The organism is Blautia argi (assembly GCF_003287895.1).
GTDB lineage: Bacteria > Bacillota > Clostridia > Lachnospirales > Lachnospiraceae > Blautia > Blautia argi.
Genome location: NZ_CP030280.1, coordinates 1,492,572 through 1,607,914, shown reverse-complemented (window position 1 = coordinate 1,607,914; position 115,343 = coordinate 1,492,572). Strand labels below are relative to the sequence as shown.

The window sequence follows — 115,343 nt, the reverse complement described above, 5'->3', positions numbered from 1 at the left end:
CGCATCTTCCTCCTTCTGTTCTTTCCCCATTGGAAGAAAACGTTTATCCTCTTCTTTTTCAAATCTCCACGCCTTATCATTCTTTGTTGATGTAAGAAAAATGATATGCTTCATAGTCTGAAAACTGTTTGCATCTATTTTTTCTTTTAAGATATCCATTTGTTCTCCTTTCTGGAAAGGGCTGCTAACACAGCCCTTTATTTCTCTCTTTTATCGTTCATCTGTCGTATAATTACAGTCTCGGATAATTGGAATTTTACCCTTACGAATTTCATCAAAAGCTGTCCGATACCCGCTCTTTTCAGGTTCTGTAAAATTTACTTCCCATTCTGCAATCACCTCTTCTAATGCGAGTTTTTTCGGGTTTAAAATCACAAGACCATGCAAAATGCCAGATACGATCCTTTGGTATTCTTCTGCATATTCCCGACAATCCAAATCGGTATCTGCATACCAGCAATCCAACTGTCGAATCATTTGTAGGCTTCTCCATGGCGACAGCTGCACAGGATAATAAAATCTTGATGTTTTGGAATTGTTTTCATGTTCTTCCGAAAGCCAGATAACTGTTTCCTTTGAAAAGCTGGGTACCAAATAACCGTTTTGGGAATATTCCTCCAATATTCCAAGAATATCCTCCCGAGTAACCTGTCGGAAGGAATAAGGTTGCTTCGTCTCTGCCAAATAATAATCGTCATCTAGCAAAGAAATTCCTCCTCTTTTTACTTCAGAAACACTTCCTTCTCCATCTTTTAAAATCTCCTTTACAACATCATTTGGATAGAAGGAATCCATGCATCTGGCAATCTTTTCTGCATCTTCTCTCCTTCCCTTTTCTACCAATCTGCTTTCATATTCTTTAATTCCTTCTATAAGCCTCCACCATTCCTCTTTGGAATTTGGGGAACCATTTTCTTTGCCACTATCTTCTGATATTTCTTCCACAATAGTATCCTCTATTTCACAATTTTCCTCATCGAGTACATCACTGTTTTCTATATAATTCATTTCACCTAATGGAATTTCATCCAAATGTTCTTTCGCATATTCCAGTGCCTCTGAGAATGTTTTTATGGTTTCTGGCAGCAAGAGTTCTCCATGATAATAGGCATTACAGAGAATAGAACAGGAAAGCTTTTGTCGGATATTGCTTCCATCCTCACAAAATTCAATCGACCAGATTAGATTGTCAGGTATATGCTCCATTTCTGGAAAATACATGCTACATTTTCCATCTTGAAATTCCCATTGAGTTGCTTTTCCAAAATCAATCCAGCTTCCTTTTCCCCTGTTAGCACAACTGACTTCATGCTCCGGCTGTCTAGATATAACCGAATAAAATCCATTACTTTGTACCACGTTGGGTATTCTCCTCTGTCCTAAAAATTTATTCAATCGATGTGCTCTGATAATAAATTCTCTCTTCTCTTGTATTACTCGTTTTAATTGTGCTAAGTTTTTAATTTCCATCCTGTTTCCTCCTTACGCAGCATTTTTCATCTGTTTTTTCCATACCGGCAATAATTCCGGATAAGTCTCTCTCGATAATCCCAAACGTTTTGCATAAATCTGCATTTCCCGGGAACTGGAAAAAAGTTTTGCCTTTTCAACTTCCGGAACAAACTGCTTTCCATTCCAAAACAATTCCTGTTCTTCTTCACTTTCGACAGATACCAGTATCCACCCACGATAACAAATCTGCGGGTCCATACCGGCATACCAAAGATACCTTTGGGCAAACATTTCCGCTTCCTTTAAGCTTTGGAAGAAAGCTGCTTTCCAAATTTTCGCCGTCACAATACGTTTATCTTTAATTTTCTGAAAATACTGGTCTTTTCCCAGGCGGATGACATATCCTGTACTCCAAAAGTTTTCAACCCATTCTTTGTTCTGTTCCATAAATCCTCCCATCAAAAAAAGGAACCTAAAAAAGTCCCTTCTGCCGTTTTTATCCCATATAATCTAAAAGTTTCTTTACAATCTGCTGCGGAAGCCTTTCCAGATCCTCTGCATTGATACAGGCATTTCCATAAATTTTTCGGATATCTTCCTGATCCGTTCCAATCGCTGCTACAAGCAGTGTAATCTGTTTCTGTTTCAACCGCTTCTGTACGTTCTGCAAATCTTCTCTTGCCACTTTTCCGCCATATCCTTGTGCATTCGGAAGCCCATCACAGAAAAAAATCAAAATTTTCATCTTCTCCGTTCTTTTTGCCATTTTTTCTGCCATGTAAAGAAGCGCTGCTCCGTCCCTATTAGCTCCACTGGTTTCCATATCTAAAATCCGATACTTTCCTTCTTTCTTTTCTTCAAACTCCAAATAAGAATGCAAACACACGATTTCCTCCTGCCTTCTACCTGTCTGTTCCGTCCCTGTACAATGTCCATTTACACAGATGGGTATACCAAGTATTTGTGCAAACTCCACGACACAAAGGGAAGTCAAAACCGAAGTTTCCCACCGCTTGTTATCTATGGAGCCAGACTGATCCAATAAAAATCCAATCGCTGTATCCATATTTCTGGAAGGAATTTTGGTCTTAAAAATTCTTTTTTCAGGATTCCACAGATGTGCCATGTCCAATCCTTTTCCCATATGCTGTTCTCGCAGAATATAGGTTTTCTTCCTTTTTAGAACTGGCAGCAGATCCTGCTTCATTTTCGTTTGGATATGTTTTATTTGCGGTTTAAGATTTCTGTATTTTTGATATGCCGCTTGCGAAATGATTTCTTTTCGGAAAATATGCTTTTTGATTTCCTGGTTCACAGGTGTAAACTCCGTATTTTCTAAAATCTCTTTCAAACGCTCCCGCATCCATTCCTCATATCTCTTTTCCCGCGCTTCTCTTTTTAATTCCAGACAGATGTTTTGAAGTTCTCTTCCAATATCAATTGTCTTTACCGTTTCTTGCTGCAATTCAGAAAGTAAGGGCTCTGTTTTTTCTTCTGTCAGGCTTTCCTGCTCTTTTGTTGCACTTTCTCCTTCCATTTGAACGGATTGTATTTCTTCTGAAACAGTATGTTTCAGTTCTCCTCCATTCCAAAGAACATCCGAAGCTTCCTTTCGCTCCATGTGGATTTCCCTGCAGGAAGGTTCTTCCGAGTATTGCGGCAGATCTTCTTTCCACTCATCAAAAGTCTGTTTTAATACGTTTTCTTTGTTTTCTCCTGCCGATTTTATTTTTCTTTCCATGCCCTCCGCTTCTTCTAAAAACAAAGGCCACAACTTCAATAAAATCTGATTTGTTGCAAGATACCTTGTGCTTTCCCCCATATCAGCAATTGCTTTCGAAAGAACCGGAATACAGTTTCTAAGCAGTTCCATATATTCTGTAACTTCTCCGTCCCACACGTTGACCTTGTGGGTAAACATATATTGCACCAACAAAAGTAACATAATCTTTAGTTTTGATTTCTCCTGTACTATCTGGCTTTTCAGACTGGAAATCTGCTCCATATTCCTCTTACGATTTTGCAAAATTCCCTGCCTGATACTGCCCGGGAATCTTCTGCACATCTGTTCTTCAATAAAGGCATCTTCTAGATATCCATGCAGCCTTCCGGCTGTTTGCAGATAAAGTCCTAAAAGAACCGCATCTTTCTTTTGGAAACCCTCTTTCATACTTTGTAAAAATTGGGTTTCCTGCTCCGTTTCCGGTATAGGCCAGGCTGGATATAAAATCCCATTTGCAATTCCATCTATATATTTCCGTCTCAGATAGATACTGCTGTAATTCTGATGTCCGCATTCATGTCCTTCTACACCTATCAGACTTTTACTTCTCAAATCCAAAGTCGGAAAACTTTGTGTAAGCATATTCATAGTATTGATATATATATAGCGCCCTTCAAAATAACCGGCTCTGTGATCCGTTGCATCGGAATAAAATCGGATCTGTGCATCATGCTTATCTGTAATCTCTTTTCCAATCCGTTGCACTAACCTTAAAAATTGAGGAGAAAAAAATACTTCCATGTCCCGTAGCAAACGCTTCTCTGTCTGCCTGCTATTTCTTATTCTTTCGCTTCTCATACAGATTCCTTTCCTCACTCTACATAAATCTCCATACATACCTGCCGGAGCAGATTCCTGTCTTCTTCATCAGAAGCAAGCTTGGATAATACCGTATCTTCTGCAGCCTTTACAAGATTTTGGGTGCGCATATATTCATATACCCAGTTTTCATATTCCCTGTAGCCACAAAGTCCGGCTTTTCCAAATTCTTCTTTTACGACTGCATCCAGTCGTTTCATTACCTTTGCCATCTGTTTTAAAACTTCCATATCTTTGCAGCCTGTCCGAAACATGGCACGTTCTGCCAACTGCTGCTCTGTTAAGTCTTTGCGATGCTGTACCTTATTCATTCTGGATACTACGGAAAAATCAAATTCCCTATTTGCAACATAATTTAGATTGGTCGTGATGATGATAATTGCATTTGGGTGTCGTTCTACGACTTCCCCGTACAGAAGGTCCAATTTCCTGGAGTCATCTAATAACCGGTTAAGTTTTCCAAGTGTCCCCGGCTCTACAATAAGAGAAGCCTCCATAATTTCAATCACCGAAGGCATTCGGCAGCCTTTTATGATTTCCGATTCTTGCATTACAAAATCCCCTTCGTTTTTTGCTTTCTGGTAACCGGACTGGTACACTGCATCTAACAGTTCTCGAAAGGCTTCGCTTTTGCTAATCCCTTCTTTTCTTGTATAGGCTACATCTTCCAATACCTGCATCGGATCTGCAACAAATTCCTGTAAAGAAGGAAACTTCATATGGTCTTCGGTCTTTTTCCTGGAATTAGGATAAATCCCTGCCACCAGTGTACTTTCATCGGTTTCCGGTCCACAGTTTAAAGCAAAATAAGGCACTCCTAAAATCTGGGCAATCATCTGTGCGTCTGTTGTCTTTCCTGTTCCTGCATTTCCGGTGATCATAAATTTCCGGAAAGGTGACTCTACAATTGCAGAAAGAATATCCTGCGCATATTCCCCGACTTTCATATCCTCTGGAAACTGTGGAATACGATCCTCATAATCCTTTGGAAACGACCAGTGCTGACCGTAAATCTTCTTTAATTCTTTTAACGTCCATTCTCTTGCTTTCTTCGTTTCTCCCAAAATCTGAAATATACCTTTGATCGCATCGTTTGGTGCGTATAGTTCGCTTTCGATTGCAAGTTTCGAAAGTTGTTCCATACCATTCTTTCCAAGCTGACTTTTCTCCAACGGAATTCCTTCATTGTTGAAATCCTGTACATTTTCTACTCTCCGGTACAGGTTATCACAACAAAGAAAAGCCGCTTTTAATGCAAGTTTTCCATTTTTCCAGCCTTCTTTCATTTGCTGCATGAATATAATAAAATTCTGAGCAAATTCCAGGTTATATAATGCTTCTTTCTTTTCCAGACTGACATAAATAAGCATTGCCAGAACTTCCTCTCCGTCACTGACGTTTCTTTCAACAAAATCCAGAGCTTTATATGTTTGTTTTTCTGTTTTACAGACACCGCGTATTTTTGCACTGATCGGATTATAAACCAATGCGTGGCGTCGATTTCCCTTTACATATTCCATACAATAGAAGTTCAACAAATCATAATTTCCTTTTTGAAATCCAAGGGCTCCTTCTGTTTGCTTCAAATAAATCCCTGCAATATTGAGCATTGCCCTCAATGTAGGGGGATGCAGTGTTGCCTGTCTTCCCTGATTATACTGGGAAAGCCATTCCACCATAGTAGTAGTTTTTCGTAATCCTTCTTTTTGTAAAAACTGGCTGAATGGTTCCGGCATTTGTTCCTGAAATGTCCAGGTATCAAATAATTTTATCTCTGCCATTTTCTCTCCTTTCTGTCTGCAAATTATAGGTATGTTCCTCCTTTCTACACACAAAAAAAGACAAGGTATTTGTCTTTCTATACCTTGTCTTAAACTTATTCCTATATTTTATTGCAGACTATGCCAAAATAAATCTTCTGCTACCATGCAGAATAAAAATTAATTGCACAAATTTGCTTGTGCATAAATGAATACAACTTTATCCTAGCATTAGATAGAGAAACTGTCAACAACAGTTTTAGGATCATAAGAAATTTATTGTTTTTTGAAATTATTGTTCTTCATATGAAGCGATTCCTTACACAAAATATAAGAAACCGAAAGTAAATAGATCCTTTCAATGCAAAAAATTTCTCTAATATAGATAGTATTCTTATTTCTCCGTATTCCTAATATATTGAATTTTAGGACGTTTTAACTGGATAAATCTGGCATTTGGTGTTTCTAATGGATCGCATTCTTTTCCATTTTTATCTACGTATGCCTGTGTTTTTATAATAACTGAAACGCCATTTCCACGGCTACTTTCCATTTCTTTAAAAGCTTTTTTTTAAATTCTTCTTCGCGATACGTTTATTCATGGAATTCCTCCTTTTTTGCTTCCGTCTTTAATAACTGATATTATACTAAATTTTACAACTATATGCAATCTTGTACACAATTTTTTAACGTAAAATCGGACTATTTTCTACTGGATAAGCCTTCTCTTTCAACAGTAAAGAAGATTTGTTTCTTCCCACAACTCTAGCTTGTGATTTTACTTTATTTTCGTCTATATCTTTTCTAGTACTAAACAGCTTTAGAATTTTATTCAAAGAGTATGCGTAGTTATCCATACCATACAATAAGGGAACAGCCAGAGCACAGCTCACCTTACTATTTTCAAAATTCATATATTTTGTACTTTAATGCTTTCTTATTCATCTAAATATTTGCTATTTTCTTTTTCAGGAATTTTTAGCCCTTCCATTGCATGTTCTACTGATCATCCCCTCTTTTCCATAAGGTTTCAATTGAACGTAAAATCAAATCTTCTCATATGAAAATAGTACTTCTCATTCTTAGTTTTATGAATGTTAAAGGATATTTAGGAGTTATCCGGTATCGGAATGATATTAGATAATACCTTATTATCCCATATCGAAGTACAAAGAGAATAATGTAGGAGAATATATTTTGAATGCAATAATTTTAGCTGCTGGACATAGTTCCCGTATGATTGAGGAAAAACAATATACCCATAAGCCTTTATTACCAATTCTTGGACTTCCCAATATTGAGAGAACAATTCTAATTTTAAATGACTTTGGAATAAATGATATTGTTATAATTGCAGGAATATATGCAGATCAATATACATTTTTACAAGAAAAATATGGTTGTACCATCGTATCTGATCCCAATTGTTCAGTATCTACGCTCTATGGGATATACAGTATTGTTAATATTATAGGTGATACTTTCATCATTGAAGGTGATGTTGTTTTGGCAGAGAATATTTTTATTAACAAACCTTATAGCTATTATTATGTAATGAAATATTTAAATCCGGAATTTGACGCTTGGAAACCTATTCTTGATAAAAATGGGCGAATAATTTCCTTTGAAATTGGTTGCTTTTCAGAACCATGCATTTTTTGGAGTATCTTTTTGGAGTAAATCTGATGCAGAAATTTTCAAAAAAATTATTGCTGATATCAGTACTCCTGAAAATTTATCTAATAGCGAAAACTTCTGGGATGACTATTTTAATGATTTTTTGGACGAAATCCAAATTCACACTTTAGAAATACCCAATTATGTTGCATCAGAAATGAACAATATAATCGAATATGATATGGCTATAACAATGTGCCAAAAGTATTATTCTAATCCAAAACAATATTTTATAAACTGGCATAATAATAAAAATGAGTATTCGTATATAATGAATACATCTCAAGCACTAAGTTATACCCAAAAACTTTTGGAAGAGTATATCTATAAGCATCCTGACGAAAACTTTAGTTTAACTAAACCATCATACTTTGAAAATAATGAATATCCTTATATCATACAAAAAGAAAAGAAAAGCATTGGGTTTATAGATATAGCTATTGAAAAAAATTTTTTTCTGCTGAGAAGAATTTATCTTGATAAATCTTATCGAAGACAACGATTAGGAACTCAAATTTTAGAAAATATAATTACATTTTCTAAACTCACAAACAAGGAATTACGGGTAAACGTTTATGATGAAGAGGCAGAAAAATTTTATAAACGTCTTGGATTTAGAAAAAATTTTACAAATTACGTAATAAGGAGACAATGAGTATGGATATAATTCAAGAGTGTTTAGCTTATTTTAAGAATATAGATATAAATTTCGATTTGCTAATAATAGCTGACACACAAAATAAAACTACAAAGAACAATAACTATATTGTTCATACTGATGAAAGTGAGTTTTTTTCTAGAAGAGAATTTGCTGAAATTGCTTCGACATTATTTTATATTTTTGGTTATGCCAAAGTTTTTTACTCAGAATTGGATTTCATAAAATTTGTGATGGATGAGCATCCCTCATCCACAGAATGTTACATATATAATTTTAGCAGAGACGGAATTGCTGAGGGAAAAAAATCATTAATCCCTGCTTTTTGCGATTTATGCGGTCTTAAATATACTGGATCAAATGCTTTTACCATATCCTTATTGAGAAATAAATGGATTTTTACACAGGTACTTTCTAATATGGGGATATTAACACCAAAGTCTGTTCTTTATACATTTAATAATCATAATATATTAGAACCTTTTTTGGATACGACAATACTTTTAAAGAATATTCATGAATCAGCAAGTATAGGCTTGCTTACAGACAATAAAATATATTTAACAAAAGAAAATTTGAAAACAGTTGATATGACACTACAACGGATGAACACTAAACAACTACTCATACAAGAATATATTAGCGGCCTAGAATGTGAAGTTTTAGTAATACAGTTTAAGGGAAAGTATTATGCACTTGAGCCAGTGGAAATTGTTATAAATGGTAATGATTTTTTAGATTCCTTAACATCAAACCTATATAACTATTCGTTTAGAAAACTATCCGATAGATTGAGTCCAACAGTAATAGAACAAATTAAAAAGCAAGCAGTTAAAGCTGCACAAATTTTAAGCATTAAAGACTATGCGAGATTTGATTTCCGTATAGAAAAAGACCAGCCATATCTTATCGATATAGCTGGAACACCATATACTATAAAACATAGCTCGGTAGCGTTTCTGTTTGAGAATATAATGCATTTAGATTATAAAGATATTTATAAGACAATAATGGCGTGTTCTTTTTCAAATTATGATATACTTCAATCATAAGATGTATATTGCAAATCAGATAGCATAAGCCCCCGGCAGAAAAAAGAAGCCAATTCGCTAGATCGTCGTTTCAAAGGTACTAGATTATTACAAAAATCATATCCATCTAATATTTGACGATTCAAAATAATCTCTTTCAAAGCAAGAAGTTTCTTATCCCAAAAAACTTCTTGCTTTTGAAATAATGATGGAACAAAATCACCTAATAAATTAGTAATTTCTGTTGCACTCTCCCATTTTTCATCTAATATATATCTATATACTTCGAACCAAGCAAAATAATAACGATAAAAGTCATCCACATCATCATCTTCAATATTTGACACATCATCGCAATCCATTAGATGCTCCAAATATTTTTTGAATTTGAGATATTCTGAAATATTACCGTAATAAAGACTTAGCGAACATATATTAGTGAGAATAACAAATTCTGTTGCACATGAGATACGTTGTAATTGTTTCCTTAATTTTTTGACGGTTTTCTTTGCATATCTAAAGCAATATTTTTTTGTATGGGATTGTTCATACCTAAGAAAATCTGCTATTATCATGTTATTTAGTATTTTCTGTGGGTATGGTATTGATATTTCATTTTCTATAGAAACTTGCATAGCTTTTCTGCATGCCTGTATAGCTTCATTATATTTTTGTATAACTATGTCTGTTCCTGCTTCACAGATTAATGTGATACAATATTCATCCCAGATCTGATTGTCATAAAAATACTTTTTTGCTTTGTCATAATAAATATTACATTGCGTCTGGTTTACAAACAGAAACGCTTTCCGATTAAATACATTCTCCATATATTTAGCAATGCTTTTACTAGATTGAGAAGTTTGTATATTCCTGCTAAGTGAAAGGCTAAGATCATAGATCCGTTTAAATAACTCTGTGTTGTTCAAAACATCTAAGATATAGGGTGCAATATCATAGATAATCCTAAGTTTCAAAACAGTTTCATCAACGATAGGCATCTCTATAGGATATTGTAATAGGACTAAATATATAGGTTCTTCAGCATACTGAACGAGCTGACTTAATATTTGTTTCAATTGTAAATACCAAGGTTTATAATTCCTATACATAAAATGGAAATAAGCTCTTGCCAGTTCTGCCTTTAAGGGAATCTCGAAATAATCTTTTTGTAAATTATGGTACATCCCATTAAGTTTATCATAATCCGATCCCCCTTCACGTAGGGTATTGTAAAATGATTTTATTGCTTCAAAATCATCATAGTAATAGGAATCTTTTTCTTTTCCAATCAACCTTTCAATTTTTTTAATTTGTTCCAAATTATTAAAACTAAGTGCTTCTGAATAGGAAAGTATAAGAAGGGCAAAAATGTCATCTTTCAAATATCCATTGTATGCCCATAAATAGTATGCTCTTAAAAAATATTGATCTTGTTCCTTGTTACTATAATAATTGTAATAATCTAAATATCTTTCTTTATTCTTATCATTTAGTTCTTTCTTCAGAATTTTTTGTATTTCATCACAAGCGAAAGAATAAAAGTTCAACGAGTTTTTTTTCAGCAACGCTTGCTTTTGAGCTAGATATAGACTCTCTCGAACAGTGTTTGTTTCTTTATGTGTTATGCTTGCAATTTCTTGACTACCAAAGTTTTTTAGGCTAATTGAGGAAGACAAAATGATGTCTTCCATATCATATTCATTTACATTTCTGGTTAGACCTTTCTTTTTAAGTTCACCCAATCTGTATGTAACCACTGAATCTAAGGCTCTAAAAAAATCAACATTTTGCTCTACTAAATCTATATACAGAAAATCGACTAATTTTAAATTAGACGCACAAATTTTTTTGATTTGTTTAATCTTTTCCTCTATGTCCTTTTTCTTTACAATTATTTTATGTTTTTCAGTTAGATATTGTAAAATATCATTTTCATCATAGTCTTCCAATACATTTTTTTCGATTGTAGAACAAGATAGAAAATCCTTTATGCATGAATCATCAACATCACTTATGAGAAAATATAGATGATGTCTAAAGGTACTTTCAAGAGTGGTTATATTCTTCATTAGTATTTCAATCAGATATTTTACTTTATTATCTAATTTAGAGTAATCGGGTAGGCAAATTAATAAATCAGAAGAAAATCTTTTTTTAAGAAGATTAGATATTTGATTAAATTGGCTATCATTTTTTTTAGTTGATACCGATGCCGCTATATCAACTCCAATCCCCCAGCGTATTGGTAATGAAATAGTAGTTTCAATATTATCTACGGAACTCTTAGAAGAATTTTCGTATAAAGATAATTTGTCTCCTTCAGCAATATATACTTGCAATTTGTTATTTTGTCTATTTTTGCTATGTATTCTATTGATAACTTCAAATACTACATGTGATTTTCCTGATCCATGATTACCTAAAATAATGGTAGCCTCTGAGGCTGATGCAGTAATATATTCTTGAGTCAATTTCTCTATTAACTTATTTCTACCTTCTAAATTTTTATACTTATTTTCTTTCATATCTTTATTACAAATAGACCTTCAATAAAATAATATAGGATAATAAGGTATTATCTAATATCATTCCGATACCGGATAACTCCTAATTATCATTTTAATTATAACAAATACTTACTTTTTTTTCCATATTTTTCTTCATAATCTCCAGATTAGCTTTTTAAATAATACAGATAAATCCCTATTTTACCTGTACAATAAATATAACCATTACCCAATCTGCTTTTTGTGCACACAAAAAAGACCACCTTAAATCAAGCTGATCGTAATCTATAGCTGTAATGAATTAAAAGAAATATTTTTATGCTACTCTAAGTATATTCATGTATTTTCTGGGATGCATCTCTCTTAAAATCTCAGCCTGCTTTTTTGCTGCAATATGAATATATATCTGAGTAGTTTTTATTGAACTATGTCCTAGAATTTGTTGTACACAACTAACATCAACGCCTTCTTCTATGAGATATGTAGCAAATGAATGACGGAACATATGGGGAGTTATGTTTCTTTCAATACCTGCTAATTTTGTATACTTTTTGAGCATTAACCTAATGGAATACTCCGTATATCTATTCCCCCGGCTGTTTACAAAGAAAAATCCACTTTTCTTAATTGCTTCTGAATTATGTTTGTAATATTTTTTTAGAATATTCAAAATCTCAGCGGAAGCAATCTGAATATATCTTTCCTTACCGCCTTTTCCCATGATCTTGATTAGACCTGTATTCAAATTTATACAGTCTATTTTTATATTTGATACTTCATACACTCTGGCTCCTGTGGCAAACAAAGTTTCTATTACAGATATATCTCTCAGCCAGTATTTGTACATCTTTTCATTACTATTTCTATGCTCATGCGAATACATATAGTTCAAGAGAGATTCAATTTCTTCACGCGGGATTATTTTAGGTAAAATTGTCGTTTCCTTGAATTTTACTTTGATTTTTCTAAACGGATTATCATCGATAATTTCGCACTCTTCCAAATAATTATAATATGCTTTGATGGATGCAATTTTACGTTTTATTGTTTTCTGCTTGTATTTTTTATGTAATTCCACTATATAGCCTTCTATTTTGCTTTTTTCTGGGACATCTTCCTGTGCAAACTCAAAAAACTGTCTTAAATCAATTCTGTATGCCTTCAGCGTATTCCAATCCAATTCTTTCCTATATTCGCAATATTCAAGATACTTCTTTACTTGATCTTTATAATTCATTCTACTGTCCTCCATGCCTTTTTCGGTAGTGTAGCATATTTCTTCACAAGATACATTCGATATTCCCTATGTTTCTCATTGGAACTAAGGAATTTTCTCTTCATTTCAGTGCACAAAAAACGCATGCGTAGAACCTATTCTGCATCTCCTTCATGCTTTACTTTTTATTGAAATAGCACAACGTATCTTTATGACATCTAAAAAGCAACTCACCATTTTGCAAGCAAAACACTTATGGTATGTAAGATACTGTGATATCTCCTATTATTTGTATCATATTTTTTGTAACTGTTATATATAAAAGACGGGCAGAAAGCTGATTTTACTCAAGCTTTCTGCCCACACTCATCATAAAAAAACCTATATTAATTCATCTGAATATTTCGTTTTTTCTTCTTCAGGAATCTTCAGGCTTTCCATTGCCTGTTCTACTGACCACCCCATTGTTTCCATAAGGTTTCTAATTGAAAGAAGAATTCCCTTCTCAATTCCCTGTCAATTCCCTTCTGAATTCCTTTTTCAATTCCCTTCTGAATTCCTTTTTCTTCAACGCCTTTACTCAGATTACACATAATAGGCACCTCTTTCTAATGTCTTTGCGTTTCAGACAAACTATGCGATAAGGTGAACAACAATAATACTGCTCACCTCTATTTTCAAAATTTATATATTTTGTACTTTTACATTTTTTTCAATTCATCTAAATACTTGCTCTTTTCTTCTTCAGGAATTTTCAGGCCTTCCATTGCCTGTTCTACCGACCACCCCATTGTTTCCATAAGGTTTCTAATTGAAAGAAGAATTCCTTTCTCAATTCCTTGTTCAATTCCTTGTTCAATTCCCTTCTGAATTCCTTTTTCAATTCCCTTCTGAATTCCTTTTTCTTCAACGCCTTTACTCAGATTACACATAGTAGACACCTCTCTTTCTAATGTCTTTGTCATTTCAATTGAAAAATCATTCTGTAATATCTCTTTCTTTTCCTTTACTTCACGATCCGAAGAAAGCAAAACTTCCAGTAACTTTAAGATACCTGAAGCATTTTCATCATCAGAGTCCCCTAAACATATCATAATTGCCGTTAGTAAATCATAATTTTCTTTTCTTTCCGAACAACTACCAATTAACTGTTCTTCTGTAATAGAATATCTGTTTATACTATTTTCCCGATATTTCGGTGGATTCATACAAATCCAAATGCTATAGACTTTCTTTATCTTCTCATAATGTGCATCTGAAAATTCAACACCATACTGCGAAGATATCAATCTGCTGCAATAATAAATTCCTCTGCTTATAATCGGGTAGCCTGGATAAAAATCATTTTGCGCTTCAATATTTATGATCAATCGAATTTTTTCTTTCGACACCGGAGCCTTCGCACAAAAGCGAATATCGTATGTAACCACCCCTTCATAAATAGAAGCATCTTCGGTTGCTCCATTTTGTATTTGTTCTTCTGATACCTGTTCATCTATATTTACGGGTACGTCTGCAACATCTGCCTCTCCTTCTATATAGTTCTCTACAATTTCCTGAATCTCACAATCTCTATATTCCTCTATACAACTTTTCATAATCCATGCCAAGATCACCTTATTTGCCAGAAGGCGTTTGCATGCTGCATCATAGGAGGCTTTCTCTCCTGCAGAACTAATATTCTTTGCCAGTATATTTTCAACTTTCAACCTATATTCACCTGCCTATTCCTCTTTTTCTTATTTTATCACACACGAAAAAAAGATGCCACTTATTTTTCTCACCAGATCATCCTCCTTCCGTATGATAAGGAAGAATTGTTTATGTTCTTTTCGCATTAAAACTCTTTCTGCTTTTATAAGCAGTTTACCACTATTTTCTTATGCCGCTTCATTCTTATCCGAAACCTCCGTAAATGCTTTTTTTAACCGATAAGATAACAACGTATTTCTTTTTTTGGATCTTCCCGCCCGTATTGCCTGGGAAAATGCCTGTTTGCTTCCCACAAGAATGACTTTTCTTTTTGCCCTTGTAATTGCGGTGTAATATAGATTTCGCTTTAAGGTATGCCGCCGAAAACATGACAAAATCGGAATGATGACTACCGGATACTCGGAGCCTTGTCCCTTATGTGCAGTAATTGCATACGCATGAACAAGGTTCCAAGATTCTCCTTCCTGATATCGCATAACCCGCTCTTCTCCAAAATCTACTTCCATATATTTCTTACCGCTCATCTTTCCTATTTTTCGTACAATCCCGATATCTCCGTTGGAAATTTCATCTTCATTTTTCGTCTGCATCACTTTATCCTGTATACGAAAAATTTTGTTTCCATTTTTGATTTCCTGTTGTCCTCTCTGGTAAGGATTGATTCTGTCTTTGATTTTTAGATTCAAAGCATTTGCGCTTACCTTCGTATCCTCCCTTAAAGGTGTTAATACCTGCACTGCATTTACATTTTTCCCTTGCAACTTCCACTCCACATCAAAAAGTTTCATAATCTTTTTTGCGGCTTCTTCATCATCATGTGCTGCTACAAAGGAAAAACTGTTATCATATACCAAATTTTGTTTACCACAGTTGATTTTTATCGCATTCTCCAAAATAGTAGGGTTTTCCTGCCGGAAACATTGATCTAAAACAGTAACTGGAATGACTCTGGAGTCAATGAGTTCTTTAAATACATTTCCAGGCCCTACTGATTCCAGCTGGTCTTTGTCTCCCACAAAAACAATCCGACTTCCGGTCTTTATTTTCATCATCAGACTTGTAAACAGATGCATATCTACCATGCTGCACTCATCAATGATGATCAAATCATCGCAAAGCATTTCTCCAGCATTCCATGCTCCTTCACCTTCTGCTCCTGTAAGTCCGATACTTTTATGTATCGTCAGTGCCGGATACCCCGTTGCTTCATACATTCTCTGTCGCGCTCTTCCGGTAGGTGCTGCCAATAAAATCATACTATCCATATTCAATTTTTCCTGGATCATAACAATAAAACGCAGCAGGGTTGTTTTCCCACTTCCAGGTCCTCCTGTTATAATGGAAATTGAATTTTGAAAAACCATTTCAATCCCTTTTCTTTGCTTTTCCGCTAATTTTATGTGTTCTTTGGCTTCCAAATTGGAAATCCATTTCTCTACATCATACCTTTTTATCGGATACTTGCTTAGCGTGGCAAGTTGTATAACAGCCTTTTGTTCTGACTCATAATTTTTCTTAGAATAAATCTTTGTATAACTACAGATTAGTTCTTTATCATCTTTGATCAGAGAATTGCCAGCATCACGAATTTTCCGTTCTGTTACACTGCCTTTTTTATCTCCACGCACCAACAGCGGCTTGGCTCTTGTTAAAATGTCAGACACCTCTAAATAGAGATGCCCTTCCCCTTCTGCTTCTTTTAAAACATATAATATAGCTGCTTTTATTCGTAAAGGATTATCTGCCTGAAAATGTTTTACTTTCCTTGCTATCGGGTCCACTGTTTTAAATCCAAACCCTTCTATCTCACACAACCGGAATGGATCCCTTTTAATAATGCTGACTGCCTTGTGTCCAAAATGTTCCTGGATTTTTTCTATCTTCTTTGGTGTTACTCCCGCAGAAGACAGAAAAATTGAAAGCTGACGGATATTTTCACTTTGATAATAGCCATCTAAAATCTGCTCCAGTTTTTTTTGTGTAATTCCAGGAATTTCAAGCAATCGTTCCGGGCATTCTTCAAAAACATAGAAGGTATTTTTCCCAAATCGTTCTACAACCCTTTCTGCGATAACAGGCCCAATTCCTTTCACCAATCCTGAAGAAAGGTACGCTTTTACCCCCTCTTCTGTTGTCGGCATTTGAATTTGGAAAGATGTCACATGATACTGTTTTCCATATTTCTCTGATTCTTTCCACTGTCCTTTTAAAGAGACACCAATCCCTTCGTTTCTGGGCAATTCACAGCCAACTGCCACAAACTGCCTTTTTCCAATTCCATTCTTCCCTTCAGGAATGTTCTCCTCTGTTTCATATACTGCCACAGTATATCCGTTTTCCTGATTATAATAAATGGAAGAAGCATATCTGCACTCTAACAAGTCACTACCTCCTTGTAATCCACATATAACGACCAGAAATTTTTACAGAGTAACCGCCTTCTTTTTCCAACTCCTTTTTGATGAGTATTCTTTTATCTGCCGGGAAATCCCGAATTGCAGCAACTCTGCGAAATCCTTTCTCTGTTCGGATAGTACATAATCCGTCTTTCCCAATAGAAAACGAATAGATACCTTTTGCCTCCAGTTTCTTCGAAATATGAAAAAATTTTTCTCTTCCTTCTCCAAGATACCATTTTTTTGCTGCTATGTCTGCTTCATTCCACTGTTCTTGGCGAACATCAGGAATTGTTTCTGGATTCTTTTCAGTTTCTATCGCCTTTTCTATTTGCTGTTTTGCTTTCTGATAAATGGGTGCTTCCTTCTTTTCTGGCACCTCTTCCGTCACTGTTACTTTCGGTTTATCTCTTTCCTTATGCTCCGTGAAGGTTTCTCCCTTCACTTCTTTGGGCTTCTTTTTCAAATGACAGACCAACAGATACACCAACAAAACCGGCACTGTAAGGGATAATGTATTGACTAGAATTGCAAGAAAAAAGGGCCATAAGAACGGAGCTAACAAAAATCCTGCAATGCCCGACACAATGCAAAAGTTTTGATACTTTTTCACAAAATATTTCCACTTACCACTCATAACAGTACCATTTCCTTTCTCTTCGAGGATTTTTAGTCAAATCCATAATTGTTATATTCTGATTCTTGTACACGCTCAAATTCTTCGTCCACCAGGTTTCTTTTTTTATTTTCATTCCTTCTTCTTTCCGGAACACTTTTTCTCGACTGCCGATTTCTCCTTTCCGGCTGTTCTCTTTTCCTTTGCTCTGACTTTTTCCTGGAACTAGGTTTCTTTATCCTGCTATTTCTTCTACGGGGATCAGAGATTCCTTTTTTCTGACTGCTTTTCCTTATACTTCGATGATATCCATCTTCTTCCTCATCTTCGTCGTCCGCCTCTTCTTCGTCATCCTCTTCTAGATATTCCTCCTCATAGTCGTCATCTTCGTCGTCCTCATAATCATCCTCATCATAAAAATCGTCATCGTAATCCTCTTCTTCCTCATCTTCGTAATCGTTCTCATCTTCGTCTTTTCGCTTGCGGAGTAATTCGATTTTATCAAGATTTATCTTATCTCTATACATCGTCATTCCATCCTCATTTTCATAATTATCATTTAAAAGGATTCCCTCTATTCCAACGCAATCTCCTTTTTCAATATACTCCTCTATAAATTCTGCACTCTTATCAAATGCAGAGCAGGAAAAATAATCATATTTTGTTCCATCTTTTGTTTTAAAAGGACGCTTTACAGACAATCGAAAACTTGCAACTAATCCGTATTTCGATGCCCTTTTGTTTCTGCGCCTCTTCCTTTTAAATTCATTTACTTCCGGATCTTTTACAACGTATCCGGTCATTATTACTTTATTCATGCTCTTTCTCTCCTTTTTAAAGTAGGCAGGAAATTATTTCCTGCCTGATAGGTATAAAAAAAGACACTTAGAATTTCCATTCAAAATGTCTTATTCTATATACGCATTGTTTCTAAATCATACTGAAAATCAGATCCAATACATCTTACAATCTTTTTTAAAATCTCATAAAAATTCAGGCTGTCTTCCTGTATCGGTCTTATACCTTTTACATAATTTGGCCAAAAACAATATTCGTAAAATCGTTTCACCTGCATAGAAGGTGAAATAAAAATCCCCTGAAATTCATTTTTCATTTTCTTTGTAGTTCCTTCTTCGGAAAATAATTTTAGATGTAGTGCCTCACTTTTGCCTTTCTTGTCCATCTGAAGCCAGACTGTATGATCGGCAAGACGAATACTGCTGTGCAGCATATAGATGTCTTCTCCGTTCCGGCACCAGATAATTTCTCCGCAAAGTCCGTTTTCAAACTGCGACGTAATACACACTCCATTTTCCGGAATATCCGAAAAGCAAATCTCATCATCAACCACCGGAATTGCCCTTTTTACACCCTTGGAAACGCCCACATCTTTTCGACATTCTTCAAACATCTGCTTTGTACTTTCATAATTTTTGTTCTGTTCAAACTCATAGTTTTTCATCCTGCTTCCTCCTGTTCTTTAATTATTTCTTTTCAGTGATGTTTTGTGTATTTCTTCATATTTTGCTTCATATCTGCGATACCCTTCCAGATCATAATACTTTAATCGTTCCGGATAGAAACGAACTTTCTCATAAGTACAATATCCATTTCTGCTGATTTCTCCTGTCACTTCTCCTAATCCGCTTTCTGAAATCCAGGACAAAATTTTTCTTCCATGATGGTTCGTATCTACATAGGTACAGTCCTTTTCGCACACCTCATGCAAATCAACGGTCAGGGTTGCCCATGGTGAAGGATATCGGTATTTCCAGTTCACCATTTCAATTTCTAAATTTCCGGTGTAGGAATATCCTTTTACTATTAGCTGTATCGGAAATTTTTCTCCAAAAGCTTCATAGAAAACCGTTTTGGGTTCTTCCTGTTTTCTGAAGTTGTCATAATCTTCATCACTATAACCTGACCAGAAAAAATAGTTCCAGTCTGGCATTGGCGGACAATATCCTTCTAACTGTTCTGCACCTATTTGTTTTAATGGTATCAGATTTTTTTTACCTTCCTTCACAGCCAGAAGCAATGGTTTTAACTTCTCTTCCAGGTACATTCGATCTGGGCAAATATCAATCCACTTCCCTTTTATTGTTGTAAGAAAGCGTTTCCCATCCAATGTTCTGATTTCTGAACGTTCTGCAGATAGACTATTCTTTAAGAAGCTGATTATATTATTTTCTGTTGCCTGAAAAATAATTGCATCTTTTCCACACGTCTCACTGTGAATTCCTTTTAAGTACTCTTGGTTCATGATTTTCCTCCTATTTTTCTTTCTTTTGTGGCTTAACTCTATCCTCCTTTTTCGTTGATTGAAATAAAAAAAAGGCACCTAGAATATTTTTCATTCTAAATGCCTAATAATTCTTTATTTCTTATTGAAACAGCCACCTGTTTCCAAAATCTGTTTCCGATTCTTTATCGGAAAAAATTTTTGTACTCATCTTTGATTTTTATGAGTATAAATGTTAATTCATTTTCACTCTAACATAAGATATTGTATGTGTCAATATCTAAGTAATTTAACAATTTACTACGTTATGTTTATTACTCTGATACAACTTTTGAAAAGATTTCCCAACGTCCTTTTACATTTTCACCTTTGTCCGTACTTCTTCCACAATATTCCAGATATTTTGTCTGATTATCATAATTTTCAAAAAAGTCTTTCAGCCATAACAGATAACTGTTTTCTTTTTCTTCATCTCCGTACACTACATCCATTGCTGCAACTACCATTGGAATGGATAACTTTTTCATCTTATCCATTTTATCCACAATCTTTTCATCTAACTTGTCAAGAACCTCCAAGGCATGTCCAATCAAACGGATACTTTCCTCAGAATCACTATTCAATATTTCAACATACTTTTCAATATTCTTTTGATCAAAAGCAGTATATTCGTATCCAGAAATAAGCATTAGTATTTGGCAGGCTACTTTACGCATATTATCTGATCTGATATCACCTTTTGTAATTCCAGTCTTTGCCCAAAATGGATGCTCCATAATTTTATAAAGTTCTGTACTAATGTCAAGATTTAAAAGGCCTGTCAGCATCTGTGCTCCGTTCAATCGCTTTCCACTATTCAAACGCACAAACATATCCCGTACTTCTTTTTCTGTGCAGTCCCACATTTCAAAAATCAAGACTTCTGCATTCAATAGTTTGTCTTGTACAATCTCATCTAATTGAGAAAACCTTTTACCTGCAATTTCATAAGTTTCCCCATCAATCATAACCGAATCAAGTTTCTTAGAAAGTGGAAATTTGTCCCCTTTATATTTCTGTAGGGTAGTAATCCTCTGCTTTCCTTCTATCACATAGTTTTTATTGTCTTTTTTCCAAATATAAACTAAATTGATAGAATATCCTCTTAGCAGCGAATCCACTTCCAACGATTCCATATACCGAGTCCACTGTCCCTCCTTTCTCTGAAAAGGATGAGAAAAATCAAGCTTTCCTTTTCCGGACTCCCGCAACAATGATGATACAATTTTAGTCTTACATGTAGATTCCATTTTCCAACACCACTCCTTAACTTTTTTATCATTCTATCACGATATACCGTACATTGCAAACGCCTCAAAAATTAAAATATCTGCTTAACTTCCTATTTTTACCACAGATACAATAGTTATCTATTATCTATCCACTGTGTAGTTCTTTCAACAATTGCCTTCTTCTGTTCAAAATGTAAATAGTGAGAACCTTCTAGCAAAATTACTTTTCCATTTTCTTTATCTGCTATAATATCCCTATGTAGTTGTTCCCACTGTGGCATAGTCTTGCAATTCTCTTTTGAAACAAATTCCAATATTGGTATTTCTCTTGGAATCTTCATATCCTCCACTACATCCATATTTTTTTCAAGATTTTTCATTTCTGTCATAACCGTTGCGTTATATCCTTTATCCAGCGTTAATATGCGGAAAACTTCCCATTCCTTCTCTGAATATAGGTACTGCGGATCTGCATACACAACTTTCTTTGGATTGTTTATAGAAAGTAACCTTGTAATTCCCGTTATATTGACTATCTTCTGAGTATACGCAGATATTTGATTGAGCAACTGTACACTGACTGGAAAAGGATTATTTTCTTTACTTGTCATTTTCGGAACTGATGGATCAATCCCTATAATTCCTTTAATTTCATTTGGATATATCTGGCTCCAATACAAACTATATATCCCTGATATGGAATGCCCCATTAGATAGTATTCCTCTTCTCCTAAGTTTTTTACACATTCATGAAGTTCTTCTACGATATTTTCAATCGTCCGGTCACGCTTTGTTCCATCAGATAATCCATATCCAAATGGCTCAATCGTAATCACCTTGTATTTTTTAGCTAATTCACTTGCTAAAGGTTTAAATTCTAAAATAGGCGACGGTTCACCCAAACCAGGAAGCAAGATAATCGGAGGACCGTCATGTTCCGCTCCGGCAATCTCCACAACCATACTTTTTCCATCTATTTGCACACTGTTTCCATACGCCTCTTTTATTTTGTATTCATCTATTTTCTTACATATAGTGTTCCATATAATTCCCAATAAAATGAATATAATGGTAATACCTATAATCCATTTTATAATGATCCATATTTTTTTCTTTCGCTTCATTTAAAAATTCAAACTCCCTCCTGTAATACTAATTGTACTAGAAGATTTATTTGTTATATAGAATTTATAATATCCTGTACTTCTAATTGTAAATGTGGTACTGTGACTTTTTCCTGTTCCACTATACTTTTTTGTTCTGACACCATTTGAATTTTTATATCCCATTTCAACACTTCCTGATGCTTTCAAACTAATAGAAAAACTTATCTTAGTCCCACCCGGAACGTAAAATGCCATCCCATCATTATCAATAATATTAATGGTTTCTCCTGCACTCAACGCTGTACTTGAAATTCCCATCCTCTCACTTTGCTGATGCATAGTATTTGATTGAGGTTCCGCTGCCTGTACAGAAGTACTATTTGTTGTCATAACCAAAAGAGCCATTATTGCTATTACTTTTTTTACTTTCTTCATTTCTCCATACTCTCCTTTACTATATGATAATTTAGAATAATTCGATCGCTTGATATATTTTTGAAATATGGAAAATATTCTCTCTGCGTTCCCCCTTTCAGCCAAACTTCATACTGTTCGACCTCAACAGTATCTACTTTAAATGGCTTTCCATTTTCAATATATCCTATTTCAAACGTATGTCCAGGCTGTTTATTCATGTTCTCCTGCTTGACACTTATTTTGACCTTTTCATTCTCTTCTAGAAAAATCCCCTTTCCTTGATCCTGTAAAATCAGCATTGTACCATTTTCTACATATATTTGTTGATCAGCTGTATAAAAATCTGTCTGTATTTCTAAAATATGTTTTGCAATAGGAATACCATTTTGATATAAACAGTCTTTATTAAGCAATTCTGTTTGAATATCAATCACTATCTTCTCTTCTTCTGTATCTGATTCGTAGAGCGTATGCTCTTCTTCCAGGTTTTCTATTTTTTCTACTTTCCCACCTGGATCCAAAAGCGTTTTCGCCAAAACAATGCTGCCGGTCACCAAACATATTGTGCCAACTGCAGCTACTGCTTTTAAAAAATAGGACTGTTTTTTTCGACGAATAATCTTTTTATATACCATGTCCTGAATATCTGTGAGATTGTCTATGTCAGTTCTTTCCTTTGTTAATATCTCAACCGAATTATCCAACATCTCACTAATCTTGATTTTCATAAACCGTATACCCCTCCTCACGCAAAGCATGACGCAAAGTTTCCCTGCCTCTTCGAAGTCTGGTTTTTATGGTCTGCGGATTCATATTAAGTTGTAATGCGATTTCTTCTATTTTAAAATATCTATAATAATATAAAAGAAAGATTTCCTGATCCATCGGCTTTAATTTCTGAAGAAGTTTCTGAATAATCCTCTGTTGTTCCTTTTGCTCCATGAGTTTTTCGGCCTGGTTATCAATTAAAATCACATCATCATAAAGTTCCAGATTCCAATTTTTAATTGCACGTATTTTATCTTTTGCCTTATTCCTTGCAATCATACCTATATATGCTTTAATACTGGTGTATTTTTCATAATCAATTCTTTCAGCCGTATTCCATAAAGAGATAAATACATCTGATACTACTTCTTCCACATCTTCGTTTGTACCTTTCCCCGCAAGTATTTCTTTTGAAATCGTAGTGACATATGCACCATATTTCTGCATAATCTCTTCTAAAGCCTTTTCGTTCTTTCTCTGTAGTTGTTTTAATAACTTTCTTTCCTTCATTCGTAAGAATCCTAATTTTTTCTTTTTGTATCAATACGTAGGATTCATAAATTAAGTTTCAAAAAATAGGCGTTTTTTCTAACATTTCTAATATTTCAACATAAGCGCAAAATAATTCGACGGATTACGTTGCCCTAAAACTCAGTCCATAATGATTAATAGAGAATGCAAGCATTTTACTTTATTTTCTATTGTTAAAAATGATAGATGCGAACATTTTACTCCATTCGATTTATGGAGTAGTGCTCATGAGAAGCAAAAGAACCTGCCGAAGAACAATACCGTCTTACAATGGAATGCCGTCAAAGTGGATTGACAGATCATCAATGATGTGAGGAACACGACATCAAACCAAGCACTTTTTACAACTGAGTAAAAAAAGCTACGTCAGAAAGGCTATGTGGATTTACCGGTGTCAACCGGACGCAACTATCGTGCTCCGGAAAATCAGGAAGTTGTCCGAATAGATTTTCAGGATACTGATATACCATCGTATGAACATTCATTGGATACGCTTCCAACACCTGCGGAAAAAAACAGCATTTCCGTGGCAGGGCCAATGAAGCTGTCTGTTGGAAGTTTTCTTCTAACTATCCCAAATGGAACAGATTGGAAAAGAATTCGTCCGCCATGAATTCCGCTTTACCCCCGCCAAAGGGAAAGTGGTAAATATCTATCGCGAAACGTATAAATGTCCGGAGTGTGTCACATCAGAGGAACACCTTGATGATTTGATGTTTGTCAAAGCACCAGTTCAGGAACCATTGTTCCCGGAAAGTTATGCATCCGAATCTGTTGTTGGATGGGCAATGCACCAGAAGTACCAGAATGGTCTGCCGTTAAACCGGCAGGAAACGGGCTGAAAACAGCAGGGAGTTCCATTAAGTCGGGCTACACTAGCTAACTGGATTATTTATTGTGCCGAGAATTATCTCTGTCATGTGTATGACTATTTTCACCGTCAGTTACTGGAGCGAAAATATCTGATGGCAGATGAAACAAGGGTTCAGGTACTGAATGAGCCTGAACGTAATCCTGAAACAGATTCCTGGATGTGGGTTTTCTGCAGTGGAGAAGACGGCCTTCCGCCAATCCTGCTCTATCATTACACAAAGACCAGGGCAAAGTTTCATGCAGCATCTTTCCTACAAGGGTTCAGCGGATATCTGGAGACAGATGGATACCAAGGTTATAACAATCTGCCAGATATCAAACGCTGCTCTTGCTGGACACATGTGAGAAGTTACTTCATGGTGCCATACCGAAAGGGAAAGAGTATGATTACGCCTTCCGGCAGTGCAGGGTGTACAGTTCTGTTCTAAGCCGTTTGATTATGAACGGTACTCATAAGTAAAAAATCATACTGCAGAGCAGAGAAAAGCGTTCCGTCTTGAAAAAGAGAAGCCGATACTGGATGCATTCTAGAATTGGCTGGATCAACAGCGTCCAAACAAGGGAACTCGTTTGGCCAAAACGGTGAACTATGCCCAAAATTGGAAAGACACGCTGATGGCCTATCTGGAAGGCAGTCATTGCAGTTTATCTAACAATCTCAGTGAGAATGCAATCAGACCATTTACTTTCTGTTGGTCGGAAGAACTGGCTGTTCAGTACCAGTGAGTATTCTTGAGGCTTGAAATCACAAATCCGGGAATTTGGAAATCACCTTTTTTCTGCTTGATTGTGGTTCCGTTTCTATGGGAATATTGGTCAAGGTCTTGCCGCATTTGCGGTGCGGAGCAGCTTTTACAAATATTCCTGCAGAAATTATGATTCTACATGCACAAAAGTGATTTCCATGTGCCGGACAGGTGATGGATTTCACTCCGGATTATTCAACCAGTCCTAAGGAGCCACCGCCAGCGTAATTGTGTATACAATGGTTGAGATGGTAAAATCGAATGATTTGAATACCTATAAATATCTGACATATCTCTTATAACAACGATCAAACGATAACATGTCAGATAAACAGCTTTCACAGCTTCTCCATGAAGCGAAACTGTGAAAGCTACCTGCCAAAACTAAAACAGAGTAAAATGCTTGCATCTATCATTTTGGTGCAAGTATAATTTGCGAGTAACGTAGCAATATTTTGCGCTTACATTTCAACTTAAAATGATATATTTTTTGATAAAAAAAAAGAGACTAACAAGCCTCTATAGTGCTATTGTATATTTTTTAATTACTTTTTATACACCTACTCTTATTTTTGCTTATTATATCTCGTATTTCTCCATTATTTATTTCGCACAATTTATACGTATAAAGTAAGGAAAATACCCTGAATTTTCAGAATACTTTCCTTACATATTTTTACGAACAATTCATAGTATTATTCATGTAACCAAATAAATCTCGATGTGTTTGAATATATGTTACCATATATTATATCAGCTAATTCATTCTCCGTTATACTTCCACTGTTTTTACCAATCTCACGCCCAATACCATTATTGTGTAAATCCATATTTCTGTGCTCTGTTTTTAAAAATCCATCTGACTCATATCCTTCTGTATTAATATCTTCATGTGCCGTGGCAAATAGTTCTGCTTTATTTTCACCTATCAAAATAGTCATTTCTGCATTCCATATACCATGTCTAAATGCATCGCTTCTATCACCTAATCCACTGTATCCAAATTTAATCTCAGTCTGTGTTGTGGCAATATTTTTAGCTGTATTTACTTTTAATGCATCAAATGGATACTTAATTAAAAGTTTTTTTTCTGTTTCGGTAAGTGCATTCCATATATCTCCTATACTACTACGAAGAATATTATTTTCTGCTTTTTCTTCTAATATAGTAAATACCATTTCCTCATCTTTGATATCTAACTTCAAATCAACTACTATATTTACTAACTCCTGAAAACGTTCCTCATTATATCCGTCTATTTCTGATACACCCGTGCTAGCATTACACACAATCGTCGGTGCAGTGCCTATTAACATAACACTACATAACATAATAGCTATTCTTTTTATTTTTCTCATTTTATTTTTCTCCCTCCGTTAAAAACCATTTTTTTGACATGCTAAATTTACAGTTGTTTTAAATGTCTTCTCCTTTGCATCATACGAACATCGTAAAGTTCCCTCATATTTATGTGCTGTATTTTCTACGCTAATTAGCCCCCACCCATGTTCATATTTATTTTTCTTATTTGTCATAAACTTTTCATCAATTATTTTAGGTGTTTGAAAACATGGATTTTCAACCTTAATCACAAGCATCTCATTAACACGCCTGATAATTAAATGGATACTTTTATTAATTGGAACTGGAATTTGATTGCATGCTTCTATCGCATTATCAAGCAAATTCGCCAAAATAACCACCATATCATTAGTTTTTATATTAGAATCAATTGGGAAATCAATATTAGCCTTAATCTCAATTCCCTCTTTCTTACATTCACTTATTTTATTATTGATGATAAAATTAACTGTTGCATCACTCGTCCATCTTTTGTCATTCATATTGAAATGTACCATTTCTAAATTACTAATATATTCTTTCAAACCTTCAATATTTTCTTCGTAAATTAGACTTTGAATTGCACTGATATGATGTTTATAATCATGATACATTTTTGCATTTAATTCATATGCCTGTTTTAAATTTGTATAATTATTTTCTAACAGTTCACTCCTAGTTTTTGCAAATTCGTAATTTTGCTTTTCTACTTTTCTCACCATGTAACTTCCTAAAATAATTATCAGCAAAATAATAATAACTATTAAGAATACCCATGAAATGGCTATATGTAAATCAAACTGATCCAAAGTTTTTTCTGCCAAAAATATACCACCACTAAATCCACAAATCGTAATTAAAATCCAAAATTTATATCCTTCAAAATATAAATTGATTTTTTTATGGGTTCTATACAGTTCATAGTAAAGTAACAATAATATGATTTTACAAACAGAAATATATACCAATCTATCTACACTTTTACTATACAAGACTGACTGTGCAAAATCAGGATTTCTATATACTATACTAAGTAGTGTTACGCTAAAAAAGTCAATAACATAAATAATAAGTGAGTAAAATAATGCAATAGAAATAGTATATCTATATTTTTCTTTATATAAAGTAGCGGCTGTAATACCCACGTATGTCGGAAACACTAAAAATGGCATCCATGAATATAATACAAAACTATTCAAATATAAAACGATGCATAATAACACCATACTCTGTAATATAATTTTAATTTTAGGGGGATTTACCTCTTTTGGAAAAAGCAAACCAATTATGGCATAAAACAAATATATTTCTATAAAACTTGAAATAATTTCAAAAATAGCATTTATCATACATGTTGACTCCAATATTCGTTAATAATATCTTTCAGAATACCTAATCTTTTTTTGCTTATAGGCAAAGATACCCCATTTCTCATGATTGCATCCATTTTTTCAATTCGCATCAAATGAATAAGATTTACAATGCAACTACGGTCTATATATACAAACTCATCTGAATTAATTTCATCATATACTTCAGCTAACGGCTTGCGAATCTGAGTTTCTCCATTTATAGTAGTTAAAACCACGTATTTTCCATCTTTCTTTATATATAAAATTTTCCTATATGGTATCCTCTCATATCTCGTAGGTGTTGTAATTGTGTACATTTCATCTTTTTGAATTTCAATATAATTTAAACCATCTATCAATGCATATGAAAGTTTTTCTTTTATAGTCGGTCCTTTTTCTATGTATCTAAATACAGATAACTCAAATGAATCAATAGCATACTCACTATGTGATGTGATAAAAATCACAAGTGTTTCTGGACATAATTTTTTCACATCCTTTGCAATTTGCATTCCATTAATTTTCGGCATCTCTATGTCTAATAATAGCAAATCAAAATAATTATTTTCCTGTATATCATATAAAAGGAAATCGCTTGAGCGATACGTTCTTATATCTGCAACTATTTTGGTTTCCGAAAGACACTCTTTCAATATTTCTTTATTTTTTATTAGTGCTTTTTCATCGTCATCACATAATGCTATCCTCATAACACACCTCACTTAACACAAAAATAATCCTTTTTAGTATAAACAATTATGAAATAATTGTAAAATATTTTCTTCGTTTAATATCATGAAAATATGTTTCTTTTTCACTTACTACCAATTCATATAAATCTCCATCCATATTATTACCTTTATCAGGGGCAGGATTACTATTATAGTAGTAAATACCTACTTTTTTATTCACCACTTTATCCAATATATCTTGAATTAATTCATTTATATTCATTCGAAACTTTGAAGCTGGCCATTTTACAATCATTGTCCTGATTTGAGTTTTATTAGCTTTAATTTTTTTTGAATAATAATATGCTTTTGGGAATTCCAGATTTCTAGAAGTTCCCAATTCTTCTAATATAGGATCAAAAAGTTCAGCTTTATCCTCGTAGTCAAATCCCATCTCCACATATGCTCGTATATGTAACAAAGCTGTTTCAGCATAGCACTTATCCTTTGTTTCTTGATAGTAAGAATATAGTCTTTCAATAGTAGCCTCAAACACTGAATCAATAGATAACCCTAAATATGATGTTGTTCCCACCGCAAGTTTAATTGCTTCAACCATTAATTGCTGATTACTTTTTTTTTGTTTCAATATTTTACCTCCCAAAATAATTTTCAAGCAGTTGGTTTACTTCAAGAATTATCCCGACAATAACCTAGTCTTCAATCAAACTATCAGGTACTTGTGGTTCATAACTCCCAAATAAAGATGCTACTCCCGCACCCCACACTGCAAAAAATTCAACTAATTGTGTTATTTTACTTAACATGCCTTTATCTCCTTTCCTTTTGAAAATAGCATCATTCCCACCACAAGCAAAAGAGTGTATACTGACACTGTACACAGTCTTGTATTCAAGAAAAATAAAATAATGCTCATCATTGATTCGATTATTATACAAACCCTCGCTCGTATTTTATTCTCTCTATATTTTCGCTCAGAAAGCGGATGATGTACATTTACACAAGGAGCTTTTTCAAAAATGTATGCAATACATACTATCAAGCTTAGTACTACTGTATATATGTTTAATATAGGAAATAAATACGCAATCAATATTACGATACTAAAAAGCATCATTGTACACACATAACATTTTTTGTAGGTAGGTGCATGATACCCACCACTAAAAAGCCTCACTGGCATAAAAAATAGCAAAAAAATAATCCCATCTGACAACCTGAACATAATAATCGCACATAATGGAATTGATAATAAAATAAATAATGACGATATCATTATTTCAAACCCATATCGGATTATTACTATTTTATCTTCTGCTATTTCTCCTTTTATATATAACTGATTTGCTAAATACATAGACATTTTTTCTAACATTTCAATCACCTTTCAATTTTATGAATTAAATATACCACATTATGGATAAGCCAATTTATTTTGTCCCTAAAGTAGCACATTTTTGTCCTTAAACTACATTAATCAAATGTTAGAAGTAAGCGCTTAAATTTCGTAAGCGCATAGTTTCGGGGTGTCCCCAAAACATACTTCCAGAATCCCATTGCTAGGATTCTGGAAGGCTAACATTTTACTCTATTTAATGCTACATTGTTCCTGCACATCTATGCTCCAAGGAGCTAGATAATCCAGTTCTTCATCTGTCATGTTCTCATTAGGACGATGCTCTAGCAGGAACTTTAAATATTCATACAGATTTAAATCGTATGCTTTTGCCATCTCAACAATTGTAAGATACATTGCATTTGCAGTTGCTCCATCTGAACTATCTGAAAACAACCAGTTTTTTCGATTATGTTCTTAAGCGCATAACCGGAAGAACTGGCTGTTCAGTGCCAGTCCGAAGGGAGCTACATCTAGCGCTATTGTGTATACAATGGTTGAGATGGCAAAAGCGAATGACCTGAACACCTACAAATATCTGACATACCTCTTATCACAGCGGCCAGACGCTAAAATGTCAGATGAACAGCTGGAACAGCTTGCCCCATGGAGCGAGACTGCGAAAGAGAACTGTCAAAACTAAACTAGAGTAAAACGCTTGCATCTATCATTTTGGTGCAAGCGTGATTCATGGGCAGCGTAGCAATATTTTGCGCTTACGTTGATAGAAAAAATATCCGGCTACTTTTCAATAACCGGAATACCTTGACAATTAAGATATGATTTATGGAACGTATGTCGCAGGATCACCAGAAATATCTGGAATGACACGGTGACCGTTTCCGCAGATGGGCAGATTCTATCGGAATTAACATCCGTAAGGTTGTTAATAGAATTCTTACCTCTAGGCACAGGTGAACAACAGTCCTACAGAAGTTGTATGGGACTGCTAAGGCTGGCTGAAAACATTCTCCAGCGAAATTGGAATAGGCTTATATAAAGAAAGTATCCTATTATGGAAAACCTATCTATAAAAGTATCAATAATCTACTCGCTGCTATGACGAGTGAACCTGATTATACATCGGATGATCTCTCTACATCAGAGACAGCAAAAAAAGTACAAGGCATTATCAAAGGTAGTAGATACTATGAAAGTAAATAATCATGTCAAATCAGCGTACACTCGATAAAACACTTGAAATGCGTCTTACAGTAATGGTAGAGGGATTCCGTATCCAGATGGATGACAACAACATGAAGAAAGTTCTTTTTGAAGACCGTTTCAGTATGCTGGTAGATATCGAATATAGTAACCGCAAAACAACCGTTTAAAAAGACTCCTCCGTTTTGCAGAACTGGAAGAGCCGGATGCCAGTATTACAGCAATTGATTACGAATACGACAGAAAGCTGAACAAAGCTCTTATTAGTAGATCTGTAGCGGTGAAAGTACACTTGCAGATGCCATTATGGATCGTATTTCTTATTATCCATACAAAATCGATATCGAAAGTATTGCTCCAACCAAAGAGTTCTCAATGCGGAAGTATATGGTCTGGATCCGATACAAGCCAAGTAAGAAACGAGGTGGGTTAGGAGTTCGGATAGATGTCTCTGCCGCACTGTAATATTCAGCGCTTATCCTAAAAATTATTTACCACTCATAATGAACCTACAAATGTAATAAATGTTTACTTTCTATCAAAATGATGAAGTAAAAGCCGGCTCAAGTAAAAAACTATTTTCCTATCATTATGAGTGATAAAATGATAAATCTACAGTTACCCTAATTTAGAGTTTACTGTTAAAATGTATTATTTCTTTTTTAAATACTTTATTTTCAATCTTTCTAACCCACGTTCATCTGTAACCCATTCATCTACATGTCCGCAAACTTCACAAACAGTTCTTCTGATTTTTACTTTCTTTCCAATGCCCATAGAAATATGCGGACTATAATATGCATTATAAGTTTGTTTTACTAATATTAATTTGTTGGATTTGCAATTTCCACAAGTTTTTTCTGTCATATCTTACCTCCTTCTATTACTCCCACATATTATTGCAGATACAATATTGATGGGATTTCATTACTACTATGCTGTACAAGTGAATAAACATATCCACTTAATCCTAGCATCAGTCCAAGAACTTCTGTTCCTCTAAAACATTTCCCTCCATATCTCTCTTGCATTACATTTTCATAAAGCCAATGAAAACTAAGTTTCTCTCTTTCTAAAACTTTTTTGTCATACAATACTTTTCCCGCAAGTTTCATTATTTCAAGACTACTAAAATCGCCGTGACAAAGCGAAGTATTATTTCCAAAAGATCGTGTAGAAGAAATCTCCATTGCGCACTTAATATCATCGTCTATATTTTCATAGCCGTATTTTTTGAGTAATACTCTACTCAACAATATTCCTGATGTCCCATGACACCAACCGTATCCTATCAGTTCCTTTTCATTCGTTCGATACCAACCTTTATTTTCATATGAAAATAGTGATTTATGCTTTCTAATTACTTCATTAATAATTTCCCTATTATTAGTACTCCCTAATAAGTGATCACACCTTGCAAGAGCTGTTATTATACCCGAATCCCCATGACCAAATCCAGTATATATTTTTTCCTTACCCTCTAGTGTTAACTTCCACCCACCATTATTAGCACTATAACGCTTAACTAATATCTTTTCAACAGCTTTCATTTGCTCTTTTACTACCACCAATAACTGGGGTTCTTCTATATTTTCAAAAATTGAACATAATACAAGCAAATAGCCTGCTGCTCCTCCAATGATATCTGTCATCTTATCATAAACTAAAATTTTATCTATTTTACTAATCAGTTGCAAGCAATGTTTTTTGTAAATTTCCTTTTTAGTATACTTAAACAACTTAGAATTCAAATATAAATTTCCAGCAAGTCCAGTGAATGCCCCTATCAGTGAATGCCGATTTTCATTATAAAATTTGATTTCACTATTTCCATAAGCTGCAATGTTCTCTGCAATTTCAATATAATATGACTTTCCACTGACTACCCCATAATATAAATATGCAAGAGCTATCCCAGCTTCACCATTATAAAGATCCCCTCCAACATAACTATAGTTAACTAGTTTATCGTTTCTATCGTCATATAAGCAATCCATCCAACTCCTATAACTATCCCCAAATGTAAAACTCTTATCTAGCATAACATCTAATATTTTTTCAGCAAGTTGTAAATATTCATTTTTATCAATAGAATAATCTTCAAACATAAGTCCTGTAATATCTTTTGAATATTCTGCTTTTTCTCCAAAATATGATTGATGCAGTATTCTCTCTTGAAAATGCAAATCATCTTCAGATAAATTTTTTATCTTATCAAGTATTTGTTTCACTGGAGGTACAGAATAAAAATCTGCTACTTTACCTCCTTCAGCAAAGATACCTTTCTCGTTCGTATATGTATAAAAATAAGGTATATCCCCCCTCAATAATGCTTGATTTTCTAATATATATATATCTGTCTCAAATTTCCTATAATGTTCCACATAATCCTTACAAAGGATTATCCTCTGGCTCAGATTATCCATCAATATATCCGGATGGTAAGTTAATCCAAGTAAGGTTGAATATACTGCAGTACTTTTTAAAATAACCCTAATCTGCACATCTGCAAATAATGCTTCTACTATTTTAGCATACTCACCTTTGTGCCTCATTAGAATCATGTATGCATAGTGAAAACCATTTTCAATATCCGCTATATTCTTCTTATTCAACTCACTTCCAAAGATATTCTGTTCTTTTTTCACTTCTTGATAATCAAAAACTAAATTGATATCACTTTTACCTTGATTTTTCACGGCATATGTTTTGTACGGTGTTCGATGATTCCTAGTAGTGCCAATCCCCCCAATTTCTACTTTTTCTGGATTACTACCGATATATAAGGGCAATAGACCTGTTCGCTTTAAAGATTCCGTTTTTTCTAACAATTGTAAATCAGCCTTATCTTTAGTTGCAAATGGAGAAACAACTGTTTCACAGTCAATAATTACTGGATATTCACCACTTGCAATAAGATTTTCACAGTGCATATCTGAAGCGTTCAGAGAATATAAAATAGCCAACAATTCACCACATCTGAAATAATATTTTTTCTTTTTTTCATCATCTACCTGATTATTGTAAAGGATCAACTCAACAATTCCAAAATTTTTTCTATTAATCACAGAAAACGTTTTTAAATCTTGACCTTCTCCAACCCATGTATTATATTTTTTTAACAATTTATTGAATGCGACATCAACAGTCAACTCTCTTGGCTTGTAAATATAAATACTTTGATTGGAAAACAATAGTTTTGCAACGCTCTTACCATAATTGTGAGTATCACCTTGACCTAAAACAATTCTATCCAGTGTAATGCCGTCACTAATCTGTAATTCCTCCCAAACTGACAACACATTTTCGATAATATCTTTATAAAACTCTAAAAACATCTTTGTTTTTAGAGCAAGTTTTTCGAAAAGCACAGGATATAATTGAAACATTTCTTGTCGATATAACTTATCATTAAGAACTTTTTCTTCGTACATTTTAAACTGTTCTGAACTTTCTCCATCACCTAGTTCAGATTTCGCATGTAATCGTTTAACTTCTTGTACCAACACTTTTGCTGATACTGGTACAAGAGTCGAAACTAGTCCTTGCATAGATGTCTGTAAAATCCCTTTTGAATCTATCCTCTGATCTCTTAGTTCAGACCAATTCATTAGCTCTGATGACACGTAATATAAATATGGTAAATAAAATGTTCCAAAATGAAACTTGCATTCTATTTTTTTCTTGTTATCAATTTCTTGTGCCTTTTTCATCCAAGTTTCATACTCTTCTCTGTATATGTCATTTTGAACAGCAAGATTGTTTTTATACAATTCATCTTCTAAATTCTTATCAAATAACACAGTAAATGCATTATTAATGTCTTCATAATTAGTTTTGCTTTCAAACAATGACAGCCAAAATTGTTTATAACTTTCTTTCTTATCCATATAATCACCTCTTCTTTTAATCCTGTTTTAATACAATATCTATATACTGTTTTGTCGTAAGACCATAAATCCCTCCATATACTGCAATAAATATGATTGCAGTGACTAAAGCGCAGAGAGCAAATAATGAAGTATTTCTCAAATTTAAAAGCATCAAAAATTTTACAATAGTTTTGTACGCAAAACACATATTAATTATGGAAAATACTAAAGGCACAAAAAATGCAAAAAGTACCTGTTGTCTTGTTATTTTTTTTATGACATTCTCTGTAACTCCAATATTTTTCATAACTTTAAATTTATTCTGATCTTCGTACCCCTCCGATATCTGCTTATAGTAAATCACAAATGCCATCATAACTATAAACAATATGCTAAACGCAATTCCAACAAATAAAAATGCAGAATACATTGCTAATTGCCATTCATATGTTTTTTCTCTATAACTAGCATCACCTCTTATCTGCTGTTCATTCATATACGAATTGATGATTTCAACAAATTTCCCTTTATCAAAAGACTCATCTACTTCAATTCCACATACGTAAGAAAGTTCGCTATAACTTTTATCCTCTTTTTCATTTAGATGATTTGGCTCAGCTATTAATGGATTACTACATATGATATAGTAACTTTGGGCAATCTGAAAATCTTCTGTATCATATATTGGCATATCCGACAAATAATCTATAACTGCATAGTCTACTCCATTAATTGATACATTTTTATAATCAAAACTAGTATCATTGGTAAAAATCATAATCTGATTTTCTTCTAATGTAATTTTTTTATCAACCAAAGAATTATAAGATTCAACATCAACAAAATGCACCACCCCATAATCACGATCTACAAAAGAAATACTAGAATTATTTTCTATAGTATTGTCTGCAATTTTGCAATCAACTTTATATGTTACTAAGCCCAATTTTTTCTGTATTCCGCTATTTTCTTTAGAATAGTCTCCAATTATTTCATTTATTTCCAATATATCCTGCATACTTACTTTACTCATAGATAACATTATTTCTGTTACATATTGCTTGTTTACTTGATCCTTTAAACCTGCATATAAAGAAATTGTAGCAGATGTTATTGTTATTACCGCAGTTCCTAGCAAACAAATACAAGCCATTCCAACCGCATTCTTTTTCATACGATGTAATAGATTGGAAATAGAAATAAAGCTAGAAATTCTAAGAAAAACCTGTTCAAATTGTTTCATTTTTTTCAAAATCATAATACTGGAATACACGAAAACCATATATATTCCACCAATTATCAACAGTACTGCAAAAAAGATTCTATTTGCTGCCTGAATAGGAGATACTGTTGTCGCCGCCATATAATAACCACCGGCTAATAATACAACACCTATAGTAGCTTTAATTTTAAAACTCGACGGTTCAACCTCTCCTAATTGTTCCCCCTTTAGTAAATTAACAGATTTTGTTTTTAAAAGTACATATGAATTAAAAAGCCAAACTAATACATATAAAATTACGAATAACAAAATTACTTTTAAATTCACTTCAGAGCTAAAACGCCATACCAATATTTCTTCACTTTTTAAAACTTTAGCTATAATTATGAACATAACACTCGACAACGAATTCCCAAGTAATAGCCCTGCGATAATTACCCCCATTGCAATAAAAAACATTTCCCAGAATGTTAGTATAATTAAGTGCTTTTTGGACATCCCTAAAGTATTATACACTCCTAATATCTTTTTTTTCGTTCTAAACAGATAGCCATTCGCTAAGAATAAAAAGATTGCTACAATTATTCCTGATATCACTATAGCCATTTTTAGTATCCGAGTAAATAACTCAGATGATACCATCGAAACAATTGAATCATTTTTCCCAATTGTATAGATTAAAAAGTAGATAACAAAAGAGATGACTCCTGCACAAAAAAATGGTGTGTATATCTTTCGATTTTCCTTTAAATTTCTAAATGCAAGTTTTACATAGAACATAATAATCACCTACCGTATCATTTCATTATTTGTTAAGTAAAAAACAATTTCTTCATTCATTTTAGTGTTTGACATTCCCGGATACTTTTTTATCTGATAGTTTAATTCACCATCTTTAATAAAAAGCACTCTATCCGCTCTACTTGCTGCCTTAACACTATGCGTTACCATTAAAATAGTTTGACCTTCTTGGTTTAACATTTCAAACAAATCTAAAATATTATTAGCTGCCTTAGAATCCAATGCGCCTGTTGGTTCATCGGCTAATAATATCTCTGGTTCTATAGCCATTGCTCTTGCTATTGCTGTTCTTTGTTTCTGTCCACCCGATATTTCATAAGGATATTTATCAACAATTTCTTTAATTCCTAACTTAACTGTCAATTCCTCCATCTTTTTTTTCATTACAGAGCTCTGCGCTTTATTCAAAATAAGTGGAAGATAAATATTCTCTTTAACAGTCAAAATATCCAATAAATTGAAATCTTGAAAAACAAAACCTAGTCTCCGGCTTCTGTATTTGGCAAGTTCAAAATCTCTCATTTTTGATATTTCCTTACCATCAATGATAACACTTCCTGAAGTACTGTTATCCAATCCCGCTAAAATATTTAGTAATGTTGTTTTTCCTGATCCTGACTCTCCCATAATTGCTACAAATTCACCGCAATTAATACTAAACGATACATCCTTTAATGCTACATATTGGTTTCTTCCTCTATTAGTTTCGTATATTTTCCTTAAATTTTTAACTTCAACACTTTTCATTTTCGTTTTTCTCCTTTCGTTTTGCACTAAATAATATTTGAAAATCTGAAGCAGATAGCATTCCCTCCTTTTTCCATATTTGGTACAATCTTGATTCTTTCTCTATATTATTAAGCATCCTTTTCATTTGCTCATAGTATTCCAATTGATATTCTGAAACAAAAAATTCTCGTTGTCCACTCTCATATTCCTTTATATACTTGCATAATAATTCAATCGCTTCATCTTTTTCTTTCTTTGACATCAAATTATTTTTAATTGACAATGTTCCTAAAACACCTGCCCCGAAAATACTCAGTATCTTTGACAAATAGATATCAACCTGATAATTTCCATTTGTGTTTGATACAGTTACAGGAAGTGCTATTTTCCCCAATAATGGCATCGTATAACACCACGGATTTAATCTATCTAAAAAATTTTTCATAGGACCATTTACATTATGCAAATAGACGGGTGATGCTAGAATAATCAAATCAGAAGCCATCATTTCTTCTTTTAATGTCTCCATATGATCTAACTTATCCTTTACACACTTTCCTGTATTTAAACAACTCATACAACCACTACAAGGCTCTATCAAATCTTTTTCAGGTGTAGATATATAACATCCTTCTACTGAACACAATCCTTCCAATCTAACAATAAGATCCTTGATAATTTTTAATGATTTTGAATATTCTCCCCTCATGCTACTTGCATAAACAAATATTCTCATTTTATCCCTTCTTTGCTTTTATAAATTACCGTGGCAGCAGATACTGCCACGGTATGCATGTTAAAATTGATTACCAATTACAGATAATCATACACTCCACTGTTACAGAACACAGGTAACCATCATTACCCCAGTCCTTGCTTTTTCCTGCTCCGTTTTCATCTTCTAGAGTTGCACTGTGATTTTTAATCTCTTCTGCAAGGCTACAAACTTCTTCTATATCTGTCACATTCTTTGGATTCTTCATTTTCAGTTCTCCTCTCATATTTCTATTTAAGTTATTGTTTTACTTCAGTTACCAATTACAGATAACCATACATTCTACTGTTACAGAACACAGGTAACCATCATTACCCCAATCCTTACTTTTTCCTGCTCCGTTTTCATCTTCCAGAGTTGCACTGTGATTTTCAATCTCTTCTGCAAGGCTACAAACTTCTTCTATATCTGTCACATTCTTTGGATTCTTCATTTTCAGTTCTCCTCTCATATTTCTATTTAAGTTATTGTTTTACTTCGGTTACCAATTACAGATAACCATACATTCTACTGTTACAGAACACAGGTAGCCATCATTACCCCAATCCTTACTTTTTCCTGCTCCGTTTTCATCTTCCAGAGTTGCACTGTGATTTTCAATCTCTTCTGCAAGACTACAAACTTCTTCTATATCTGTCACATTCTTTGGATTCTTCATAATTCTACACCTCCCTTCTATTGAAGCTATACACTCTAATACTGTGAATTCTGATATAGCCTACTATACTCACCATTCATTTTAAACAGCTCTTCGTGAGTCCCTTGCTCAACAATTTCTCCATCTTTAAGAACATATATATAATCTGCATCTGCAATGGTTGTTAATCTGTGCGCAATAATAATTCTAGTACAATTTTTACTATAAATATTATTGTATATTTTTCGTTCATTAACAGAATCTAAAGAACTGGTTGCCTCATCGAAAATAAGTAAACTAGGCTGATTGACAATTGCCCTAGCCAATACAATTCTCTGTCTTTGTCCACCAGAAATATTCATTCCCATATCTGATATGATTGTGTTAAATCCCATAGGCATATCATTTATCTCAGCTAATATCTCAGCTATTTTGCAAGATTCTATTACCTGTTCCATTGTTATATCTTCTCTCCCCATAGATATATTTTCTATAATCGATTTGTTAAATAGGGTATTATCCTGGGGAACCATCCCACATTGTTTACGTATACTTTCCTGAGCAATATCAGAAATATTAACATCATTGTAATATATATTTCCCGACGTTGGCTTATAAAGTCCCAAGATTAATTTCATCAATGTAGACTTCCCAGATCCAGATTGTCCCACAAAAGCAATCTTCTGTCCCTGAGTTATCTCTAAAGAAATATTTTTTAATACACGGGGAGCGTTAGGGTTATACTTGAAAGATACATTATCCAATTTAATTGAATCAATCTTACCAATATTTTTGGTCCCGTTTTCTTCTATATTCTGGTTTGCAATATCTGAAACTCGTTCTAAATACTGTTCAGATAAAGCAAAATAATTCATAGTAGTATAAATATTTACCATGTATGAAGAAATCAATGTAACAACCGAATATGTTGCAACTACTTGTCCTATTGTTAGTTCTAATTGTTTCATATTTATAATAGAAATAAACAGTACGAATAGTGGCAGTATTGTTTGAATTAACGTAGCTGCTGTATTGTAGTAACTTTGATAGATGTCTCGTCGTTTTGTTTTTTCGTTCGTATAATCAAATTGCTTCTCCCATTGTTTATATACTTTATCTTCAATTCCCGCAATCTTAATATTCAATATCGAATAAATAAATTCTGTCTGTATTTCCTGTAATTTAGTAAGACCTGCTATCTCTAATTGGTTTAGGGTCAGTACTTTACTACTTAATGCTTTCAAAAGAATGCCTATACCTATTAACAATATAGAAATTATTCCCATAATAGTTACAGAATATCTACATAAATATCCCATGAGAATTATTACGGCCCCTGCTGAAACAACAAAATTTACCATTTTTTCAGCATAAAGATTTTTCACCATCCCTATGCACTCAAGGCTAAATGCCAGATTCCCAAATGATCTATTTTCAAAAAAGGTATAATCAACACCAATCAAATGTTTATAAATTGCCTTTGAAAAATCACTAAATAATCTTGTGTTAAAAAATACTTTCATTAATGCATTCAATAACACTACCAAGATATACCCTAGTATTGTCCCCAATGCAATCCATGTCAGTTTATAGTTAAACTGTCCGATACTATCTATCATATTTTGAATAAACATATTAAATATTATTGTAAAGAAATATGTTAGAACACTCAGTACCAATATGCCTACTAATGCTTTTTTACATGTTTTGATATATTGCATATAGCGAAGCCAAATAGACTGTTTTTTAGTAACTTTTTCAAAATCTTCTCCTGGTATTGCATATATAAAACGTTCTGAGTATCCTTTTATAAACTCGTCTTTAGTATATTTTACATATCCTAGAGCTGGATCTACGACATAATAGATCCCACCTCTAACTTTTTCCAAAATTACAAAATGACATTTTTCCCAATAAATTATTAAAGGTTTCTTAATCGTTTCCAGCACCTCTACGGTTCCTTTATACGCTTTACATTCATATTTCTGCCATTTAAGAATATCGCATAATGCTGAAATTCCCACACCATCTCTTCCTGGTTTAACATAATCTCTTAAATCATTTAAATCTATATTATTTCCATAGTAACGGTTCAACATAACAATGCAACATAATCCACATTCCGTCTGAATCAACTGAGGTATATGCTTAACCTTTGCCATCTTCTCCCCTCCTTTCTGCTATACTAATTATCTATCCTTAAAATGTTTCTAATAATAATATACAAGGCATCTTTTCATTATGCTCTCTTATTTTATGGTAACAATAGCCAGTTAAACCTTCCATAAAATCAATATTATAAACACCTGGTATATTCCTTCCCTTTAAACCATATGTCTCTATTTTTTTGTCGACTTCATAACTAATTTTCTTATAAACATTCGTTTGTTCAAATTTAGTATGATACTGCCTTATTACATCAAGATTTCCAAGCGTTCCATGACATAAGATATCATCATACTCCGACCAGCTATCATAATTCATGATTTCTTTAAAACATCTTTCGATATCTTTACGCAATTCTCTTTTATGCTGAACTCTTGTATGACTAAAAGCCTCAATTCGAGAAAGCAATATTCCTGCTATGCCATAACACCAAGCATTTATTGATTCCTTACCACTTCGCAAATCAATCCAATTATTGGATTCTTTCAAATAATATCTATTTTCTCTCTTGATTAAGTCAATTCCCGCATTGTAAGATGATAAGCTCTCTAAATTAGTCGCTGCCTTCAGTAGTGCTAAACTCATTCCAGCAAAGCCATGAGCAAAGCCTGTCTGATTTGGCAATTTTTCTTCCTTATATGCCTTTATCAAACGCTCATTAAACTTTTCTAGTACCCGTAAAACCTTTGGATCTCCACAATCATCATAAACATTACTTAAAAATAACACGATACCTGCACATCCACTAATAATGTCCATTTCGGTATACTGGTTAATATCTACATTCCAAAAAAAATCTAAATACTCACTAAATTTTTTATTATAATAGAAATCCTCTGTAACTTTAGCCGCATTATAAGAAAGGTACAGTAAAGATCCACAACCGTCATACATTCCCAAACTCTTATTGTATTTATATATTTCTTCCAAAGGAATGTCAGAAATGTACCTCAAACGCTTGAACACCTCCAAACAAATCACATTTCGGGTTTCCTTATATAATCCTAAAAGAATAAACGCCATTCCTCCCCCGTTATAAAGATTAAATGGAAGTATCCCAATACAACATCTTTCTTCTTCCTCTACTATATTGAAGTAATCGTTCCTCCCATCTATACTTTTAAGTTCATGCGTATTAAATATGTAAGAAAGAATAGTATGTATACCCTTACTCTTTAGATTAAAATATCCTGTTCTATTATATTTCGCTTTTCCATAAACAGATACACGAATAAAATATTCTTGAATGCTCATATCTTTTTGAGAAAGCAATTGTATTCTTTCCTTGAATATTTCTTCTATAGTTTTTTCAAAAAAATCCTCTGCAACCTTTCCATTAACAGAATATAAACTTTTAGTTTTATATCCTGTATAGAAATATGGAATATCTTCTTCCAATAATTGTTCTTGTTCTGCTGAAACTACCAGCAAGTGCTCTTTTGATACAATTCCAGAACCGCTTAATCCATTAAAGACAATGTCTCGTCCTCCTTCAGAATTCATATAATAAGGATGGTATGAAGCTTCAAGATATTTATAGTATAATTTTGTATTACGTAAAACCTGTCGAAATTTACCCATTTGAAGTTCTTGAATTCTTAGAATCCTATCAGTTGCATCAGTAGACAAAAAAAGACTATAGCATTCTCGAAAACCTTCAATTAAACTTTCTATGTACAGTTCCGGCAAAATCGGCTTTCCAGCTAGCGTTACTGCATTATTCAAATTAAGTGTATCATCAATTCTTATATCCATTGTTTCATAGCAGATGTCACTTCTACCAGCATTGACTATAACATCAGATTTAATATTTATTTCTTCAAGGCCTCCTTCAAGGCCACTAATATCCAAACGACTTTCTGCCTTCATTCCCGCAATATTCATTGGTAATAGAACCGAAGCAAATACGGAGTTACACAACTGCTGTTCAAAATCACTGGCCTTTTTCCATCTAGTTCCTCTAAATACGTACTGATTTGTAAATAATGTTTCTATATCAATCAAATACGGATAATCTTTCGCCGCTATGATGTTTTCCAAATGCATATCTGTACAATTAAGCAAATAACATAAAAAAACATAGCACCCAAATCTATACATATAATCCTCAATTTCTCTTTCATTAGAACACGTTTCTCTTTTCACAAATACTTGCCAACCATGATCTCCAACATTGGCAAATTTAACATGTTGCAATTTTAGACGTAATCTATTTTGATTGTTCAGAATATCCAATACTTTACTAAAAATTTCATCATTTATAAGTGAATGTGGTTTATAAACCACTTTAATTTCATCATTCAAAGTAATCACATAAACACTTTTACCACCATTATGAGTGTCTCCGTCTCCAATTGATATCTCATTTATCCTCTCAATATGTTGATCCAATAAATTTTCAATAATATCAATATCTTTATACAAATTTTCAAAGAAAATTTGTATAGAGTTACACAATGCACTTTCTTTCGTCTTAATAATATGCATCAAAGGTGAATCTTGAGCAAAAATCCTTTCAAAATTTTCCTCCATAAAAGTATTCACAAAAAAATTATATTTTTCTTCTTCACTTTCTCCCCAAAGGAAATTTGCTTGATTGCTAATCTCTACAATCAATGTTTTTTGGCATATATGAATCAAAATCTGTTTATATGCCTTTGCCAGTTCGGTTAAAATTCTCTTCTTTTGCAAACTAATATTCAAAGTTTCTTCCGCAAAATTATTAATTATATCATTTACTTTTAACAGAAATTGGATAATAAATCTCCTATAAACTTCATCAAAGACTCCTGTTTTTTCATTTATACAATTTTCTGTTATTTGTTGAATAAAAGAATTATTATCCAATTGTTTCTCTCCCTTCAAAGTGATTTACTATTGTACATCTTTATAATTTAACATTTAGAACTACATGCTCCTGTTGGTGCTACCATTCCTGTAAAAATCCCTGTGATGAATGATACAATTCCTGCTCCATTACTTCCATCTTCATTTCCATGAATCTCATCCGCTTCTAATGCCAGTTCCTCCACTTTTACAAATCCTGTTTTCTTTTCAAAATCTTTCATTTTTTCTTCCTCCTTTTAACATTTAGAACTGCATGCTCCTGTTGGTGCTACCATTCCTGTAAAAATTCCTGTGATGAATGATACAATTCCTGCTCCATTACTTCCATCTTCACTTCCATGAATTTCATCCGCTTCTAATGCCAATTCTTCCACTTTTACAAATCCTGTTTTCTTTTCAAAATCTTTCATTTTCTTCTTTCTCCTTTCTCATGCATAGAACTATATTTTTGAATAATAGTACTTTTCTTTCAATGTACCAATTTCATATTTCGTAGTTCTCATCTACGTTTCCCACTAATTTTATCCTACTCGTGCTTTTTTTCTTTTTTTAAAATCTACCATTTTTTCTTCCTCCTTTGATTTGATAACATCATTATAATATTTCTATTTTAAATTTTATTGCTTTGTCCTCCTTTAATATCTTTTTTGTCCCTTAGAAAATAAATGTATTTCCATTGAATAAATATTCTTAAAAATTACATCTCTACTCTTTCAATGAAATATCTCTTCCTCTAAATCTGCTATTGTAATAATATGAATTATTCTTTTTGACTACAAGTAGGCAATATGATTTCGTTTTCCTATTATCTCCAGTGTGTCCTTTTTCTATCTAATGAGCTTCACTCTCTTTCTGCACTTGCTCACCGGCAGTAATCTTATAATTTAAAATTCTTCCATCTTTCATACTATGACCATAGATAATATTCTAATTATCTAAAAAGTCCCGTTCATTCTGGTAATCTAAAAAAATGCTGCCAGCAATATTGTAAGTTTTTTCACGGTATGGTTTAAAGAATAGAAATTATTTCTCCTTCTTACAACAGGGTATTCCAGTACCTATAGAATTTTTATCCATGCTATAACATCTAGATTGGTTTCCTATAAAGATGCAAAATCGACCATCACGGTTTCTTCCGGCTTTGCTTTTTCCTTATCATCTTTTGTTGTTTCCGGCTTCATATCTTCTGATTCTTTTATATTCTTCTCTACTTTTACATATTCTTACAACTGCTCATATTCCTGTTCTGCTTTTTGATATTCGCTGACATCTGATAAGTCTAGAATTCTGTTGCCAGCAGGAACACGATTAATTCCATAAGTAAAAAATATTTTTTCATCTGCTTACATCCAACGCAAAAAAGCGGTAGTATACCAAAACTGATATACTACCACTTAAACGTTCCTATTTACTTAAATCCCAGCAATCCTATAACTCTACATTTATATGCTGTTTTCAAAAGACATAATATCTTGTAACGTCTCCAAAAGTATTCAATAACACACGCCTTTTTTATTACTCAATAGACTTCATACTCTTGGTATCACTTTCATTTCATTCGTGTTTGCTTTTGGCCATGTTATTTCTTGTTCCTTTGGAAGAAATTGCTTCATTATCTTTTCTATTTTAGACTCTTCTGCATAAAAACAAATAGTTTTATTCTTTTCAGCAGAACCCCCCTTCAATGTTGGAAAAATCTTAAAAATTTCTGCATCAGAAGAAATATCCGCCAAGTGCATTTGCATTGCGTAAATATTGAAATCGTGATAATATACAACCTTCATAGAAGGAAGATCATTTGCTGCCAGAAATTCTTCTGTAATGGATTCTGTTTCTTCATTTTTATATAGTAAATGATTTTTTTCAAAATTCATTTCTGAAACTTCACCTATAATTTTTTCAGTATCTACATCAATTATAATTCCGATTTTTGGCAAAGGATCTCCAGAACTTTTCCGATACCCGATTTTTTCTAAAATGACGCAGACACAGTTATTTTGCTGATATAAACATGGTATTATCTGTTCTTCTGCAATCTGGTAATCCTGGAGATATTCTTCCAAAATTCTTTTACAGTCCACTTTCTTTTGAACAGTTCCTCTATCTATATCATAAAACAAAAGTTTACAGGTTTCTAATTCTGTATATCGTTCAATGTAGGTTTTGAATTCATTTTGAGTTTCGATTTCAGTATCTACAACATACTTTCCTGGAAATACAAAGGGAACCACATCTCTATCTACATCCATAGGCATAAAATAGGACCATTCGCTATTTTCATTGTAACTATTCCATTCTTGTCCAGTCTTCTTTGTAGAGCAGCCCGACAGCAGAAAAGCAAACACAAGAGTCAATGCTATAAATTTTATTCTATTTTTTAACATTTTTTCTTATCTTTTCTCTGTAACTCAATCTGATGTTTCATCAGTTCTAAAGTCTGTTCCACTAATTTTTCAGAAGGTTTATTCTTATCCATTCTTTCTTTATATTTTTCTACCCAGTTCTCTGTATTCTCCATCACTATCACCTTCCCATCTAATTAACATCATAGTACACATATCCGTTTTCATCTTTTGCATTTTTCAAAACTCTTGCCATTTCAAACAAAAGTCCAAACGTATATGTGAATGGTTCTGAATTATTTTTTAAATTCTCAATATTTACTATTTTATTCGTTTCTACACTCACATATTTTTTTCCATCAAATCTATATCTTTCAAGAACTTCAGATATATCAATAACCGTATTTACAATTATTTCTCCTTCATCATAGACAATAGCCGCATTCACAGAATGATTTCCATTATCAACGACTACCAGACCTAATGGTTCTATTAAAACTGCATGAATATTATATGCAAACGCTATCCCATTAAAGGGATTTTTATTTATCTCCCCCAGTCCTATCAATCCGTTAATCATACGCGAATGATTCCAAACAGATGATATAATGGGAGTATTTTGAACCTTTAAACGTATGTTACATTTTCGCCAAAAATCAAACGACAAGTCCAGTAAAAAACTATTCAAAATAGCCCACATATAATCTATTTCTGGATAATTTCTATCATTATACTTACATTTTGTAAGTAATTCACTTTGTATAGAATTTGCCATAAATTTAATTACCGAACGCACAGATTCCTTTTTACCTTCATTTACCAATTTTTTAAAATCTTCGATGAATATCTGTGTATTCTCCTCAATCGTAACCTCTTGTTGTTTTTTCTTCTGTTTTTTTAAAAACATACTACCTCCTGTTACATTGTTTATTACTTTTTTTATATTATATCGGAAAATTTTACTGTTTACACATATCATTTATAAGTTGTATTTTTTCGATAGGAATATTGTATATCCTAGAAAATTCATTAATGGTCCAATTATTATAGACTAGAAAACTTCTAGTTACATATACATCGGAATTTGATTCCTTAATTAAGTGATAAATACTCAATTTGTCATGACAATTAAAACTATAAGAAGGCGTGCTCTTCAAATTTCCATTTGTTATTTTCTTATCATATTGTTCTTTTATATTCTTCACTTCGTTTATATAAACTGTTATATTGCTTATATATTCCTTTCTTCCTTTTTTCTTTGTATAAAAATATGGTTCAGTTAAACCAATATTATAGATTCCTCTTGGTGTAGTTGAAAGTGTAAAAATCAGCGTATTAATATCTTTATATAGTATGTTTTTTTTCTAACACCATAAACCAATTTTTGTTCTAATAATCTATATCGCCGTTGACTAAGAAAGCAATAAAAAATAAAAAGAAGTACAATTAGACTGCCTATAAAAAATATTATTTTTTTAGGATATATTTTAAAATCAAATGAAAAAATAAGTTCACTTAAACAAAAGAAAATAATATACATATAATTATTCCTGATATAAAATCAAACAAATTGGAAAATTTACTACCTCCCATGATATAATCATAACTTTTATTCATTATAGCACCCTCCCATCGTTATATCTAAAAGGAAATTGTCTAATATTCCAAAAAAATTATTCAACTGGTCACCAAATCTTTTCGTGTAGTTTACCATTAACTCTTCAAGAATATTTTCATTCAATGTGCCAGCCTGTATCAATCCTCCTGGAAGACTGCATACCATTCCTAGTAATGCTGATTTTATACTATCTTCTCCAATCTGACCTAAATTTTTATAGTTATATCCATCTATCCTATCTAAGCCTTCTGTAACAAAAGTCCCCAATCCATTAGCCATACCACCAACAATATTTCCAACAGGCCCCAGTTTACTACTCAAACCACCCTGAATGGCACCACTTATAGCCCCTCCTATAAATCCGTTCGCAAAATTTCCGCCATTTTTAATATTAATAACACCATTTACTGTTCCTCCTATTGCTGCTCCAGAAGCAACCCCCATTAAAACTATTCCCGCAACACCACTCGTAGAGATTGCTGCAACTGCAATTCCAGCAATTACCAAACTTGTCCCAACAACCTTAATAATATCCTCTTTATGTTCTACTATCCATTTTCCAACTGCCTTTCCTGTGTTCCAAACTTTTTGAATCCCTTTATTGATTGCATTTCCTACATCTTTAATTCCATTCTTAATCCCCTTTCCGATATCACTTAAACTTGGCCATGCACCATCCAAGTCTACCAATATCATTGGTGTATTAAAGCAGTAACTGTAACGGTTCATGCTGAACGGCAGATCCATAAAACCGGCAATCAAATCCTGCCCTGCAAACCTTCCGTTTTCTGCCAGATATTCCCTCGCTTGGGCATAATACGTCTCTGTTATTTCATCCTTCTGATATCCCGTATAGCCAAACGGCTGTATCTTTCCTTGGTTCTGATACAAATCTTCCCCAAAGGCTCCATATCCATAGCTTTCCCTGAGGTTTCCAGCACTGTCCTCAATCCGAAGCGGGCTTCCCAGTTCATCCTGAAGGTAATAGTTCCGTTCCCCATTTTTCTTCATACACTGCCACGTTCCCATCCCAGAAGTATCTCTGACATTGGCTTTTCTCTGTCCGCTCCAGAAGGTTATAATACTGTCTGGTTAAATCCAGGGTATAAGTAATCTGGCGGCTGTTTCCGATTTCCATGCCAATCCTACTTTGCGGATCCAGTTTCTCCCGTTTTTCTTTTGGAAGGACACCTTCCTGCTTTCCTACCCGGTGTCCCAGTCCGTTATACTGGTACCTTGCCTGTTTTCCTGCCGCATCCACCGCTTCTTCCAGGCGGTTCATTGCACCGTAGATATACTGCTTCTTCCATGCCCCGTTTTCCTGGATGCCCGTTAAGTTTCCTCTCTTATCATAACTGTATGCTCTTAGGATCTCTCCATGTTTTTCGCTTACCATCTGGTTCAGGGCATTGTACTGGTAGAAGGTTCTTTCTCCTTTCTCCTCTTTCCATGTCCGGTTTCCAAAGGCATCATACCCATACCGGATCTGCATCTGCCCATCCTTTTGGATTTCTGAAAGTCTGCCCAGGACGTCATAGCCATAACGGTAACTGCCACTTTCTTCGGTTAAGCCACGCCACTCTTTTGTAATGCTGGTCTTGTTTCCCAGCCAGTCTTATATCTCTGTCAATTGTCTAAGCGAGTTCTAAATAAGTCATTTTACAAACCTCCCAGCAAATACTCCCACTATCATAAATTGGTTAATAATAAGATCAGCTGGTTTTTTTGATAAAATAATACCTATTTCTAATGTAAATGCAATAATTAAAATGAAACTATACACTATTTTTCTTACTTTTTCTAATTTTTTATATCCTAAAATTTTCAGCAATACTTTAAAAAATATCAAGAATACACTAAAACTCAAAAAGGCTAAAATGATTCCAAAAATCACGTTCTCTAAAAAAATTTTTTTGTTAACTTCTTTACAATAATATATTATTACAGAAATTAAAAGCAAAAAAAAGACTTTACTTTTTGACATTGATCCATAGTTCTCATTCATAGTTTTTGTTTTTTGATAATTATAAAGAAGACATTATCAAAAATTTCCTCCTTACCAATATTTAATATTCATAAAATCACCCTGCTGTAACTGGACCTCTTCCTTCGCGCGAAAATACAGCCATGTCCATATGCATAATAGGGAAAATAACTAGTTCAATTTCTAATTCCGGATCCAACTTTTCAATTCTATATATAGATTTATTAGAAGTTTTCTCAATCTTCACTACAACTTGATGTTCCATATTCTCAATCGTCCATTCATATTTTTTAAAAGGACGAATAAAATCCGTATTCCCTTGACAGCAAAAATATTTTTTCCCATTCACAACAAAAAAATCACGTTCGTTTTTATTTTTTGAAAATCCGTAAAAAAAAGCTTCTCCGATTTTTTCTCCATCCTTACAAATTTTATATTTTAATTCTAGACAGAATGCTTTAACTGTGTTGATAATAGGAATATAATCCAACATCCTGTAATTTCTGTTTATTTGTTTCCATTCCCATAAATGTTCACCAGCAACTTTCCATTCATATTTTTCTGTCGTATCTCGATAATTAGTATATCCTAATATTTGGGGGTTCTCTTCCAAATAAAATATATGCTCATATCTTTTATTTATTTTTTCTTCTTTTCTTATCAATGTATACATATTTCTCCCTATAATTTAATAATTCCAAAATATTTCATTAATCACTACATTCTTCATCTTCCCACCGTATGGTTACACCTGCACCTACGCCTAAAGAAAGACCTAACTCTAGTTTCTTTTTTTCCACGTCCCAACCAGCTTTTGCTCCAAGAGAAAAAATATCCAAACTGCCCCCTATATATATTTTTTTACCAAAAATTTCTAAAATCCTCACTTCACCCGCTATTGTTACACATGTTCCTTGAGCTTTTGCTCCAACATAGTCATTTGAAGCTCCTAATTTTATATCCCCATGAACACATTCCATTCCATATTTTCCTTGCCAAAAACCTTTCGAATCCTTGTATCCAAATTTCCCCATACCTCCAGCTATATCTACTAGTTCAACACCGATATCTTTTTTACCTTTATTCTCAATTTCCCCATTAATGTAATCTGCTCCATAAAAATAATCCATTAACTGCAAATTAATATGAGGTCCTTCAATATTGCCATAAAAGGCCTCTGAATAATAACCATGATTGCATTCTTCTTCTACGGGAGTGTTAACAGATACAGGTTTTTTTCCATCAAGATCTTTGCATGAAAATGGTGAGTGATAACAGTATACATATCTATTAAACAACTCGGGTGCATTTATCCTTCCAGCAATCAAATCCTGCCCTGCAAACCTGCCTTTTCCAGACAGATATTCCCTCGCCTGGGCATAATACGTCCCGGCGATCTCATCCCTTTGGTATCCTGTATAGCCAAACGGCTGTTTCTCCCCCTGGTTCTGATATAAGTCTTCCCCAAAGGCTCCGTATCCATAGCTCTCTTTGAGGTTTCCAGCACTGTCTTCAATCCGAAGCGGACTTCCCAGTTCATCCTGAAGGTAATAGTTCCTTTCCCCGTTTTCTTCATACGCTGCCACGTTCCCATCCCAGAAGTATCTCTGGCTTCGGCTTTCCTCTGTCTTCTCCAGAAGGTTATGATACTGTCTGGTCAGGTCCAGGGTATAAGTAATCTGGCGACTGTTTCCAATCTCCATGCCGATCCTGCTTTGCGGATCCAGTTTCTCCAGTTTTTCTTTTGGTATAATGCCTTCCTGCTTTCCTACCCGGTGTCCCAGTCCGTTGTACTGGTATCTTGCCTGTTTGCCTGCCGCATCCACCGCTTCTTCCATGCGGTTCATCGCACCATAGACATACTGCTTCTTCCATGCCCCGTTTTCAAGGATGCTGGTTAAATTTCCTCTCTTATCATACCCATACTCTCTTCGGGTTTTCCCCTGTCTTTCGCTTACCATCTGGTTCAGGGCATTGTACTGATAGGAGGTTCTTTCTCCTTTCTCCTCTTTCCAAGTACGGTTTCCAAAGGCATCATAATCATACCGGGTCTGCATCTGCCCGTCCTTTTGGATCTCTGACAGCCTGCCCAGTGCGTCATAGCCATAGGTATAACTGCCACTCTCACGCTCCAGCCCTCTTCTTTCTTTTATAATTCCGATCTTGTTTCCTAAAAGGTCATACAGATAAGTATAACGGTCAAGGATACCCTCTTGGTCTTGATGTACCAGTTCTGTCAGCTGGTCTTTTCTATCATAACGGTATGTAGTCTTTGTTCCATTCGGGAACTGCTTTTCACACAGCCTTCCCACCGGATCATACCCATAGGTGATGATGCTGTCCCCTTCTTTTAATTCCGAAAGACGGAGCTGCTCGTCATAACCATAGAAGACCGTCTTTCCATCCGGACAGGTGATGCTTTTTCTTTCCCCTGCTTTTCCATAGGTATAGGATACTTCCCTTCCATCTGGATACTGCACCTTTTTCGCCCTTCCCAGTGCATCCGGGGTAATCTTTGTGCTGCCTAACCAGTCCTGTATTTCCAAAAGCTGCCGGAGCGGATTATAGGACAGTTTTACTTCCTTTCCGTCTGCATACTGGATACCGGATAAGTCTCCCTGTTTTGTATAAGCATATTTGGTCAGATACCCTTCCTTATCCAGCTTGCTAAGAAGCTGTCCCTTTTTATCATAGGTGTAAGTTTCCTTCTGTCCCAGTGCATCCTGGGTTTCTGTGACCTGTCCCCGCAGATCCCTGGTATAACGGGTGATCTGGCACAGCCGGTTCCTTCCATTCTGTCTCTCTGCTTCCAAAAATTCTGCATCCATACCGGATCTTTCTACTTCTTCCTTTAGGCTTCCCTCTGCGCCATACTGACGGATCTCAATAAGACGGTCACAGGCATCGTACTGGTATTCTGTTTCATTTCCCAGGGCATCCGTCACTTTTGCAAGCTGCCCGCTTAAGGTATAGGCATACCGGGTGGTGTTCCCTTCCCCGTCTGTCATGGAAGTCACGTTTCCAAGAGCATCGTAGGTATAAGATTTCTTTTCTCCTTCACTTCCCATGATTTCTACGATACGATCCATGCTGTCATATCCATAGGTCAGCACAAACCCGGTGGCAAGGGTATGGGTTTCCAGGTTTCCATTGGCATCATAGGTAAAGGCTTCCTCTGTCCCATCCGGGTGCTGGTTCCCTGCAAGCTGTCCTCCCGGAAAGTAACGGTAAACCGTCTTTCTTCCTGCCTCATCGGTGATACTCTCCACATCACCTAACGGGGTATAAGCATAACATCTCCTCTCTCCAAGAGCGTTGGTTTCTTTCACCAGATTTCCGTTTCCGTCGTATTCCATGGATACGGTATTCCCAAGGGCGTCTTCCGCCTCGATCAGGTTTTCCTTCCCCGTCATACCGATAAGCATAGTGGAGTCCTTCTTCCCCGTTTACTTCCACCACTCTTCCAAGGGCATCATAAACAAACGTGGTCTTTGCCCCGTTCTCATCCTCTTCCCCGATCCTGTTTCCATTGGCATCGTAAGTATAGCGTATTACGGCACCGTCTGCATATTTGATCCGGGATAACAGGTTTTCTTCGTTATAGAGATACGTGGTCCTTGCCCCGTCCGGTGTTGTCACCCTTGCAAGGTTCCACATACTGTCATAGGAAAGGAGGGTTTCCCTTCCCTCTTTATCCACGATCTTACTTGGGCGGTTTAAGACATTATATTCCCTTTGGATGCTTTCCCCGTCAAAGTCTGTTATCTTTGTTACTTTTCCACTTGCATTGTATTCATAGCTTTGGCAGTTTCCCTCCGCATTTTCCACACAGGTCACATTTCCCATCGCATCATACGCATACTTTGTGACATTCCCTTTTCCATCGGTACTTTCCACCATCCGGTTCAGGGTATCATACCCATACCGGGTCATATTTCCCTGTGCATCTTCGATCGCTGTGATGTTTCCCTTTGCATCATAGGAAAGTGTGATCCGGCTTTTGTCTGCCTGCAGGATGGTCTGCGGCCACCCTGCTTCCGTATAGGTGATCTCCACTTCATTTCCAAGGGCATCCCTGGTTTTTACAAGCCTTCCCTGTGCGTCGTATTCCCCGCACAGTTTATCTTTTCCATTTATCTTGATCCCGGTTGGCTGGTTCTTTTCCCCATACCGGATCTCTGTCTTATTCCCAAGGGCATCGATCACACGCACCAGGTTTCCTGCCGGGTCATAGGCATACTGGGTCTTATTTCCCAGGCGGTCCACATATAAGGTCTTCTGGTTGTTCCGGTTATAGGCAAAGCGTTCCTCCCCGTTGCTGTGGATATGCTTCACATCCCGGTACTTGTCATCATGGACATAGGTCACCCGGCTGCCATTCCGTTCCGTAAGTTCTACGGTTCTCTTTTCTTCGTCATATACATAGGACACATCTGTGTCCCGTCCGGGAACTTCTGTAAGGTGGTACGGTGTTCCTCATCAAAGAAGTTTTCTACCGTCACGATCCCCCTCGGGTTCTCCACCTGCTCCAGTTTTCCCTGCGGGGTATAACCGTAACGGAAAGTGTTCTCATCCGGCAGTGTCACCTCTTTCAAAAGTTCTCCCTGATATCGATATGCCACGCTTCTTCCCGTATGGTCTTCCACACGCTCCAGCTTTCCTTCTGCATCATAAGAAAAGGAAAAGAATTCCCCGGTGTCCTTTTCGGCTTTTACCAGACGGAAAGGGGATCCTTCTTCATAAGTAAATGTTATCAGGCTGCCCAAAAGGGTCTCCGTTTCCAGACACATTCCTTCCCTGTCAAAGCGGTAGACTTTTTGTTCCCTGGTACGGTATGCATATCCTTCCTCTGCTTTTTCTAAAACACCTTCACTGGCAAACAAAGAAAGATAGCGGTCCTTCTCCCAGAAAAAACGTTCCTCTTTCCCGTCTTCCCTGAGAAGCACCGCTTCCCCGTCTGTAAACTCCAGATGTACTTCATAATTATGGTTCCAGTCCCTTCCAAGCACACCCTCCCGGCCGTTGATGGCATTGTAAAAGCGGCGGAACACAAACGGCTCCCTTCCGCCAACCTCCAGATCAGTCCGGTCATAGATAAAGTTTCCGGTGCTTAGGTTTACCGGGTCTTTGGAAAAGGCATGGCAGATGGCTTCCGCTCCTTTAATGTTCGCCATCAGTTTCTCCACTACCTTTTCTGCATTTTCCGTTACCTTGTTCCATCTTGCCTGTACTTCCTCAAAGGCTTTTTTGAAGGCGGAATAATCGGTTGTAAGCGGAGTATGGATCAAAAACTGCTCCATTTCCTCCAAAAGTGTCTGCAGGTTTTTCGTGACCCCCATAAGCTCCCTGGTCTGGGCAGCATAGTCCGTATCGGCTGCCGGGATCAGCTCACAGGCTCTTTGTCTGCAGTTTTCCAGTTTGGTCAGTGCCTCTTCAATCTTTTCTGTTTTTAAGGCACTGCGAAGTTCGGAAACACTGTAAACTGCCCCATAATGACGCACTTCGCCAGGCACTTCTGCAAGTGCCTCATCTGCCTGCTCTGCATAAGTTTTCATGTTTGAAATATGGGTTTTGCACCCATTTAACAATGTTTTCAGTTCATTGCACAGCGTTGTGATCTCGCTTACCTGGAACACTCGTTTCATTCTATTCCCACCTTTCTTTCATAATGAATAACTTCTCCTTTGTTGATGATTTCTCCATATATTTACTTTTAAAGAGTTTTTTACTTTTCGTGATTTTTTCTTCATTTTACATGATTTTGCCCTAATTTTCAATATTTATAAAAGTTTTTTTGTGCATCATAACCTATCACTTCTCGATTTGAAAGCATCTAAGTTTTCGGGATAACATTTTCTCTGATAACAAAAAACTCCCTTGCATTCTGCTATACCAAAGATTGTCTTTCCTTCTATATAACAAAAACCACAAGAGAGTTTTAGCCACTTTTTTAGTTTTTTAAATTTTCCAAAAATTTAATTGCTTCTTGTACCGTTGTAAATGTACGTGATGATTGATATAACCATCGATTTCTTACATCAGAGTCTTCTAACGTAGGTAAACCTTCTATTTGCCCTAATACCCAATCTCCATTTATAGAAGCTTGTTTAAAATGATTCGCTATTTTCCTCGTTGTGTTAGAATCTCCTTTTACATAACCAGGACATTCATTCTGTAACAATCTTAGAACATTCTCTTTTTCCGCAACCGTTTGAATAGATGGAACCACTTTTTTATAGTGTAATAAAAACCAAAATTCAACGCAGCCTGTTGTCATTAACAATCTTACACGTATGTTCGGTTTCTTACGTAACTTTTTTAATGTAGAAACAATTTTCTGAATCCTATCCCAGCTTCCCGTCTGTCCGTCATCGACATCAAAGAAAAACCATATTTCATCTGTCACCTCTGCATTATTCCGATACTTCGCATCTTTTTTAAATTTTTTATCGGCTACTTCAAACAGACCTTTTACTGGTTTTTGAATCACTGCAACATCTTCAAATTTTTCTTTCAAATATTTAGTGTACTCGATTTCGCTTTCGCCTTCGCAAAAGACGTAAATAAGAGGTTTTATCTTTCGTGCCATTATTCAACCTCCATGGTATCTACATCTGGAACCGCACCATATTTTCCTACAAGATATGCTTTCCTGATATTATCATTTGTTCTTACTGGAAGTTCCGTTAAATTGAACAATTCCGAAACACCGTTTCTTTTGTTCTTATCAACAAAATATACCTGATCTTTTCTTAATATCTCCATATTCAATAATTCGGTATCATGTGTTGTAAAAATAATCTGTGCATGGCCTGGATTGGTTTCTGGACTTTGAAATTTAGAAATGATAAATTCGACTAATAATGGGTGCAATTCCCGATCAATCTCATCTACCATCAATATCCCACCTTTTTGTAACACACGTTCAATTCCTGGGGCAAGTGACATGAGTCTTCTTGTTCCATCAGATTCATCCGAAAGTTCCAATGTAAATAGTTCTTCCTCTCCTGCTTGATTTAATCCACGATGCATGGAGGAGGTTTTCACTTCTCCTATTTTTAAGTTCATTTCAGCAGCTTCTGAAGAATCCTTTAATGCCAGAGTAAATTGTTTTAACGCAGCAACAATTCCCTCCGGAAGATTATTAGGAAGCGAATCATTTGCAGATAATTCTTCATTTCTAATTTCAAAAGACATATCCTCTATCCCAACATCTGCCTGCTTTGCATAAGACACAATTGCTTTTAGCATATTCATATCTTCCACATGTTCCAATAATTGACTTGGTATATCTGTATAATCTTTTGAAAAATAAATACTTTCCCGAAACCATCTCATGGCATCAATACATGGCTGGTAATTCATTACACATGCAATGGAAAAAAATAATTGATTTGATGCAACTGCTTCTGCTATCATTTCCTTTTTCCTTTTTTCGCCATTTGAAGGGAATGAAAACTCCTGATAATTTCTTGAAAATATTTCTGCTTTTTGTCCTTTTGGTGCCGAATACAAATATTCTTTTACAATTTCTTTTTTTTGTGGCTGAAAATCCATAAATGTATTTGACACCATCCTGAATGTATTCATATTCAAATCCTGTTGGACACTGTTCCGAATAATCATTTAATGCAAAGGCACGCACTGGAATTTCTGCTTTTTCATGCTGCGTTTTTTGTGCATTTCTTATAAATTGCACACCCAACCAGAAAGCACGAATTACATTACTTTTTCCACCACCGTTTTTCCCAAAAATAGCTACAGCTGGAAGAACTCCTTTCTTTTTATACGGTAAAAGACAACTTTTATATTCTGCATTTCCTTTTGCTTCCATAGACAGAATGCTTTTGTCCCTAAATGAACGATAATTTTCAAATTCAAATTTAATCAGCATGTTATATCCCTCCTTGTATGATATAGTATATCCATAATCTGATAGAAATACAAGAAAAATAATTGCTATTTTAAATTATTTTCCTTGTATTTCTTTGTTTTATATCATACCATTTGTTTTTATATATACAAAACAGGATACTGCAACTTCATATCTGTATGCAATATCCTGTTTCTTTCTTACCCTTATGATATTCCTTTGTGCAGGATTAATTTCACTTTCCGATTAACTCCCGCATTGTGGTAATAACCAAATTCCACTTTCCGATTTTCTTCCCGGACTCCCGTATAACTAAACAGTAACTGGTCTTTAATATTTCCAAGAATTAAAACCTCTCTGCTTGCCAGAAGCATTTCTATGAACTTACTTCTTGTCATCTTCTTCACTTTAAATTCTGAAGTTACAAGGACATAAATACCATAACGGACAGCCTCTTCCAAAATATCAATCATGCTGTTATCTTCTTCTACATTCTCGTACAATTCCTGAAGCATATCTACCATGACATAAATTGGTGGAAGTGTTTTTGCAAAGTTTTCGATGCTTAAAGAAACATCATCCAATTTGGCTTCTTCATACGCTTCTTTTCTTTCAAAAATATCTTCCTCAATCTGCTTTAAGGCATCTGCAACCGTACTCTTATCACTTGCATAAACTACATTCTCTCTTGACTGGTAAGCAGCAAGTTCATGACTCTTATTATCAAAGAGATATACCTTTTCACCCGAAACCATAGAAAGCATATTTTTGATTACATTTGTTTTGCCTGTTTTTGCATTTCCAATTACAAAGGCTGGTGTCTGTTCCATGGAAAGATAGTACATCTGTAAAGTATCCGTATCCAATCCAATTGGTACTTTCCGGTTTGTCTTTTCATATCCTGGGTAGGATGGAAGCATTGACACCGTAAGTTCTTCCGGCATAACTGGAATTTCTTTTGCCTTTTCTTCCGAAGACTTCTGATCCAGTTCAAAAATAAGTGCTTTCAGTTTTTCATTGTATTCTTTTTCTGTTTCAAACACAACCGGGGTATATAGCTGCATCACATGGATGCTGTCTGTTTTTACAAGCGCCCTTCCTTTATGCTCTTCCGGCAGCTTATAGGAACTCCGTCCAACAAAAGAAGAAAGTTCACTTTCATCAAAATTGAAACCACCGATTCTCATTTTGAAATTGTTTCTGGCTGCACTTCTCATAGCCCCATCTCTGGAAGTCGTTACTGCCAAATAAATACCAAGCCCTGCCCCGTCTCTAGATACTTTTTGTATGAAAGATTCAACAGCTTCTCCCAGTTCTTTTACCACTTCATACTGGTCTATGACAATCACAATGGCTTTTAATGGTTCCGCCTGTGTTTCGTTGTAAACCGAAAAGTTCTGTACCATAGCACGTGCCAGTTTCTTCTTTCTCTCTTTGATTTCCTCTAAAATCAATTTTTGGAATTTTCCGATTTTTTTCTTCATGGTCTATATTCATATAGTCCGCAACATGGGGAAGCTGTTTTAATGGGATCATTCCACTGTTACCGAGATCCAAAATATAGAAATTCAGATTTTTCACTGCATTCTTTGCAGATAATCCTAAAATAATCTGCGTCAGCAGCATCGTTTTTCCATATCCGCTGGAAGACAGATATAAAAGATGTCCATTGTTTTCAAAGTCAAGAACATATTCCGTCTGTGCCTGTTCTTCAGGGATATCCATCATACCAATCCCTAATTTCAAATCAACCTTCTTGAAACCGGCACTGTCCTGAATTTCCATCAAATATGGAGATGCAATTTGAAATGCCAGAGATGGAAGCCAGGTCTTTTTCACTTTGACACAATGCTCTTCTTCGTAAGTTGCTGAAGGTGTTCTACTACAACATCCAACTGACTTTTCTTGAGCTGCTGGCTTTCCTTTCTGCCACTGAAATCCTTATTTAAGGCTTCTCCCTGTCCAAGCATATTCAGCAGATATACCCTGTCGTCTTCCTCTTTTTGTTCCTCTTTTGTTCCGTAGGAAGCGCCACTCCATGCGGACTGGAACAATTCATAAATCTCATTATTACCAACCTGTAAGTATCCACGTCCGGCCTGTGTGATGTTTGCAGCATCTGCCGTATGAAGCATTTCTTTACTGTCCGCTGCATTCTGTACTTTTAAGCACAAACGGAATGTTGAGTTACTCCAAATCTGATCATCTACTACTCCTGATGGTTTTTGTGTTGCCAGAATCAAATGCACTCCAAGGCTTCGTCCGATACGTGAAGTGGAATCCAGTTCTGCCATGAATTCCGGCTGTTCTTTCTTTAACTCTGCAAACTCATCACTGATGATAAACAGATGCGGAAGAGGTTCTTCTGCTTTTCCCATGCGGAATAATTTCTGATAATCATTAATATGGTTTACCCCATACTCCGCAAAAATACGCTGTCTGCGTGCCAGTTCACTCTTAATGGATGCCATTGCCCGCATACTCTCTGCTTTATCTAAGTTTGTAATTGTTCCCAAAAGATGCGGAAGATCTGCAAACAGGTTTGCCATTCCTCCACCTTTATAGTCAATCAAAAGAAAACCGACTTCATGGGGATGAAAATTCACAGCAAGAGAAAGTATATACGTCTGAATGGTTTCTGATTTACCGGAACCTGTTGTACCTGCCACAAGACCATGCGGTCCATGTGCCTTTTCATGCAGGTTCAGTTCGGTGAAATCATTCTCCGCTTTTGCACCAATCGGAACTGCCAGGCTTTTATAAGCACTATGAGACTCCCACCGTTTTTCTACTTCCAGTTGAGTCGGCGTATCGACACCATACATTTCAAAAAATGTCAGTTTATCAGGCACCTGAGAAGTAATCCCCTGCTCATGGATCAAAGGACTTAATGCCCTTGCCATTCTTTCTAGAGAAATTCCTTTTGTGTGTTGTACTTCAAACCGGAGGTTCTTCCTTTCCCCTTCCTCTAATAAAAGATGGGCTTCCTCTGAGTTGTCTAAAATACAGATTGTTCTGATGTTTTCAGGGAGATTTGATTTCTGATCGGTAGTATAAATCATACTAAATCCTAATTCCATTTCTCTGCTTTGCAGGTATTCCATAATCGCATGATTTAAAATCAGTTTTGGTTCATCAATGATAAACAGCAGATGTGGAAGGAAAATGTGTGCTTTTTTCTCTTCTTCCTGTTTTAGTTTTCTCTCTTTTAAAATCTGCTGGATACTTCCCAATATCTGATCCCTAATCTGCTCTGAATAAATTTCTCCGATTACATTGATAAATTCTAACCGCAGATGTGGATACCAGCGCATATACTGGAAATCTTCGGTATATGCTCCGCTATGGATAAAAACAATCTGTAACTCCCGGTAACTTTGGAAAAAAGTTAATTGGGCAAGCATATATTTTAACTGTTCATGGATATTCCGTTTATTTCCAACCAGACCTAAATGTGCTTTTTTCAGATCAATCTCTACGGGAATCTGTTCTACTTTTTTAAATTCTTTTGGAATTTTCTTGGCTCGCTCAATCAGTTCATCCTTTGTCATATCCAGTTCTTTATCTTCGTAAGAAACTTCTATCTGGGACTCGCCTTTCCGGTATCCTAAATTTACTTTTAAAAAGTCATCATCTAAGATGGAACGTTCATAAATACGGCTACTATATTCCAATACCATATCTTGCAGCATAGAAAGTGTCGGTGTCTGATAATCAATCGCTTCCCGTTCTTCTTCCCTCAACTTTTTGATTTCTTTTCGTTTCCGAAGAAGATATTCATCATACATCACTTCCCGATCTTTATTTTCCTGCTTGATATTCCGTTTTTCACTTACATATCTCTGAATAGAAAAAATTAGGGTAATAGCGGTCATTCCTGCCGTCATATACATATAAGGACCACGTTTCATCAATACGCCCATGGCAATCGTAAGTGCCATCATGCAAAGGGGCGGGATGATCAACTGTGCCAGACTCCCTTTTGACATCTCTTTTTTTCTTGGAGGAGCTTTAATTTCTACCTTCTCCTCTTTTCTCTGATATACAACTCTTGGAGAACGTTTATAAAAAGGGAATCCCTCAAAATATTCTTCTTCCTGGCGTTCCGGAAGTAGGGTTGTTTCAAAACATGTTGTATCTGCTAGAACTTCCAGTTTTTCTTTAAAAAACGTAATCATAAAATCTTCAATATGTATCTGATCCCCATTTTTGATGATTATCTGATTGCCATTTACAATCTGATTATTTAGAAATACTTTGATAGTTCCCTCTCTTTTTAAGTTCAAGGTTTCTCCATCCAAACACATCTGCAATGGAAGATGCCATACAAAGTCGTAAGAAAATGAATCCGCTTCTGTCCCAAACCAGATTTGCGGCTTTCTTTTGTATGTTCTGATGGATGTAGCTTTCCTTTCCATGTTTTCTCATCTCCTTTCGTATGGTGTCTTCCAATATCGTTTATAGAAATTAACTTTTACACTTATTACTAATATTTTTGATAACGATTTGTGGAAATTTTTCTAACTGACTTTTCATACATATTTTTCTAGTTAAATTTAAATTCTGTACTCCTAATTTTTACATTTTTCCAACCAATCTAATAACTTATCATAATTAACATACCATCGATTAATAATAATTTTTTTATGTATGTTTCTAAATATTAATTTCACTTTATTCTCAGAAATAATACTATACTCGACATCTCTTCTTTCAAAAAAATGTTCTTTATACCAAATCCCTTCTGATGTCACCCTAATCATTTTCTTTCTTAAACGCATCCAAAGAACAAACAAAAATATTGAACATCCTAATATAAAAGTAGTATACATCAAATTTTCAATATCTTTATCTGCCATAAAAATAGGAATACCAAGAGCAGCCAATATGCCCATAGGTATAAGAAAAAAATTAGCAATTCTTATCATTTTCATATAAGAATCATTCACAAAAATATTAATCTCTTGTGAATTTAATATGTTTTTTTTATTACTTTTCATAACTTTTTATCACAACTCCTGTCTTAGAATGTGGTAAGAATTTTACTTTTATAAAATCATCTTTACAAATACCATTTTCCCAATATAATTCTAGCTCATGTAAATGATTACTCTTTTTTTCTTGTACAACAACACTATAACATTCCAATTTATTTGAAGATTTTACATTATCCCCTTTTATGACAATACCTTCAAGTACTTCCACTTTTCCTGTTACCACAAGTGGTATATCTATTAATGCACTTAGACCAAAGCTACAACTTACAAAAACCATACTCACTATTACTATTAAATTGATTAAAAAATTAACGGTTTTTTTTCGTTTCCTAAGTACTTCTTTTAAACGACATTGTATCATTATTTCTGGATTAAATCGAATCCACCCTTTTCTTATATATCGCACTAATAGATATCCTACAAATATATAAATAAGCAAAACCTTTCCATAAAATATTAGTAGAAACAAATTCCAGTTCATCTTAATCTCCCTCCATGCACTGTTCTGTATAGTCATTGATTATATCGCCAATTTCTTGTGTAAGCATACTATATATCGCTTGTGGTGTTTTATATGCCATATATGACAAAATTATTCTTCGTAATGCCTGTTCTCCTCTAGCACCTAATTTTCCTAAATTATCAAATCCATTTTTATTTAGATTACGAAGTAATTTAGCCAAAGATGTCCCTTTTAATTTACTTCCTATTTTCCCACCTACACTTCCAAAAAACCAGCCAGATGCTATGCCTACTGTTGTATTTGCTAGAATTTCTTCCCTAGGTTTCCCTTTGAGTATAGATGATGTCATAGAAGCAGTTCCGCCTGCAAGCATTCCTGTGCCTGCTACACTAAGACCTTTACCTGGAATTAAGACATTAGTAACTCCTGCCAAGGCACCACCCACTCCATCTCCTACATAATCCTGCCACGATGAATCTTGACCCAATATAATATCAGTAGTTGCCCTTATTGACACGCCTGCCGCTGCCCCCGTTGTTGCACTCATAACAAGTGTTGCTCCCAATGTACCTACCCCACCAGTCGCAATAGTGACAGCTGCTACAGCTGCTGCAGATCCTGCAAGAATAGCCACTTGTTTCCAAGGAACTGCTTTTACACATTCAACAACTGTTTTCGTTGTTTTTTCAATTGCCGTTCCAATGCCGTTTACTACTTTATTAATACCTCTTCCAATATCACTCCAGCTCGGCAATGCACCATCTAAGTCTACCAATACCATTGGTGCATTATAACAGTAACTGTAACGGTTCATACTAAATGGCATATCCATAAAACCGGCAATCAAATCCTGTCCTGCGAACCTTCCGTTTTCCGCCAGATATTCCCTTGCCTGGGCATAATAGGTTCCCGCTGTCTCATCTCTCTGGTATCCCGTATAGCCAAACGGCTGTATCTTCCCCTGGTTCTGATACAGGTCTTCCCCGAAGGCTCCGTATCCATAACTCTCTTTGAGAATTCCGGCACTGTCTTCAATCCGAAGCGGACTTCCCAGTTCGTCCTGAAGGTAATAGTTCCGTTCCCCATTTTCTTCATACGCTGCCACGTTCCCGTCCCAGAAGTATCTCTGGTTTCGGTTTTCCTCTGTCCGCTCCAGGAGGTTATAATACTGTCTGGTCAGGTCCAGGGTATAGGTGATCTGCTGGCTGTTTCCGATTTCCATGCCAATCCTGCTTTGCGGATCCAGTTTCTCCAGCTTCTCTTTTGGAAGGACACCTTCCTGCTTTCCTACCCGGTGTCCCAGTCCGTTGTACTGATACCTTGCCTGTTTTCCTGCCGCATCCACCGCTTCTTCCAGACGGTTGATTGCACCATAGACATACTGTTTTTTCCATGCCCCATTTTCTTGGATGCCGGTTAGGTTTCCTCTCTTATCGTAGCTATATGCTTTTAAGAGCTCTCCATGTTTTTCGCTTACCATCTGGTTGATGACATTGTACTGGTAGGAAGTCCTTTCCCCGCTTTCTTCTTTCCATGTCCGGTTTCCAAAGGCATCATACCCATACCGGGTCTGCATCTGCCCGTCCTTTTGGATTTCTGCCAGCCTGCCCAGTGCATCATAACCATAGCGGTAGTGTCCGCTCTCACGCTCCAGCCCTCTTCTCTCTTTTGTAATGCCACTCTTGTTTCCCAAAAGGTCATACAGATAAGTATAACGGTCAATGACTCCTTCTTGGTCTTGATGTACCAGTTCTGTCAGCTGGTCTTTTCTGTCATAAGCATAGGTGGTCTTTGTTCCATTCGGGAACTGTTTTTCACACAGCCTTCCCAGAGGGTCATAGCCATAGTTGATGATGCTGTCCCCTTCTTTTAATTCTGAAAGACGGAGCTTGTTCATCATAACCATAGAAGACCGTCTTGCCATCCGGATAGGTCATGCTTCTTCTTTCTCCTGCTTTTCCATAGGTATAGGATACTTCCCTTCCGTCTGGGTACTGCACCTTTTGTGCTCTTCCCAGTGCATCCGGAGTGATCTTTGTATTTCCTAACCAGTCCTGTACCTCCATGAGCTGACGGAGTGGGTTGTAGGACAGTTTTACTTCCCTTCCGTCAGCATATTGGATACCGGATAAGTCTCCCTGCTTTGTATAAGCATACTTTGTCAGGTAGCCTTCTTTATCCAGCTTGCTAAGGAGCTGTCCTTTCTTATCATAAGTATAAACTTCCCTCTGCTTCAAGGCATCCATGGTTTCTGTGACCTGTCCCCGCAGATCCCTGGTATAACGGGTGACCTGGCACAGCCGGTTTCTTCCATTCTGTTTCTCTGCTTCCAGAAAGTCTGTATCCATACCGGATCCTTCTGTATCTTCCTTCAGGCTTCCCTCTGCACCATACTGGCGGATCTCGATGAGCCGGTCACAGGCATCATACTGGTATTCCGTTTCATTTCCAAGGGCATCCGTTACTTTTGCAAGCTGCCCGCTTAAGGTATAGGCATACCGGGTGGTGTTTCCCTCCCCGTCTGTCATGGAAGTCACATTTCCAAGGGCATCATAAGTATAGGATTTCTTCTCCCCTTCACTTCCTGTGATCTCCGTGATCCGGTCCATGCTGTCATATCCATAACGCAGCACAAACCCGGTGGCAAGGGTATGGGTTTCCAGGTTTCCGTTGGCATCATAGGTAAAGGCTTCTTCTGTACCATCTGAGTATTGGATTTTTTCTAATAGTCCGCCTTTTTGATACTGGTAACAAGTAGTACGCCCTGCCTCATCGGTGATGCTCTCCACATCGCCTAACGGGGTATAAGTATAATGTCTGCTCTCCCCAAGGGCGTTGGTTTCTTTCACCAGGTTCCCGTTTCCATCGTATTCCATGGATACGGTATTCCCCAGGGCATCTTCTGCCTCTATGAGATTTCCTTCCCCATCATACCGGTAGGCATAATGGAGTCCTTCTTCCCCGTTTACTTCCACCACTCTTCCAAGGGCATCATAAACAAACGTGGTCTTCGCCCCGTTTTCATCTTCTTCCCCGGTCCGGTTCCCGTTTGCATCGTAGGTATAGCGTACCACTGCCCCGTCTGCATATTTGATCCGGGATAACAGGTTTTCTTCATTATAAAGATAGGTAGTCCTTGCACCGTCCGGTGCTGTCACCCTTGCAAGGTTCCACATGCTGTCATAAGTCAGGAGGGTTTCCCTTCCTTCTTTATCAATGATCTTGCTTGGGCGGTTTAAGACATTGTATTCCCTTTGGATGCTCGCCCCGTCAAAGTCTGTCACCTTCGTTACTTTTCCACTTGCATTGTATTCATAGCTTTGGCAGTTTCCCTCCGCATTTTCCACACAGGTCACATTTCCCATCGCATCATACGCATACTTGTGACATTCCCTTTTCCATCGGTACTTTCCACCATCCGGTTCAGGGTATCATACCCATACCGGGTCATATTTCCCTGTGCATCTTCGATCGCTGTGATGTTTCCCTTTGCATCATAGGAAAGTGTGATCCGGCTTTTGTCTGCCTGCAGGATGGTCTGCGGCCACCCTGCTTCCGTATAGGTGATCTCCACTTCATTTCCAAGGGCATCCCTGGTTTTTACAAGCCTTCCCTGTGCGTCGTATTCCCCGCACAGTTTATCTTTTCCATTTATCTTGATCCCGGTTGGCTGGTTCTTTTCCCCATACCGGATCTCTGTCTTATTCCCAAGGGCATCGATCACACGCACCAGATTTCCAGCCGGGTCATAGGCGTACTGGGTCTTATTTCCAAGCCGGTCCACATACAGAGTTTTCTGGTTATTCTGGTTATAGGCAAAACGTTCCTCCCCGTTGCTGTGGATATGCTTCACATCCCGGTACTTGTCATCATGCACATAGATCACCCGGCTGCCATTCCGTTCCGTAAGTTCTACACTCTTCTTCTCTTCATCATATACATAAGACATCTGTGTCCCATCCGGGAACTTCTGTAAGGTGGTACGGTATTCCTCGTCAAAGAAGTTTTCCACCGTCACGATCCCCCTTGGGTTCTCCACATGCTCCAGTTTCCCCTGCGGGGTATAGCCGTAGCGGAAGGTGTTCCCATCCGGAAGCGTTACCTCTTTCAACAGTCCGCCCTGGTACTTGTAGGACAGGCTCCTTCCCGTATGGTCTTCCACACGCTCCAGCTTTCCTTCTGCATCATAAGAAAAAGGAAAAGAATTCCCCCGTATCCTTTTGTACTTTTACCAGACGGAAAGGTGCTTCCGTTTCATAAGTAAATGTTACCCGGCTGCCCAAAAGGGTCTCCGTTTCCAGACACATTCCTTCCCTGTCAAAGCGGTAGACTTTTTGTTCCCTGGTACGGTATGCATATCCTTCCTCTGCTTTTTCTAAAACACCTTCACTGGCAAACAAAGAAAGATAGCGGTCCTTCTCCCAGAAAAAACGTTCCTCTTTCCCGTCTTCCCTGAGAAGCACCGCTTCCCCGTCTGTAAACTCCAGATGTACTTCATAATTATGGTTCCAGTCCCTTCCAAGCACACCCTCCCGGCCGTTGATGGCATTGTAAAAGCGGCGGAACACAAACGGCTCCCTTCCGCCAACCTCCAGATCAGTCCGGTCATAGATAAAGTTTCCGGTGCTTAGGTTTACCGGGTCTTTGGAAAAAGCATGGCAGATGGCTTCCGCTCCTTTAATGTTCGCCATCAGTTTCTCCACTACCTTTTCTGCATTTTCCGTTACCTTGTTCCATCTTGCCTGTACTTCCTCAAAGGCTTTTTTGAAGGCGGAATAATCGGTTGTAAGCGGAGTATGGATCAAAAACTGCTCCATTTCCTCCAAAAGTGTCTGCAGGTTTTTCGTGACCCCCCATAAGCTCCCTGGTCTGGGCAGCATAGTCCGTATCGGCTGCCGGGATCAGCTCACAGGCTCTTACGCGGCAGTTTTCCAGCTTGGTCAGTGCGTCCTCGATTTTCTCTGTTTTTAAGGCACTGCGAAGTTCAGAAACACTGTAAACCGCCCCATAATGACGTACTTCGCCAGGCACTTCTGCAAGTGCCTCATCTGCCTGCTCTGCATAAGTTTTCATGTTTGAAATATGGGTTTTGCACCCGTTTAACAATGTTTTCAGTTCATTGCACAGCGTTGTGATCTCGCTTACCTGGAACACTCGTTTCATTCTATTCCACCTCTCTTTTTATTTATTTCCCATCTGACTAGCTCCTGTGGAATCCAGTTCTGTAAATTCAGAAGCAGCAAAACGGATACTGTTCGAAAATTTTGTCAAAGTATTACACAGCGCAATCGCTAAGTTATTTTCTGTTTCTAATTGTTCACGCAATGCATCCACTTCTTCGCCAGATGCATCGGATAATAAATCTATAAGTGATGAATATGCATCATTTACGTCCTCTTGTATATTTTCAATACCTTTTATTGTTGCACCCACAATGGATATAACACTATCCGAATTTACATGAATGTTGTTTGTCATTGTTTTCCCTCCTAACAACATGTATCCAAATCTGCAACCGCGGATTTAAAACTGGAAATAATGTCTGTATGTGCAGAATAGATTTCTTCCATAGATGATTTGGCATCATTTAATTCATCACACAAAAGTTGTACTTTAGGAGAGATAGAGTCCGTATAAAATTCGCCATCTCTTCTACTCAAATCTTGGAGTTGTTTTACAACATTTCCGACTAATTCAATTATACTTTTATGCTTTGCTATTAAATTCTCTTCTAATGAAGTAAAGTCCTCATCATTTATTGCAATTTTATTAGCCATCTCTCTACCTCCTTATATCAAACTTCTTTTATAGTCAATACTATTATTAAGGAAAGAAATTTTTTCATTTATTTTATCAATTTGTGTACCTAATTCTGTTACCAACTCCGCTGCTTTCTCAATGCCCTTATCATTTTCCTCTTTCGCATCGTCTATGTATGTTTCTAATTTGTTCGCCATCTCGCCTTCAAAAACATCCGGCTGCTTTATTTCTTTTTGCGCAAATTTTCCAACGGTTTCCTGCCAACTGGTAACCTCTGTATTACAATTAGCTTTTGCATTCTGTACTTTTTCTTTTGCGACCTCATATTCTTTTAGTTCTACTTCTAAATCTTGAATCTCTTTTTTGAGTCCGGCAATTCTGCGTTCTTCATCTCTTTTTTTCCTATCATCTGAAAGACTTCCCATACTTTTTCCTCCTGTAACATCTAGAACACACTACTGTGCAGTATCTGTGGTATCCTGTGTCTGCTGTTCTTCTATGGAAGTATCCTCCTGCACATTTTTATTAATATTCTCTACATTTTCTTCCTCTTGAGGCTCATATTTATCGCCAAGTTTTTCTATCTGCCCCTCTAATTCATCCAACCTCTGTTTCTTCTCTGAACCATCTATCTGTGTATTATTCTCTAAATCGTCTGCCTCTTTCATATATGCATAAATTAGTAATTTATCATCAGACAGCGATAGGGCAATTTCTTCCGCTTTTTTTGTTTCCAGCCTTCCTATCCGTATCCAATACTCTAAAATCTTCGAATTGCTACTTATCGACAGGTTATCAATAATATTTCTCATTTCATCCTGACGAAAGCTTTCCATATTGGCGTAAGAATATGCTAAAATATAAAGTGTATTCTTTTCCATTTCAGATGGTTCCACATTTCGTAAGCTATCCACGCAAGTTCTGTAATCTTTTTGAATAAAAGCCTCATTTGCTGCAAGCAATTGTTTCTGCTCGGGAACAGTTTTAATAGAAAGATATGTTGCATATCCACCACCAAGCAAGGTTCCGATCAATGTAATAATGGCTACAATTCTCCATATTGAATACGTAGATTTCTTTACATTCTGCATCTCCCGCTTTTGTTCTAAAAAATAATCTTCTCTCACTTTTCGCAAGATATCTGCAATCTCTTCTGATGTTTCACAACGATAGATGGGTTCAAACCACTTTTCTTCTCTGCAGATTTCAATCCCACTTTCCTGGATTTGTGTGACAGAATATTTACTTCCCAAAACACCTGCAACAAAGCTTTTATAGGCATTAACAAATTGTAGATCACTTGGTTTTTCGCCACGTCCATAAATGTCTCGTTCTTTCAGATATAATAATCCATTTTCATCATAATACAGATTATCTACAGTCAGTTTCAAAACAAAATCTGTCTGTAGCTCTTTCAGCAAGCAAAAGTTAATCAATACTTGATATTTTTTCTCTCGTGATTCTACTTTTACATCTTGAAAAGGACTCATTCTTTCTATATCATAATAAAAATATAAATCTTCTCTGTCCTCTTCATATTTACAAGGCAGAAGCCCCCTTCGATCCACACAAAGTTTTTTATAATCATAACTATCTTTTGCATGCATCGAAGACTTTTTAATTTCTTCCTTCAAATAGGTAGCCTTCTGCTGCGTCTCTTCACCTTTGGTCCCTGTTTTTTCATCCTTCTTTTTTCCCATCTTCATCAGTCCCTCTCTATTCTTTTTCTCTTTGTGAAATCACCACTATATCGCCTGTATAAATATGAGATTCTTCATAGGTGGATTCTAACTTCAAGTGCCGACTTGTCCGTTCAGACTGTACCGCCGGATTGGTTCCGATTCCATTCATGAACTCCGGGAGATTTTCGCTCATTACTTTCAATGTGGTTGCAATTTTTTGCCGATTATCCAGAGAAACATCATAAGATTTTCCATCTTGTTCATTTTTGATAGTTATGGTAATTTTCATTCCGTTTTCTCCTATATCTTTCTATTAAAAAGAGAACTGTTCCTGCCAGTATCGCTCCTAAGATTCCATAGGCTATATTTATATATGGATTACTGGTTGCCTTATTCTCATTATATTCTGCTTTAATTACTGCGGTTGTTTCAGCCTGTATGACTCTTTTGAATGCAGTATCTGTCATTTCCTTTTCTGGATTATTTAAAACATTGGAAAAAATCTCATCTTCTTTTTCTTGCTGTTTTTCTTGGTATCTTTTCTCATGTTCCATAAATTCCAATGTGTACATATGAATGCCAAAACGGTCACATAACGATGTGCTTATGTTTTCGTTTTTTTGCAATATTTCTGTATCTAAATTTAACCCTGGTTGGGACTGCATATTTTCCTGTCCTTCCATATGCATTTTCCTCCCTTCCTTTTAGAAAAGCCGCCATTTTTGGCGGCTTCCTCTTTTACTCTATTACTGATGTTACATTTGTCCAGCCATATCACTATCTGCCTGTGCAAAATTATCAGAAATTTTCTGCATCTGAATGGCCATATCTTCAATCATCTGTCTAACATTTCTAAGTCCCGGTTCTGCTTCTTGGAACTGTTCCACATAACGTTTACTTGTATCTGCTTCCCAAACATCTGGAAGTCCTTCGATCACTTGACGCATTCTGTCAATACATTCTTCAAAAATTGCTCCCTGATCCTGCAAAGTTTTTGAGCCAGCTGCTAATGCTTCATAATCCACACGTAACATATTTTTTTCCTCCTTTGAAAGTAATGAAAAACTATAAAGTTCAAAGAACTTTATGCCTTCAGGTCTAATGCGATTTTCGCAAGTATTTTTTTCTATATTTTACACTTTTTTCCTCTATTTGACAATATATTTTTAAAGATTTTTTGTGCAAATCAACTATTTTTTTGATATATTCAGCTCTTATTTCGTATCTTTTTCTTATGATTCCAAAAAACAACAGAATTTTACGTTCTTTTCCAATATATATAAAGGGCGCTACAAAATAGATAAACGAATCAAACATATTGGAAATGCCGAACAGTTCCGATACATCTCCAAACTTGAATATAGCTTATTCGTATCATAGCTTTCTCTAATGTACTGTAAATAGATATTTCCCCTTTGTTTATATATGTTGCGGAAACATTTTCGTCTTTATAACGTGTGATGAAACTAATTGATCATGTTTCAAAAATCCAGCTAGAACATACTGATTTACTGGAAAAAGTGGGTTCCCTGCAAATCAGAAAAGTATTAACCGATATCGCCTAACAAAAGAAAAGCAAGGAAAATGGCTCTATATATAAAGTAACCATCTTCCTTGCCTTTCCTGTTTGTACACTGCATAGCCAGGATCTGTTCTTGTGGCTGTTTCCTATTGCGTACTACAATCAACCTGTTTTTACATATTTATAAATGATCCTCTTGGGAATCACTATGTTTTTTTCTTAAAACTATATAGACTCCCACGCAAAGCAAAATAAGTACAATTGGAATCGCAATTACCATTACAGAAATATTTTTTTGTTCTGGTTTTTCCTTCTCCATCTTGCTCTCTGGTATATTATTGTTTACCTCTTCTGTTTCAATAGGATCATTTTTGACAACCGTTAAATCATTTACAGCCAACGGCTCTGACATAAACCGGTATGCCAAAATATTTTCCTGTGTTCCAAGTCTAGAATATGGCAGTATACCACCAATATCGTTTAGCATTCTTTTATTATCTTCATAACTTGTCTGTATTGAATTTTTTGCATTTGCAAGATTAGTCTCCAATTTTTCATTAGATGCTTTTTCCCCAGCTTCAATACTTTCTGCTTGTTTCTTTGTGTTTTCTTCAGATGTTGTGTAAACTTTTTCTACATAATCTTCATACTGTTTATTCTGAGTTTCTATTTTCTCTTGAATAGTATTTTGATTTTTACCTAAAGATTGTTGCAACCCCTGAATTATCTCGTTTTCTAAGTATTGACTTGGTGAATAATCATTAATTGATTTTTCCAAAGCACCTTGTGCAATAAGCATACTGCTATAGGCATTATCAAATGTACTTAATGATTCACGAACAGACGCATCCTTTTCGACCAACCGGTCTCTAGAGTTATTTATCTCTTGCATTCTTTTGTCTGTATATTTTTTAGAAGTACTTAATATACCATTAACATCATCCATGATTGTAGTCTGCTCTAAGTTTGGAAATTGAAGTGTGTCCCAATCAGGTTTTTCAATTCCTGCAGTATATCCAATTGCACGGAATGTAATTGGATTTAACGATACTGTTTCAGCAGGTGGAATCGGCTCTTCTTCTGGTAAATTAATCGAACTATCTACCATCACGTTCAATTCTTCGTCGCTTTTTGCAGGATATGTATCAGGGTCCAAAGCACTCAATTTTTTATACATATCAATCCAGGAGCCCTTATAATCAAGAAAACTTTCACTTAGCAGAAGACTATCATAATATTCTCGTAGCTTCTGGTTTGCATATGCAATTTTTGCCGCTTCTTGTCCCTGTAAAAAAGCATCCACATTTTGTTTGCTATAAACCTGGTATTCCGTCCAAGCAACTTTTCCTTCTTCTTCAGTCCATTCACGTACAATGGACTCTCTTAACTTCTCTTTTATCTCGTCATAAGAAGTTTGAATTTTGCCATTTTTCTCATCTGCCACAGACTGTTTTCCCTTTAGTTCATCGAAATCTTTCTTTAGTGCACTTATCTTTTCGATTTCATTCAAATTCTTTTGAATACTGTCAACATGACCTGAAACTTCAGTTTTTTCGGCTTCCGTATCATCCTCATATTTCGGGATTTCCATTTCCTGTCCATGCATTGTTAACATTTTTTCGTATTCTGCATTCACACCATCATCATTCTTTAGACTTGCTGTTAAACCATTAGACTGTGTCTTGATGGTATTGTTAAATTGTTCTTCTCCCTTTGACCAAGAATCTTGATAGGTTTTATCAATTTCAGCAAGAAGTTTATCTTCTTCCTCATAATGTGGAATAAGATCTAAGATTTCAATTTTTTTATCTACAGATGCTAGTTCTGGTAATTGAATTGCTTCTGTCAAATCATCTCCACTTACCTCCCCTAGAGCTTTTAAATCTCGAATATCATTCTCTTTAATTATGCCTGCAGCATCTTGTACTTTGTGCACTTCACTTAAAACGGAAGAAAGATATAATTCACTAATACCATTATTTAAGGTTGTAAAAGTATTTCCAACTGAATAAATAGCTTTTGCCTGAGCCTCTTGCGTGAGATTTTGAGCAATTGCATATTCTAAAACTGCTTTTTGTGGTGTTGTATTGATAGACTCAACAGATGCTGAAAATGTTCCAGGTAAAATCATGTATGCACTATATTTTCCATTTTCTAATCCTTGTTTTGCATCTTCAATACCTGTTATTTCATATGGGAGAGTTAATGTCCCTAGCAAAGACTGACTGTAACTTACCACTTTGTCCTCTTTTTGAATTCCTTCGTCAGCATTAACAATCGCAATTAAATTTGTATCGTATAATTTTTCTTTTACAGGTTTATCTTCTTTTACCACAGCAACAGGTTTTATATCATCAGAATTTGTTTGACTCCCTGCATAATAGCCTCCGCCCAAACAACATCCAAGAATCAGTATTCCTATTCCTGCTTTAACAATCTTATTTTTCACATGGGCTCCTCCTTCATTTGTTTTTCCAAGAAAAAATTTGTTCTATTTTTCTTAACTTATATACACCCTTACTCAATCAGAGCGCTAAAGTATCTTTCGTTATATTGTACACCGTCAATATGATATATGCAATATTTTTTGTGAAAAATCCCTTTTTTTCATCCACTTTTTTACTCAAGATATTATAGAATACAGATCACTTTTTGATAACTTTTATAGCAGGAAAAAATATCCTTAATTTTTCCAATAAAAAAGCACTACCGACTCAGCGATAATGCCTTCTTATAAGTTCATCAAATTTTCTACTATTATGTTATCATAATTCCGTATTAGGTATTTAGATTACACAACCACATTCAATTAATCTTTGCTGTCTGCCTGTTAAGCCTGTAAAATGAAGAAGTTCTATATCTTTACGCAAAAACTCACAAGCGTACTCTCTTAATTTACTCTTCTTTTCAATAAACAGTAAATTTGAATTTTCCATTTTCAAAAGAATTCCCATTAAAAAAGCCCTGAATAAACCGTTCTTCCGTATTCCCACTGTGTAATAGTTCATCAATCGTAACATACCCCAAATACTGTATATTACGAAGTGCTTCCTCCATTTCACTAAGAAAGTCAAAAGGAGGCTCGCTAGTTTTCATAACAATAAGTATATTATCTTCTACATTATTTAATTTAATAATCTCAAAGTTATTCATCTAACTTTCTCCTTTCTCTTTTTTACACTACTCATAATATTCATCAATAATTGCCAGTGCTCTTTTGATTTTATCATGTGCATCTTCGACACTTAATAATTTTGTAGTATCTAAAGGTCCTGTCGGATCATCCCAATGGAACAATACATGCCGGTTATTATGATAAAACGTATAAAGATTACCAATATACTTTGCTTTATCTTCAGTAGCCGTTCCATGTTGATCCATCTTTAGTTTGTATTTTGCTCCAAGCTTATCAAACATATTAAAGCCATTATCTTTAATATATTTTGCATCCGGAATAATTTCGTACTTCACCAATAAAATCTTCAAATGTGCTTCTACGACTCTCATTGCCGGATGCGCAAGGAATGTTCCATCAAACATCTTGCCATTTAATTTTAAGTTATACACTGCCTGGAGAAGCGCTTTTTCCATTTTAGATGAAAATTTGTCGAAAGAATTTGGCATATAGAATTGAAATTCTGAACAAACCTCATCTTTATCAATACTAACATTGTATGTATTATTGAATATTTTAGGAATTTCTTCGATATCTACCAACTCTGTAATATAACTTATGATTGTTGAAAAAGCAGTTGCGGTTTTCCCTGCATAACCACTGTATTGCTTTTGCTATAATGAGATACCACAACTCTATCTTTATTGCTGATCTTAAGAGATATGGATTTACCATGGGCTATGCTTTTTTCCTCTTCTGCTATCTTATCAGAACCTATCTCTTCTTTTACTAATCCAAGAACGGCAATCAAATCATCTTCTGTAATCCCTTCAACCGTAAACCAAAAATCACCACGTTTAATTTTAGGAATTCCTTTTCCTTCTGTCAATGCTGCTTTTGCCAGCTTATCAACTTCTTCATTATAAAAATCACCCGTATGAGCTTTTATTTTTGTAAATTTAATATTCAAATGTTTCTGATGTTCTTTCATAAACTCTGCATATTTTTGAGTTAATGTATTTTTTGCCTTCCATTCACCAGTTGCCCATTTCTCAATGCCTTCATAGTCATACCGTAAATCCAGACTGATATATCCATTTTTTATAGCCCATTTCACAGCATACATAGCACCAAGCATTTCGCCGGCAACATTTCGGATTGCTAATGATTCTGGATTATCACCATTTCCGGATTCTTTAATAGTCTCCCCATTTGGAGTAAGAATAATACATCCAAACGAATATTTTCCTATTTTTTCATCAAAACTGCCATCTACATATACAATTAATCCCTCTTCCAAAGTTTCATGAGTATTTGACGCAATCTTTGGCTGTTTCTTTACCCTCCAAATATGCTTTGGCCTCTTCTTCTGCAGAAAAGCCTTTGAATTCTGCCCCAGGATATCCATTGACCGACTCTTGGCATTCAGCCCAAGAATAAAACAAACCTGTTGTTTTTCCCCTTTTTACGGCAAAAACTTTCTTTTTAGCCATATGTCCTCCTCTAAGTTTCCGCATTTTATCACATAACTTTCTGTTTGTCAATAAAAACATAACACTGCTTCTGTGCAAAAAATAGTAGATTTATAACGCTTCTATCGCCGCATATGCATACTATTCTATGCTCATTATACCTTTTCCTGTGTTTTCCGTCAATAAATTTCCTAACTACGAAACTGCCAGAAAGGATTATTTTTCTTGCAGTTTGAAGAATTTTTATCAATTAGAAACAACCAATCACTTCATATGTTTCACCTAAAATCTGAAATTAAGATGATAACACTAAAATTTTTCGTTGTCTTTTTGACAAAGGACTTTTACTGCTGGAAGTATGGTTCCCAGTTGTGTTACCGTATATAAATTTTCTTTTTCTTTTCGTATGCCCCGATAGCCAAAAAACTCCAAATATTCTTCGTGTGATATCCCTTGAAAATCAAATTTTTCGGTATCAATTTCTATTAAATACACTTAGTGCCCTCCTTTTGTTATCTGTTTTTTCAAAATATCTTGCAGTTATTGTTTTAAATTATTTTTTCAAATCCGCTTTTATAACAATCCGGATATTTGCTTTTGCACTACAAGTAGACAATATGATTTCATTTTCCTTACTATCCTCAGCATATCCTCTTTCTATCTGATAAATCTCACTATCTGCCGGTACCTGTTCACAAGCTGTAATCTGATAGTTCAAAGTTCTTCCATCCGGTAAATAAACCTCCATATCCGTGTGCTCCTGAAAAAAATCAATATCCTGATAATTTCTCAATACATGAAACATACTGCCGTCTTTCATATTATGGCCATAGATAATATTCTTACTATCTGAAAAGTCTCGTTCATTCCGGTAATCTAAAAAAATACTGCCCGCAATATTGTAAGTTTTTTGCACCGTATGGTTTAAATAGTAGGAATTATCTTCCCCTCTCACTACTGGATATTCCAACACCCCCGGAATCCGAAGCCACGCTACAATATCTGGGTTAATTGCCTGCAGAGAAGCAAAATCCACCGTTACAGTTTCTTCCTGCTTTTCTCCTTCCTTATCATCTTCTGCAACATTTGGTTTCGTATTTTCCGGATCCCTTGTATTCTTCTCTACTTTTACATATTCTTGTAACTGTTCATATTCCCGTTCCGCTGTTTGATATTCACTAATAATCTGATAAATCCAGACTCCTGCTGCCAGCAAGATCACGCTTAATATCCCAAGTAAAAAGTATTCTTTTTTTCATCTGCTTACCTCCAACGTAAAAAAGCGGCAGCATACCAAAACTGATACGCTGCCGCCTGCACTTATGCCTCTTATTTTCTTAAATTACAGCAATCCAGTGGGTTTGGATTGATATGCTGTTTCCAATATTCATAATGTTCTGTGACATCTTCACAGACCGTCAACGGAAGATGAATTTTTTCCAATATCCTGATTTTTTCTTCCAATGGTAAATGCCAGTACCCACTCTGACGCAGAACATATTTCTGGTAATCCAAGTCCGGAAACCACTTTTTAATCCACCCATTCACCCGAAGAAATTCTACCAAAACTTTGTCTACCGGCAGCCTATTTAAGTAATCAAAATCCAAATACTCCTCAATCAGAGGGCTTAATCGTAATGTGACATCAAAGCCCTCTTCCTGTAATTTTAACAATGCCCTTAACCGCTTTGACGGACTACTTGCCTTTTCATAGGCAAGAGCCTTTTTATCATCAAAACAGGTAATGGTGATCTGGATATGTGCCAGCTTCGGATCATAAAGTTTCCGGTATCGTTCCTCTCCTGCCAGATGGGATTTTGTCACAATCAGATACCCAATACCATATTCATTTAACTGTTCTATGGTTTGATAGGTAATCTGTTCCTGACTTTCCATCGGCTGAAAGCAATCTGTCATGCCTCCAAGTCTTAAAATGGTTCCCGGTGGCACCTTTTCCAATTTTCTCCGGATTTTCTGGATATCTGCCACTCTTGGATTTTCTGCATTCCAAAGTCCGCGGAAATCCAAAAGGCTGCGTGCATAGCAGTAGGAACAATTATGCATACAGCCACAACCATAAGTATCCAATCTGGTCGGATACTTGCATTTTTCTGCTTCGTTGCCGCTTACACTTTTATAAAAACTTTTAAATTCTTTTCTTTTGCTTCAGCATCACCTTTCCTTTCACTTGCGGGGTCCGGTACCGCCCCGAAATCTTCTGGTAAAGCATCCAGAAATGTTCTTTACACCACCCCGCAGGTCTAGTGTTCCATCATCTCCAAATGCTTTTTATCTCTTTGTGCGTCTGATCCGCCAAAGGACAATACCAATACCAAAGGCCGCTACTACTGCAATACCGATTGGCAGCAGGAGCATGGTATTATCCCCGGTTTTTACGTCCTCTGGTTTTTCCGGTGTCTGCGGAAGTTTCTTATTCTGGATTTCTTTTACCACTTCAATAACCTTTGTTTTTGCGTCCACATAACTAAATGTGATTTCATAGGTTTCCGTATGCTCTTCATATCCTTCCAACGGTTTCGTTTCCGATAATACATAAGTAATCGGTCCTACTGCTTTTCCGTCTTCGTATGTGGCAATCGGCAGCAGTTCACTGGTTGCAACTCCATCTTTATCTGTAGTAAGTTTTCCAACCACTTCCTCAGTCTCTTTGTTTTTCAATTCAAATTCCACATTGGCAAGTGGTGTCTGATCTTCTGCATCTGTTTTCTTAATAATTAACTGCCCCATTGGTACTTCATCTTTCATGGAAACTTTCTGTACTTCTCCGGTTTCCTCTACAGTAAATTCTACATCTTCTGCAATCAAAAATCCTTCCGGTGCAGCTTCTTCATGAAGGATATATATTTTTCCCGGCTGTAGATACTCGATCCGGTAAGGTTCTTTGGTAGAGGTCCATTCTTCTATGATATTTCCCTCTTCGTCCAGTACCTGTAACTTGGCTCCTTCAATTTCCTGTTCTCCGGTGATATCCGTTTTTGTGATGTCTATCTTTGTATGATCGTCTTTCATGGAAACTTTCTGGATTTCTCCGGTTTCCTCTACGGTAAATTCCACATCTTCTGCTTTCACATATCCATTTTCTGTTGGAGCCTGTTCTTCGTGAAGTATGTACTTACCCGGTTTTAATGCATAAATGATATGCGATTCGTTTGTAGAAGTCCACTCTTCCACTACAGTTCCTTCTTCATCTTTAATCTGTAGTCTGGCACCTTCCACTTCCTTTTCTCCAGTAATGTCTGTTTTTGTAACTTCAACTTTCGTCGGCTGGTTCTCCACTTCTTTTTGTATAGAAATCACTTCCAATTCCGGATCCGTATAAGAAGCATCAATTTCAATCTTCTCTTCATATGGTAGATATCCTGGCAGACCTTCCAGTTCCTTCAGATAATATTTCCCGTGTGGAATGGTATCCGAGTACTTCAATTTTCCTTCTTGATCTGTTTTTTCAACTGCTACCAGTTCATCCTTTTTCACCACAACTTTTCCTGCTGCATTTACAATATCTTCTCCTGCATACAATCCAAATGAAACCCCTTCCAGTGGCTCTTTTGTGGCTTCCGATTTTTTCAGCACTTCAATTTCCACTTTCTGCCTCTGATTCTTGATTTCCTTTGTTACATAGTCAACTGCCACTTCTTGTCCTTTATAGGTGATTTCAAAATCCTGTTCGGCTGGATCTAGCACAAAGGAATCTCCCGTTTTTGTTTCTTTAATATAAAATTTTCCAATCGGAAGATTATTTAAAGTCCCTTTTCCTTTTTCATCTGTTACAATCGTTCCAACCAATGCGCCTTTTTCAAAACGTATGATCCGATTACCCTCACTGTCTACCTGTCCATCTGGTGAGTAAATGGTTTCCCTTGCATAAATAGAGAATTCTGCTCCTGCAAGTCCCTGTTCTTCATACGCAAACTCACATCCTTTTTCTGTTTCCATAACATCTTCTCCGGTAAACAGATTAGACACTTGGTTTACTGCCTTTGCCAGACCATTCTTTAATTTTGTCAGTATCTGCTCTGTTACTTTTTCAGCACCAACAAGCACTTCTCCTGTTTTCTGGATCGTCAGGCTTCCTACCGCTTCATCGTTCTTTACTTCTACCACTACAATATATTTTCCGGTTTCCTCTTCCACCTCATGTGCAGTATTGCTGTCCACTTTGATCGTAATGGATTCCCTTGGTGCTTTCTCATAAGTCCCTTCCTTTGTCACCTCATTTAACGGAAGGATTTCCTCTCCCTTTTTAAGTACCTGTTCAAATCCGGTCTGTACAAACAGTTCCGGGCTTTTTACTTCTTCAATCCGGTAAGTTCCCATTTTAAGCGGCTCCGGCGTCAACAGATAGCCTTCCTCATTTGTTTCAAAAACGTCAATTGTTTCTGGCTTCGGATACCGTACTTTCATAGTGACGTATTTCTTCTTCTCCACATCATAAATTTTATAGTGGGCACTGTTCTTTAAAATTGGAAGTTCCGTCTGTGCATCCTTTTTGATGATCTTAAAATAAAACTGCATCGGACGGTCATTAAAGACACGCCATGTCTGCGGTTCCCTGCTGTCTTCATCGATAGTCACCAAAAACGGCTGAATTCCTTCTACATTTTCCGGAATGGTACTTTCAATACACACATATTTTCCATATGGAAGTTCCGGGGAACACAGATACCCTTTTTTGTCGGTAAACATTTCTTCTGTCTGTATCTTTTCTCCATTTTCATAATAAGATGCAGTTTCCTCTTTACTGAAATCATATCCGATAAAATCCTGCGGTACATATTCGGTTCCATTCGATGGTTTTAAGGTACCATCCTTTACTTTAGAAAGTTCACTGATCAGGTACACTTTAAATCCGGCACCCTCCAGCAATTCTGTTTCCGTCTGGCTGCCATCATCACTGATTTTAATTAACTGGAATGCCTGTTTTTTTATGGTTTCCAAAACAGTCACATTTTTCTGCACAATTTCCACATCTTGCCCTTCATATGCAAGATCTACCGGGTATTTGGTTTGATCCAGCAAATATGCATTGGAAGGAGGTGCAGAAATTTCCTGTACATAGTATTTTCCAAGATATAAATCTTTGAAATTCAGAACACCTTTTTCGATCGTTCCCTGCACGACCAACTGATCCTTTTTATAAAGCAGTCCTGTCTTTCCATTTGGGTGTTGAATATCTTCTGCCGCATACAATCCATAGACAGCCCCGTTTAAATCTCCATCTCCCTGGCTTACAGAGTCCTGTGTATCTTTGTCTATTTTCTTGATATGGACTGCTCCCCGTACCTCTTTATTTTTAAAGGTATGTGCAAAGGTATACGTGTAGGTCGTATCATTTTTATATTCATAAAAGAACTCATAACTATCACTGCTCTGAACATAAAGAGGTGGTGCCTGTATTTCCTTTACTACATAATGGAAGCCAATTGGGATATCCGCAGTAAATGCAGCCTTCCCGTTTTCATTAGACTCCGCTTTCTGTATCAAAGTTCCCTTTGTAACCAGCACGGAACCGTCTGCACCGGTAATATCTTCATCTGCATACAGTCCAAAAATTGCCCCCTTCAATGCCGCATCATCATTACTTGATTTCTTCAGCACTTCCACAGATACCTTTGGTCTGGCATTTTCATATTGTGTTTCTTCCTCAACCACTTCTACTGTCTGCCCTGCATAAGAAAGGGTTACCATATGGGTACGCTCTTCCTCTGTCTTCCCTATTGTCAGGGAATCCGGAGCCTGCTGTTCTACCACCTTATAGGTTCCGAGATGAAGCATATCCGAAGAACAACTTCCGTCTTCTTTTGTCTCCAATTCTGCTGCCAAATCTCCTGCCTGATAGATTTTTGTCTGCTTATCCTGGCTGTAGATGTCTTCTGCTGCATAAATTTTATACTTTGCCCCTGCAAATGCAGCATTGGTATAAGGTAAATTGCAGATTTCCAGCCTCTCCAGATACTCCTGTCAGCTTTTCTCCCTGCTTTCGGATGATGATCTTCCCTTTTTGTTCCTCATTTTTTACAGTCAGTGTTTGTGTTTTTGCTACTTCCAGATTGACATTGTAAGCAGTTGTATTCAGTTTATACCCTTTCGGTGCAGTGATTTCCTTGATGTACACTGTATCCTGCGTCTTTGTCAGCTCCGCTTTAGTTGCTCCTTTTTCATCTGTTGGCGGCATCTCCAGAATCAAATCTGTACATGCCTGATCCCGATAAATCCCAAAAACAGCCCCTGCAAGTTTTACACTGCTTTTTGCATCTTCTTTGATGACTTCGATCCAGGAAATATCCATCCATTGAATCGAAAATGAAACCTTAGCACTTGGTTCCTCATAAAAATCCCCATAACCAACATCCTGATTGCCGGAACCGGTAGAAACCACCAGAGTTTTCCACTGAGCTCCTACCTGTCCGCCTAAATCTCCGCTATTCCAGGTACCATGTACGGTTTTTTCTGCAGTAAAGTAAAAAGTCGTACCACCATAAATCTTAATGGAATCTCCTTTCTGCTCCTTTCCGGCAGTATCATGGTAAGTCACACCTTCCGGTAAAGAAAGGGTAATATAATTTCTATGGTCTCCATTTAATGTGATATTTTTTGTTTTCTGCACATCTCCTTCCAAAAAAGCGGTTTCGTTTGTGGAAGAAAGGCTGATGGCAGCACTTGGCGGTGCTTCCTGCCCGCAAAGATAATTGATGTATTCCATGACACCATAGCGTTTCAGTCCGTCCTGCGTGCAGCCCACAAATGCCACTTCCTCTCCGCCATAACAGTAACTTGCTGCTAAATGTGTCAGGACATATTTGATATCATTGCTATAATTCTTTAGATATTCTCCGGTTAAATCCCCCGGCCCTCCATATCCATAATACAAAACTTTCTGTAAGTTTAAGTTGCTCTCATAAATTTCTGCCACGTAATCAGACGAAGGCGGTGACTGCAGATTTGATTCCAGACAGTATGCAATCCGTTCGTTGACGTAAAAATAGCAGGTACTGTAAGAACCTAAATCACTTGGGTATACAATCCTCTCCCCTTGCACCAAAGAAGCTTTTTCCCTTGCCTGTTCCATAGAAGAGGGGACAACGGAAAACAAAACACCCTCTTCTTCCTTTAATGCACTGGTATCAATGTTGGCACCATCAGGCTCTGCATCTTCCTCCCCACTTTTTATCTCTTTCTTCTGTTTCTTCTCTTTTTGCGGACTCTCTCCTTCCTTTCCCGCTTCCTTCACAATGATTTTCCGTGTAATCTCATAAGTATCTCCGGAAGGTTTTTGGACCTGGTAAATACAGTCATACCTTCCAGGTCTGTCTGCATCAAACAGCTTTCCTTCTTTATCTGCTGACAAAACAAGAGAAACCTTTTCTCCGTCTTTTACAGTAATACCGGTGAAATCGGATGCCGGATCAAAAGTTTCTCCCTGCTCAATCGTAATGTCTTCTGCCTGTGTTTCTTCTTTTACATCTGTCTGTTCTAATGGTGCTGCAAAAGCACTGCTCCCACCTGCAAGCAGAGAGGAACACCCTAATAAAACAGCTAAAAATCCTGCTGTACATCGTTTTTTCCATGTTGTTTTCAATAAACGCTCTCTCCTTTCACTTTATTGTTTTTTAGACGGGCAGTTCCATTTTCGGGAATATGCTGCACACCGGAAACTGCCCTGTTTCCCATTTCTTCTTAAGGTCTGTCCCGAATCATACATTGTTCTCCTTTCCCATGGCACTTTAAACCATGCAAAAAAGGAACTGCTTTCGCAATTCCTCTTTTGCACATTTTAAAAATGAATTATCTTGTGTTTTTCCTGATTTCCTTTGTCAGCCAGTCATCAATCCCTTTTTCATGTTCTGCCCACAGTCCGTCCTGATCTAAATCCCACTGGTTCCGATTACAGGATAAGGAAAGCTCCTCACAGATACGGTATGTATGATTACAGCCTTTTCGTATGGTATCCCGTTTTACTCTTTTTTTCGGGCATTCAAAGTAAGGATCGCCCTCTTTCTTTCTCTCTTCACATTCCTCACAGATTTCACTATACTTTTTGTCACATATAAGCCGTAACTGCTTATCCATGTCATAGACTTCTTCCACATGGGAGAGACCACGCTTTTTTAATGCTTGTAAAACCTCATACAAATCTCTCCAATTTCCAATTCCCGGATTCCCAAGGAACGTTTTTCCTGATACCTGATGGGCAATCTCTGCTTTTAAAATTCCTTCGGTCACATAAATCTCATTTCCTTCTGCTTTTCCCGATATCCCTACAATACTGCTGATCCCACACCCTTTCTTTTGATTTGCACTGGAAAGCCATACATATTTATTTTTTCCCTTTGGGTTGTCCAATCGTATCTGGAATCCTGCCAGATATCCGTCTACTGTATAAACAGGACAAAGATACCCGCTGTTTCCTTCATAGAAATTCAGATCCCAGTCTCCTTCCCGATTGATATAAAATCCGGGAACGCCTTCCAAGCGTAATCCCTGCTTTATCAGTCTCCTGGCAATCTGTTGAGATTCCTCCTTACTGGTACTTTTATATCCTTTTTCTTCCATACGCCGGATAATCTCTGCATTCACACCTCTTCTTTCCAAATCTTTGCGGTGATATTCCTTCAGTTTCAGATAAGAGAGCATTTTTTTATAAACATGATGCCGTTGTTCTGCATCCACAGGTTCTGCCATGCGTTCCTTCTGTTTCCTTGCCTGTTTTTTTATCCCCTGGCTTTCTTCCTGCATTGCTTCCCTTGTCTTTTTCTTTCTGCCGGGTTCCTCCTGCTTTCTTCTATAAATTTCCCGATATGCCTTTTTATACCGGTCCTTTCCCGTCAGATGACAAAGTTCTGCATAAAGTGTCAGCATATTATGACCAGTTCCACAATCAAAGCAATGGAAAACATTAATGATTTTCCCTTCTGCACAGACACAGATGCTTGCCTTCCCTCTTGCATCTCCACAAAATGGACAGACAACATTGGCTGCATTCTGGACATCCTTTACCTGATATCCATTTTTGCAGTTTTCCAAAAATTCCATATCCAGCATGTTTGCGACATCAAAAATAGTGAATGGGGCAACTGGATAAGAATCTGTACGCTTTCTTTTTTTCATATCCTTTTTACCTTTCTGGAAATATCCCCTTACAAAAGTCGGAAAAGGCATGGCCAGCACACCTCTTCCTAATAGTTAATCTTTTAAGCAGCTTTCTGTTCACAATCTTCCAGTAAAAGCTGAGCTGCTTCTTTCATTTTAAAATCAGAACCTCTGTATTCGTTTGCAAACCATTGTAACTGCCGATATCCCGCTTCTGTCCCAAGCATTTCACCAAATGACTTTCCTTCAAACAACGCATACGGACAGATTACCTTTTTTGCCGCTTCTACTGTCAGAGGTTTCTTCTCCGCTTCACTTTCCATATCTCTTTGTAACTGCAAGAAAAAGTCTTCTTCATCTATTTCTTCAAAGGGAACTTCTTCTTTCGCCTCTTCAAAATCTTCTGATGGAGCAGAAACGGAAGATTTCTCTTTCATTTCCTTTTCTTCCGCAATCTCCTGAGCTGTATCTGCTGCTTTTGTTTCACTGCTTTCTGTCTCTTGAACTTCTGCTTCCTTTGTCTGTTGTGCTGAAAAATCCAAAAGGTTCATCTGTCCAAAACCGTCCTCTTCCTTTTTCTTATGAGATTGCAAGCCCGACTCCTTCGGCCCTTTCTTCCCCTCTTTTGATTTTTCTTCCAGATTGTTTTCGTTTGGTTCCCTCTCCGGTTTTTCGTCTTTTAAATCTTCTATGGAAGAAGAATCTAAAATGTCTTTTCCCTCGTTTGTCAATGAATCTGGCTGAGTTTCCTCTAACAGTACTTCCTGTTCTGCTGTTTCCTGATGATGAACTACTTCTGCTGCTTCTGAAGATTGTTTTTCCAACCTCTTTGTTTCTTGCACTTTCATATCTTCCGCTGTTTCTGCCTCTTCACTTTCTTCTAAAAAAGCTGCAGGATCTGGGAAAAAATCTGCCTGTATTATAGTATCTTTGTTTCTTTTCTTATCTTCCTGCGGCGGTTGCGCTAAAGGACTGTCTGCAATTACATCAGAAGCCTTTTTTTCCGGTTTCTGTGGCTTTACCGGCACTTCGGATTTTTTATATTCCACCCTTTCCTTTGATTTATCAGGTCCATTTGGTGTCCCCTTCATATCCGGATCTTCCGTTTCCTGTTTCATACGGAATTTATACAGGAAGAAGTATTTAAACCCATACGTCCATGCTGCTCCTTTCGCCTTTGCAGGAGAGTCCAGATGGTCTCCCACCAGCTGAATACTTACTCGCTCTTTTTCCTCCAAACAGTCCGCATTGACAATAAAAAATGTAAGTTTTGCTGTATAAATCCAGCTGCCATCTACTTTACTGTAAGCTGCATCTGTCTCTTCTAATTCCTGCAAACAGATGTGGTGCTTCGTAAACGCCGGATTTAAAAGTTCAAAGATATCATCAATCTTTACAAAATCATAATCCACTTCGTCTGAATAATGCTTTTTTAACAGCTTTGGCATTTCGTTTGAAATTGCAATTAGTTTTTGCTGTAAATTCATTGTTTCTTTGTTTTCCATCCTATGTCCTCCTGTTCTTTCAATTAAGCAGCCTGTTTCTGTTCTGCCATGACATTGTAATACCAGATATCCCTTGCTCCTACCTGATAGATTTCTTCTACGTCCCATACCTTATTTGCCCCGTACTTTTCTTTCAGACGTTTCTTTTCTTGTCCAGATACCTGACTGAGTGGGTACTTTCCGGTTGTATTTTTTAATACCTCTGCATCGATGTGGAAATATTCAAAAACACCTTGTCTCCCTCTTACAACTACAATTACGGTATGATGCACCTGCTCCAACGATTTTCTCAGGGCTCTGATTTTTTCAATCCTCTCCGGTTGTTTCTTCATCAAAAACTTTGCTTTGTTGTTTACTTCTGTTTCAAAAATCTGACGCATGACTTCCCTGTTCTGCAGTTCTTTTGCCCAGTATCTTCCAAACCTGCGGATGACAGCCTTTCGGTTTCTTAAATAGCAAAAGTACATCCAATTGTCAAATACATACGTTTCTCCATCGAAAGCAAAGTCCTGTTGTGGGAGTAATCGGTCTGTTACAGAATTTTTTTCAAAAATCACATCTCCTGCTGTCTTTTCAATCAATTCCCGATATTTCCATGCGACTGCTGCTCTTTCAACTGCGGTGATCACAATATCCTTTTTTCCTTTCTCCAGTTTCTTTTGGGCATATTCCTGAACCTTCTGTTCCAGGCAGCGCATACATCCACGCTGGAACCGGAAATTTTTTCCTTCCGGAATATTTAACAAAGCACGCAAGGCGTAGGATACATCTGTAAATTCAAACGTCTTTTGGTTGAAAATCCCGACAAATTCCATCCCCTGATATAAATGACTGGCTCTGTTTTCAAGGTTTGTTCCCATATACACAAAGGTAAATTCTCTGTTGAAAGTCTTGGTAAACACATTCTCCCATGTCAAAAGGGCTGGCTTGTTCTTTCTCCTAAGCCACTTAAAAAAACGTTTTGCAAATGCATTTCCTTTCGTCCATTCTGGTACATTTCTCATATTCTTTTTCTCCTTTTCTTTTCATTTTTATGCAAATGGAAGACAGTATGAAGATGCCCAATACCGTATTCTTTCCATTGCCTGTTCTTTCCCACATGCTACCCACAGCCATTCCAATAAAAATTCTGTAAGTACCTGCTGTTTCTCTTTCTTCATAGTTACAAGTTCCAGCCAAAATGCTTTCATAAACTGATCTTTGTCGGAATCTGTTAGCTGTCTTAAAATTGCTTCCAGCCGTTTTTCTGGTTCTCCTTCTATCTTCCGGATTCTGAAAATATTCTTTCTGCTGCATGTTGGAAGTATCACAGGACAGGAGAACGCTTCTCTTGCCATATCTACTGCCCAAAGTTCTTCCTCTTCCCATGGTGTAAACAGTGACAATCTGTAAATCCAGTGTGTGACCAGATATGTCATATTTCTGCGGACTGTCCCACGCTTTTGTAAAGCGGAAAAGATTCCTTGTATTCCCGTCTTTCCTTTTCCTGTGTTCTTTGCAGAGATCTCTTCTGCAATGGAAACCAGCATATTTGCGTAATAAATTCCCAGTTCTTTCTTTCCTTTTTTATAATCCATATTCTTTTCTCTCCTATATATACGGTAACCCAAATTTAATTTTTCTGATCTTCCCCTAATAAGCAAGATCTCCGGGAATGTCATATTCTCTCCACTTCATACTCGTGCATTTGGCAACTTTTTCTTCCAGCTCCACCATAGTTCTGCCGGATATTCCCTTGCTCTGTGCCAGGAAAAGAATTTCCCCAATCCCACAATACACTTCGTATGCGGTGCAGGGTGCATCACCAAAGGTTGCTTTAAAGCGGTCTACGATCTCTGCAACATTCTTTTTCCCAAACCCTTGTTTTGTCATAATTCCAATCATGGTATTGACTGGATACTCAATAGAAATAGCACACAGTTTTTCCACCGTCCCTTTCAATGCATTTTTATAGCATTCAAAAGTTGAAAGCAGATTTTCCGTAAACTGTTGAAATTCCACAGAATTATTGTGCCGCATCCGCATATCCGTTCCTAATGCAATCTTTCGTTGTCCCTCCATCAGGCTGTAAAAAATATTGGCACCTGATGCTGCCACATCGGAAGATGTGATGCGTATGGTAGCTGTAAGTTTCTCTTTTACCTGCTTTCCATACTTTTCCATGATTTCCCCATACACTTCTTCCAGCCGATGATCTTCAATCTGCCAGATTGCCGATACCATAGTCTGGTCCGCATACCCTTCTAAAAAGGTACTCTTTTTATACTCTCCACGTATGTAAACACTGGCAAGCATAAAAACCTCCGGTAAGGGATATACCTGATACCCGTTTTTTTCTGCTGAATGCACTGCCCGAACCTTTCCTTCTGAAACACGGAGCAATGCTTTCCCTTTTGCGACTTTCAAACACTGATTCAGGATTTCCGCAAGTACCGCAGGCTCTACACTGGACAATGCCGCACCGCTGATTCTGGCCCTGCTTTCTAAAGTCGGGATTGCAGAACTCCCCAGTTGGTATGCTTCTGTCTGATTAGTTTTCAATAAAAGACGGGAATGGTTCTTTGTATCTCGTAATACTTCCATACAGATACGCTCTTCTTTACTCTCAGGCTTTTCCAGTATCTGTCCTGCTTCGTATACTCGTAATTCTTTACTTGGAACCTCAAACCATGTTGCCCGTTTTTCAACCTCTTCCAGATATTGATGCAATTCCACTTCTTTTAAAAATGATTTTGAGAAGTTATCTGCATACCATGTTCCCGTAGGTGTATTATGCAGCTTTAAACAAATCTTCCATCCACCTTCTACAGCACGAAACAGATAACCTTCCTGTTTCATTTTCTCCATCTCTTCCTTACTTGGCAGACTCCCTTCCCATAGAATACTTGTCTGCATAGGTTCGCCTCCTTCCATTTGGCAGATATACAAAAACTTTCCTTTCCTGTAGGAAGTACAGCCGGTAATCTTCCAGACAAAGAAATATATCAAGGCCTGTTTGTTCCTTGACTTCTTGCAATTGGTCTATTTCTTTCTCATGGTTCGAAATCTTCCTAGGGAAAAGATAAATTTCTCCTTTTTGCTCCACCCTTTTCCCCACAGGTAAAAAATGCAATCCCTGATAGAGCATGCACTTTTTTCGATTTGAAACCTCTCCTTTTTTCTGACTGAGAATCGTGATGATACACTTTTTTAGATACTCTTGTATCGTTACCCCTGTTAATACTTCGAAACAGGTTTCCACTGACTCACGGTCTTTACTGCCCTGATAAGTTTTTAAAAGGTCAGTTACAATTCCGGTAATTTCAAAATCGGCGCCCTCTAAAATATCTGCAAGTACCGTGTCAGCATCCCGAACGGCAGACTCATCTTCCATCTGCTTTTCTAAAAAAGTGAGCGTTTCAAACAGTTTTCTGGTTTTTCGCTGTTCGCTTAGCTTCTGTACATATTTCCTTTGGCACATTCTTTTCTCCTTCCTTTCCGTTTTTTTGCATGTTTTCCTCCTTTCACGCACAAAAAAAGACACAAAAAAGAGCCATTGTCTTTTTGTGTCTGTCTATCTATGCGTTTAAAACGGTTGTTAAAAGTTCTCTTCCGGAAACATAGCCGGAACTAAATTTGACTTATGGAAAGCAATATGCTGTTTCCATATAAAATAAAGTCACTTAAAGATTAACACAATATATAGTACATGTCAATCTTTCTATCCATGTATTTAGTAGCAAATACGGTTTTTTCACAATTCCACACATATTTACCAGAATTTTTTTAACCGGGGACAGAAGCATTTTTATCTGCCCCCTTCCAGTCGTTTATTCTTCTTCCGATGTTTCTTCTGAGATTGGAACAACACACTTTGCAATGCTTCGTCCCTTTTCATCTTCTTCAACCATAAAGGATACTTCCATATTGTTCCTCAAGGTTTTAAATCCTTCCGACTGGATCTCACTGTAATGTACAAAGTAATCAATGCCATCTGCATCCACAAGAAAGCCATATCCTCTCTTTGCACTAAACCATTTTACAGTTCCTTTCATTTCTTTTCCTGCCATAGTCATCTCTCCTTTTTATTATTATTTCGTGCATGTCGGCACGAAAGGAAGAGTGTGGGTTCGAACCACACTTTTTTCACCGTTCTTCCTGTGGGATTTCTTCTGCCCCGTAAAAAACCTCATACATAAGTTCCCCTATTTTTGCAGCTTTTCCCTCCACCCGTTCCACTTTTCCAAAATAGAACCGGTATGTTTTTCCAACCATGAGGTTTTTTTCTTTTTGCATCCGAATGCGGATCCGGCTTCCGTCTTTATCCTGTACAACTATCTGATACATTCTGCCCGGATAATGCTTTCCCTTGACTGCAAGAACCTGTGCTTCCATAATCTCATATTCTCCTGTTTTCCCAATCTTCAGAAACTTGAAAATCTGATAAAACGAAAACACTGCCAATATCCAGGTAAGTATCAAAAAACTCGCTTCCTCAAATTGCACCCCCATATATGTACCGATTACAGCAATAAAAAAAGACAAAAGCCCTGCTTTCAGCATTTTATCTTTAAATAAAAATGGGATTTCTTCTGTTCCATCTAAATTTTTGATCATATATTGTGTCATGCTTTCCCACTGCTTCCTCCACCTTTTTTTCATGTCCATCTCCATTTCTCTTTCTTACCTTTGGAACTACAAAAGCAGACACAGAACTGCTTTTGGTATAAGATAAAAAAGAAAGCCGGCAAATGCCGGCCCGACCCAATGTTTCTTTGCTTTCTGTTTCCATACAGTCTGTTTTTTTGTTCCAATAATCCGTACTTTTCCAGGAACCAGCCACCGCAGCTTTAGATAGAATTTCCGGAACGCTTCTTTGTCATACCCAAAAGAGCGCACCTGAAAAACAAGTGTTTCCCTTTCCTTCTTATCAAGCAGGATAAAACTCGTCTGTTCTGTCTCTTTCATTTTACGGATTACAATATAAAATTCCGGGATCCCCCTGCGGCTTCCCTCTACGATTTTTTCCATTTCTCTGTAAAAAATCCGGCAGACTTCATAATGCTCATTTTTGTATGGCTGACGAATTACCAGACAATCCTCTTCTAATTTCATATAACAGCCTTTCGTCTGCATAATCCTTCCATTTGCTTTCAGTGCTTCTTTTACCAAATAGAATCCCCAACTTGCTAAAATCAGGAATACACAGATACTCTCCCAAAAGCAATGGTTAAAAAGCAGGAAAAATCCCAGAAGTCCGGAAATTCCAAAACAGCTTCCCGCCCTTATCAGACATTTCTCTTTATAATCCAGAAGCCGATACATATCGTGTTCCGTGGCTTTCATTATCATGCGATTTTGTTTCTCCTTTCGGCTTTCCTTTTTGTTTCTTTTTTTCCATCTCTTTTCTCTCTTCTAACAATTCATTGGCTAAGCGTATGGTTTCCCTACAACGATAAGTACTAAACATGGCAACATGTGTCTCCTTTTCCGGAAGTGCCAGTTTTCCACTCAGCCAATGATATGTACTGTTTTTTGTCATATATCCCTGTGTCCAAATTTCTCTTAATGCACGATGTGTCTGTATCCGAAGGTTTCGAAGTTCCCCATCCGCCATAATTCCAAGCGGTCTGTGGTTTTTCTGGTTCGCTGAAACATAAGCATTGCAGTCCGGATAACCACTACACACATAAAACATTGTTTCCGGGGTGAAAATTCTCTTTTCTCCATATAGATAGGAAGCTGGTCTTAAAACTGCCTTTTTCCCACAATATGGGCAGATTACCTCTGGAAGTTGCTTTCTATTTTTCTTTTTCTTCATCGAATTTCCCCTTTCTGCTTTAGTCTATATCATTGCATTATAAAAAATTTGGCTTTCACGGTTCAATAGGTTTTCCAAATTTTTTTTATTTTTAAGAATATTTTTTAATCAGCCTTGTAATGATTCCCTCTGCCACCTCAGAAGTTTCATTGATTCGTGTTACAACAAAGCCAATTTTATCTCGTTTTCCTGGAAGGGAAGCCATGTTGCACTCATGGGCAATAGCATTTACTCCAAGATCTAAACGGATAAAGTACGTTCCCTTATAAACATCAACCACGATACCGGAATATTTTCCCTGGCGGTGGCATTTCTTTAAGTTGTCCTTATTGGTATTTTCCGTTGCTCCCTTCGCATCTACGGCTACTGTCATACTCTCAGCATCAGGCATTTCTATTTTGTTAACGCAGACCAACACTAAATCTCCCACCTGAAATTTTTCTGTTGCATCTGGCATCCATTCCCATGCCATGTCTCTCGCACGCACAGAGCACTCTACACCAAACACTTCCAGACGGACTGCCTTTGGTGCTACAGCAATGACTCTGGCCTCCACAATCCTTCCAGGATAAACCATTGGCTGCTCCTCTTCATTTTCTGTAAAATAGAAAATCTGTCGTTTCCGCAGCATCGCATCTTTTCGGGATGCCACTACGCTTCTGGAAGCCTCATCTAAATCTTTGATAATAAAATCAATATCTGCCCCAAGCATATTATTAGCAATCCTTACCTGGCGGTTCAATGTATCCGCATTTTCCCTTCCGTCTCCTTTTAAGTTAATCATCATTTCAGACATAGGGATTAAAATCCGGTAACCATTAAAATAAGTGACTGCTACTGTCCAGCCGCTTTCCAGTTTCTCAATACCACTTAACGGACCAGTCAGGATTTTCCGGGTTCGCTGGGCATTTAACAACTGATGCCATTTTGCCTCTTCTTTTTCCTGTGTACTTTCAATCGAAGCATCGACTTCAATCGTCAGGATTGAATTTTGTGTTACTGCTCTTGGAATTTCATTTTTTACTTCTTCTGTGATTGTTGTTTTCGTTTCTGCCATATACAGCCTCCTTTTCTTCATCAAAAAAGGCACAAAAAAACAGCCCTTTGGCTGCTTTCTGTGCCTGATTATTTACACTATCATCATAAAACATTCCGTTTTGCCTGTCAATTCCGATTGTGTTGCAATGTTATCGCAATTTCTTATTTTTGCAATCGCTTTTCAATTTTTCAACTTTTTTAAACCTTCTTCCCACCGGATACGGGAAAAATACCAGATTTTCCCCTGGATTCTCCGGCAGATTTGATTCTCCTCCAAATACTGGAAACTGCTCTGCTCTGGATTGTCTTTATCCCAGTTTGTCTTTTCATAGAATTCTTCCGGTGTATCATAAATCTCCACACACTGTTTTGCCAAGTCAGCCTTTTCTACTTCTGTTTCCCTGATGTAGATCCCAAATTCTCTTAAGAGCAATTTTAAAAAAGTATATTTTACCAGTGCATTTTTCTCCATATTCATACAGCCTTAATCTCCACCTCCATCTCCATCTGTACTTTTTTGAAACAAATCTTCTACTTTGTATACAGTTGTCTGCTTTTCATTTTTCCTTACAGACTTTTTCGGCGGTTCCCCTTGTAATGTCAGAGGTTCCGATTCCTGTTCTTCCCTGCTTTCTTCTGCCTGTTTTCTTTCAAAACGCTCAACCTCTTCCCTCTCCTGCGCCAATATCTGAAACTGATTTTTTTCTGCTTCCATTTCCCGATACCATTTCGGAATATGTTCATTTGTTTTTTCCAACTTCAGATGTTTTGCATCTGGATGTTCCGTATAATCCATTTTCCGAAGTTTTAGCACTTTCTGTCCACGGATAATCAAAAGCATCTGATCAATGGGAAAACGTAATACTTCATCAGGAAGCAGCAGCATTCTTTTTCCTACGGAAGAAGTCTCTGCGTATTCCGGCACATAATCTGTCATGCGTATAGTATAATAGCTTTTCCGCATAGATGCAACGGAAACCGTAATCTCTCCTGAACGGGAACTGTAATAAGTAGCAGTTGTCATATCATTGCACCCTAAAAATAAAGACATATCACAACCGCCAAGTATTTCTTCCCATTGTCCTTCCGGATATCGGTTCATCATCTGGGGGATATTCTGAAAGATAATACTCATGCCGATTCCCCTGCTTCGTGCGGTTGCCAATTTCTTTTTAAAATCCGGAATCACTCCGATGTTCGGAAATTCATCTAAGATAAAGCACATGGGAACCGGAAGTTTCCGATCTTCCATTCGATCTGCCAGTCTCACCAATTTGATGCTAAGAAATGAGGTAAACAGTGTTGCCAAAACATCATATGTAGAATCCTGATCTGATGTAATGCAAAAATAAGCACACTTTTGTTTTCCCGGAAGTGTCAGGTCAAAATCCCCATGACTGGTTATCTGCTGTACCAGTTTATTCTGCATAATCTGCAAACGGGTTCCAAGTCCCAATACCGCATTTCCTTTTACCTTTTCTGCCTTTGAAAAAAGCTGATATGGTCCTCTTGCCGGGTGTGTTGTCGGCAGACGTTCAAAGATAGCATCTAGCATTTCTACCGATTTATTCAGCAGCAGTTTATATGCTTCTGGAAATGTTTTTTTCCCCACTGGATATTCTTCATATACATACAGGCACAGCGCTTTCAGCAAATCCATTTCTACGTTATCATAAAAATGGTCAAATTTATCAGTTGTGTTCCGGATCACGACGTCAACAAACACATCTATCAGGCTTCCATCATCAATTTCCGCAAGACAGTCCCAGGCATCACTGTTTACAAGGTCTATCAGATTTAACTGTTTTACAATATAGCCCTCTTCCCGCAAATATCCTGCTAAATCTTCATACAACTCTGATTTTGGATCGGTAAGATACATGGACTCTCCACGACGCACGCACTGCAATGCCATATTTCTTGCAAATGCTCTTGATTTCATACTTCCCTGGCTGCCACAAACTGCTAGATTCCTATTCAGTCTGGAATCTATCGGAAGGCTTACGTATTCTCCATTTTCTAAATCCTTTCCAAAAATAATCCCCAGAACGTCTTGTAAGTTCTGGTCTGCGTTTAAAATTTCTTTTTGTTCCTCCGGCTTCATATATCCGGCTGTACCATAGGTTCCCTTTACCGAATAATCAAAGTTCCGTTCATCTGTTTCTGAAATATCCTTTTCCTTTCCTCTCCAGATAATGAGCATACCCAAAAGCAGCATACATAAAAATGCTACTACGGAACTTTGAAGTCCTGTTGCTGTTGTAAAGCCTCTCCAAATGCATACAAACGGGTTTAGTACTACAACTGAATGAGACAACCTTTCTAAAAAACCTCCAAAATAGACAGTTAATGTGGCAAGCAGAACACCAAAACCGATTTTCTTGCATCTGTCTCTCTGTTCTTTTTTCTCTTTCGTTCTATTCCTCCTCTCCTTTTTCTAATACACCGTATGATCTGTGGTAGTTATAGAGACTGCTATAGTAACTGGAAATCGTATTTACAGAATTATAGAGAGCAGTGATCAACATAGCCCGCATATTCGTAACTTTTGTTGTGTTTTTCTCCATACAGTTTAAAACAAACTGTATATGCTCCATTCCGATTTTTTGAAATTGTGCTTTTACAATCTCAGCTGGCTTGTCTTCCCGATTTACCCGAATCGTTTTTGCAGAACAGGTTTTCACATCTACCAGGATACCTACCAATTCATCTATCTGCATATTATAGGGATTATCATGTTTTAAAGCCCCATAAGAAATCTGTTCCCTGACTTCCTTTTCGATTTGAAACAAAGAGGAACTCTCTGTACTGAATTTTCTGTTTGTATTCTCTGTATTTGTCTCACCGATATAGGATACCTCTCTCTCCCAAAATGGAGACTCCATTCCCCCGGTATCCGTGATACCTGTCTCCTTTTTCAGGGAGGGGTATCCCCCATTTAAGTGACACCCCTGCTCGTGATCCGGATAGGTAAGGGCTTCCAATATGTCCACGTTCAAATCTAGAAACAATACATTTGGCACTTGCTGCCCATTTACATGAAGTGTCCGAAAAACACGTCTGATCACTTTCATTTTTTCCAGTTCTACTACCGCATTTGTTGCATCTCTTTTCGTAATCCCAAACTGGTCTGCAATCTGCTGATAACTTCGCTGCAAAAGATCTGCATGGAATTTCTTTTTCAATCCTACAAGTTCTCCTGTCATTTCATCACGCACTTCTGTCGGACGGTACCAATATACAATATCCGCCAAAATGATGATTGCATTTAAGTTGGGCTTTCCTGTTGATTTTCGAATGGTTTTATACCAGGTAACCGGTATGATATTTCCTGAAATATGTAGGCGGCTCATTCTATCCACAGTCACACTTCCAGTCCGAAATTGATCCTGCATGGTCTCCGTCACCTCCTATAGTGCTTCCATAGAAACCATACCTGCCTACACCTCCATAGCCAACAGATACTGCTTTACCTTTTCACAATCCAGTACCATTATCTCCACCCCCTCTCCATAATAATCTTTTAGCAGTTCCTGTTGATAATCAAAGCATACCGCCATACCCCTTCCGCGTCTTTCCATATCCTGTTTGACCATTTGAAGTTTTCTCAGTTCCAGTTCATATACAAAATAAACAGGAATTCCCTTTTTCAGCCCCGCATAAATCGGGAACTCGTTTCTTTCCACTTCGTCTAGTATGGTCTCTAAAAAAGTGGAAAAGGCATGACTTCTCTCCTTATCTGTAAGCAGCTCTATTTGAAGATAAGCCCCCTCCTTGTCTTGCGGCACAAAATAATATTGTTCATACACATCATCCGTCTGGAACAGCTCCTGTTTCACACCACCACTGCTAAGGAGTATCTTTCTCAATAATTTCATGGAGTCTCCGAACAAAATGGCTTTTCCTTGCCATGTAATTCCTGTCTTCAGCAAATTGCGTTCTACCCAACACCGCATAGCTGTTTCCATTTTCTTTGACCATTTCATCAGATTCCCCATACTGTTGTAAACCACAAAAACTTCCTCATTTTTCATGTAGAGGCCACAGGCTCTGGAACCCTTAACCTGATCCGTCCCCTGCTTTAATTCCTGACTCCCATAATAGGTCCCCAAAGATGTTTTCCCGTAACAATCCTGTGTAAAAATCTTAGGCTTCTCTGTTGCAAAAATCAGGTTCCCATGCATAAAAAAGTACCCCCATATCTGACTCATGCGGTGCAGGCGTAACCGCTTTTCCAATTCTGATTTCACATGGTTTGTCTCGCTTGCCCCTATAAGATAACTTCCAACCTCTTGACGATAATCCTGCAAAAGATAATTTTTCCCTTTCTTTCCCAGAACATATCCACGCAGTCCTTCTCTATACCGTAAAAGAAGATATCCTTTTTTCTTTAAGTCGGTAATCAGACTGGCTGTATAGGATTTAGAACCCACAATTTTCTCCGGCAAATTCGCCGGCATCTCTCCTGAAATTGCAATCATTTTCAGGAGTATATCGCCCTTTTTTCCCTTTCTTTCCAATGTCTCCCATTTATCCATCTCTGTACCCTATCCTTCTCATACCTGGGTATTTCCCACCTGCCTTTTCCACTTCCTTTTGCTTTAATTTACGGAAAAACCCGTCATATTATCTTATCGAAATTTCAGTATGTGTTCTCTGTCAATTTTTCGATACCAAATTTTGCTGTTTTTCGTAAAGCCACAACGGAAATTTTTCCGGTGTCAACAGATAAATCATTGTGCGTTCCACATCTTCCAACCGTGTTTCGTGATACACATTTGTATAGCATCCACTATCCGATGTCAGGAAGAAATTAGATATCACATCTAACACATGCTTCTCTTCAATATTGTCATGATCTCGTACCCTATATATCGGGCGTTTACAATCATAAATATGAGAAAAGCAGACGGTACATGCTCTGTATTCCGGTATCTCTTTATTCTGTTCTGCCCGTTCGATACACCAGTGTTGAAAAGCTGTATACAACGGTTTATAAATGTAATTTGTATACTCTGTTTTCCGGTGCGGTATCAGTGCTGGAAGGGAAATACTTAGAATATTCTCTTCATACGCAATCTCAATCCCATGTATCAATACCAGATCCGATTGGTATTGCTCATATTTTCTCTTATCAAGTGTCATCTGGAGAACAAGATTCCGCATCTTTTCTGTCAGGATTTCAGAGCTCTTTGCGGCTTCCAGCACCATATCATTCAAGTTCTCAAAATGAATATTGACGCACTTCCTGGCATACGCCTGTAATAGATTGCGTGCTTCTGCAAGCATGGATTCCACATATCCTGCCGTTTTCTGTCCCTCGTCCAATTGTTCTTTTAGTCTTTGTATTCCTTCTTTTTCGCTATTCCCTCCTATAATATTCCACCCCTCCTTCTTCTTCCTGCACCGTACAAAAACCTATCACATTTGGGATTTCTATCTGTGGAATTTCCTCCGGATTTTCCACAATAACAACATGTCCACACCCGTCCAGTTTCTGTCTGGAAAACAACTGATTTACCAGTTGGATCTCAGCTTCCGATATATAAAGAATATCGTAAATTTCCGCATTCCCCACAAATACAATACGAATTGGATACTCTTCCTTTTCTGCCAAGAAATGTCGTTCGATTTTTTTCTGTTCCATCAAAGAAAGAAGAACCCAGAATGCTTTTAATGTGCCTTTTTCCCGCAACTGATAGGCATCTTCATGTTGGGATACCGTTTTTGTGACTTCGTTTATATAAATCAAATGTTCTTTCAATAACGTGTGCAGTGCTTTTCCTACAAATTTCTCTTTTCCATCTACTGCAAAAAAAGCATAAATCTGCCTTTTATATAAGACATTATAAGTTTTAACAAGTTCCAGTATCTGACGTTCTACCTGTTTTTGATTTGTTACATGTTCCAAAATTTTTCTCCTTTCCATTTTAGGATTGCGTATAAATTACGTATTCTATCAACCTGAATTTCTGATTGCGTAATCTATACGCATTTTATGGTTACGATACCTCTACAATCATTTGGACATTCCCCCTTTCTCATAGGCTGTTTCCCCGTACTTCTCCAACCGTTCCTTAAGTTCCTTTAAGTCTTTCCGGTCTGTTGTAATCAAATCTTTTTCTAACCGGCTTGCCTTAAATTCTACTAACAAGTTGTTATTATTAGTGGAAATCAGTGCATTTCCTCTCTCAAATCGGGTAATAGCAAGCATCTCTGCTTCAGACAAATCCAATTCCTTTTTTACGACTTCTGCCTCCTTATGCTCCAGATTCAGAATAATCTTTGTCTTTGTGTTGTTTAAGACACCTTTTCCATACTTTCCGCCTTTTAAAGAGAAAAAGTCTTCCAAATCCTGACTGGCACATACCGCAGCGCCTCCATACCCACGTATCGTCTTAAAAATTTCAAGAATATAATTTGCCGTCAATTCGTTTGTTGATAAAAGTGCCCAACATTCATCAATAAAAATAGCCTTTTCTTTTGTACGGTCTTCTTTTGCTTTTGACCATACAAAATCCAAGGCCGTAAAGGTAGCAAGTCCCAAGTCGCTCTGCATTTCTGAAATATCCAGTATCATATATTTGTTATCAGAATCTATATTTGTCTGATGATTAAAGTTCGAAGAAGAACCATTTACCAGCCGGTTTAAAATATTTGCCATACGTCTGGTTTCTTCTTTTTCCAAAAGCACCTGATAAAGATCTCCCAAAATTGGCATTTCTTTATACTTCCCTGGTTGTTCCTGATTCCACAAGCTTGCATTATCATGAGTAATCCCTTTCTTCTGATATGTAATGATAAACGCCTCATCCAAGAGCTGACGCTCTTCATGGGTAATATCCGGAATTAAAATAGTAAAGAAAATATGCAGGCTCTGAATCTTCATAGCAAGTTCTGAACGCTCTGAAGCCTGTCCGTCTAAAATTACCCTTGCACTTTGATCACTTGGCCGTATCTCCATGATATTGATTCCATATTGGGAACCTGGGGCAATCTTCAAATATGCCCCACCTATATTTTTACATGCCCTTGCTAGTTCATGTCCTTTTTCCGGTGCAATAATAAATACCTGAATATTTTTCCTACGCATTCTCAAAGCCATAAGCTGCAGGCAAAATGTTTTTCCGGCACCACTGGTTCCCAGAATCGCAATATTCGCATTTTTGTAAATTTCACTGTTAAAAATATCAACGATTACAAGGGAATTGTTGGCTTTATTCACTCCCATTAATATCCCGTCCCGATCTGACATTTCATAACTTACAAAAGGATAACACGCTGCAACACCGGAAGTCAGAACATTTCGTTTTGATTTCTGGTATAAGTTTTTGTCCAGATTCAAAAGTGGAAGGGACGATAAAAATGCCTTTTCTTCAGAGAATGTACATTTTGCAGTTCCGATATCCTGTGAATTTAACAGTTTTGCCATTTCCCTCGCACGCCACTCCACTTCCTTTTCTGTATAACCGGTAATGGTAATCAGCATAGACATGTAATATAGTTCTTCATTTCCACTTAGCCCTTTTTTTAGGTAAAAACCGGCACGTATAGACTCTGACAGATCATCAAAATCGCTATTGGTGTCATAAGTTTCTTTTAATCTTGAGCGATTCAGACGTATCCTTCGTCCAATACGCTCCACACTTTTTCCTTTATCCTGCTTAAAGAAAAACACATCAACATCAATTCCTTCGCCCGCATTGATAATCAGAGAAATCCAGCCTGCCGGAACTCGCATTCGGTATTTTCCAGAAGGAATATACAAATAGGTATGATATACCCCATCAAATACCACACAGTTCCTGTGCTTAAAATTCAATGTCTTTGGGGCAAATAATTCGGTTACCGGAATATGGGGAAGACTCTCTTTTCCATTCTCCTCCTGATACCACTGGGTAACCAATTTTATCCGTTCTGAAAAAGGAACGGTTACACTTGTCCTTCTATTCAGCAACTGATAAAACAATTCTACACAAAAGCGGGATTCGTTTTCGTGTTCTAATACTACATTGCCACATATCGCCAGATATTTTTTTGCAGTCTGCACTGTTGTCCGCATATACTGGTACACTTCTTTTTCTTTTGGTTTACGGTTCCCATCATAAGACTGAAACTCAAAAATCAGAAAGAATCGTCTTGTAATCGCTTCTTTGGTACCTATAGAACGGATGAGACGTGCATAATCTTCTTGAAGGACCCTGCACTGTTCGTCTTCTTCTGCCTCAATCTCCTGCTGTATTTTTTCCAAATATTCCGAAATATCGGCCTTTTTGGAAATAACTTTAAACTGCAGCTTGACTGGTGCAATCTTTAAATAACTCAAAAAAGAAAATACAACGTTTCTCTGTTCGCTTGGAGAACGGAGCAGAAAGTTAATTGGCAGGACTTCTACAATTTTCACATACCGGTGATCTGCTGTATAAATAATCCCATCTTTTATTTTCTCAATCGGAAGATAAGAGGATGCCCATGTAACTGGAAGAAAATCCTGTTTTTCTTCTAACTCTTCTGATTTTTTCTTTCTCCGTATCTCTGACTGCGTATTTTCTCTTACTGGTTTTCCCGGATACTCTGCTTGATTAAGCTGCTTTTGCAGTTGATGTTCTTCTTTCTTCTGCTGTTTTCGTATCCTTTCCTCTTCCAATAACTGCCGCCTTTCAGCTTTCTTTTGTTCCGACTCCAAAATTTTCTTTTCTTTTTGCTGACGTTTTTCTTCCTTTCTTGCCTCTTTTAACCGTTCTTCCAGTTCCTTTATTTCCTGACTGATGATTATCTCCTCCTTTCTTACGGCGTTTATGCTCTCTTCTTTCTATCCGCCGTTTTCTCTCCAACTGATATCTCCCGCTTGGTGTTGTAAGAACTCTTCTATTTTTCAAAAAACATAAAATATGAAACAAATAGGCTGTCAATCGTTCTCCCTGCACACCTATCACAGCAAAAAATGACAACCGGAAGAATAAATATAATTCCCAGATAAATTTTGGTTCTGCCATCCACCGGTACTTGCAGCAAAATTTTTAATAAAATAAGCGACATCACTGCCGCTTCAACTACATTCCCCGCACTTACTCTTCCGGAAAACCATTTTCCTGATTCCGCAAAATTAGGCGGTATGGTATATGTATCTACTTTTTCTCGTTCTGACATTTTCTGCCTCCTATGTATATGGTTGCTTTTTCTTCCGCACAAACAGATATCCCCCAAGGGAAATAATCACTACAGGAATAATAAGTTTTCCTATAGTCTTTAACAGCTCTTCTGAAACTCCATCGGTTTCCATTTTTTCTGTCTGTGGCGCATTTGCAGATGATCGCATATCTTCTGTGTCTGTTGCCATTCCAATACATTCCCCTGTTACCTGAAGGTTTTCAATTTTTACTTCTGCTTCTTGCATACTAAATTTCGCTTCGTCATATAGTACTCTATACAGACGCTCCTTCTCCACTGCATCTACAGATAAGTGATAATCTCCAGGTGCCAGTTCTAAGTTTGTACTATACTGATTGGCTTCACACAGTTCAAACAAATATTCTATTCCGCTTTTCTCCTTTACACTCCCCTTCACGGTTCCTGAAAATTCCTCATATACTTCCGCACGTATTGCCAAGATTCCCGTATTTTGGTTTGTCACTGTAAAGTTTTCACTTATTTGCTCTTTCTTTTTCCAATCCTCTGATTTTTTTAACACTTCTCCATTCTTCCCAAACAGGACATATCTTCCGGCTTCATGGACAGAATCATACGCCCATGTATCTTCCAGACGATTTCCTTTTTCATCATAACCGTTTCCATTTTCCCATTTGGTGATAACGGGAAGTTCCACTATAGATACCGCCATGACCGGAACAGAAAACATCATCCAAAAAATTGTACATATAAGCACAAAAACAATTCTTTTACTCATTTTGTTCCTACTTTCCAATAATCCAAAAAGCTCCTTCCGACAAATCCCTTCCATAACTTTTTATGGTTTCTACGCTATAAAGTTTTCCAGTTCTTTCTCTGCTTGCACAATCAGCGATCGTGATATGTCCATCTGTGGTCACTCCGGTAAGTACAATAAAGTGTCCACTACTTCCTCCGGTAATCGTATAAGCTTCACAGATTTCAACAACCAGTTTTCCTTCTTTTAAGGATTCCACCACATAATCCATACGGTCTTTTCCTACCCGTTCACAAGTCAACCCCCAGTGAGTTGCCGCATTTTTCACAAAAGAATGACTGGTGCCTACATTGGGTACATATTCTCCATTTTGCTCTGCAAAAGTTTTCGTGATTTCCGGTGTTACATTCTGGCCGGTAAAAGTGGAAATTACAATCGCCAGAGAAGTTGGTCCGCACCCGGCAGCACCAACATTGCTTGTTCCATAAGGAAGGCTTGCCCACGGTTCTTCTGTCTGATTAAAATAAGTGACTTCTTTCACACAGTTTTCAACCGTATCATATCGGATTTTATCTCCGGTAACATCAATATTTCCAATCAATGAATCATCAACCCCACCTCCTGTCACAAAATCCGTCCATGAAAATAGGGAAAATATTGCTTCCTTTAGCGCATCAACTCCATCCTGCATAATCTGAAGAACCCGTAAGACCAACTCAAATGTCCCCTGATCCAGTACATACTTATACTCATACTTGTTTCCGTTTTGAGATAACTGTGAACTCAATAGTAAAGCCAATGTATATTCCACCGTTTTTTCACCTACTTCTTGCTCTTCCATCTGCACATTCTGTCCACTTTCCTTTAAAGTCAGATAAGTTTCTTTTGTAATCTCTGTCTTTCCAGCTTCTGTTATCACATAATAGACTGTTTTTACAGATGACTGCTCTCCCGTATTGCTTACAGACCATGAAAAGAATTGCGGCACATATTCTGTCACCGCATTTTTTAACAGTTGGTATGACTTTTCCAATTCCTCTGGACTCCCTTCGGTATCAGAGGAACTTCCCGTTCCACTGGGCTGTTCCAGTATTTGAATATATCCCATTACCTTTTTTACATGGTTCTGGGTTTCTGTATATGGTGGAATTTGATATCCGGCATTGATGACTGCCTGCGGACCTGCATTATATCCAGCAATAACCAATTCCAAAGCATTTTCATATCCCTGAAACATTTCCATAAGCTCTGCAACGTATTTTGCGCCCCCCATGATATTCTGTCTAGGATCATACGGATCTGTTACTCCCAGTGAAGCAGCAGTTCCAGGCATTAACTGCATAATGCCAATTGCACCTGCACCAGATACTACATTAGGATCAAAGTTTGACTCTACTTTCCCCATTGCAATCAAAAGTGCTACCGGCACATTATAGGTATTTGCCGCTTCCTCAAAAAAGGCATCATATGGACTGCTCAAATCTGTATCCAAGTTCATGTCCAGACCACCAGAATATCCGAGAAAAGATTTTCGCGTGGTGCTGTCCCACTTTTGCATCAGTAAAATCCCCACATAATAAGATAGGTTATCTTTTAATCTTGTCTCATATTCATCCACGATTGTCAGTTTATGTTCTCTATACTTTGCCTGATAATCTGCCTGTATTTCCTGCAGCTTCATATCATGTTCCTGAGAAATAATAGATAGCAGCTCTGTTTGGTATGCTTCTACTTCCAGCACCTGTTCAATCCTGCTTCTTATTGCTGCAAGTTCTTTTGACTGCGCTTCATTTGCAAAAGAATTAGCATCCATAAATCCAAGATAGGAAAACAGAATACCAATGAAATTCACAATGATGAATAGGAACAGTAAAATTGCCGCCATAATTGCTGCAACTACTTTTTGGAACGTCTTATTTGTCACTAAAAATCCAACAACCGTTCCAAGAGGTCCTGCAATTGCTGTTCCAATGGTACTTCCAGCCACACTGCCTCCTGCCGCTGTTGCCGTAGAGTAAGCTGCCTGAGCACCTTTTGCTGCATTTTTTGCATTTTTTATGCCATCTGCAACCTGTTTTGCCTGCTTTGCTGTCTGGATAGCAGCATTAACTGTATTGTCAAGAGGTGATGTATCATGCCTTTCTTCTGCCATTTTACACCTCCCTACCAGTCTTTACGCTCATCATATCCCTGTCGCAATTCACGTCTGGATTTTGGAACTTCTGGAATCCCATCTTCTAGTTTCAAACTTCTTTCTGCCTCGTTTGGGAGAACACTTTCTCTTAAATTCTGTCCTTGTATCAGCATCTCTCGTCCTAAAACATCGCTAGTTTCCATTTCCCCTGTTGTCGGAACATCTGAAATTCTTCTTTCTGCCCCTTGTCCAAACTCATTTTGACTGGAGAGATAATCACCTGTTGGATGTTCCCTTGTTTCCTCTGAAAACTTTGGAATTACGGACTCTCCTTTAGAAGTCGAAACACCACTTTCTCCAATTTCGTTTAAAATGCCAGATCCAGAAGTCTCCATTCCGCCTGAAACTTCCTGTGCAGAATATTCCCTTCCAGCACTGCCGCTTGTGACCCCTTCCAAATCCATTTCACTTTCACCAATGGTTCCCATCCATCCATACCACGATGTAGCTGTTCCTCTTCTTGGATAATCTAAAGCTCATCTGCTTCTGTCAGTACCTCTTGTCCATTTTCAGATTCTACTGGAATACTATCTGTATCCAACATACCTTCTGCATAACTGCTTCCAGTATTTTCTGCTTCCATAGCAGGAACTTCTGATACCGAATTTTCCTTCAGGTCAGAAAGATTTCCTTGTTCCTGTGTAGGTTCAATTTCTTCTCCTTTTACCAATTCACCGCCTTCTCCAAGTCCATAATTTTCTGTACTAGCTTCTGGATTTTTCATATCTTCTTGCTGTGAAGTAATTCCCATTTCGTCCAGAATATTTTCCTGATCTGAAACTGTGTCTGCTGTTTTACCATCATCTGCATTGTCCGCATACCCCTCTTCCAACGGATTTCCTGATACGTAATCTTCTCCCATTTCTTCCATATCCATAGGATTTCCAGTACTCATTGGTATTGGCCCTGCACCATCTCCCATTCCGGAAGAAGTTCCCATTGCTTCACTATTTCCTGTATGTTCTCCATTTTCCATACTCTCAGTTGTACTATGACTGCTATGTCCGAATGAGAATAATCTGCTGGCTGCCATCATTAACCCAAAAGCGCCCATTCCATTCGACATTCTTCCAAGATTAATTCCAAGTGAAGCCATATAAGAATCCATTTTAAAGCACACTTTTGAAAATCCAATCAAACATAAGGTTGCAATAAAAAACTTTGTAAAACCATAGTGGCTTGCGGTCAAATTTCCATACCCGCTTAAAAACATTTTCATACACCACGCATTCATAATGATTAAAACAACTTGTCCACCAAACATCTTGCTCCAGGATGCTAATACATTATTCGTTGCCTTAGAGCAACCTGTCGAAAATGCCAAAGGTGCAGTATAGGAAAAAACGCCCAACAGAACATACCGTTCTGCAATGATAAACAGCATTTTAAAGTAATTCCATGCAACGACAAACTGCATAATCAGTAATAGTATGGAAATGCTCAATCCATCAATTCCAAGACTTGCCGATGCCTGATCCAGAGAAGATACAAAATCAGAAAAACTTTTTACTTCAATTTCTGTTCCTGCTACCCACTGATAAGGAGTACCAGCCACTTCCAAAATATAATTTGCTACTGGTCTGGCAAAGAGCAACATAAATAAACATAAAAAGCTCCTGCAGACCAACTCCACCGGATCTTCCGCTGCAACACCGCCTCTTCCAAACATGGTTTTGAATAACTGCCAGATTAAAATCAGCAATAGGATTGCAATCCCCATAGGAAGAATAGCATTTTTATACAAATCTTTTACTACTGTAAATAAGTCTTCAAATAAACTCAAATTGCAGGATAGTAAATCTGTGAACATTCCGGTAATGAGGTCCATCATGTCTACTAAAAACTGTGAACAAATTTCCCGGATTCCTTCAATCAATAATTCTAATAACCAGCCCAACTAACTTCATCAACCTCCTTTTCCCGGGAGGGCTCCGGTATATTGTGTTTTTTAACCAGTAAAGTTCTGCTGTGGAACGAGAACTTCCATGTAGTTTACAATCGCTCCAAGTACCATTAACACTGCCCAACAAATGACAATGCGTTTCAGCCACGTTCTTGACTCATCCACTGTTTTTCCGCTTTTTGAAAAATTCATCAAAAACAAACACACTGCTGAACACACAACTGCTGCAACAGTAGCAATTCCTACTACATCGTTATACACTTTCTGCATAGCGTCTTTTGCCATAGAAAAGATGTCCGCAGCATATACTGGCTGTGTAAACCACGCCAGCATGGTAATCATGAAAAATCCCATAAACATAAATTGAGGAATCCAGGCAGTCTTCATTTTAAACTGTGGTTTCCTCAATTTCTCTACGATATGCACTTGTAATTTTTTATGAAACAAACATCATCCTCCCTTCCTCTTTATTTCAGGGCAACAAAAAAAGCAACCATTTCTGATTGCTTTTTTCCCTGATTATTCAGTTTTGCGGCCCTCCATGTAGATACTCACATGCACAAAACTTTACGTTATCATTGTAAAACTTTAAGAATCCGATGTCAATTTCAGAGAGGTCGCAATGTTATAGGAAACCAGTCTTATTTTTGTATCACTTATAAAAACATATACACAGTAAGTATCGTAATGACATTTTTGAAAAATCTATTCCAAAAAATCCATTTAACAATATTTTAATAGAATAAAGAATCTAGTTTTTACAAACCTATGATATTTTAATACTGAAATCTAAAATAAACTATTTAGGAGGTATCATAATGAAGAAAAAAATACTCACATTATTATTAACAGTCACAGCTTTAGGTGTAATTCCTTTTTCAGTTTATGCTAGTGACACCGACACTGCCAAAGAGAATGAATGCAACGAAGTGATTACAAATCAAAAAATTATTAATGAGAAAAATCCAGACGGCACAATTACACAGGCTGGATTAGTAACATTTGAATATCAGCCAAGCTCATCTGACTTAAAAGCAGGAGGATGTTCATCTGGCCATCACACCAATATCGTCAACAATGGAACACCAGACACTACACGCATCCACGGAAAAACACACCCTGGATATTGCCAAGTAAAAACAACAACCTATTGGAGATGCACAAATTGCAACACAACCGGTCATGATGATAAATATACACTTGTCTGGTGTCCAAGTGCAGATATAAGTGGTGATGAACCTGGCAATGAACCTGGCTTACAATAAACAAATTTTATAGGATCTCAATAATTTTACATAGAAAAAGAGTGGTTCATTTAGATTGTATCAACTATTTAATAAATATAAAATCCAGTGTATTTGTGAACTCTAATTTTGAACTATGAAATAGTATAATTATGGTAATTACATTTCCAGTTCAAAATGTAACACACAAAAAAAGGAGTACCAGAAATTCGAGAGCATTTCCTCATTGCTCCGACTCTGTGTACCCCTTTTTTAATAAATTGGTTAGTCTTCTATTTCTATTAGGTACTTATACATTTGCCGCTTTATATCATGACTGCGTTGTTATCTTTCTCCTAAAATCCCTTTTATAATTTTCTTTTTTTCTATATCCTGATGATTGTTTCCTTACATTCGTTTTATATTCCTGATAATGTTCTTTCTTATGATAATTCCAACAGTTATTTCTCCATTTTTGAGCGAGAACAGAATCCGTAGAACTTAGCAGTAATAAAATTTCCATTGGGCACTGACATTCCTGCGGTAGTTCCCCTTCATATTGCTCATTGCATAACAGATTGTAATACATTCCTTTCTGGATGCAAAGTGGCAAAACTGCTGCGTATACAAAACTTTTACCAAATCGGTCCGTTGTCCTGACTGCAGCATAATATACCCCTTCTACAATATAAGACAAAATTACTTCTTTCTCCGGTATCCATCTTCCTCTTTCTTCGTATCCCCTTTGCCTGAAAAGTTTATCACACTCTACTCTTATTTCTTCTGAAACTGCAGCTTTTAATAATCTTTCATTTTCTATATGAAAACATATCCAACTCATTCTATTCACCTCTTCTTATTCTTTTGAAAAAGCAGGAACAAGAATTTTAATCCCCTTCTTGATCCTGCCCTTTTTCTACGCTGCTGCTTTTAAACTTTCTGCTTCATCTGCAAAAAACTGTATATAATAGGTCTTTTCTTCTCCTTCTACTACAATATGATTTGCATCCAAAGCAATAATTTTTTTAACTACTTCTGTTTGGAATTTGTTACCTTTCCAGTAATAGTGTAGTGGTCTACCCGTAATAACTGGAAATACCACCCAGCCATGCGTCCATATCATTTTTTTGATTTTCTTGCTTTTTACCATCCTTGTTCCTCCTTTTCAACATAAAAAAGGCACTGACTGTCCAATAACAATCAATGCCATTCTTTTTCTTGTGGATATATCCCTATCCCAAATTTTTCTCCTATTTAAAATAGGACTATACCTTTGTGATGTCAGTCTATACTGATATCATAAATAATTACACAATCATCATATCACAATATCTTGTGTATATCAATACTTAATGTACAAATTATTGTGTTCTTCTGTTTTCATAGGAAATTTTATAATACTTTTTAAAACTGCACATACCAATTCCTGGTATAAGTCCTCATCAAATTTCCCATTACTTTTTGCGTATTTTAACAACAAAGGACGGTACATTTCTATAATTTCAAATACTGCTTTTTTATCCTTATTTCGTGCTTTCCATAATAATTCTTCAAATTCTCTTTCCTGCATCTTTTCCTTCTCCTAATTCCCTGCGAATTTTTTTAATTACGTTGTAATAGGTATTTTCAGCCTTTTTTCCAGATATTCCTATAGCCATTCCTATTTCATCAAATGTCTTTTCGTACAATATTCGCAGACAGAGAACCTTTATATGCAATGCCGAAAAACTTTTCAGTATATGTAAAAGTTTATTATCTGTCACCTGAGCAAACAATTTTTCCGGATCAATCTTTCCCCAAAAAATATCGTGTGCTTCCATCATTTCATTCCATTCTATTCCCCTTCCTTCTACATTTTCCAAATCCTCTTCTAAAGTAATCTCATGCTCTTTGATCTTACTTTTATCGTTCATATAGTTAATAGTGGTATTTCTTACTGCACTCTGTAGGTATGCACTAAATTCATCTATAGTAGTTCGTTTTTGTTTATCCATAAATCTCCTCCTGAAATCTGTTTTTAATCTATAATCCGTTTCCAGGCGGAGAGTTTTACTTCTATGTTACTATTACTTGCTTTTAAGTAATAATTACAAAAAAGCTGTTAGAATTCTTCTAACAGCATAATGTTCCTTTAATACTCTAATTATGTTTTTGCATCAAAAGACAGCATAAATAAACTTATATATTTTTCACATTATGTATATATCTTTCAATCATGCATTCTTCTATTTCCTCCATTCTGTCTGTCGAATTTTCTAACTGATCAAACTCTTCAATTTCCTCTTGATCCAAAGCATCTTCAATCATTTCTGTTAAATCTTCTTTTTTACATCCAGGTTTGAATATGTGTCCACAATTAGGACAAATACGATACCAAATAATAATCTCAATTCCACATTTCGGGCAAAACTTTTTTTGATATCTCTTTCTCACTAAAAGAAGAATAAGAACCATTTCCTGCAAAAGTAACAATAATGTCAACAGCAGAAATGCCCATTTCTTTCCATTCCATGCCATCCCCACAAGCAGTCCTTGTAAAATTGTCATTCCTCCTAAAATATACTCTACTCTATTCCGCATTTTTCCTCTCTTTCTAAAGTTCTTCTTTATAGAAACTTTTATTTTCCTCTAATTCCTCTTTCTCCATTTCCTGAAGCAATTCTTTATTTTTCTGTATCATGAGAATATCCTCCTCTTGCAGTGTTGGAAGAAATTCATCTTGTAATTGTACGACTCTGTTTTTCTTTGGTATATCCAGCTTCTTGTCTATCACCGCCTGCTCTTTTGAAAATTTTCCTTCTATGTTTTCATGATATGCAAGAACCGCCTTTACAACAAACTTTGCTTTTCTATGCCCTAACTGGTTTAGTATTCTTGCAACTTCCTGATGATCCGGGTCCTCTTCATCAAATCCCAAGGAAAATCTGTACGGATTTTGTTTTGCCATACGTCCTCCCCTTAATATCCCGCTTTTTCTGCCATATATTGTTTGATAAAGCCTTTTACATTTGCTCTCGGATCATCAACAACATAATATGTTGAATGATATCTTTTCCAAACTTCATCAATAATATCCTTTAAAAGAACCGTTCCACCTCCCACAAAAACAGTCACTGTTGTTCGAAAATCAATACCAAATTCTAAAAAAGAACCTAATAAATCACTCATATATTCTGCAGCAATTTCAAATGTCCTTCGAATAACCAATTCTGAATATGGCGTTTTCCTTTTAAAAAGAATATTATCAATGTCTATTTCTTCGAGATAAAGATTAAAACGCTGCCTTATTCCTACCATAATTCTTTTATAGAGCATAATAATCCCTTCTGGAAGGGAATCAATTCTTGTCCTGTCTACTACTCCATACCGGACTAACAGATAATCTACTGTAAATCCTCCAATGTCTATCAGCAAAACCTTTGGCTGCTCTTGTAAATGAAGCTGATTTGCCACTAAAATATACGCAGAATATCCCTGCATATATACCTTTACACTTTCATATCGTATTCTGTATGGTTTCCCTTTATAAGAAAAATAAACTGTTTTTCCTTGTCGCCAAAAATATTCCCGAAATTTCCGGATTTGTTTTCCATAATCTCCCGGCGGAAGTCCAACTAATAACTGGATTGGAATTGTTCCCCCTTCATGAATACCAGTTTCTATCCCTTCTTTTTCCAGTTCTTTTGCCACTCCAAGTAATGTCAAAATATAGTACCTATCATCAATTGTTTTATCTTCCAAATAGGAAATTCTCTGATTACTCTCCAAATAGTTGATCCCTTTAAAAAAAATTCCTTCTTCTCCAGGAAGGATTTTTTGTTCTTTTCTTTTTATTCCCGAATGAAAAATAAAATGGTTAGTTTTCATCATTTTATTGCCTGTATCTATACTCATAACAAATCCCATATTTCTCCTTTCCAGCCCTTCTGGCTATTTTACTTATTCCTGATAATTCTGGTTTACCTGTTTCAATATTTGCTGATTTTTTGCTTCATATCCCCACAAGATGTTACTGACTGCCTCAAAAGCTTTGTCCCTCCATCTAAAATAAGTGGCTCTGTGTATTCTTGGTATCCGTGGAAAATGCGGTTCTAATTTATCCAGAATTTCATCTGTATTCTCTGCCCTATAAGCAGACATGTAGGTATAATAAAGTACCCAATAATACTTTTCTCCTTGTGGGTGATATTTCCGCATTAACTCTACTGCCTCATCAATCAGTTTCAGATACTTATTCGCCTGATTGATGGATTCGATTCTCTCTCTCATATCTTCCATATCCAGATTGATATCCATTCCTGCCTGGTAAACACTATCTAAAAATTCATCTACATCGGTGCCATATTCTGTATGAAAGCATTGCTTTACTTGATTGATTTTAATCTGCATTTTCCAATTTACAGATCTGTATATTTTAAATAGAGATATAATATCATGGTAAACTTCATTATCTTTTCCTTTTACATCTTTTGATACCACACCCGATTTTCTCATATAATTCTACCCTCTCTTCTGTTCCTTAAAATATCTTTCTATACTCTCATCTGCTCTCTTGCCTGCTATAACAGACGTACATAAGATGCAAGCAATCATACTGATTGTTATAATACATAAAATGATAACTGCTATTTTAATCATTTTCATTCTCCTTATGTCCCTCATCTTTTAAATCTTCCACCTGGAAATTGATGGATCACTGCTATTATTCTTGACAGAATTAAATTTACTCTATGAAATTATCAAGGTGCTCCTACTATATACCAACTAAAAATTCATGGATTTTCTGTAAAAAAGGCAAAAAAAAACGATACAGCACATAAATCTGTATCGTTTATACCTCAATTTGTGTTTTTATTGCTCCTAGCCTCTTTATTCAAATCTAATTCTCTATAAATACATTTCTAAAGTAATATTAGAACAAAATGATTTTCTAGTCTACACAATATTAGGATACCTTTTATTAATCCAAGTTCTAATAAACGATAATTGATGTATACCAATTACTACTCGGATCAACTTGCTTTCTATAATCTCTTATCTTTTATTCTGCTCATTCCCCTCATAGTTATCAAGCGCATATCGACAACATTGTAAAACTAATTGATTAAAAGAAACATCTTCCGAAGTAGAAATTCTCAATAAATCATTAAATATATCCTCTGTAAAACGTATGGTTCTCGCTATATTAGATTTTGATAGTTTTTTATCTACACTAAACATTTTCTTTCCTCCTGCTATTTTTTCAATTGTAACCTTGCTATGACTCAAATAATATA

The 115,343-nt window shown here is 36.6% G+C and carries 114 protein-coding genes and 2 pseudogenes (1 of these 116 only partly in view); 7 read left to right on the top strand and 109 right to left on the bottom strand.

Annotated features, from left to right (window positions below):
• The 5 genes in view from DQQ01_RS07850 to DQQ01_RS07830 are tightly spaced (at most 51 nt apart) and all read right to left on the bottom strand, a layout consistent with a single transcriptional unit that may run on beyond the window.
• Positions 1-159, bottom strand: the 5' end (the start) of a protein-coding gene (locus DQQ01_RS07850; RefSeq protein ID WP_111919561.1) for a hypothetical protein. Its footprint begins 2,004 nt before the window's first position; 159 of the gene's 2,163 nt are visible here — the first part of the coding sequence; its start codon is at positions 157-159; its stop codon lies beyond the left edge, outside the window.
• A 51-nt stretch (positions 160-210) separates the two neighbouring features.
• The gene (locus DQQ01_RS16075) at positions 211-1,470 is read right to left on the bottom strand and encodes a hypothetical protein (protein WP_199797991.1); all 1,260 of its coding nucleotides are present in this window, start codon (positions 1,468-1,470) and stop codon (positions 211-213) included.
• A 12-nt stretch (positions 1,471-1,482) separates the two neighbouring features.
• The gene (locus DQQ01_RS07840; protein ID WP_071144020.1) at positions 1,483-1,899 is read right to left on the bottom strand and encodes a hypothetical protein; all 417 of its coding nucleotides are present in this window, start codon (positions 1,897-1,899) and stop codon (positions 1,483-1,485) included.
• A gap of 49 nt (positions 1,900-1,948) precedes the next feature.
• Positions 1,949-4,033, bottom strand: coding sequence for a VWA domain-containing protein (locus DQQ01_RS07835; RefSeq protein WP_162624278.1), 2,085 nt, complete (start codon positions 4,031-4,033; stop codon positions 1,949-1,951).
• 14 nt (positions 4,034-4,047) lie between these two features.
• A complete protein-coding gene (locus DQQ01_RS07830; protein WP_111919559.1) occupies positions 4,048-5,835 on the bottom strand; it encodes a hypothetical protein in 1,788 nt (595 codons plus the stop codon).
• A 1,176-nt stretch (positions 5,836-7,011) separates the two neighbouring features.
• Between DQQ01_RS07830 and DQQ01_RS07820 the strand changes: the two genes are divergently transcribed.
• Genes DQQ01_RS07820 through DQQ01_RS07810 form a run of 3 tightly spaced genes read left to right on the top strand, consistent with a single transcriptional unit; the run spans position 7,012 to position 9,201 of the window.
• Positions 7,012-7,494, top strand: coding sequence for an NTP transferase domain-containing protein (locus tag DQQ01_RS07820; protein ID WP_111919557.1), 483 nt, complete (start codon positions 7,012-7,014; stop codon positions 7,492-7,494).
• Positions 7,439-8,146, top strand: a complete 708-nt coding sequence (locus DQQ01_RS07815) for a GNAT family N-acetyltransferase (RefSeq protein ID WP_111919556.1) — start codon at positions 7,439-7,441, stop codon at positions 8,144-8,146. The genes DQQ01_RS07820 and DQQ01_RS07815 overlap by 56 nt, the downstream gene beginning before the upstream one ends.
• Before the next feature lie 2 nt (positions 8,147-8,148).
• Positions 8,149-9,201, top strand: a complete 1,053-nt coding sequence (locus DQQ01_RS07810; protein ID WP_071144025.1) for a D-alanine--D-alanine ligase family protein — start codon at positions 8,149-8,151, stop codon at positions 9,199-9,201.
• Here the strand turns inward: DQQ01_RS07810 and DQQ01_RS07805 are convergent.
• From DQQ01_RS07805 to DQQ01_RS07745, 14 genes are all read right to left on the bottom strand, one after another.
• Positions 9,192-11,708 carry a hypothetical protein gene (locus tag DQQ01_RS07805; protein ID WP_071144026.1) on the bottom strand — a complete coding sequence of 839 codons (2,517 nt, stop codon included), beginning with the start codon at positions 11,706-11,708 and terminating at the stop codon, positions 9,192-9,194. The genes DQQ01_RS07810 and DQQ01_RS07805 overlap by 10 nt on opposite strands.
• Before the next feature lie 298 nt (positions 11,709-12,006).
• On the bottom strand, positions 12,007-12,927 hold the full coding sequence (locus DQQ01_RS07800) for a tyrosine-type recombinase/integrase (RefSeq protein ID WP_071144027.1): 921 nt from the start codon (positions 12,925-12,927) through the stop codon (positions 12,007-12,009).
• A gap of 428 nt (positions 12,928-13,355) precedes the next feature.
• Positions 13,356-13,499 carry a hypothetical protein gene (locus tag DQQ01_RS15870; RefSeq protein ID WP_162624276.1) on the bottom strand — a complete coding sequence of 48 codons (144 nt, stop codon included), beginning with the start codon at positions 13,497-13,499 and terminating at the stop codon, positions 13,356-13,358.
• A gap of 108 nt (positions 13,500-13,607) precedes the next feature.
• Positions 13,608-14,615: a hypothetical protein gene (locus DQQ01_RS07795; protein ID WP_111919555.1), complete on the bottom strand. Its 1,008-nt coding sequence runs from the start codon at positions 14,613-14,615 to the stop codon at positions 13,608-13,610.
• A gap of 171 nt (positions 14,616-14,786) precedes the next feature.
• Positions 14,787-17,000 carry an SF1B family DNA helicase RecD2 gene (gene recD2, locus DQQ01_RS07790; protein WP_111919554.1) on the bottom strand — a complete coding sequence of 738 codons (2,214 nt, stop codon included), beginning with the start codon at positions 16,998-17,000 and terminating at the stop codon, positions 14,787-14,789.
• A 4-nt stretch (positions 17,001-17,004) separates the two neighbouring features.
• Entirely contained in the window at positions 17,005-17,652 is a 648-nt protein-coding gene (locus DQQ01_RS07785) for a hypothetical protein (RefSeq protein ID WP_111919553.1), read from the bottom strand.
• A gap of 32 nt (positions 17,653-17,684) precedes the next feature.
• Positions 17,685-18,449: a single-stranded DNA-binding protein gene (locus DQQ01_RS07780; protein WP_111919552.1), complete on the bottom strand. Its 765-nt coding sequence runs from the start codon at positions 18,447-18,449 to the stop codon at positions 17,685-17,687.
• Positions 18,450-18,544: 95 nt separating this feature from the next.
• Positions 18,545-19,093 carry a hypothetical protein gene (locus DQQ01_RS07775; RefSeq protein WP_111919551.1) on the bottom strand — a complete coding sequence of 183 codons (549 nt, stop codon included), beginning with the start codon at positions 19,091-19,093 and terminating at the stop codon, positions 18,545-18,547.
• 18 nt (positions 19,094-19,111) lie between these two features.
• Positions 19,112-19,894 carry a DUF4313 domain-containing protein gene (locus DQQ01_RS16465; protein ID WP_242980695.1) on the bottom strand — a complete coding sequence of 261 codons (783 nt, stop codon included), beginning with the start codon at positions 19,892-19,894 and terminating at the stop codon, positions 19,112-19,114.
• A 293-nt stretch (positions 19,895-20,187) separates the two neighbouring features.
• Entirely contained in the window at positions 20,188-21,048 is an 861-nt protein-coding gene (locus DQQ01_RS07765; RefSeq protein ID WP_151165624.1) for a hypothetical protein, read from the bottom strand.
• Between the two features lie 230 nt (positions 21,049-21,278).
• Positions 21,279-22,268 carry an alpha/beta fold hydrolase gene (locus DQQ01_RS07760; RefSeq protein ID WP_111919549.1) on the bottom strand — a complete coding sequence of 330 codons (990 nt, stop codon included), beginning with the start codon at positions 22,266-22,268 and terminating at the stop codon, positions 21,279-21,281.
• The gene (locus tag DQQ01_RS07755; RefSeq protein ID WP_071144054.1) at positions 22,269-22,685 is read right to left on the bottom strand and encodes a hypothetical protein; all 417 of its coding nucleotides are present in this window, start codon (positions 22,683-22,685) and stop codon (positions 22,269-22,271) included.
• A complete protein-coding gene (locus DQQ01_RS07750; RefSeq protein ID WP_111919548.1) occupies positions 22,682-23,395 on the bottom strand; it encodes a hypothetical protein in 714 nt (237 codons plus the stop codon). The genes DQQ01_RS07755 and DQQ01_RS07750 overlap by 4 nt, the downstream gene beginning before the upstream one ends.
• A complete protein-coding gene (locus DQQ01_RS07745) occupies positions 23,379-23,945 on the bottom strand; it encodes an RNA polymerase sigma factor (RefSeq protein WP_111919547.1) in 567 nt (188 codons plus the stop codon). Before DQQ01_RS07745 ends, DQQ01_RS07750 begins: the two co-directional genes overlap by 17 nt.
• Before the next feature lie 593 nt (positions 23,946-24,538).
• On the opposite strand from DQQ01_RS07745, the pseudogene tnpC reads away from it, so the two are divergent.
• Positions 24,539-25,563: pseudogene (gene tnpC / locus DQQ01_RS07735) on the top strand (IS66 family transposase); the annotation flags it as partial.
• A 717-nt stretch (positions 25,564-26,280) separates the two neighbouring features.
• On the opposite strand, the gene DQQ01_RS07730 reads toward tnpC, so the two are convergent.
• The 6 genes from DQQ01_RS07730 to DQQ01_RS07705 form a co-directional block, all read right to left on the bottom strand.
• Positions 26,281-26,943 carry a DUF6973 domain-containing protein gene (locus tag DQQ01_RS07730; RefSeq protein WP_111919546.1) on the bottom strand — a complete coding sequence of 221 codons (663 nt, stop codon included), beginning with the start codon at positions 26,941-26,943 and terminating at the stop codon, positions 26,281-26,283.
• Between the two features lie 18 nt (positions 26,944-26,961).
• Positions 26,962-28,275 carry a sensor histidine kinase gene (locus DQQ01_RS07725; protein ID WP_111919545.1) on the bottom strand — a complete coding sequence of 438 codons (1,314 nt, stop codon included), beginning with the start codon at positions 28,273-28,275 and terminating at the stop codon, positions 26,962-26,964.
• Entirely contained in the window at positions 28,272-28,988 is a 717-nt protein-coding gene (locus DQQ01_RS07720; RefSeq protein ID WP_111919544.1) for a LytR/AlgR family response regulator transcription factor, read from the bottom strand. Before DQQ01_RS07720 ends, DQQ01_RS07725 begins: the two co-directional genes overlap by 4 nt.
• Before the next feature lie 46 nt (positions 28,989-29,034).
• Positions 29,035-29,598, bottom strand: coding sequence for a hypothetical protein (locus tag DQQ01_RS07715; RefSeq protein WP_111919543.1), 564 nt, complete (start codon positions 29,596-29,598; stop codon positions 29,035-29,037).
• 64 nt (positions 29,599-29,662) lie between these two features.
• Complete coding sequence (locus DQQ01_RS07710) at positions 29,663-29,776, bottom strand: cyclic lactone autoinducer peptide (protein WP_111919542.1); 114 nt, start codon at positions 29,774-29,776, stop codon at positions 29,663-29,665.
• On the bottom strand, positions 29,770-30,345 hold the full coding sequence (locus tag DQQ01_RS07705) for an accessory gene regulator ArgB-like protein (protein ID WP_111919541.1): 576 nt from the start codon (positions 30,343-30,345) through the stop codon (positions 29,770-29,772). Before DQQ01_RS07705 ends, DQQ01_RS07710 begins: the two co-directional genes overlap by 7 nt.
• Positions 30,346-30,796: 451 nt before the next feature.
• Between DQQ01_RS07705 and DQQ01_RS07695 the strand changes: the two are divergent.
• Positions 30,797-31,009, top strand: a pseudogene (locus DQQ01_RS07695) (transposase domain-containing protein); the annotation flags it as partial.
• A 523-nt stretch (positions 31,010-31,532) separates the two neighbouring features.
• Positions 31,533-31,700 (top strand): hypothetical protein, encoded by a 168-nt coding sequence (locus DQQ01_RS16460; protein WP_242980693.1) that lies wholly within the window; start codon positions 31,533-31,535, stop codon positions 31,698-31,700.
• 481 nt (positions 31,701-32,181) lie between these two features.
• Here DQQ01_RS16460 and DQQ01_RS07680 read toward each other — a convergent pair whose 3' ends face one another.
• The 75 genes from DQQ01_RS07680 to DQQ01_RS07325 form a co-directional block, all read right to left on the bottom strand.
• Complete coding sequence (locus tag DQQ01_RS07680; RefSeq protein ID WP_111919540.1) at positions 32,182-32,397, bottom strand: hypothetical protein; 216 nt, start codon at positions 32,395-32,397, stop codon at positions 32,182-32,184.
• 29 nt (positions 32,398-32,426) lie between these two features.
• Positions 32,427-35,420, bottom strand: coding sequence for a type 2 lanthipeptide synthetase LanM (gene lanM, locus DQQ01_RS07675; protein ID WP_111919539.1), 2,994 nt, complete (start codon positions 35,418-35,420; stop codon positions 32,427-32,429).
• Positions 35,421-35,436: 16 nt separating this feature from the next.
• On the bottom strand, positions 35,437-37,404 hold the full coding sequence (locus DQQ01_RS07670) for an FtsX-like permease family protein (protein WP_111919538.1): 1,968 nt from the start codon (positions 37,402-37,404) through the stop codon (positions 35,437-35,439).
• A gap of 9 nt (positions 37,405-37,413) precedes the next feature.
• Positions 37,414-38,172 carry an ABC transporter ATP-binding protein gene (locus DQQ01_RS07665; RefSeq protein WP_111919537.1) on the bottom strand — a complete coding sequence of 253 codons (759 nt, stop codon included), beginning with the start codon at positions 38,170-38,172 and terminating at the stop codon, positions 37,414-37,416.
• On the bottom strand, positions 38,159-38,890 hold the full coding sequence (locus tag DQQ01_RS07660; RefSeq protein WP_111919536.1) for a flavodoxin family protein: 732 nt from the start codon (positions 38,888-38,890) through the stop codon (positions 38,159-38,161). Before DQQ01_RS07660 ends, DQQ01_RS07665 begins: the two co-directional genes overlap by 14 nt.
• A 70-nt stretch (positions 38,891-38,960) precedes the next feature.
• Positions 38,961-39,137: a lichenicidin alpha family lanthipeptide gene (locus tag DQQ01_RS07655; protein ID WP_162624274.1), complete on the bottom strand. Its 177-nt coding sequence runs from the start codon at positions 39,135-39,137 to the stop codon at positions 38,961-38,963.
• Positions 39,138-39,185: 48 nt separating this feature from the next.
• Entirely contained in the window at positions 39,186-39,362 is a 177-nt protein-coding gene (locus DQQ01_RS07650; RefSeq protein WP_111919533.1) for a lichenicidin alpha family lanthipeptide, read from the bottom strand.
• 48 nt (positions 39,363-39,410) lie between these two features.
• Positions 39,411-39,587, bottom strand: a complete 177-nt coding sequence (locus DQQ01_RS07645) for a lichenicidin alpha family lanthipeptide (RefSeq protein WP_111919533.1) — start codon at positions 39,585-39,587, stop codon at positions 39,411-39,413.
• A 35-nt stretch (positions 39,588-39,622) separates the two neighbouring features.
• Positions 39,623-41,728: a peptidase domain-containing ABC transporter gene (locus DQQ01_RS07640; RefSeq protein WP_111919532.1), complete on the bottom strand. Its 2,106-nt coding sequence runs from the start codon at positions 41,726-41,728 to the stop codon at positions 39,623-39,625.
• A 37-nt stretch (positions 41,729-41,765) separates the two neighbouring features.
• Entirely contained in the window at positions 41,766-44,579 is a 2,814-nt protein-coding gene (locus DQQ01_RS07635; protein ID WP_162624273.1) for a type 2 lanthipeptide synthetase LanM family protein, read from the bottom strand.
• A 47-nt stretch (positions 44,580-44,626) separates the two neighbouring features.
• Positions 44,627-44,800, bottom strand: a complete 174-nt coding sequence (locus tag DQQ01_RS15865) for a hypothetical protein (protein WP_162624272.1) — start codon at positions 44,798-44,800, stop codon at positions 44,627-44,629.
• A 15-nt stretch (positions 44,801-44,815) separates the two neighbouring features.
• On the bottom strand, positions 44,816-44,989 hold the full coding sequence (locus tag DQQ01_RS15860; protein WP_162624271.1) for a hypothetical protein: 174 nt from the start codon (positions 44,987-44,989) through the stop codon (positions 44,816-44,818).
• Positions 44,990-46,108: 1,119 nt separating this feature from the next.
• Positions 46,109-46,963 (bottom strand): hypothetical protein, encoded by an 855-nt coding sequence (locus tag DQQ01_RS07630; protein WP_111919530.1) that lies wholly within the window; start codon positions 46,961-46,963, stop codon positions 46,109-46,111.
• Positions 46,957-47,097: a hypothetical protein gene (locus DQQ01_RS15855; RefSeq protein ID WP_159431678.1), complete on the bottom strand. Its 141-nt coding sequence runs from the start codon at positions 47,095-47,097 to the stop codon at positions 46,957-46,959. Before DQQ01_RS15855 ends, DQQ01_RS07630 begins: the two co-directional genes overlap by 7 nt.
• A gap of 17 nt (positions 47,098-47,114) precedes the next feature.
• Positions 47,115-47,828, bottom strand: a complete 714-nt coding sequence (locus DQQ01_RS07625; protein WP_111919529.1) for a DUF6710 family protein — start codon at positions 47,826-47,828, stop codon at positions 47,115-47,117.
• Between the two features lie 702 nt (positions 47,829-48,530).
• Positions 48,531-49,550 (bottom strand): RHS repeat domain-containing protein, encoded by a 1,020-nt coding sequence (locus tag DQQ01_RS07615; RefSeq protein WP_162624270.1) that lies wholly within the window; start codon positions 49,548-49,550, stop codon positions 48,531-48,533.
• On the bottom strand, positions 49,510-50,031 hold the full coding sequence (locus tag DQQ01_RS07610) for an RHS repeat domain-containing protein (RefSeq protein ID WP_111919527.1): 522 nt from the start codon (positions 50,029-50,031) through the stop codon (positions 49,510-49,512). Before DQQ01_RS07610 ends, DQQ01_RS07615 begins: the two co-directional genes overlap by 41 nt.
• A 162-nt stretch (positions 50,032-50,193) precedes the next feature.
• Entirely contained in the window at positions 50,194-50,523 is a 330-nt protein-coding gene (locus DQQ01_RS07605) for a hypothetical protein (protein ID WP_111919526.1), read from the bottom strand.
• 97 nt (positions 50,524-50,620) lie between these two features.
• Positions 50,621-51,196, bottom strand: a complete 576-nt coding sequence (locus DQQ01_RS07600) for a hypothetical protein (protein ID WP_111919525.1) — start codon at positions 51,194-51,196, stop codon at positions 50,621-50,623.
• 37 nt (positions 51,197-51,233) lie between these two features.
• Positions 51,234-52,226 (bottom strand): RHS repeat domain-containing protein, encoded by a 993-nt coding sequence (locus tag DQQ01_RS18400; RefSeq protein WP_408607859.1) that lies wholly within the window; start codon positions 52,224-52,226, stop codon positions 51,234-51,236.
• Positions 52,227-53,793: 1,567 nt separating this feature from the next.
• On the bottom strand, positions 53,794-54,954 hold the full coding sequence (locus DQQ01_RS07590) for an RHS repeat domain-containing protein (RefSeq protein ID WP_111919523.1): 1,161 nt from the start codon (positions 54,952-54,954) through the stop codon (positions 53,794-53,796).
• Positions 54,918-56,168, bottom strand: coding sequence for a DUF6531 domain-containing protein (locus DQQ01_RS07585; RefSeq protein ID WP_111919522.1), 1,251 nt, complete (start codon positions 56,166-56,168; stop codon positions 54,918-54,920). Before DQQ01_RS07585 ends, DQQ01_RS07590 begins: the two co-directional genes overlap by 37 nt.
• A 305-nt stretch (positions 56,169-56,473) precedes the next feature.
• Entirely contained in the window at positions 56,474-57,112 is a 639-nt protein-coding gene (locus DQQ01_RS07580; protein WP_111919521.1) for an RloB domain-containing protein, read from the bottom strand.
• Positions 57,112-57,942 (bottom strand): AAA family ATPase, encoded by an 831-nt coding sequence (locus tag DQQ01_RS07575; protein WP_278278181.1) that lies wholly within the window; start codon positions 57,940-57,942, stop codon positions 57,112-57,114. Before DQQ01_RS07575 ends, DQQ01_RS07580 begins: the two co-directional genes overlap by 1 nt.
• A complete protein-coding gene (locus tag DQQ01_RS16905; protein ID WP_278278180.1) occupies positions 57,866-58,417 on the bottom strand; it encodes an AAA family ATPase in 552 nt (183 codons plus the stop codon). The genes DQQ01_RS07575 and DQQ01_RS16905 overlap by 77 nt, the downstream gene beginning before the upstream one ends.
• Before the next feature lie 1,305 nt (positions 58,418-59,722).
• Positions 59,723-60,235 carry an FtsK/SpoIIIE domain-containing protein gene (locus tag DQQ01_RS07565; protein WP_111919519.1) on the bottom strand — a complete coding sequence of 171 codons (513 nt, stop codon included), beginning with the start codon at positions 60,233-60,235 and terminating at the stop codon, positions 59,723-59,725.
• A complete protein-coding gene (essC, locus tag DQQ01_RS07560; RefSeq protein WP_111919518.1) occupies positions 60,232-62,814 on the bottom strand; it encodes a type VII secretion protein EssC in 2,583 nt (860 codons plus the stop codon). The genes DQQ01_RS07565 and essC overlap by 4 nt, the downstream gene beginning before the upstream one ends.
• 153 nt (positions 62,815-62,967) lie before the next feature.
• A complete protein-coding gene (locus tag DQQ01_RS07555; RefSeq protein WP_111919517.1) occupies positions 62,968-63,396 on the bottom strand; it encodes a hypothetical protein in 429 nt (142 codons plus the stop codon).
• Positions 63,386-63,874, bottom strand: coding sequence for a hypothetical protein (locus DQQ01_RS07550; protein WP_111919516.1), 489 nt, complete (start codon positions 63,872-63,874; stop codon positions 63,386-63,388). Before DQQ01_RS07550 ends, DQQ01_RS07555 begins: the two co-directional genes overlap by 11 nt.
• A 1-nt stretch (position 63,875) precedes the next feature.
• Positions 63,876-65,762, bottom strand: a complete 1,887-nt coding sequence (locus tag DQQ01_RS07545) for an RHS repeat domain-containing protein (protein WP_207657642.1) — start codon at positions 65,760-65,762, stop codon at positions 63,876-63,878.
• Positions 65,692-67,221 (bottom strand): RHS repeat domain-containing protein, encoded by a 1,530-nt coding sequence (locus DQQ01_RS07540; protein WP_111919514.1) that lies wholly within the window; start codon positions 67,219-67,221, stop codon positions 65,692-65,694. The genes DQQ01_RS07545 and DQQ01_RS07540 overlap by 71 nt, the downstream gene beginning before the upstream one ends.
• On the bottom strand, positions 67,209-68,018 hold the full coding sequence (locus DQQ01_RS07535; RefSeq protein ID WP_111919513.1) for an RHS repeat protein: 810 nt from the start codon (positions 68,016-68,018) through the stop codon (positions 67,209-67,211). Before DQQ01_RS07535 ends, DQQ01_RS07540 begins: the two co-directional genes overlap by 13 nt.
• Before the next feature lie 22 nt (positions 68,019-68,040).
• Entirely contained in the window at positions 68,041-68,673 is a 633-nt protein-coding gene (locus tag DQQ01_RS07530) for a DUF6531 domain-containing protein (protein ID WP_111919512.1), read from the bottom strand.
• On the bottom strand, positions 68,609-69,019 hold the full coding sequence (locus tag DQQ01_RS07525) for a hypothetical protein (RefSeq protein ID WP_111919511.1): 411 nt from the start codon (positions 69,017-69,019) through the stop codon (positions 68,609-68,611). The genes DQQ01_RS07530 and DQQ01_RS07525 overlap by 65 nt, the downstream gene beginning before the upstream one ends.
• A gap of 18 nt (positions 69,020-69,037) precedes the next feature.
• Positions 69,038-69,334, bottom strand: coding sequence for a hypothetical protein (locus DQQ01_RS07520; RefSeq protein WP_071144088.1), 297 nt, complete (start codon positions 69,332-69,334; stop codon positions 69,038-69,040).
• An 11-nt stretch (positions 69,335-69,345) separates the two neighbouring features.
• On the bottom strand, positions 69,346-69,633 hold the full coding sequence (locus DQQ01_RS07515; RefSeq protein ID WP_071144089.1) for a hypothetical protein: 288 nt from the start codon (positions 69,631-69,633) through the stop codon (positions 69,346-69,348).
• Between the two features lie 12 nt (positions 69,634-69,645).
• On the bottom strand, positions 69,646-70,041 hold the full coding sequence (locus DQQ01_RS07510) for a hypothetical protein (protein WP_111919510.1): 396 nt from the start codon (positions 70,039-70,041) through the stop codon (positions 69,646-69,648).
• A gap of 30 nt (positions 70,042-70,071) precedes the next feature.
• Complete coding sequence (locus DQQ01_RS07505) at positions 70,072-71,316, bottom strand: type VII secretion protein EssB/YukC (protein ID WP_162624267.1); 1,245 nt, start codon at positions 71,314-71,316, stop codon at positions 70,072-70,074.
• A gap of 16 nt (positions 71,317-71,332) precedes the next feature.
• Positions 71,333-71,587 carry a hypothetical protein gene (locus tag DQQ01_RS07500; RefSeq protein ID WP_071144092.1) on the bottom strand — a complete coding sequence of 85 codons (255 nt, stop codon included), beginning with the start codon at positions 71,585-71,587 and terminating at the stop codon, positions 71,333-71,335.
• The gene (locus tag DQQ01_RS07495; protein ID WP_162624266.1) at positions 71,559-71,981 is read right to left on the bottom strand and encodes a hypothetical protein; all 423 of its coding nucleotides are present in this window, start codon (positions 71,979-71,981) and stop codon (positions 71,559-71,561) included. The genes DQQ01_RS07500 and DQQ01_RS07495 overlap by 29 nt, the downstream gene beginning before the upstream one ends.
• Before the next feature lie 72 nt (positions 71,982-72,053).
• The gene (locus tag DQQ01_RS07490) at positions 72,054-72,332 is read right to left on the bottom strand and encodes a WXG100 family type VII secretion target (protein WP_071144094.1); all 279 of its coding nucleotides are present in this window, start codon (positions 72,330-72,332) and stop codon (positions 72,054-72,056) included.
• 669 nt (positions 72,333-73,001) lie between these two features.
• Positions 73,002-75,269 carry a YhgE/Pip domain-containing protein gene (locus DQQ01_RS07480; RefSeq protein ID WP_111919506.1) on the bottom strand — a complete coding sequence of 756 codons (2,268 nt, stop codon included), beginning with the start codon at positions 75,267-75,269 and terminating at the stop codon, positions 73,002-73,004.
• A 458-nt stretch (positions 75,270-75,727) separates the two neighbouring features.
• Positions 75,728-75,973 (bottom strand): type II toxin-antitoxin system RnlB family antitoxin, encoded by a 246-nt coding sequence (locus DQQ01_RS07475; RefSeq protein ID WP_111919505.1) that lies wholly within the window; start codon positions 75,971-75,973, stop codon positions 75,728-75,730.
• A gap of 27 nt (positions 75,974-76,000) precedes the next feature.
• Positions 76,001-76,537: a hypothetical protein gene (locus tag DQQ01_RS07470; RefSeq protein WP_242980691.1), complete on the bottom strand. Its 537-nt coding sequence runs from the start codon at positions 76,535-76,537 to the stop codon at positions 76,001-76,003.
• Positions 76,538-76,551: 14 nt separating this feature from the next.
• Entirely contained in the window at positions 76,552-77,235 is a 684-nt protein-coding gene (locus tag DQQ01_RS16450) for a type II toxin-antitoxin system RnlA family toxin (RefSeq protein ID WP_242980690.1), read from the bottom strand.
• Between the two features lie 4 nt (positions 77,236-77,239).
• A complete protein-coding gene (locus DQQ01_RS16445; RefSeq protein ID WP_242980671.1) occupies positions 77,240-77,428 on the bottom strand; it encodes an RNase H1/viroplasmin domain-containing protein in 189 nt (62 codons plus the stop codon).
• Positions 77,429-77,716: 288 nt separating this feature from the next.
• Positions 77,717-77,902, bottom strand: a complete 186-nt coding sequence (locus DQQ01_RS07460; protein ID WP_111919503.1) for a hypothetical protein — start codon at positions 77,900-77,902, stop codon at positions 77,717-77,719.
• Between the two features lie 58 nt (positions 77,903-77,960).
• On the bottom strand, positions 77,961-78,629 hold the full coding sequence (locus DQQ01_RS07455; RefSeq protein WP_162624265.1) for a class B sortase: 669 nt from the start codon (positions 78,627-78,629) through the stop codon (positions 77,961-77,963).
• A gap of 107 nt (positions 78,630-78,736) precedes the next feature.
• Positions 78,737-79,471 (bottom strand): SPL family radical SAM protein, encoded by a 735-nt coding sequence (locus DQQ01_RS07450; RefSeq protein WP_111920865.1) that lies wholly within the window; start codon positions 79,469-79,471, stop codon positions 78,737-78,739.
• 225 nt (positions 79,472-79,696) lie between these two features.
• Entirely contained in the window at positions 79,697-83,296 is a 3,600-nt protein-coding gene (locus tag DQQ01_RS07445; protein ID WP_242980714.1) for an MSCRAMM family protein, read from the bottom strand.
• A 19-nt stretch (positions 83,297-83,315) separates the two neighbouring features.
• A complete protein-coding gene (locus DQQ01_RS07440) occupies positions 83,316-85,007 on the bottom strand; it encodes a thioester domain-containing protein (protein WP_111919500.1) in 1,692 nt (563 codons plus the stop codon).
• 206 nt (positions 85,008-85,213) lie between these two features.
• Positions 85,214-86,536 (bottom strand): hypothetical protein, encoded by a 1,323-nt coding sequence (locus DQQ01_RS07435; RefSeq protein ID WP_081695242.1) that lies wholly within the window; start codon positions 86,534-86,536, stop codon positions 85,214-85,216.
• An 83-nt stretch (positions 86,537-86,619) separates the two neighbouring features.
• Positions 86,620-88,023 (bottom strand): ERF family protein, encoded by a 1,404-nt coding sequence (locus tag DQQ01_RS07430; RefSeq protein ID WP_021739097.1) that lies wholly within the window; start codon positions 88,021-88,023, stop codon positions 86,620-86,622.
• Between the two features lie 23 nt (positions 88,024-88,046).
• Positions 88,047-89,027: a hypothetical protein gene (locus tag DQQ01_RS07425; protein ID WP_111919498.1), complete on the bottom strand. Its 981-nt coding sequence runs from the start codon at positions 89,025-89,027 to the stop codon at positions 88,047-88,049.
• Between the two features lie 27 nt (positions 89,028-89,054).
• Entirely contained in the window at positions 89,055-89,600 is a 546-nt protein-coding gene (locus DQQ01_RS07420; RefSeq protein WP_111919497.1) for a hypothetical protein, read from the bottom strand.
• A 55-nt stretch (positions 89,601-89,655) separates the two neighbouring features.
• Complete coding sequence (locus DQQ01_RS07415; RefSeq protein ID WP_111919496.1) at positions 89,656-90,918, bottom strand: hypothetical protein; 1,263 nt, start codon at positions 90,916-90,918, stop codon at positions 89,656-89,658.
• Positions 90,878-91,483, bottom strand: a complete 606-nt coding sequence (locus DQQ01_RS07410; protein WP_111919495.1) for a hypothetical protein — start codon at positions 91,481-91,483, stop codon at positions 90,878-90,880. The genes DQQ01_RS07415 and DQQ01_RS07410 overlap by 41 nt, the downstream gene beginning before the upstream one ends.
• 349 nt (positions 91,484-91,832) lie before the next feature.
• Positions 91,833-92,072, bottom strand: coding sequence for a cold shock domain-containing protein (locus DQQ01_RS07405; RefSeq protein ID WP_199797990.1), 240 nt, complete (start codon positions 92,070-92,072; stop codon positions 91,833-91,835).
• A gap of 76 nt (positions 92,073-92,148) precedes the next feature.
• Positions 92,149-92,664: a hypothetical protein gene (locus DQQ01_RS07400; protein WP_147417775.1), complete on the bottom strand. Its 516-nt coding sequence runs from the start codon at positions 92,662-92,664 to the stop codon at positions 92,149-92,151.
• Between the two features lie 33 nt (positions 92,665-92,697).
• Complete coding sequence (locus DQQ01_RS07395) at positions 92,698-93,354, bottom strand: hypothetical protein (RefSeq protein ID WP_044963403.1); 657 nt, start codon at positions 93,352-93,354, stop codon at positions 92,698-92,700.
• Positions 93,305-93,823 (bottom strand): zinc-finger-containing protein, encoded by a 519-nt coding sequence (locus DQQ01_RS07390; protein WP_021739089.1) that lies wholly within the window; start codon positions 93,821-93,823, stop codon positions 93,305-93,307. Before DQQ01_RS07390 ends, DQQ01_RS07395 begins: the two co-directional genes overlap by 50 nt.
• A gap of 91 nt (positions 93,824-93,914) precedes the next feature.
• Positions 93,915-94,880 carry a S1 RNA-binding domain-containing protein gene (locus tag DQQ01_RS07385; RefSeq protein ID WP_081695237.1) on the bottom strand — a complete coding sequence of 322 codons (966 nt, stop codon included), beginning with the start codon at positions 94,878-94,880 and terminating at the stop codon, positions 93,915-93,917.
• 162 nt (positions 94,881-95,042) lie between these two features.
• Positions 95,043-95,339 carry a hypothetical protein gene (locus DQQ01_RS07380; RefSeq protein ID WP_111919492.1) on the bottom strand — a complete coding sequence of 99 codons (297 nt, stop codon included), beginning with the start codon at positions 95,337-95,339 and terminating at the stop codon, positions 95,043-95,045.
• A gap of 6 nt (positions 95,340-95,345) precedes the next feature.
• Positions 95,346-97,178 carry a VirD4-like conjugal transfer protein, CD1115 family gene (locus tag DQQ01_RS07375; RefSeq protein ID WP_330407707.1) on the bottom strand — a complete coding sequence of 611 codons (1,833 nt, stop codon included), beginning with the start codon at positions 97,176-97,178 and terminating at the stop codon, positions 95,346-95,348.
• Between the two features lie 100 nt (positions 97,179-97,278).
• Positions 97,279-98,256 carry a DUF6017 domain-containing protein gene (locus DQQ01_RS07370; RefSeq protein ID WP_021739085.1) on the bottom strand — a complete coding sequence of 326 codons (978 nt, stop codon included), beginning with the start codon at positions 98,254-98,256 and terminating at the stop codon, positions 97,279-97,281.
• 45 nt (positions 98,257-98,301) lie between these two features.
• On the bottom strand, positions 98,302-99,399 hold the full coding sequence (locus DQQ01_RS07365; RefSeq protein WP_111919490.1) for a hypothetical protein: 1,098 nt from the start codon (positions 99,397-99,399) through the stop codon (positions 98,302-98,304).
• Between the two features lie 121 nt (positions 99,400-99,520).
• The gene (locus tag DQQ01_RS07360; protein WP_021739083.1) at positions 99,521-100,189 is read right to left on the bottom strand and encodes a DUF6100 family protein; all 669 of its coding nucleotides are present in this window, start codon (positions 100,187-100,189) and stop codon (positions 99,521-99,523) included.
• 34 nt (positions 100,190-100,223) lie between these two features.
• On the bottom strand, positions 100,224-100,772 hold the full coding sequence (locus tag DQQ01_RS07355; RefSeq protein WP_081695236.1) for a DUF5697 family protein: 549 nt from the start codon (positions 100,770-100,772) through the stop codon (positions 100,224-100,226).
• A 108-nt stretch (positions 100,773-100,880) separates the two neighbouring features.
• Complete coding sequence (locus DQQ01_RS07350; RefSeq protein ID WP_242980669.1) at positions 100,881-103,508, bottom strand: VirB4 family type IV secretion system protein; 2,628 nt, start codon at positions 103,506-103,508, stop codon at positions 100,881-100,883.
• A 221-nt stretch (positions 103,509-103,729) separates the two neighbouring features.
• Complete coding sequence (locus DQQ01_RS16055) at positions 103,730-104,011, bottom strand: hypothetical protein (protein WP_199797989.1); 282 nt, start codon at positions 104,009-104,011, stop codon at positions 103,730-103,732.
• Between the two features lie 10 nt (positions 104,012-104,021).
• Positions 104,022-104,768, bottom strand: coding sequence for a hypothetical protein (locus DQQ01_RS07345; RefSeq protein ID WP_044963395.1), 747 nt, complete (start codon positions 104,766-104,768; stop codon positions 104,022-104,024).
• A gap of 7 nt (positions 104,769-104,775) precedes the next feature.
• Entirely contained in the window at positions 104,776-106,899 is a 2,124-nt protein-coding gene (locus DQQ01_RS07340) for a transglycosylase SLT domain-containing protein (RefSeq protein ID WP_111919489.1), read from the bottom strand.
• 11 nt (positions 106,900-106,910) lie between these two features.
• Positions 106,911-107,369, bottom strand: coding sequence for a hypothetical protein (locus DQQ01_RS07335; protein ID WP_111919488.1), 459 nt, complete (start codon positions 107,367-107,369; stop codon positions 106,911-106,913).
• Between the two features lie 41 nt (positions 107,370-107,410).
• The gene (locus DQQ01_RS07330) at positions 107,411-108,838 is read right to left on the bottom strand and encodes a hypothetical protein (protein ID WP_111919487.1); all 1,428 of its coding nucleotides are present in this window, start codon (positions 108,836-108,838) and stop codon (positions 107,411-107,413) included.
• A gap of 51 nt (positions 108,839-108,889) precedes the next feature.
• Entirely contained in the window at positions 108,890-109,291 is a 402-nt protein-coding gene (locus DQQ01_RS07325; RefSeq protein ID WP_021739076.1) for a hypothetical protein, read from the bottom strand.
• A 371-nt stretch (positions 109,292-109,662) separates the two neighbouring features.
• Here DQQ01_RS07325 and DQQ01_RS07320 point away from each other — a divergent pair, with 371 nt between their 5' ends.
• Positions 109,663-110,109 (top strand): hypothetical protein, encoded by a 447-nt coding sequence (locus DQQ01_RS07320; RefSeq protein ID WP_021739075.1) that lies wholly within the window; start codon positions 109,663-109,665, stop codon positions 110,107-110,109.
• A gap of 289 nt (positions 110,110-110,398) precedes the next feature.
• Here the strand turns inward: DQQ01_RS07320 and DQQ01_RS07315 are convergent, their stop codons facing one another.
• The 9 genes from DQQ01_RS07315 to DQQ01_RS07275 form a co-directional block, all read right to left on the bottom strand.
• Positions 110,399-110,908, bottom strand: coding sequence for a hypothetical protein (locus tag DQQ01_RS07315; RefSeq protein WP_111919486.1), 510 nt, complete (start codon positions 110,906-110,908; stop codon positions 110,399-110,401).
• A 75-nt stretch (positions 110,909-110,983) separates the two neighbouring features.
• Positions 110,984-111,217, bottom strand: coding sequence for a hypothetical protein (locus DQQ01_RS07310; protein WP_111919485.1), 234 nt, complete (start codon positions 111,215-111,217; stop codon positions 110,984-110,986).
• Between the two features lie 192 nt (positions 111,218-111,409).
• Entirely contained in the window at positions 111,410-111,637 is a 228-nt protein-coding gene (locus DQQ01_RS07305; protein ID WP_021739072.1) for a helix-turn-helix domain-containing protein, read from the bottom strand.
• On the bottom strand, positions 111,618-112,061 hold the full coding sequence (locus tag DQQ01_RS07300; RefSeq protein WP_111919484.1) for a sigma-70 RNA polymerase sigma factor region 4 domain-containing protein: 444 nt from the start codon (positions 112,059-112,061) through the stop codon (positions 111,618-111,620). Before DQQ01_RS07300 ends, DQQ01_RS07305 begins: the two co-directional genes overlap by 20 nt.
• A 184-nt stretch (positions 112,062-112,245) precedes the next feature.
• Positions 112,246-112,614, bottom strand: coding sequence for a hypothetical protein (locus DQQ01_RS07295; protein WP_162624264.1), 369 nt, complete (start codon positions 112,612-112,614; stop codon positions 112,246-112,248).
• Between the two features lie 46 nt (positions 112,615-112,660).
• Complete coding sequence (locus DQQ01_RS07290; RefSeq protein WP_111919482.1) at positions 112,661-113,014, bottom strand: hypothetical protein; 354 nt, start codon at positions 113,012-113,014, stop codon at positions 112,661-112,663.
• Between the two features lie 11 nt (positions 113,015-113,025).
• On the bottom strand, positions 113,026-113,808 hold the full coding sequence (locus DQQ01_RS07285; RefSeq protein ID WP_242980668.1) for a ParM/StbA family protein: 783 nt from the start codon (positions 113,806-113,808) through the stop codon (positions 113,026-113,028).
• Between the two features lie 198 nt (positions 113,809-114,006).
• Positions 114,007-114,561: a hypothetical protein gene (locus tag DQQ01_RS07280; RefSeq protein WP_071144127.1), complete on the bottom strand. Its 555-nt coding sequence runs from the start codon at positions 114,559-114,561 to the stop codon at positions 114,007-114,009.
• A gap of 540 nt (positions 114,562-115,101) precedes the next feature.
• Positions 115,102-115,287 (bottom strand): hypothetical protein, encoded by a 186-nt coding sequence (locus DQQ01_RS07275; RefSeq protein WP_111919480.1) that lies wholly within the window; start codon positions 115,285-115,287, stop codon positions 115,102-115,104.
• Positions 115,288-115,343: the final 56 nt, after the last annotated feature.

Bases quoted from the DNA above. Each gene is read 5' to 3' on its own strand.
- DQQ01_RS07585 (WP_111919522.1), bottom strand. From the start codon at position 56,168: ATGAAACGAGTGTTCCAGGTAAGCGAGATCACAACGCTGTGCAATGAA.
- DQQ01_RS07680 (WP_111919540.1), bottom strand. From the start codon at position 32,397: ATGACAGAAAAAACTTGTGGAAATTGCAAATCCAACAAATTAATATTA.
- DQQ01_RS07720 (WP_111919544.1), bottom strand. From the start codon at position 28,988: ATGAGGATAGCATTATGTGATGACGATGAAAAAGCACTAATAAAAAAT.
- DQQ01_RS07705 (WP_111919541.1), bottom strand. From the start codon at position 30,345: ATGTTAGAAAAAATGTCTATGTATTTAGCAAATCAGTTATATATAAAA.
- DQQ01_RS07615 (WP_162624270.1), bottom strand. From the start codon at position 49,550: ATGAAGAAAAATGGGGAACGGAACTATTACCTTCAGGATGAACTGGGA.
- DQQ01_RS07575 (WP_278278181.1), bottom strand. From the start codon at position 57,942: ATGATAGCAGAAGCAGTTGCATCAAATCAATTATTTTTTTCCATTGCA.
- DQQ01_RS07780 (WP_111919552.1), bottom strand. From the start codon at position 18,449: ATGAATAAAGTAATAATGACCGGATACGTTGTAAAAGATCCGGAAGTA.
- DQQ01_RS07580 (WP_111919521.1), bottom strand. From the start codon at position 57,112: ATGGCACGAAAGATAAAACCTCTTATTTACGTCTTTTGCGAAGGCGAA.
- DQQ01_RS16460 (WP_242980693.1), top strand. From the start codon at position 31,533: ATGTCAAATCAGCGTACACTCGATAAAACACTTGAAATGCGTCTTACA.
- DQQ01_RS07395 (WP_044963403.1), bottom strand. From the start codon at position 93,354: ATGATAATGAAAGCCACGGAACACGATATGTATCGGCTTCTGGATTAT.
- DQQ01_RS07290 (WP_111919482.1), bottom strand. From the start codon at position 113,014: ATGGCAAAACAAAATCCGTACAGATTTTCCTTGGGATTTGATGAAGAG.
- DQQ01_RS07600 (WP_111919525.1), bottom strand. From the start codon at position 51,196: ATGTATACATTGATAAGAAAAGAAGAAAAAATAAATAAAAGATATGAG.
- DQQ01_RS16465 (WP_242980695.1), bottom strand. From the start codon at position 19,894: ATGAACCAAGAGTACTTAAAAGGAATTCACAGTGAGACGTGTGGAAAA.
- DQQ01_RS07425 (WP_111919498.1), bottom strand. From the start codon at position 89,027: ATGAGAAATGTACCAGAATGGACGAAAGGAAATGCATTTGCAAAACGT.
- DQQ01_RS07415 (WP_111919496.1), bottom strand. From the start codon at position 90,918: ATGCAGACAAGTATTCTATGGGAAGGGAGTCTGCCAAGTAAGGAAGAG.
- DQQ01_RS07840 (WP_071144020.1), bottom strand. From the start codon at position 1,899: ATGGAACAGAACAAAGAATGGGTTGAAAACTTTTGGAGTACAGGATAT.
- DQQ01_RS07555 (WP_111919517.1), bottom strand. From the start codon at position 63,396: ATGAAAAGTAATAAAAAAAACATATTAAATTCACAAGAGATTAATATT.
- DQQ01_RS07515 (WP_071144089.1), bottom strand. From the start codon at position 69,633: ATGGCTAATAAAATTGCAATAAATGATGAGGACTTTACTTCATTAGAA.
- DQQ01_RS07500 (WP_071144092.1), bottom strand. From the start codon at position 71,587: ATGAAAATTACCATAACTATCAAAAATGAACAAGATGGAAAATCTTAT.
- essC (WP_111919518.1), bottom strand. From the start codon at position 62,814: ATGGAAAGGAAAGCTACATCCATCAGAACATACAAAAGAAAGCCGCAA.
- DQQ01_RS07420 (WP_111919497.1), bottom strand. From the start codon at position 89,600: ATGGATTATAAAAAAGGAAAGAAAGAACTGGGAATTTATTACGCAAAT.
- lanM (WP_111919539.1), bottom strand. From the start codon at position 35,420: ATGGATAAGAAAGAAAGTTATAAACAATTTTGGCTGTCATTGTTTGAA.
- DQQ01_RS15855 (WP_159431678.1), bottom strand. From the start codon at position 47,097: ATGGAGAATACAGAGAACTGGGTAGAAAAATATAAAGAAAGAATGGAT.
- DQQ01_RS07605 (WP_111919526.1), bottom strand. From the start codon at position 50,523: ATGTCAAAAAGTAAAGTCTTTTTTTTGCTTTTAATTTCTGTAATAATA.
- DQQ01_RS07755 (WP_071144054.1), bottom strand. From the start codon at position 22,685: ATGAAGAAAGTAAAAAAAGTAATAGCAATAATGGCTCTTTTGGTTATG.
- DQQ01_RS07310 (WP_111919485.1), bottom strand. From the start codon at position 111,217: ATGGTAAAAAGCAAGAAAATCAAAAAAATGATATGGACGCATGGCTGG.
- DQQ01_RS07365 (WP_111919490.1), bottom strand. From the start codon at position 99,399: ATGGATAAATGGGAGACATTGGAAAGAAAGGGAAAAAAGGGCGATATA.
- DQQ01_RS07475 (WP_111919505.1), bottom strand. From the start codon at position 75,973: ATGAATAACTTTGAGATTATTAAATTAAATAATGTAGAAGATAATATA.
- DQQ01_RS07745 (WP_111919547.1), bottom strand. From the start codon at position 23,945: ATGAAGGAAAGAAAGTTATTAAAACAACTACAGAGAAAGAACGAAAAG.
- DQQ01_RS07630 (WP_111919530.1), bottom strand. From the start codon at position 46,963: ATGTTAAAAAATAGAATAAAATTTATAGCATTGACTCTTGTGTTTGCT.
- DQQ01_RS07545 (WP_207657642.1), bottom strand. From the start codon at position 65,762: ATGGTTATGATGAACAAGCTCCGTCTTTCAGAATTAAAAGAAGGGGAC.
- DQQ01_RS07830 (WP_111919559.1), bottom strand. From the start codon at position 5,835: ATGGCAGAGATAAAATTATTTGATACCTGGACATTTCAGGAACAAATG.
- DQQ01_RS07730 (WP_111919546.1), bottom strand. From the start codon at position 26,943: ATGAGAAAAATAAAAAGAATAGCTATTATGTTATGTAGTGTTATGTTA.
- DQQ01_RS07345 (WP_044963395.1), bottom strand. From the start codon at position 104,768: ATGAGTAAAAGAATTGTTTTTGTGCTTATATGTACAATTTTTTGGATG.
- DQQ01_RS07800 (WP_071144027.1), bottom strand. From the start codon at position 12,927: ATGAATTATAAAGATCAAGTAAAGAAGTATCTTGAATATTGCGAATAT.
- DQQ01_RS07660 (WP_111919536.1), bottom strand. From the start codon at position 38,890: ATGAGAATATTTGTTTATGCAAGTAGCATGAGGGGAGAATATTCAAAA.
- DQQ01_RS07785 (WP_111919553.1), bottom strand. From the start codon at position 17,652: ATGAGTGGTAAGTGGAAATATTTTGTGAAAAAGTATCAAAACTTTTGC.
- DQQ01_RS07320 (WP_021739075.1), top strand. From the start codon at position 109,663: ATGAAGAAAAAAATACTCACATTATTATTAACAGTCACAGCTTTAGGT.
- DQQ01_RS07370 (WP_021739085.1), bottom strand. From the start codon at position 98,256: ATGCAGGATCAATTTCGGACTGGAAGTGTGACTGTGGATAGAATGAGC.
- DQQ01_RS18400 (WP_408607859.1), bottom strand. From the start codon at position 52,226: ATGGAGATTGGAAACAGTCGCCAGATTACTTATACCCTGGACCTGACC.
- DQQ01_RS07665 (WP_111919537.1), bottom strand. From the start codon at position 38,172: ATGAAAAGTGTTGAAGTTAAAAATTTAAGGAAAATATACGAAACTAAT.
- DQQ01_RS07765 (WP_151165624.1), bottom strand. From the start codon at position 21,048: ATGGAATCGTTGGAAGTGGATTCGCTGCTAAGAGGATATTCTATCAAT.
- DQQ01_RS07490 (WP_071144094.1), bottom strand. From the start codon at position 72,332: ATGTTACGTGTGGATTATGAAGCATTAGCAGCTGGCTCAAAAACTTTG.
- DQQ01_RS07640 (WP_111919532.1), bottom strand. From the start codon at position 41,728: ATGGCAAAGGTTAAGCATATACCTCAGTTGATTCAGACGGAATGTGGA.
- DQQ01_RS07505 (WP_162624267.1), bottom strand. From the start codon at position 71,316: ATGGGAAAAAAGAAGGATGAAAAAACAGGGACCAAAGGTGAAGAGACG.
- DQQ01_RS07280 (WP_071144127.1), bottom strand. From the start codon at position 114,561: ATGAGAAAATCGGGTGTGGTATCAAAAGATGTAAAAGGAAAAGATAAT.
- DQQ01_RS07450 (WP_111920865.1), bottom strand. From the start codon at position 79,471: ATGCATAATTGTTCCTACTGCTATGCACGCAGCCTTTTGGATTTCCGC.
- DQQ01_RS07495 (WP_162624266.1), bottom strand. From the start codon at position 71,981: ATGGAAGGACAGGAAAATATGCAGTCCCAACCAGGGTTAAATTTAGAT.
- DQQ01_RS07775 (WP_111919551.1), bottom strand. From the start codon at position 19,093: ATGAAAAACTATGAGTTTGAACAGAACAAAAATTATGAAAGTACAAAG.
- DQQ01_RS07655 (WP_162624274.1), bottom strand. From the start codon at position 39,137: ATGAAGAATCCAAAGAATGTGACAGATATAGAAGAAGTTTGTAGCCTT.
- DQQ01_RS07835 (WP_162624278.1), bottom strand. From the start codon at position 4,033: ATGAGAAGCGAAAGAATAAGAAATAGCAGGCAGACAGAGAAGCGTTTG.
- DQQ01_RS07400 (WP_147417775.1), bottom strand. From the start codon at position 92,664: ATGAAAAAAAGGTGGAGGAAGCAGTGGGAAAGCATGACACAATATATG.
- DQQ01_RS07390 (WP_021739089.1), bottom strand. From the start codon at position 93,823: ATGAAGAAAAAGAAAAATAGAAAGCAACTTCCAGAGGTAATCTGCCCA.
- DQQ01_RS07275 (WP_111919480.1), bottom strand. From the start codon at position 115,287: ATGTTTAGTGTAGATAAAAAACTATCAAAATCTAATATAGCGAGAACC.
- DQQ01_RS07810 (WP_071144025.1), top strand. From the start codon at position 8,149: ATGGATATAATTCAAGAGTGTTTAGCTTATTTTAAGAATATAGATATA.
- DQQ01_RS07380 (WP_111919492.1), bottom strand. From the start codon at position 95,339: ATGAATATGGAGAAAAATGCACTGGTAAAATATACTTTTTTAAAATTG.
- DQQ01_RS07530 (WP_111919512.1), bottom strand. From the start codon at position 68,673: ATGGAGCAGTTTTTGATCCATACTCCGCTTACAACCGATTATTCCGCC.
- DQQ01_RS07510 (WP_111919510.1), bottom strand. From the start codon at position 70,041: ATGGGAAGTCTTTCAGATGATAGGAAAAAAAGAGATGAAGAACGCAGA.
- DQQ01_RS15860 (WP_162624271.1), bottom strand. From the start codon at position 44,989: ATGAAAGATTTTGAAAAGAAAACAGGATTTGTAAAAGTGGAAGAATTG.
- DQQ01_RS07645 (WP_111919533.1), bottom strand. From the start codon at position 39,587: ATGAAGAATCCAAAGAATGTGACAGATATAGAAGAAGTTTGTAGTCTT.
- DQQ01_RS07430 (WP_021739097.1), bottom strand. From the start codon at position 88,023: ATGGAAAACAAAGAAACAATGAATTTACAGCAAAAACTAATTGCAATT.
- DQQ01_RS07305 (WP_021739072.1), bottom strand. From the start codon at position 111,637: ATGCAGGAAAGAGAATTTGAAGAATTATTATGGAAAGCACGAAATAAG.
- DQQ01_RS07315 (WP_111919486.1), bottom strand. From the start codon at position 110,908: ATGAGTTGGATATGTTTTCATATAGAAAATGAAAGATTATTAAAAGCT.
- DQQ01_RS07410 (WP_111919495.1), bottom strand. From the start codon at position 91,483: ATGTGCCAAAGGAAATATGTACAGAAGCTAAGCGAACAGCGAAAAACC.
- DQQ01_RS07650 (WP_111919533.1), bottom strand. From the start codon at position 39,362: ATGAAGAATCCAAAGAATGTGACAGATATAGAAGAAGTTTGTAGCCTT.
- DQQ01_RS07540 (WP_111919514.1), bottom strand. From the start codon at position 67,221: ATGGGAAATGTGACCTGTGTGGAAAATGCGGAGGGAAACTGCCAAAGC.
- DQQ01_RS07435 (WP_081695242.1), bottom strand. From the start codon at position 86,536: ATGAAAAAAAGAAAGCGTACAGATTCTTATCCAGTTGCCCCATTCACT.
- DQQ01_RS16075 (WP_199797991.1), bottom strand. From the start codon at position 1,470: ATGGAAATTAAAAACTTAGCACAATTAAAACGAGTAATACAAGAGAAG.
- DQQ01_RS07710 (WP_111919542.1), bottom strand. From the start codon at position 29,776: ATGTTAAGTAAAATAACACAATTAGTTGAATTTTTTGCAGTGTGGGGT.
- DQQ01_RS07300 (WP_111919484.1), bottom strand. From the start codon at position 112,061: ATGGATAAACAAAAACGAACTACTATAGATGAATTTAGTGCATACCTA.
- DQQ01_RS16905 (WP_278278180.1), bottom strand. From the start codon at position 58,417: ATGCTGATTAAATTTGAATTTGAAAATTATCGTTCATTTAGGGACAAA.
- DQQ01_RS07750 (WP_111919548.1), bottom strand. From the start codon at position 23,395: ATGAAAATCAAGATTAGTGAGATGTTGGATAATTCGGTTGAGATATTA.
- DQQ01_RS07610 (WP_111919527.1), bottom strand. From the start codon at position 50,031: ATGCAGATCCGGTATGGGTATGATGCCTTTGGAAACCGGACATGGAAA.
- DQQ01_RS15865 (WP_162624272.1), bottom strand. From the start codon at position 44,800: ATGAAAGATTTTGAAAAGAAAACAGGATTTGTAAAAGTGGAGGAACTG.
- DQQ01_RS07805 (WP_071144026.1), bottom strand. From the start codon at position 11,708: ATGAAAGAAAATAAGTATAAAAATTTAGAAGGTAGAAATAAGTTAATA.
- DQQ01_RS07625 (WP_111919529.1), bottom strand. From the start codon at position 47,828: ATGTTTTTAAAAAAACAGAAGAAAAAACAACAAGAGGTTACGATTGAG.
- DQQ01_RS07405 (WP_199797990.1), bottom strand. From the start codon at position 92,072: ATGGCAGGAAAAGAAATGAAAGGAACTGTAAAATGGTTTAGTGCAAAG.
- DQQ01_RS15870 (WP_162624276.1), bottom strand. From the start codon at position 13,499: ATGTGTAATCTGAGTAAAGGCGTTGAAGAAAAAGGAATTCAGAAGGGA.
- DQQ01_RS16445 (WP_242980671.1), bottom strand. From the start codon at position 77,428: ATGGCTAAAAAGAAAGTTTTTGCCGTAAAAAGGGGAAAAACAACAGGT.
- DQQ01_RS07725 (WP_111919545.1), bottom strand. From the start codon at position 28,275: ATGATAAATGCTATTTTTGAAATTATTTCAAGTTTTATAGAAATATAT.
- DQQ01_RS07525 (WP_111919511.1), bottom strand. From the start codon at position 69,019: ATGAAACGAGTGTTCCAGGTAAGCGAGATCACAACGCTGTGCAATGAA.
- DQQ01_RS07385 (WP_081695237.1), bottom strand. From the start codon at position 94,880: ATGGCAGAAACGAAAACAACAATCACAGAAGAAGTAAAAAATGAAATT.
- DQQ01_RS07340 (WP_111919489.1), bottom strand. From the start codon at position 106,899: ATGGCAGAAGAAAGGCATGATACATCACCTCTTGACAATACAGTTAAT.
- DQQ01_RS07295 (WP_162624264.1), bottom strand. From the start codon at position 112,614: ATGACAATTTTACAAGGACTGCTTGTGGGGATGGCATGGAATGGAAAG.
- DQQ01_RS07670 (WP_111919538.1), bottom strand. From the start codon at position 37,404: ATGTTCTATGTAAAACTTGCATTTAGAAATTTAAAGGAAAATCGAAAG.
- DQQ01_RS07335 (WP_111919488.1), bottom strand. From the start codon at position 107,369: ATGGGAACCATTGGTGAAAGTGAAATGGATTTGGAAGGGGTCACAAGC.
- DQQ01_RS07520 (WP_071144088.1), bottom strand. From the start codon at position 69,334: ATGACAAACAACATTCATGTAAATTCGGATAGTGTTATATCCATTGTG.
- DQQ01_RS07550 (WP_111919516.1), bottom strand. From the start codon at position 63,874: ATGAACTGGAATTTGTTTCTACTAATATTTTATGGAAAGGTTTTGCTT.
- DQQ01_RS07760 (WP_111919549.1), bottom strand. From the start codon at position 22,268: ATGAAGCGAAAGAAAAAAATATGGATCATTATAAAATGGATTATAGGT.
- DQQ01_RS16055 (WP_199797989.1), bottom strand. From the start codon at position 104,011: ATGTCAGAACGAGAAAAAGTAGATACATATACCATACCGCCTAATTTT.